Source organism: Armatimonadota bacterium, assembly GCA_022563855.1.
In the GTDB taxonomy this organism is placed as follows: domain Bacteria; phylum Armatimonadota; class Fimbriimonadia; order Fimbriimonadales; family Fimbriimonadaceae; genus JADFMN01.
In genome coordinates, this window is record JADFMN010000005.1 from 1 (window position 1) to 114,916 (window position 114,916).

General features: G+C 60.3%; 109 protein-coding genes, 1 tRNA gene and 1 pseudogene (1 of these 111 cut by a window edge). 54 read left to right on the forward strand and 57 right to left on the reverse strand.

Annotation, left to right across the window (positions count from 1 at the left end; all coding sequences use genetic code 11):
- Positions 1-93 precede the first annotated feature (93 nt).
- The 3 genes from deoC (at position 94) to IH944_07595 (ending at position 3,411) form a co-directional block, all read left to right on the forward strand.
- Entirely contained in the window at positions 94-1,014 is a 921-nt protein-coding gene (deoC, locus tag IH944_07585) for a deoxyribose-phosphate aldolase (GenBank protein MCH7904413.1), read from the forward strand.
- Between the two features lie 64 nt (positions 1,015-1,078).
- Positions 1,079-2,536, forward strand: coding sequence for an aldehyde dehydrogenase family protein (locus IH944_07590; protein MCH7904414.1), 1,458 nt, complete (start codon positions 1,079-1,081; stop codon positions 2,534-2,536).
- A complete protein-coding gene (locus IH944_07595; GenBank protein ID MCH7904415.1) occupies positions 2,536-3,411 on the forward strand; it encodes an aldehyde dehydrogenase family protein in 876 nt (291 codons plus the stop codon). The genes IH944_07590 and IH944_07595 overlap by 1 nt, the downstream gene beginning before the upstream one ends.
- Positions 3,412-3,523: 112 nt before the next feature.
- On the opposite strand, the gene IH944_07600 is transcribed toward IH944_07595, so the two are convergent.
- Both IH944_07600 and IH944_07605 read right to left on the reverse strand, forming a co-directional pair.
- Positions 3,524-3,877, reverse strand: coding sequence for a hypothetical protein (locus IH944_07600; GenBank protein ID MCH7904416.1), 354 nt, complete (start codon positions 3,875-3,877; stop codon positions 3,524-3,526).
- Between the two features lie 61 nt (positions 3,878-3,938).
- Positions 3,939-5,159, reverse strand: a complete 1,221-nt coding sequence (locus IH944_07605) for an MFS transporter (GenBank protein ID MCH7904417.1) — start codon at positions 5,157-5,159, stop codon at positions 3,939-3,941.
- A 204-nt stretch (positions 5,160-5,363) separates the two neighbouring features.
- Between IH944_07605 and IH944_07610 the strand changes: the two genes are divergently transcribed.
- The 5 genes from IH944_07610 to IH944_07630 all read left to right on the forward strand — a co-directional run bounded on the left by IH944_07610 (position 5,364) and on the right by IH944_07630 (position 12,243).
- Complete coding sequence (locus tag IH944_07610) at positions 5,364-6,107, forward strand: hypothetical protein (protein MCH7904418.1); 744 nt, start codon at positions 5,364-5,366, stop codon at positions 6,105-6,107.
- 620 nt (positions 6,108-6,727) lie between these two features.
- Positions 6,728-9,157: an extracellular solute-binding protein gene (locus IH944_07615; GenBank protein ID MCH7904419.1), complete on the forward strand. Its 2,430-nt coding sequence runs from the start codon at positions 6,728-6,730 to the stop codon at positions 9,155-9,157.
- The gene (locus tag IH944_07620) at positions 9,154-10,893 is read left to right on the forward strand and encodes a carbohydrate ABC transporter permease (GenBank protein ID MCH7904420.1); all 1,740 of its coding nucleotides are present in this window, start codon (positions 9,154-9,156) and stop codon (positions 10,891-10,893) included. Before IH944_07615 ends, IH944_07620 begins: the two co-directional genes overlap by 4 nt.
- A gap of 194 nt (positions 10,894-11,087) precedes the next feature.
- Positions 11,088-11,708: a hypothetical protein gene (locus tag IH944_07625; protein MCH7904421.1), complete on the forward strand. Its 621-nt coding sequence runs from the start codon at positions 11,088-11,090 to the stop codon at positions 11,706-11,708.
- 4 nt (positions 11,709-11,712) lie between these two features.
- Complete coding sequence (locus IH944_07630; GenBank protein MCH7904422.1) at positions 11,713-12,243, forward strand: hypothetical protein; 531 nt, start codon at positions 11,713-11,715, stop codon at positions 12,241-12,243.
- Between the two features lie 556 nt (positions 12,244-12,799).
- Here the strand turns inward: IH944_07630 and IH944_07635 are convergent.
- Positions 12,800-14,377, reverse strand: coding sequence for a hypothetical protein (locus IH944_07635; protein MCH7904423.1), 1,578 nt, complete (start codon positions 14,375-14,377; stop codon positions 12,800-12,802).
- A gap of 140 nt (positions 14,378-14,517) precedes the next feature.
- Here IH944_07635 and IH944_07640 point away from each other — a divergent pair, with 140 nt between their 5' ends.
- Positions 14,518-15,843: an amino acid permease gene (locus IH944_07640; GenBank protein ID MCH7904424.1), complete on the forward strand. Its 1,326-nt coding sequence runs from the start codon at positions 14,518-14,520 to the stop codon at positions 15,841-15,843.
- A 91-nt stretch (positions 15,844-15,934) separates the two neighbouring features.
- Here IH944_07640 and IH944_07645 read toward each other — a convergent pair whose 3' ends face one another.
- Positions 15,935-16,981 (reverse strand): PEP-CTERM sorting domain-containing protein, encoded by a 1,047-nt coding sequence (locus tag IH944_07645; protein ID MCH7904425.1) that lies wholly within the window; start codon positions 16,979-16,981, stop codon positions 15,935-15,937.
- Positions 16,982-17,200: 219 nt separating this feature from the next.
- Complete coding sequence (gene ndk, locus IH944_07650; protein ID MCH7904426.1) at positions 17,201-17,614, reverse strand: nucleoside-diphosphate kinase; 414 nt, start codon at positions 17,612-17,614, stop codon at positions 17,201-17,203.
- Between the two features lie 81 nt (positions 17,615-17,695).
- Between ndk and IH944_07655 the strand changes: the two genes are divergently transcribed.
- The 4 genes from IH944_07655 to IH944_07670 are packed head-to-tail and all read left to right on the forward strand — an operon-like array spanning position 17,696 to position 21,240.
- Positions 17,696-18,613: an ABC transporter ATP-binding protein gene (locus IH944_07655; protein MCH7904427.1), complete on the forward strand. Its 918-nt coding sequence runs from the start codon at positions 17,696-17,698 to the stop codon at positions 18,611-18,613.
- Positions 18,606-19,562, forward strand: coding sequence for an ABC transporter permease subunit (locus IH944_07660; protein MCH7904428.1), 957 nt, complete (start codon positions 18,606-18,608; stop codon positions 19,560-19,562). Before IH944_07655 ends, IH944_07660 begins: the two co-directional genes overlap by 8 nt.
- Entirely contained in the window at positions 19,559-20,476 is a 918-nt protein-coding gene (locus IH944_07665) for an ABC transporter ATP-binding protein (protein ID MCH7904429.1), read from the forward strand. Before IH944_07660 ends, IH944_07665 begins: the two co-directional genes overlap by 4 nt.
- On the forward strand, positions 20,476-21,240 hold the full coding sequence (locus IH944_07670; GenBank protein MCH7904430.1) for a hypothetical protein: 765 nt from the start codon (positions 20,476-20,478) through the stop codon (positions 21,238-21,240). The genes IH944_07665 and IH944_07670 overlap by 1 nt, the downstream gene beginning before the upstream one ends.
- A gap of 122 nt (positions 21,241-21,362) precedes the next feature.
- On the opposite strand, the gene IH944_07675 is transcribed toward IH944_07670, so the two are convergent.
- The 3 genes from IH944_07675 to IH944_07685 all read right to left on the reverse strand — a co-directional run bounded on the left by IH944_07675 (position 21,363) and on the right by IH944_07685 (position 24,136).
- Positions 21,363-22,220 (reverse strand): hypothetical protein, encoded by an 858-nt coding sequence (locus IH944_07675; protein ID MCH7904431.1) that lies wholly within the window; start codon positions 22,218-22,220, stop codon positions 21,363-21,365.
- Positions 22,217-22,774: an RNA polymerase sigma factor gene (locus IH944_07680; protein ID MCH7904432.1), complete on the reverse strand. Its 558-nt coding sequence runs from the start codon at positions 22,772-22,774 to the stop codon at positions 22,217-22,219. Before IH944_07680 ends, IH944_07675 begins: the two co-directional genes overlap by 4 nt.
- Before the next feature lie 102 nt (positions 22,775-22,876).
- Complete coding sequence (locus IH944_07685) at positions 22,877-24,136, reverse strand: DNA polymerase (GenBank protein MCH7904433.1); 1,260 nt, start codon at positions 24,134-24,136, stop codon at positions 22,877-22,879.
- Positions 24,137-24,259: 123 nt separating this feature from the next.
- Here IH944_07685 and IH944_07690 point away from each other — a divergent pair, with 123 nt between their 5' ends.
- The 7 genes from IH944_07690 (at position 24,260) to IH944_07720 (ending at position 33,204) form a co-directional block, all read left to right on the forward strand.
- A complete protein-coding gene (locus tag IH944_07690; protein MCH7904434.1) occupies positions 24,260-25,777 on the forward strand; it encodes a CPBP family intramembrane metalloprotease in 1,518 nt (505 codons plus the stop codon).
- Positions 25,774-26,937: a cysteine desulfurase gene (locus IH944_07695; GenBank protein ID MCH7904435.1), complete on the forward strand. Its 1,164-nt coding sequence runs from the start codon at positions 25,774-25,776 to the stop codon at positions 26,935-26,937. The genes IH944_07690 and IH944_07695 overlap by 4 nt, the downstream gene beginning before the upstream one ends.
- 36 nt (positions 26,938-26,973) lie before the next feature.
- Positions 26,974-28,419: an ATP-dependent protease ATPase subunit HslU gene (hslU, locus tag IH944_07700; GenBank protein ID MCH7904436.1), complete on the forward strand. Its 1,446-nt coding sequence runs from the start codon at positions 26,974-26,976 to the stop codon at positions 28,417-28,419.
- A gap of 37 nt (positions 28,420-28,456) precedes the next feature.
- On the forward strand, positions 28,457-29,098 hold the full coding sequence (locus IH944_07705; protein ID MCH7904437.1) for a hypothetical protein: 642 nt from the start codon (positions 28,457-28,459) through the stop codon (positions 29,096-29,098).
- Entirely contained in the window at positions 29,095-30,294 is a 1,200-nt protein-coding gene (locus IH944_07710) for an HTTM domain-containing protein (protein MCH7904438.1), read from the forward strand. The genes IH944_07705 and IH944_07710 overlap by 4 nt, the downstream gene beginning before the upstream one ends.
- On the forward strand, positions 30,278-31,180 hold the full coding sequence (locus IH944_07715) for a hypothetical protein (protein ID MCH7904439.1): 903 nt from the start codon (positions 30,278-30,280) through the stop codon (positions 31,178-31,180). The genes IH944_07710 and IH944_07715 overlap by 17 nt, the downstream gene beginning before the upstream one ends.
- A 122-nt stretch (positions 31,181-31,302) precedes the next feature.
- Positions 31,303-33,204, forward strand: coding sequence for a 1-deoxy-D-xylulose-5-phosphate synthase (locus IH944_07720; protein MCH7904440.1), 1,902 nt, complete (start codon positions 31,303-31,305; stop codon positions 33,202-33,204).
- A gap of 55 nt (positions 33,205-33,259) precedes the next feature.
- Here IH944_07720 and lon read toward each other — a convergent pair whose 3' ends face one another.
- Positions 33,260-35,605 carry an endopeptidase La gene (lon, locus tag IH944_07725; GenBank protein MCH7904441.1) on the reverse strand — a complete coding sequence of 782 codons (2,346 nt, stop codon included), beginning with the start codon at positions 35,603-35,605 and terminating at the stop codon, positions 33,260-33,262.
- A gap of 217 nt (positions 35,606-35,822) precedes the next feature.
- On the opposite strand from lon, the gene IH944_07730 reads away from it, so the two are divergent.
- The gene (locus tag IH944_07730) at positions 35,823-36,467 is read left to right on the forward strand and encodes a PilZ domain-containing protein (GenBank protein MCH7904442.1); all 645 of its coding nucleotides are present in this window, start codon (positions 35,823-35,825) and stop codon (positions 36,465-36,467) included.
- Here the strand turns inward: IH944_07730 and IH944_07735 are convergent.
- Positions 36,464-36,712 carry a 4Fe-4S binding protein gene (locus IH944_07735; GenBank protein MCH7904443.1) on the reverse strand — a complete coding sequence of 83 codons (249 nt, stop codon included), beginning with the start codon at positions 36,710-36,712 and terminating at the stop codon, positions 36,464-36,466. The genes IH944_07730 and IH944_07735 overlap by 4 nt on opposite strands.
- Positions 36,713-36,766: 54 nt before the next feature.
- On the reverse strand, positions 36,767-37,411 hold the full coding sequence (locus IH944_07740) for a TetR/AcrR family transcriptional regulator (GenBank protein ID MCH7904444.1): 645 nt from the start codon (positions 37,409-37,411) through the stop codon (positions 36,767-36,769).
- Between the two features lie 158 nt (positions 37,412-37,569).
- Here IH944_07740 and erpA point away from each other — a divergent pair, with 158 nt between their 5' ends.
- Positions 37,570-37,974, forward strand: coding sequence for an iron-sulfur cluster insertion protein ErpA (erpA, locus tag IH944_07745; protein ID MCH7904445.1), 405 nt, complete (start codon positions 37,570-37,572; stop codon positions 37,972-37,974).
- A gap of 58 nt (positions 37,975-38,032) precedes the next feature.
- Here erpA and IH944_07750 read toward each other — a convergent pair whose 3' ends face one another.
- The 3 genes from IH944_07750 to IH944_07760 all read right to left on the reverse strand — a co-directional run bounded on the left by IH944_07750 (position 38,033) and on the right by IH944_07760 (position 42,197).
- Positions 38,033-38,404 (reverse strand): PilZ domain-containing protein, encoded by a 372-nt coding sequence (locus IH944_07750; protein MCH7904446.1) that lies wholly within the window; start codon positions 38,402-38,404, stop codon positions 38,033-38,035.
- Positions 38,405-38,461: 57 nt separating this feature from the next.
- A complete protein-coding gene (locus IH944_07755) occupies positions 38,462-40,693 on the reverse strand; it encodes an HD domain-containing protein (protein ID MCH7904447.1) in 2,232 nt (743 codons plus the stop codon).
- A gap of 130 nt (positions 40,694-40,823) precedes the next feature.
- A complete protein-coding gene (locus tag IH944_07760; protein MCH7904448.1) occupies positions 40,824-42,197 on the reverse strand; it encodes a hypothetical protein in 1,374 nt (457 codons plus the stop codon).
- Positions 42,198-42,394: 197 nt separating this feature from the next.
- Here IH944_07760 and IH944_07765 point away from each other — a divergent pair, with 197 nt between their 5' ends.
- Complete coding sequence (locus tag IH944_07765) at positions 42,395-43,591, forward strand: hypothetical protein (protein MCH7904449.1); 1,197 nt, start codon at positions 42,395-42,397, stop codon at positions 43,589-43,591.
- Here IH944_07765 and queF read toward each other — a convergent pair.
- Positions 43,588-43,944, reverse strand: a complete 357-nt coding sequence (gene queF, locus IH944_07770) for an NADPH-dependent 7-cyano-7-deazaguanine reductase QueF (protein MCH7904450.1) — start codon at positions 43,942-43,944, stop codon at positions 43,588-43,590. The genes IH944_07765 and queF overlap by 4 nt on opposite strands.
- Positions 43,945-43,978: 34 nt before the next feature.
- Here queF and fabD point away from each other — a divergent pair, with 34 nt between their 5' ends.
- The 5 genes from fabD (at position 43,979) to IH944_07795 (ending at position 48,132) form a co-directional block, all read left to right on the forward strand.
- Positions 43,979-44,917, forward strand: coding sequence for an ACP S-malonyltransferase (fabD, locus tag IH944_07775; GenBank protein MCH7904451.1), 939 nt, complete (start codon positions 43,979-43,981; stop codon positions 44,915-44,917).
- Positions 44,914-45,654, forward strand: a complete 741-nt coding sequence (fabG, locus tag IH944_07780) for a 3-oxoacyl-[acyl-carrier-protein] reductase (GenBank protein ID MCH7904452.1) — start codon at positions 44,914-44,916, stop codon at positions 45,652-45,654. The genes fabD and fabG overlap by 4 nt, the downstream gene beginning before the upstream one ends.
- A 96-nt stretch (positions 45,655-45,750) precedes the next feature.
- A complete protein-coding gene (locus tag IH944_07785) occupies positions 45,751-45,987 on the forward strand; it encodes an acyl carrier protein (GenBank protein MCH7904453.1) in 237 nt (78 codons plus the stop codon).
- Between the two features lie 6 nt (positions 45,988-45,993).
- Positions 45,994-47,253 carry a beta-ketoacyl-ACP synthase II gene (gene fabF, locus IH944_07790; protein MCH7904454.1) on the forward strand — a complete coding sequence of 420 codons (1,260 nt, stop codon included), beginning with the start codon at positions 45,994-45,996 and terminating at the stop codon, positions 47,251-47,253.
- A 3-nt stretch (positions 47,254-47,256) separates the two neighbouring features.
- Positions 47,257-48,132, forward strand: coding sequence for a tyrosine recombinase XerC (locus IH944_07795; protein MCH7904455.1), 876 nt, complete (start codon positions 47,257-47,259; stop codon positions 48,130-48,132).
- Here IH944_07795 and IH944_07800 read toward each other — a convergent pair.
- Positions 48,129-48,494 (reverse strand): hypothetical protein, encoded by a 366-nt coding sequence (locus IH944_07800; protein ID MCH7904456.1) that lies wholly within the window; start codon positions 48,492-48,494, stop codon positions 48,129-48,131. The two genes, IH944_07795 and IH944_07800, sit on opposite strands and share 4 nt — an antisense overlap.
- Before the next feature lie 91 nt (positions 48,495-48,585).
- Here IH944_07800 and IH944_07805 point away from each other — a divergent pair, with 91 nt between their 5' ends.
- Genes IH944_07805 through IH944_07815 form a run of 3 tightly spaced genes read left to right on the forward strand, consistent with a single transcriptional unit; the run spans position 48,586 to position 49,294 of the window.
- Entirely contained in the window at positions 48,586-48,768 is a 183-nt protein-coding gene (locus tag IH944_07805) for a putative motility protein (protein MCH7904457.1), read from the forward strand.
- Between the two features lie 23 nt (positions 48,769-48,791).
- Complete coding sequence (locus IH944_07810) at positions 48,792-49,043, forward strand: hypothetical protein (GenBank protein MCH7904458.1); 252 nt, start codon at positions 48,792-48,794, stop codon at positions 49,041-49,043.
- Positions 49,043-49,294 carry a hypothetical protein gene (locus IH944_07815; GenBank protein MCH7904459.1) on the forward strand — a complete coding sequence of 84 codons (252 nt, stop codon included), beginning with the start codon at positions 49,043-49,045 and terminating at the stop codon, positions 49,292-49,294. Before IH944_07810 ends, IH944_07815 begins: the two co-directional genes overlap by 1 nt.
- On the opposite strand, the gene IH944_07820 is transcribed toward IH944_07815, so the two are convergent.
- The 6 genes from IH944_07820 to gatC are packed head-to-tail and all read right to left on the reverse strand — an operon-like array spanning position 49,291 to position 53,698.
- Positions 49,291-49,539: a hypothetical protein gene (locus IH944_07820; protein MCH7904460.1), complete on the reverse strand. Its 249-nt coding sequence runs from the start codon at positions 49,537-49,539 to the stop codon at positions 49,291-49,293. The two genes, IH944_07815 and IH944_07820, sit on opposite strands and share 4 nt — an antisense overlap.
- Before the next feature lie 20 nt (positions 49,540-49,559).
- Positions 49,560-50,288, reverse strand: a complete 729-nt coding sequence (locus tag IH944_07825) for an NTP transferase domain-containing protein (protein ID MCH7904461.1) — start codon at positions 50,286-50,288, stop codon at positions 49,560-49,562.
- Positions 50,276-51,085 carry a 4-(cytidine 5'-diphospho)-2-C-methyl-D-erythritol kinase gene (gene ispE, locus IH944_07830; GenBank protein MCH7904462.1) on the reverse strand — a complete coding sequence of 270 codons (810 nt, stop codon included), beginning with the start codon at positions 51,083-51,085 and terminating at the stop codon, positions 50,276-50,278. Before ispE ends, IH944_07825 begins: the two co-directional genes overlap by 13 nt.
- Complete coding sequence (locus tag IH944_07835) at positions 51,086-51,943, reverse strand: hypothetical protein (protein MCH7904463.1); 858 nt, start codon at positions 51,941-51,943, stop codon at positions 51,086-51,088.
- 6 nt (positions 51,944-51,949) lie between these two features.
- The gene (gene gatA / locus IH944_07840; protein ID MCH7904464.1) at positions 51,950-53,404 is read right to left on the reverse strand and encodes an Asp-tRNA(Asn)/Glu-tRNA(Gln) amidotransferase subunit GatA; all 1,455 of its coding nucleotides are present in this window, start codon (positions 53,402-53,404) and stop codon (positions 51,950-51,952) included.
- A gap of 3 nt (positions 53,405-53,407) precedes the next feature.
- Positions 53,408-53,698 carry an Asp-tRNA(Asn)/Glu-tRNA(Gln) amidotransferase subunit GatC gene (gene gatC / locus IH944_07845; GenBank protein ID MCH7904465.1) on the reverse strand — a complete coding sequence of 97 codons (291 nt, stop codon included), beginning with the start codon at positions 53,696-53,698 and terminating at the stop codon, positions 53,408-53,410.
- Positions 53,699-53,732: 34 nt separating this feature from the next.
- On the opposite strand from gatC, the gene IH944_07850 reads away from it, so the two are divergent.
- Together IH944_07850 and IH944_07855 are read left to right on the forward strand one after the other, a co-directional pair.
- Positions 53,733-55,718, forward strand: a complete 1,986-nt coding sequence (locus tag IH944_07850) for a DUF255 domain-containing protein (GenBank protein ID MCH7904466.1) — start codon at positions 53,733-53,735, stop codon at positions 55,716-55,718.
- 46 nt (positions 55,719-55,764) lie between these two features.
- A tRNA-Ser gene (locus tag IH944_07855) sits at positions 55,765-55,854 on the forward strand.
- Here IH944_07855 and IH944_07860 read toward each other — a convergent pair.
- Together IH944_07860 and IH944_07865 are read right to left on the reverse strand one after the other, a co-directional pair.
- The gene (locus tag IH944_07860) at positions 55,855-56,358 is read right to left on the reverse strand and encodes a hypothetical protein (GenBank protein MCH7904467.1); all 504 of its coding nucleotides are present in this window, start codon (positions 56,356-56,358) and stop codon (positions 55,855-55,857) included.
- 8 nt (positions 56,359-56,366) lie between these two features.
- Positions 56,367-57,047 (reverse strand): hypothetical protein, encoded by a 681-nt coding sequence (locus IH944_07865; GenBank protein ID MCH7904468.1) that lies wholly within the window; start codon positions 57,045-57,047, stop codon positions 56,367-56,369.
- A 131-nt stretch (positions 57,048-57,178) separates the two neighbouring features.
- Between IH944_07865 and acs the strand changes: the two genes are divergently transcribed.
- A complete protein-coding gene (acs, locus tag IH944_07870; protein MCH7904469.1) occupies positions 57,179-59,176 on the forward strand; it encodes an acetate--CoA ligase in 1,998 nt (665 codons plus the stop codon).
- Between the two features lie 236 nt (positions 59,177-59,412).
- Here acs and IH944_07875 read toward each other — a convergent pair whose 3' ends face one another.
- Complete coding sequence (locus IH944_07875) at positions 59,413-59,976, reverse strand: acyloxyacyl hydrolase (protein MCH7904470.1); 564 nt, start codon at positions 59,974-59,976, stop codon at positions 59,413-59,415.
- A 110-nt stretch (positions 59,977-60,086) separates the two neighbouring features.
- Complete coding sequence (locus IH944_07880) at positions 60,087-60,374, reverse strand: RNA-binding protein (GenBank protein ID MCH7904471.1); 288 nt, start codon at positions 60,372-60,374, stop codon at positions 60,087-60,089.
- Between the two features lie 218 nt (positions 60,375-60,592).
- Between IH944_07880 and IH944_07885 the strand changes: the two genes are divergently transcribed.
- Entirely contained in the window at positions 60,593-61,252 is a 660-nt protein-coding gene (locus IH944_07885; protein ID MCH7904472.1) for a DUF2461 domain-containing protein, read from the forward strand.
- Between the two features lie 63 nt (positions 61,253-61,315).
- Here the strand turns inward: IH944_07885 and IH944_07890 are convergent, their stop codons facing one another.
- A complete protein-coding gene (locus IH944_07890; protein MCH7904473.1) occupies positions 61,316-61,612 on the reverse strand; it encodes a hypothetical protein in 297 nt (98 codons plus the stop codon).
- A 29-nt stretch (positions 61,613-61,641) separates the two neighbouring features.
- On the opposite strand from IH944_07890, the gene IH944_07895 reads away from it, so the two are divergent.
- Entirely contained in the window at positions 61,642-62,496 is an 855-nt protein-coding gene (locus IH944_07895; protein MCH7904474.1) for a hypothetical protein, read from the forward strand.
- Between the two features lie 223 nt (positions 62,497-62,719).
- On the opposite strand, the gene IH944_07900 is transcribed toward IH944_07895, so the two are convergent.
- From IH944_07900 to IH944_07910, 3 genes are all read right to left on the reverse strand, one after another.
- The gene (locus tag IH944_07900) at positions 62,720-63,097 is read right to left on the reverse strand and encodes a hypothetical protein (GenBank protein MCH7904475.1); all 378 of its coding nucleotides are present in this window, start codon (positions 63,095-63,097) and stop codon (positions 62,720-62,722) included.
- 195 nt (positions 63,098-63,292) lie between these two features.
- Positions 63,293-63,877, reverse strand: a complete 585-nt coding sequence (locus IH944_07905) for a hypothetical protein (GenBank protein MCH7904476.1) — start codon at positions 63,875-63,877, stop codon at positions 63,293-63,295.
- Positions 63,878-63,937: 60 nt separating this feature from the next.
- Positions 63,938-65,506, reverse strand: coding sequence for an arylsulfatase (locus tag IH944_07910; protein MCH7904477.1), 1,569 nt, complete (start codon positions 65,504-65,506; stop codon positions 63,938-63,940).
- A gap of 192 nt (positions 65,507-65,698) precedes the next feature.
- Between IH944_07910 and IH944_07915 the strand changes: the two genes are divergently transcribed.
- Positions 65,699-66,277 carry a HEAT repeat domain-containing protein gene (locus IH944_07915; protein MCH7904478.1) on the forward strand — a complete coding sequence of 193 codons (579 nt, stop codon included), beginning with the start codon at positions 65,699-65,701 and terminating at the stop codon, positions 66,275-66,277.
- A 47-nt stretch (positions 66,278-66,324) separates the two neighbouring features.
- Here IH944_07915 and IH944_07920 read toward each other — a convergent pair whose 3' ends face one another.
- The 3 genes and pseudogenes from IH944_07920 to IH944_07930 form a co-directional block, all read right to left on the reverse strand.
- Positions 66,325-67,284, reverse strand: coding sequence for a M48 family metallopeptidase (locus IH944_07920; GenBank protein ID MCH7904479.1), 960 nt, complete (start codon positions 67,282-67,284; stop codon positions 66,325-66,327).
- A gap of 39 nt (positions 67,285-67,323) precedes the next feature.
- Positions 67,324-68,202, reverse strand: coding sequence for a sensor domain-containing diguanylate cyclase (locus IH944_07925; protein MCH7904480.1), 879 nt, complete (start codon positions 68,200-68,202; stop codon positions 67,324-67,326).
- 323 nt (positions 68,203-68,525) lie between these two features.
- A pseudogene (locus IH944_07930) lies at positions 68,526-69,749 on the reverse strand (glycerate kinase).
- A 304-nt stretch (positions 69,750-70,053) separates the two neighbouring features.
- Here IH944_07930 and IH944_07935 point away from each other — a divergent pair.
- The 6 genes from IH944_07935 (at position 70,054) to IH944_07960 (ending at position 77,212) form a co-directional block, all read left to right on the forward strand.
- Positions 70,054-71,913 (forward strand): hypothetical protein, encoded by a 1,860-nt coding sequence (locus IH944_07935; protein MCH7904481.1) that lies wholly within the window; start codon positions 70,054-70,056, stop codon positions 71,911-71,913.
- 346 nt (positions 71,914-72,259) lie between these two features.
- Positions 72,260-72,787, forward strand: coding sequence for a hypothetical protein (locus IH944_07940; GenBank protein ID MCH7904482.1), 528 nt, complete (start codon positions 72,260-72,262; stop codon positions 72,785-72,787).
- Positions 72,788-72,991: 204 nt separating this feature from the next.
- Positions 72,992-73,306 (forward strand): hypothetical protein, encoded by a 315-nt coding sequence (locus IH944_07945; protein ID MCH7904483.1) that lies wholly within the window; start codon positions 72,992-72,994, stop codon positions 73,304-73,306.
- A gap of 739 nt (positions 73,307-74,045) precedes the next feature.
- Positions 74,046-76,331, forward strand: a complete 2,286-nt coding sequence (locus tag IH944_07950) for a nitrate reductase (protein MCH7904484.1) — start codon at positions 74,046-74,048, stop codon at positions 76,329-76,331.
- 96 nt (positions 76,332-76,427) lie between these two features.
- Positions 76,428-77,027 carry a NapC/NirT family cytochrome c gene (locus IH944_07955; GenBank protein MCH7904485.1) on the forward strand — a complete coding sequence of 200 codons (600 nt, stop codon included), beginning with the start codon at positions 76,428-76,430 and terminating at the stop codon, positions 77,025-77,027.
- A complete protein-coding gene (locus IH944_07960; GenBank protein ID MCH7904486.1) occupies positions 77,027-77,212 on the forward strand; it encodes a hypothetical protein in 186 nt (61 codons plus the stop codon). The genes IH944_07955 and IH944_07960 overlap by 1 nt, the downstream gene beginning before the upstream one ends.
- 177 nt (positions 77,213-77,389) lie before the next feature.
- On the opposite strand, the gene IH944_07965 is transcribed toward IH944_07960, so the two are convergent.
- Positions 77,390-78,478: a PD40 domain-containing protein gene (locus IH944_07965; protein MCH7904487.1), complete on the reverse strand. Its 1,089-nt coding sequence runs from the start codon at positions 78,476-78,478 to the stop codon at positions 77,390-77,392.
- Positions 78,479-78,504: 26 nt separating this feature from the next.
- Positions 78,505-80,424, reverse strand: coding sequence for a methionine--tRNA ligase (gene metG / locus IH944_07970; protein ID MCH7904488.1), 1,920 nt, complete (start codon positions 80,422-80,424; stop codon positions 78,505-78,507).
- Positions 80,425-80,475: 51 nt separating this feature from the next.
- On the opposite strand from metG, the gene IH944_07975 reads away from it, so the two are divergent.
- Positions 80,476-83,235, forward strand: a complete 2,760-nt coding sequence (locus IH944_07975) for a tetratricopeptide repeat protein (GenBank protein ID MCH7904489.1) — start codon at positions 80,476-80,478, stop codon at positions 83,233-83,235.
- On the opposite strand, the gene IH944_07980 is transcribed toward IH944_07975, so the two are convergent.
- The 3 genes from IH944_07980 to IH944_07990 all read right to left on the reverse strand — a co-directional run bounded on the left by IH944_07980 (position 83,225) and on the right by IH944_07990 (position 85,578).
- Positions 83,225-83,467 carry a hypothetical protein gene (locus tag IH944_07980; protein ID MCH7904490.1) on the reverse strand — a complete coding sequence of 81 codons (243 nt, stop codon included), beginning with the start codon at positions 83,465-83,467 and terminating at the stop codon, positions 83,225-83,227. The two genes, IH944_07975 and IH944_07980, sit on opposite strands and share 11 nt — an antisense overlap.
- A 115-nt stretch (positions 83,468-83,582) precedes the next feature.
- Positions 83,583-84,320, reverse strand: a complete 738-nt coding sequence (locus tag IH944_07985; GenBank protein MCH7904491.1) for a PEP-CTERM sorting domain-containing protein — start codon at positions 84,318-84,320, stop codon at positions 83,583-83,585.
- A 259-nt stretch (positions 84,321-84,579) separates the two neighbouring features.
- Positions 84,580-85,578 (reverse strand): hypothetical protein, encoded by a 999-nt coding sequence (locus IH944_07990; GenBank protein MCH7904492.1) that lies wholly within the window; start codon positions 85,576-85,578, stop codon positions 84,580-84,582.
- Between the two features lie 255 nt (positions 85,579-85,833).
- Between IH944_07990 and IH944_07995 the strand changes: the two genes are divergently transcribed.
- Positions 85,834-89,103, forward strand: a complete 3,270-nt coding sequence (locus tag IH944_07995) for a caspase family protein (GenBank protein MCH7904493.1) — start codon at positions 85,834-85,836, stop codon at positions 89,101-89,103.
- A 114-nt stretch (positions 89,104-89,217) separates the two neighbouring features.
- Here the strand turns inward: IH944_07995 and IH944_08000 are convergent, their stop codons facing one another.
- From IH944_08000 to IH944_08025, 6 genes are all read right to left on the reverse strand, one after another.
- On the reverse strand, positions 89,218-90,171 hold the full coding sequence (locus IH944_08000; protein MCH7904494.1) for a caspase family protein: 954 nt from the start codon (positions 90,169-90,171) through the stop codon (positions 89,218-89,220).
- 126 nt (positions 90,172-90,297) lie between these two features.
- Positions 90,298-91,128 carry a rhodanese-related sulfurtransferase gene (locus IH944_08005; GenBank protein ID MCH7904495.1) on the reverse strand — a complete coding sequence of 277 codons (831 nt, stop codon included), beginning with the start codon at positions 91,126-91,128 and terminating at the stop codon, positions 90,298-90,300.
- The gene (locus tag IH944_08010) at positions 91,125-91,868 is read right to left on the reverse strand and encodes a DUF1080 domain-containing protein (protein MCH7904496.1); all 744 of its coding nucleotides are present in this window, start codon (positions 91,866-91,868) and stop codon (positions 91,125-91,127) included. The genes IH944_08005 and IH944_08010 overlap by 4 nt, the downstream gene beginning before the upstream one ends.
- 239 nt (positions 91,869-92,107) lie before the next feature.
- Complete coding sequence (locus tag IH944_08015) at positions 92,108-92,851, reverse strand: FkbM family methyltransferase (protein ID MCH7904497.1); 744 nt, start codon at positions 92,849-92,851, stop codon at positions 92,108-92,110.
- A gap of 191 nt (positions 92,852-93,042) precedes the next feature.
- Complete coding sequence (locus IH944_08020) at positions 93,043-93,702, reverse strand: O-methyltransferase (protein MCH7904498.1); 660 nt, start codon at positions 93,700-93,702, stop codon at positions 93,043-93,045.
- Positions 93,703-93,985: 283 nt separating this feature from the next.
- Positions 93,986-94,378 carry a DUF2784 family protein gene (locus tag IH944_08025; protein MCH7904499.1) on the reverse strand — a complete coding sequence of 131 codons (393 nt, stop codon included), beginning with the start codon at positions 94,376-94,378 and terminating at the stop codon, positions 93,986-93,988.
- Between the two features lie 95 nt (positions 94,379-94,473).
- Between IH944_08025 and IH944_08030 the strand changes: the two genes are divergently transcribed.
- Complete coding sequence (locus IH944_08030) at positions 94,474-94,995, forward strand: hypothetical protein (protein ID MCH7904500.1); 522 nt, start codon at positions 94,474-94,476, stop codon at positions 94,993-94,995.
- A 146-nt stretch (positions 94,996-95,141) separates the two neighbouring features.
- Here the strand turns inward: IH944_08030 and IH944_08035 are convergent, their stop codons facing one another.
- The 9 genes from IH944_08035 to IH944_08075 all read right to left on the reverse strand — a co-directional run bounded on the left by IH944_08035 (position 95,142) and on the right by IH944_08075 (position 103,372).
- A complete protein-coding gene (locus IH944_08035) occupies positions 95,142-95,768 on the reverse strand; it encodes a DUF1080 domain-containing protein (protein ID MCH7904501.1) in 627 nt (208 codons plus the stop codon).
- A 110-nt stretch (positions 95,769-95,878) separates the two neighbouring features.
- Positions 95,879-96,553 carry a DUF1080 domain-containing protein gene (locus IH944_08040; GenBank protein ID MCH7904502.1) on the reverse strand — a complete coding sequence of 225 codons (675 nt, stop codon included), beginning with the start codon at positions 96,551-96,553 and terminating at the stop codon, positions 95,879-95,881.
- Between the two features lie 85 nt (positions 96,554-96,638).
- Positions 96,639-97,676: a hypothetical protein gene (locus IH944_08045; GenBank protein ID MCH7904503.1), complete on the reverse strand. Its 1,038-nt coding sequence runs from the start codon at positions 97,674-97,676 to the stop codon at positions 96,639-96,641.
- A gap of 47 nt (positions 97,677-97,723) precedes the next feature.
- A complete protein-coding gene (locus IH944_08050) occupies positions 97,724-98,806 on the reverse strand; it encodes a DnaJ domain-containing protein (GenBank protein MCH7904504.1) in 1,083 nt (360 codons plus the stop codon).
- A gap of 12 nt (positions 98,807-98,818) precedes the next feature.
- On the reverse strand, positions 98,819-100,039 hold the full coding sequence (locus IH944_08055; protein ID MCH7904505.1) for a type II secretion system F family protein: 1,221 nt from the start codon (positions 100,037-100,039) through the stop codon (positions 98,819-98,821).
- 31 nt (positions 100,040-100,070) lie between these two features.
- Positions 100,071-101,384 carry a type II secretion system F family protein gene (locus IH944_08060; protein ID MCH7904506.1) on the reverse strand — a complete coding sequence of 438 codons (1,314 nt, stop codon included), beginning with the start codon at positions 101,382-101,384 and terminating at the stop codon, positions 100,071-100,073.
- Positions 101,353-101,877 (reverse strand): 2-amino-4-hydroxy-6-hydroxymethyldihydropteridine diphosphokinase, encoded by a 525-nt coding sequence (gene folK / locus IH944_08065; protein ID MCH7904507.1) that lies wholly within the window; start codon positions 101,875-101,877, stop codon positions 101,353-101,355. The genes IH944_08060 and folK overlap by 32 nt, the downstream gene beginning before the upstream one ends.
- On the reverse strand, positions 101,874-102,854 hold the full coding sequence (locus tag IH944_08070) for an NAD(P)-dependent glycerol-3-phosphate dehydrogenase (protein MCH7904508.1): 981 nt from the start codon (positions 102,852-102,854) through the stop codon (positions 101,874-101,876). The genes folK and IH944_08070 overlap by 4 nt, the downstream gene beginning before the upstream one ends.
- Before the next feature lie 29 nt (positions 102,855-102,883).
- Positions 102,884-103,372 (reverse strand): hypothetical protein, encoded by a 489-nt coding sequence (locus IH944_08075; protein ID MCH7904509.1) that lies wholly within the window; start codon positions 103,370-103,372, stop codon positions 102,884-102,886.
- A 132-nt stretch (positions 103,373-103,504) separates the two neighbouring features.
- Here IH944_08075 and IH944_08080 point away from each other — a divergent pair, with 132 nt between their 5' ends.
- Positions 103,505-103,732 (forward strand): type II toxin-antitoxin system HicB family antitoxin, encoded by a 228-nt coding sequence (locus IH944_08080; GenBank protein MCH7904510.1) that lies wholly within the window; start codon positions 103,505-103,507, stop codon positions 103,730-103,732.
- On the opposite strand, the gene IH944_08085 is transcribed toward IH944_08080, so the two are convergent.
- On the reverse strand, positions 103,729-103,911 hold the full coding sequence (locus IH944_08085) for a type II toxin-antitoxin system HicA family toxin (protein MCH7904511.1): 183 nt from the start codon (positions 103,909-103,911) through the stop codon (positions 103,729-103,731). The two genes, IH944_08080 and IH944_08085, sit on opposite strands and share 4 nt — an antisense overlap.
- A gap of 350 nt (positions 103,912-104,261) precedes the next feature.
- Here IH944_08085 and rpsO point away from each other — a divergent pair, with 350 nt between their 5' ends.
- The 4 genes from rpsO (at position 104,262) to IH944_08105 (ending at position 110,178) form a co-directional block, all read left to right on the forward strand.
- Positions 104,262-104,543 carry a 30S ribosomal protein S15 gene (rpsO, locus tag IH944_08090; protein MCH7904512.1) on the forward strand — a complete coding sequence of 94 codons (282 nt, stop codon included), beginning with the start codon at positions 104,262-104,264 and terminating at the stop codon, positions 104,541-104,543.
- A gap of 20 nt (positions 104,544-104,563) precedes the next feature.
- On the forward strand, positions 104,564-106,831 hold the full coding sequence (locus IH944_08095; protein ID MCH7904513.1) for a polyribonucleotide nucleotidyltransferase: 2,268 nt from the start codon (positions 104,564-104,566) through the stop codon (positions 106,829-106,831).
- A 101-nt stretch (positions 106,832-106,932) separates the two neighbouring features.
- Positions 106,933-107,805, forward strand: coding sequence for a hypothetical protein (locus IH944_08100; protein ID MCH7904514.1), 873 nt, complete (start codon positions 106,933-106,935; stop codon positions 107,803-107,805).
- Between the two features lie 255 nt (positions 107,806-108,060).
- On the forward strand, positions 108,061-110,178 hold the full coding sequence (locus tag IH944_08105; GenBank protein ID MCH7904515.1) for a diguanylate cyclase: 2,118 nt from the start codon (positions 108,061-108,063) through the stop codon (positions 110,176-110,178).
- A 287-nt stretch (positions 110,179-110,465) separates the two neighbouring features.
- On the opposite strand, the gene IH944_08110 is transcribed toward IH944_08105, so the two are convergent.
- Positions 110,466-110,948 carry a transposase gene (locus IH944_08110; GenBank protein ID MCH7904516.1) on the reverse strand — a complete coding sequence of 161 codons (483 nt, stop codon included), beginning with the start codon at positions 110,946-110,948 and terminating at the stop codon, positions 110,466-110,468.
- A 58-nt stretch (positions 110,949-111,006) separates the two neighbouring features.
- A complete protein-coding gene (locus tag IH944_08115; protein ID MCH7904517.1) occupies positions 111,007-111,264 on the reverse strand; it encodes a hypothetical protein in 258 nt (85 codons plus the stop codon).
- 102 nt (positions 111,265-111,366) lie between these two features.
- Here IH944_08115 and IH944_08120 point away from each other — a divergent pair, with 102 nt between their 5' ends.
- The 3 genes from IH944_08120 (at position 111,367) to IH944_08130 (ending at position 114,473) form a co-directional block, all read left to right on the forward strand.
- Positions 111,367-111,828, forward strand: coding sequence for a hypothetical protein (locus tag IH944_08120; protein ID MCH7904518.1), 462 nt, complete (start codon positions 111,367-111,369; stop codon positions 111,826-111,828).
- A gap of 64 nt (positions 111,829-111,892) precedes the next feature.
- Positions 111,893-113,545 (forward strand): ribonuclease J, encoded by a 1,653-nt coding sequence (locus IH944_08125; protein MCH7904519.1) that lies wholly within the window; start codon positions 111,893-111,895, stop codon positions 113,543-113,545.
- 145 nt (positions 113,546-113,690) lie between these two features.
- Entirely contained in the window at positions 113,691-114,473 is a 783-nt protein-coding gene (locus tag IH944_08130; GenBank protein ID MCH7904520.1) for a PEP-CTERM sorting domain-containing protein, read from the forward strand.
- A 33-nt stretch (positions 114,474-114,506) separates the two neighbouring features.
- On the opposite strand, the gene IH944_08135 is transcribed toward IH944_08130, so the two are convergent.
- A protein-coding gene (locus IH944_08135) for an FHA domain-containing protein (GenBank protein MCH7904521.1) crosses the window boundary here: on the reverse strand, positions 114,507-114,916 show its final stretch. It continues 946 nt past the right edge of the window; only the last 410 of its 1,356 coding nucleotides appear in the window; its start codon lies beyond the right edge, outside the window; its stop codon occupies positions 114,507-114,509.

Genomic DNA, 114,916 nt, shown 5'->3' on the forward strand with positions numbered 1-114,916 from the left:
CACCCCGCCCCCCCCCCCCCCCAAGCCTCTGAACACAAACCCGAACCAACCCGAACCACCCCAAACTCCCTCTCAAGTAAACTCTAGCCACAAATGGCGCGCCCGAGCCTGACCAGTCTGCTCGCCCCAGGGGCGTTCGACCGGCCTGTCGACCAGGTCGGCGCGGACGAGCGCGCCGCGAAGTTCACCAAGCGCAGCATCAAGACCGCCGCGAAGCTCCAAGGCTTGAAGATGGTCGTCTCGATGACCGACCTCACCACGCTCGAAGGCAAGGACTCCCCCGGGAAGGTGCGGCAGATGTGCGTCAAGGCGCTCCGCCCCGACCCGCGCGATCCAAGCGTTCCCTCCGTGGCGGCGGTCTGCGTCTATCCGAACCTCGTCCCGACAGCCGTCAAGGCGCTGCAAGGCTCGGGCGTCCATGTAGCTAGCGTCGCGACGTCGTTCCCCAGCGGGCAGTTCCCGATCGGCGGAAGGCTCGACGAAGTTAGAAGAGCGGTCGAAGCGGGCGCGGACGAGATCGACATGGTCATCAACCGAGGCGCGTTCATGCAGGGCGACTACAGGAAGGTCTACGACGAGATCGTGGCGGTCAAAGAAGCGTGCGGCAGCGCGCGGCTCAAAGTCATTCTCGAGACAGGCGAGCTAGAGACCTACGACAACGTACGCCGCGCCAGCCACATCGGAATGGAGGCGGGCGGCGACTTCATCAAGACATCGACCGGCAAAGTCTCCCCCGCCGCGACGATGCCCGTCACCCTCGTCATGCTCGAGGCGATCCGCGAGCACTACCTGAGCACTGGTAAGAGGATCGGCATGAAGCCCGCCGGCGGCATCCGCACTGCCAAGCAGAGCCTCCACTACCTCGTAATGGTCAAGGAGACGCTCGGCGACGACTGGCTCGCCCCCGACCTCTTCCGCTTCGGCGCGAGCACACTGCTGAACGACGTGCTCATGCAGATCACCAAGCTCCGCACCGGCGCGTACCAGTCGGCGGACTACTACACTTTGGACTAAGACAAAGATGGCGAAGACTAAGACGAACATACGAATGACGGTGAAGATGTCAAGCAACGGGCGGATGAGAGCACCCAAGCTCAACTTCGGCGACAAGTGGGAGTACTCCCCCGCGCCGGAGAGTACGGCGATCGTCAAGATCGACGATCAGTACGGCCACTTCATCGGCGGAAAGTTCGTCGAGCCGATCGAAGGCCGGTACTTCGACACCGTCAACCCCGCGACCGAAGAGACACTCTCCCACGTCGCACATGGCACGCAGAAGGACGTTGACAGGGCCGTCAAGGCCGCACGCAAGGCGTACGACAAGTACTGGGCGCCGATGAGCCCGCGCGACCGGGGCAAGTACCTGTATCGCATCGCACGAATGATCCAAGAAATGGCACGCGAGTTCGCCGTGCTGGAGAGCATGGACGGCGGAAAGCCGATCAGGGAGTCGCGCGACATCGACGTCCCGCTGGTCGCGCAGCACTTCTTCTACCACGCGGGGTGGGCGGACAAGCTCGACTACGCGTTCCCAGGACGGCGCACGAAACCGCTCGGAGTCGCGGGGCAGATCATCCCCTGGAACTTCCCGCTGCTGATGGCGTCGTGGAAGATCGCCCCCGCCCTCGCTTGCGGTAACACGGTCGTTCTCAAGCCCGCTGAGACCACGCCGCTGACGGCCTTGCTGTTGGCCAAACTCTTCCAAGAAGCCGACCTCCCGCCGGGAGTCGTCAACATCGTCACCGGCGACGGCGAGGCTGGCGCGGCCCTGAGCAGCCACGCGGGCATCGACAAGATCGCCTTCACCGGCTCGACCGAGGTCGGCAAGATGATCCAGCGCAGCGCGAAGACCGACCACATCACGCTGGAGCTCGGCGGCAAGGCCGCGAACATCATCTTCGAGGACGCGCCGCTCGACCAGGCGGTGGAGGGGATCATCAACGCGATCTATTTCAATCAGGGCCACGTCTGCTGCGCGGGCTCGCGGCTGCTGGTGCAGGAGAGCGTCCACGACGAGGTCGTCCGCAAGCTCGACCACAGAATCCAGAGCCTAAGAGTCGGCGATCCGCTCGACAAGAACACCGACGTCGGCGCGATCAACAGCAAGGCGCAGCTCAACCGAATCCGCCAACTGGTCAAGGCGGGGAAGGAAGAGGGCGCGGAGTTCCACACCAGCCGGTGCAAACTCCCTGAGCGCGGCTGGTTCTACCGCCCGAGCTACTTTACGGGCGTAGCCCAGTCGCACGTCATCGCGCAGGAGGAGATCTTCGGCCCGGTGCTCGCGATCATGACCTTCCGCACCCCCGCCGAGGCGGTGCAGAAGGCGAACAACAGCTGCTACGGGCTCAGCGCAGGGGTCTGGACCGACAAGGGCAGCAAGATATTCAAGACGCTCGGCGAACTGAACGCGGGCGTCGTGTGGGCCAACACGTTCAACAAGTTCGACCCCGCCTCACCGTTCGGCGGATACAAGGAGTCGGGGTACGGGCGCGAAGGCGGCAAGCAAGGGCTCGCGGCATATCTGGAGGTGCGATGATGGCTGTCCGGCTCGGCGTCAAGAAGACCTATAAGCAGTACATCGGCGGCAAGTTCGTGCGGTCGGAGAGCGGTCGTTCTCTCCAGCAGCTTGGCAAAGACGGCGAGTTCATCGCCAACTACTGCCACGGCTCGCGCAAAGACCTCCGCGACGCGGTGAAGGCCGCGCGGGGCGCTTTCTCTGGATGGAGCAAACGGACGGCGTTCAACAGAGGCCAGATCCTCTACCGCATCGCCGAAATGCTCGAAGCGCGGGAGAACGAGTTCTGCGACGTGATGTGCGCAGAGGGGAGTGCGACCTGCGAGCAGAACATGATCGAAATCCAGTGCGCGGTCGACCGCTGCGTCTACTACTGCGGTTGGGCTGACAAGTTCGACGCCGTGTTCGGAAGCGTCAACCCCGTCGCCGCCGACTACTTCAACTTCACCGTCCCCGAGCCGACCGGCGTCGTCGGAATCGTCGCCGACGAAGGCACCGCGTTGATCGGCCTCGTCTCCCAGATCGCCGCAACAGTAGTCAGCGGCAACGCCTGCGTCGTCCTCGCCTCGGACGAGTACCCGCTGACTGCGATGGAGTTTGGCGAAGTACTCGCGACCTCAGACGTGCCGGGCGGGGTGGTCAACATACTAAGCGGAAAGAAACACGAACTGATTCCGCACCTCGCCAAGCACATGGACGTCAACGCGATCGACTACCGCGACGGCGACGGGCAGACTGTGGCGCAACTCATCGACCTGGGCACCGAGAACGTCAAGAGGGTCAGAGTATCCAAGCGAAAGGCCCGCGCAGGATGGCTGAGCGACAAAGCGCAAGGCCCGGAACAGATCGAGAAGTTCGTCGAGATGAAGACGGTCTGGCACCCGATCGGCGTCTAGGCGCTCCACGGCATCTTTATCTGTTTTCGACGGATTCGGGGGTACTGATTCTGCCTCTTGCCCCTTCGATCCGTTTAGGAGGATGCATTGGCACCTGGTTGGCACGAAACAGTTATTTCTTAGGCTTGTCTTCTGAAGCCTCGTCTTCAGGTTTCTCTCTTTCCGGTTTCGTCGGCAGCAGCCCAGGATTCCCCTGCGCGTACAGCCGGATTCCGCGATTCGCGAGGATCGAGCCGATGCCGGCCATCACGATGAGCAGCAGTACTTTGAGCAACACCCCGAACGCCGCTGCAACCGTGGCGTTGATATTGATCGTCTCACCGCCCGAAACCTCAATGGCTTCGCCCGGCGGAACGGCGAACATCTCGCGCGCGAAAATAAAAGCCGTAACGATGAGCGCTACGCCGCCCAAGAACGTCAATAACCCGAGAGTCGTCGCGAGCGCATCGCGCCGTTTTTCAGGCAATCGAAATAGCCTCCGGAAGGGTGGTTTGGCGGCTGTGCATCGAACCGCTCCATGATACCGCTCAAGCCTCGCGCGCACGGTCAACGGGTTGCCTTACCCTCAAGGCCATGACGATCGGCACGAGCATCAGCGCCCCGGCAAGCGCGTACGGTATCCAGGGCGAGCGCTGGTACAGGCTGTTGCCGATCAGGGGGCCGGCAATCCGCGCCAGTGCGCCTAGAGCCTGCGTGAGCCCGAAGACGCCGCCGACGATCGCAGCCGGCGCGGCGCGCGAGATCAGGCTCGACAGCGAAGGCGAACTCAGACCGGAGCCGACCGCGAGCAGTCCGGCGACGCACAGAGCCCAAGTCCACGGCGGTGCCCACGGCATGAGAGCAAGCGCGGGCGCCATCAGGAAATACCCGACCCTGACGAGCGCCGTCTCACCGAACTTTGCGACGAGCGGGCGGATGAATCCGCCCTGGACGATCGCCATTACGACTCCGACTTCAGTGAGGATGAGCGCCGTGTGGAACTCGCTCAGATCGAACACGTCGTGGGCCATGCGAAAGTACGTGCTCTCCATGTTCGACATCGCAAAGTTGACGGCGAAGAACAGGATCAAAAGGTAGCCGAGCCCCGGCAGCCGCAAAGCGGTCCGAAGGCTCTCGGCCATCCCGATGCGGTCGGCGGAGGGCGCATCCCTCGGCAGCTTCAGACTCTCCGGCAGGAAGCGAAAGACGTAGGCGAAGTTGACGAGCGCCATGGCCGCTGCCGCCAAGCCGAGCAGCACCGGACTCTCTCCACCGAGCCCGATCAGGTAGCCGCCCACCGGTGGCCCGAGGATGAAGCCGAGGCCGAAGGCGATCCCTAGCTTGCCCATCGCCGCCGCTCGATCTTCCGGCTTGGTGACGTCGGAGATGTACGCGTACGCCACGCTGATGTTTCCTGCGGCGAACCCCATCAGCACACGGGCGCCAGCGAGGATCCAGAGCGAGTCGGCCTGCGTATACGCAAGCCCTGCAAGCACCGCCATACTGGTCGTGACCAGCAGGATCTTGCGACGGCCGATTCTATCGCTCATGCGGCCCAGAATCGGCGAGGTGAGCAGTTGGGCGATGCTAAAAAGAGCGAGCGTGAGCCCGATGATCAGGCCGATCGTCATCGACCCTTCTGGCAGCGCAAGCCGGTTGACGAGCTTCTCGCCGCGCAGCTGCAGGTCGGGGATGAACAGGCCGAACGACAGGATGTCGAGGAACACCGTCATAGTGATCGCCAGTACGTTCGGCGGACGGCGGCTCATCGTGGGGAAGTATAGACGACTCGGGCTTTGAATCGACGCGACTGTTGCGCCACGTTTTTCGAGCGAACCCGTCGGCATCTAAAACCAGGATGGATTGGGCTCCGTGCTCAAAAGACCGGTTCGAAGCCGAAGAACTTTGCCAGAACGCTGTAACATATTCTAGTGGGGACAAGAGGTTGGGTGATGACGACGAACTACTGTACGGTGAGCGAGCGAATCAGAGGGGAGTCTGCGGGAGATGTGCGCATGTTGAGTCTGTTAAGCCTCCGCAAGTCCACGCGGGCCTTGTGGCCCTGGCTCCTCGCTGGGCTTGCGGTAATGAACTGGTCATGCGGCAACGGTCAGGCTCTGCCGGAGCAGAGTGAGTCCGACTCAAATCAATCGGTCGGAGCATCTACCGAACAACGGGCGAAAGATCTGGGTGAGCAGGCGAAGGTTCACACCAGCGAAAGCGTGGAGGCCGGTGCCATCACGCCTGAGGCCGCGATATTCATCGTCGATGGTCTGTTCGACGATGAATATACGTACAATGTGTTCGCGTCTGCCACGCTACAGACGCTTTCCAAACTGGACTTCGATTTTACTCCAATCGTGCTCGCACTTTACGAGCACAGGGCTAAAACACTTAGCAACTCTGATGCCCTGACGGCAACATCGTTTAGGATTTTTCGGCAAGCAATTATTGTGGCCCGACAAGACCTACCGGAGCACTATGCCGTGATATTCATCGCTGGGCCGAGCATCGACCGAGCATACGATGTTCTCTTGCAGCACGGTCTTTCGGCTATTGTAATTGAAGAGGGCGCAGATCGAGGCCTCGCGTATCCCGTCGGCCAAGAATCTAACGTTTGGGAGGCACTCGATAGCGACCCGGATAGCAGCGAGTACATATTGAACTATCTCGATTTCCGCGCGGGATTTCGAAGTACGCTGCCCGGCGGCAGTTAGCGCATCATTGAAGCGTTAGCGACAGACCGCCTGCCGAGTCACACAAAGCAAAGGCCAGCCAATCAACTTCGACCGGCTGGCCCTCGCGACACTATTCGACAAGGCTCCCTGTGCCTAGACCATCCATTCGCTATGGTCGCGCTCAATAAAGTGCGTTCTCGGCACGCGGAACCTCAAGATCAGTGGTTGGAACCTCTCGACATACGATCGGCTCCCGTGCTACTCGTCGCGCTCGCAAACGGCATCTGACTAGCTTCGCCATGTCCGCCCGCGAGACTACCGAGAAGGCTTCCCAACGGACTCCTCCTCCGGGCATTCACCCGGTTCTTGCATTGGCCTGCGGAGTTAGCTGACGGGTTAGAATCAAGAACTACTCTTCGCCTCACAGGCGATTCACCCCGAAACTTGGGTCCCCCGCTGCCGGTCCCCCGGCATTAGGCCTCGGAATCTGGCGGAACTTGCCGCCACCCCTAGTATACGACAACATCCAGCGAATCGATCACAGTTTTTCCAGACTGATCGGCGCCTCTTTGGCGACGTATCGCTTGATCCGCGAGTCTAGGGCAGGGCTGCCGGTATGATTTTGCAGAAGGTCGGCCCAAGCTGACTTGAACCCGGCGATGCGAACCTGCCTCCGTCTCTTGACCCTAGTTCTTGGAGCAACGCTCGTTGCGCCGCTCCAGGCCCAAGGCGAGAAGCAGATCGATCTGATCGTTTGGGGGCACCAGATCGGCCCGGAAGACAAGGGGCTCGACGACGTAGTCCGCCGTTTCGAGGAGCTTCACCCGAACATCCACGTCAAGATGCTCGGCATGGGCGCGGGTCGAATGAACCCGCAGAAGCTGATGACCTCGATCGTCGGCGAAGTCCCGCCCGACGTGATCTTCCAGGACAGGTTCGCCGTGCCGGACTGGTCGCACCTCGGCGCGTTCGAACCGCTCGACTGGCTGATCGAGCGCGATCGCGCAACCGATCCGAACACGCCGGTGCCCGAGAACTACTACGTGGCGCCGTGGGCCGAGGGGATGTACAAAGGAAAGTTGTACGCGATCCCGTGGATGGCCGACACGCGCGTGCTGTACTGGAACCGCGACGCGTTCGCAGAGAGGGCCGACGACCTCCGGGCTGCCGGACTCGATCCAACTAGCGCGCCGCAGACGTGGAGCGAGACGCTCGCCTACTCTCGCGTGCTGACCGAGTTCGACGACAACGGCCAGCTCGTTCGCGCAGGTTTCATTCCCAACTTCGGCAACTCCTGGCTGTACATGTACGCGTTCCAGAACAACGCGAGCTTCATGTCGGCCGACGGGACGGAGTGCACCCTCAACACGCCCGAATCGCTCGAAGCGCTGCAGTTCATGATCGACGGCTACGAGATTCTTGGCGGGATCGAGAAGGTCGATCTGTTCCTGGCGTCGCTGCGGGGGGAGGAGAACGACCCGTTCTTCAAGGGCCAAATCGCCATGAAGATCGATGGCGACTGGATTTTGCCGAGCATCGCGCGGTACGCGCCCAGGCTCAACTTTGCGGTCGCCGAGCCCCCGGTTCCAGACGATAGGTTCTATAAGCGCGGTCGCTTCAAGGACGAAGAAGATACGTTCATCACATGGGCCGGAGGCTTCAGCTACGCGATTCCAAAGGGTGCGCGCAACCTCGATGCAGCGTGGGAGTTCATCAAGTTCCGCTGTAGCCCAGAGATGCGAATGCTGGAGATGGTTTCTTACGGAAAGCTCCAGCGCGAGCGCGGCCGGCTGTACGTTCCTCGACCTCACGCCGAGATCTCGACGAATCTGCTCGCGATCGAGCGGCTGATGCCGGTCGCGGGCAACCTGCGCGATGCATCGGAGCTACACATCTCGATGCTCGGGGTCGCTCGCTTCCGCCCTTCGACTTTCGCGGGTCAGCGACTGTGGGACGAGCACGTGCGGGCGATGGACAGGGCGCTGCGCGGCACCCTCACGCCGGAAGAAGCGCTGCAATCCGGCGAGGATCGAGTGCAGAAGTACTTGGACGATGTGCTCGGCAGAGATCAGCTCCCGCTCGCCGATCTGCGCATTCCGGTGGTCATTGGCCTGGTCGGATTTATCTTCGGATCGGTTCTGATCGTCGGCTGGTGGAAGCGGCAAAAACTGGGGCGCCTCGCCCGGCACGAAGCGATCTGGGGATACATCTTTGCCGCGCCGTGGATCATCGGGTTCGTCGTGTTCACGCTTGGGCCGATGGCGGCTTCGCTGTACATGAGCTTCACCAGCTACAACGTTTTCTCCGCCCCGAGGTGGGTTGGGATGCAGAACTACAGCGACCTATTCGTCGCAGACGCCGAGCTGCTGTGGAAGGCGCTGTTCAACGTGCTCTACCTGGGCGGCGTCGGAGTCCCGCTCGGCATCATCACGGGTCTCGCGATCGCCATGATGCTGAACACCGGCGTGCGCGGGCTCCGCTACTACCGAACGATTTACTACATGCCGTCGGTGGTGCCGCTGATCGCCAGCATCATCCTCTGGCTATGGATACTCGATCCCGATCCAAGTCGCGGGATTCTCAACGCGCTCTGGGAAAACACGATCACGGAGTGGTTCGGGACCAGGCCACCTGGCTGGCTGGCCGTCGAGTCGTGGGCAAAGCCGGCGCTGATCACCATGGGCTTGTGGGGGGCTGGGGGCGGCATGATCCTGTGGCTCGCCGGTCTGAAGGGGATTTCGCGCCAGTTGTACGAGGCTGCAAGCATCGACGGCGCGACGGCGTGGCAGGGGTTTTGGGCGATCACGATACCGCAGCTGAGCCCGCTGATCTTCTTCAACGTGATCATGGGCAGCATCGGCGTTCTACAGACCTTTGATCAGATTTATGTCGCGGTGAACGGAGAGGGCGCGGGACCGAACGACTCGCTGCTCGTGCCGGTTTACTTCCTGTTCCGCGAGGCGTTCTACTACTTCCGGCTCGGCTATGCGAGCGCGCTAGCGTGGCTCATCTTCGCGATCGTCATGGTCATCACGCTGATCCAGTTCAAGGTCGCGCCGCGATGGGTGCATTACGAGGTTGACAAATGAGCCAGCAGTGGCTGTTCGTCGTCGGCGCGGTGCTCACGTGGGTTGGCTGGTTCGCCGTATTCAGAGCCGCGCTCTTTGCGTTTCGAGCATGGTTCGGCGCCGCCTTTGAAAACAGTGCCGACCTGAAGAAGCGTGCGGTAACGGCGAGCATTGTGGCTGGCGTCTGCCTGCTCATCGGCGCGTTCATGCCGATGGAGACCGGGCTGCCTCAAACGGAACCGTGGAGCGTTCCGCTCGTTTGGTTCATGGCTCCGTTCCAGGGGTTGTTCGCGTTCGGTTCCGCGGTGTTCATGGTCATTTATGCCGTCAAGGCGATCTCGGCGATTACGGCCGCTGAGAGGGCGCAGCGGCTGAATACAGTGGCGATCTGGGCGGGCGTGTGCGGCCTTTGGGTGTGGTGGTTCGTCGCGACTGACGGTGCGGTAACGGTGTTCCGCGGAGAGATTCAGATGTCGCCGGCCAAGGTCATCGGGCTGGTCGTACTGGCTATAGCAGCGATTGCAGTGATGGTCTACACCGAGCGAAACGCACGCACTCGCGGGCTCGCCAAGAGCGTCGTCACGCACATTACGCTCGTCGCCGGTTGCGTCGTGTTCGGACTCCCGTTCATCTGGCTGCTCATCACTAGCTTCAAAGAGGATCGCGACATCACCACCACGGCCGGAATGGTCTGGATTCCGAGGGTGCAGCAGGTCGTCGCGTTCACGGACGTTCGCAATCCGCTCTACGAGTTCAGAAGTCGAGGCAACAAGATGCGCGGCGTGATCGCCGAGGAGCGCACGGGCGGCCGAGTGCTCATGGAGATCGAGCGTCCGTTCGGCTACCGGGGCAGGCGGGTTGTTATTGATCGAGCCGATCTGGTTGCAATTCAGCGGCTCGCGCCGGTCGTTTCGACCATTCATGAAGGCGTCGAGGTCGTCGGCTACGTGATCGAGGAGATGGAGGGGGGTGAGCGCCGCGTCAACATCACCGAGCCCGAATCGCGGCGGGGCGAAGAGATCGTCGTGGCGATCACAGACACCGACCCGGTGCGCGAAATCGGATTGCGATGGCAGAACTACACGGAGATGCTCGAGTGGCTACCTCCGGACACGAACCACGGGCTAGTCTACGTCAAGAACACGATGATCCTCGTGATCATGTCGGTGATCGGTACGCTCATCTCGTCGGTTCTCGTCGGCTACGGGTTCTCGCGCCTGCGGTTCCCAGGGCGCAACTTTATGTTCATCGTGATGCTGGCGACGCTCATGCTGCCGGGGGCCGTGACGATGCTTCCGACCTTCCTGATCTTCCGATCGTTCGGATGGATCGACACGCTGTACCCGATCTGGGTTCCGACGTTCTTCGCAGGCGCGTTCAACGTGTTCTTGCTCATGCAATTCTTCCGCACGATCCCGATGGAGCTCGAGGACGCCGCGAAGATCGACGGCTGCACCTACGTGCGCACGCTGTTCCAGATCATGGTGCCGCAGATCAAGCCGGCGTTGGCCGTCATCGCGATCTGGACCTTCCTGGGCGCGTGGAACAACTTCATGGGGCCGCTGATCTACATCTCGACACCCGAGAACATGCCGATCGCCTACGCGCTGCAGATCTTCCAAGGCGAGCGCGGCGCGGAGTTCGGGCTGATGATGGCGTTCTCGACGCTTGCGACGATTCCCGTGCTGCTTCTGTTCTTCTTCGCGCAGCGGTACTTCATCGAAGGCGTTCAGTTGTCTGGTCTCGGTGGGCGGTGATTATGGGTCAAGGGTCAAGGGTCTAGGGTTGAACGGGGGTGTCCACTTGGCGACAACCTGGCGACGGCAAAGCGGCCGACGGCCTTCTGAAAGGAGGGTTGAACGGAGGTGACTACTCAGTGACAATTCGGCGACAGCAAAGCGGTCGACGAATTCTTGCGAAATGTCTGATATCCTATGCAGTAGGCACAAGGATGGAACGGCTGATCAGCTACCGAGTGGTGCGGGAAGGCAGCGCGTGTTCACGGCGCGACCGTGGGTTTGCGTGGGGCAAGCTGGTCATTGCGGTCTTCGTTGTCATCCTCATCGCGGCACTCCTTTTCCCCGTGTTCGCGCAGGACAAGAACGGCGGCTACAGCCGGACGATGGACAACCTGAAGAGGCTAGCGACGGCAAATACACTGTACGCAGAGGACTTCGACGGACGTCTGCCGGTAGCGGAACGGTGGATGGACTCTATCGTTTCGCGCGAGGGTCAATACCCGATAGCAGAGGAGACGCTGATCGATCCGGAGCTATCAGAGCGAAAGGACGGCCAGTACGGGTTCGCCTTCTACAAGCCGCTTTCTAGTATCGAGATTGCATCCGTAGCCAATCCGTGGGATTTCCCGATGCTGTTCCAGTCAACGCTGTTAGAGCGCAACGCAACAGGAGATCTTTCGACGCTGCCCGACCAACCTCGGAACGGCCATACAAACTATTTCGCGACACTGGATACGCACGTCAGTAGTCGGAAGCCGCCCTGGCCGGAGTCGCCGATCGTGCTGAGCTTCAAGCCGGATTCGGAAGACGGTGAGGAGGTGGACGAAAATTAGCCGCGTGAATCAACTGCTTCTTCTCTTGGTCGTGGTCGCGTTTGCTGTCATGCTTCCCCAGTTTCTGTGGCCGATCCAGGGAAACGACAAGGAGTATGACCGTATCCTGGTTCGAGAGTCGTTGGGGCACGCTAAGAGCCTTGCCACGGCCTTCTTGCTGTACGCGGCGGATAACGACGACCGCCTGCCGCTGGCAGAGAACTGGGCGGATGCAGTGCAGCCGTATCTTAACAACTATGATGCCTTTTTAACAGCTTGGCCGCGGACGTCCCCCACTCGTTTCGCGTTCTTCGAAGAGCTTTCCGGAGTCAAGACTTTCGAGGTGATGAATCCAACCTCAGTCCCCCTCGTGTTCGAGTCATCTTCACATGAGAAGAACGCCCACGGGGGACTGGAGATGGCCGCATGGAGAGGGGAGATGGGCTGCGCAGTCGGGTTCCTCGACACAAGCGCGAGATTCATGCCCAAGTCCTGGTCGCTCGAGTCCGTCTTTGTAGAAATCACTCCCACCGAAGACGATACTGAATCGGACTGACGCCTAAGCAGGCATCTGCGGACTAGCAGCCCGCGCTCCGAATCCCTCCCCAGGCCTGCGGGCTGGTATTCGCGGCTGACGTTCGTGGTCGGGGGAGGCAAGGTGGGGGCCTTGACATCGATGGACTAAGAGTCCGCGCTCCGAATCCCTCTCCCGCCTGCTGGCTGGTATTCGTGGCTGACGTTCGTGGCCGGGGGAGGTTAGGAGGGGGCCGAGCGTCATCGCGTCGAGAGCGCGGTGTCGCAGGAGCGTCACCCTCCAGCGATACCGCGCTGTACGCGGTCCGTCCTTCGCGCGCAGGTCTGGAGACCCGCACCACAATGGAGGGTCGTGCTCCAGTGCGACCTTGGCTTTCATCAGCCACATCACCCGCGATCTATCGGAATCACGATGTCTGTGGACTAAGAGTCCGCGCTTCAAATTTTCCTGGGCCAGATTCATGGCGGTGATCCGGACCCCCTCCCTAACCCTCCCCCAAAGGGGAGGGGATCGTCGCAGCAAATCCCAATCGCGAGGGGATACGTATTACGGCGATTCAAGCTCCTTCCCTCGCGGATCACGTAGACGCCGACGCTCTCCCGCGACGCATCATCCAGATGAACGCGACGAATGCCACCAGCACTGCAATGCACGCGGCGAGCCCCCAGGCGCTGCCCGTCTTGGCCGCGACGTAGTACGCGATAGCCGCTGCCAGCGCGGCGAGCAGCGCGTACGGCAACTGGGTACGAACGTGGTCCATCAGATCAGAGGCAGACCCGATCGAGGCCAAAATCGTCGTGTCGGAGATCGGCGAGCAGTGGTCTCCGAACAGCCCGCCGCTCAGCACCGACCCGATCACGAGCGCCTGTGAGATGCCGAGATCGTTCCCAAGCGGGATCGCTATCGGCATCAGAATCGCGTACGATCCCCAAGACGTGCCGGTCGCGAACGACATCGCCGCGCCGACCAAGAAGATAACCGCTGGGATCCACACGACGGGCAACGACTGTTGCGCGATCTGCGTCACGTAGCCCGCCGTGCCGAGGTTGTCGTTGTTGCAGATGGCGCCCAGGGACCACGCGAACACCAAGATCGCCAGCACTGGAAAGATCGCCGCGCCGCCCTTGATCCACTCGTCAACGACCTTCGTGCCCTTCGTCTTCCGCGCGATCATCCGCCCGCCGATTACGAGCGAGCCGACGATGAACCCGAGCATCACGGACAGCGTGCCGTCAGCATTGGAGATCGCGTCCTTGAGGGGGGTCGGGTCAGGGCGGTCCCAAACTCCGCCCGTGTATAGGAACATGACGATCGTGCCCGCGAAGAGGCCGATCAACCCCCAGCCCATCGTCCACGCCTTGTTTGCAGCGTCTTCGGGCACGTCTTGAGGCACCTCGATTCGCAGCGGAGTCGCACCTTTGCGGAATAGCTCGCCAGTCTCGGCAACGCGCCGTTCGGCTCCGCGCATCGGGCCGAAGTCGGTCTTGAAGAACGCGAGAATCAGGATCAGCGCCAGAGACCCTAGCGCGTAGAACTGATACGGGATCGCGCTGACCAAAGTCTTCATCGCCTCTCCCGAAGTCATGTTGGCGTTCTCGGCGATGATCAGGCCCATGATGTACGCGCCCCAAGAGGTCGTCGGAACGAGCACGGCGACCGGCGAGGCGGTTGAGTCGATCAGGTACGCCAGCTTCTCGCGCGAGATCCGCAGCCGGTCGAAGATCGGCGTGTACACCGGGCCGAGGATCAGAGTGTTCGCCGTATCGCTGAAGAAGATCACGAGCCCCGAGAACCACACCGCAACGTGCGCGCGCAACGGGTTTGTGACGTGCCTGCTGGCCATGAACGCGAACGCGGTCATTGCCCCGGACAGTTGCATCAGCGCCACGAACCCGCTGATGCAGACGAGCAGGATCAGCACCGCCGCGTTGTCCGTGTTGCCGACCGAGGGCACGACGAAGTCGCGCATTACCGTGACGAACCCCTCAAGAGGATTCACCGAAATGATCCCGCGATCCGGATCCCAGTTGAGGATCGACCCGCCGACGAGGATGCCCGTGAACAGCGAGAGGAAGACGTGCCGGGTCCACACCGCAAGCCCGATAGCTACCAGCGGCGGCAAGAGCGATATCCAGCCGAAATCGTGAGGTTCCATCGCGTCAACTCTCAGAAGGAGCCAAGCACTGAGACACCTTAGCACAGCGGAATAGCGCCAGGTTGAGTTCGCTGGCGTATACTCCCTGCGCAAGATTGCCCGTCGCCAGCAGAGACAAAGCTATGAGTGAAAAGCCGTCATTGAACAGGGTCCTTGGCCCGGTCAGCGCGATCTCGATCGTCGTCGGCTCGATCATCGGCGTTGGCATCTTCCTGACGCCGGGCGGAGTGGTCACTGCGACTGGCGGTGGCAGCCTCGCGATGGTTGCGTGGATGATCGGCGGCGTCATCGCAATGCTCGGCGCTCTGTGCTTCGCCGAACTCGGCACGATGTACACGCGCAGCGGCGGGCAGTACTCGATCCTGCGCGACTCATACGGCCCGCTCGGCGGGTTCCTGTTCGTGTTCTGCAACGCCACCGCGATCCAGTGCGGCGTAGCAGCCATCATCGCGATCATCTGTGCGAACCACTTGGGCTTCGCGATGACGGGTTCGGAGCCCGGAGGCCATTGGGCGCTGATCATAGGGACCGTCCTGATCTCGGGGCTTGCGTTGAGCAATATCGTCGGGGTCAAGTACGGCGCGACTGTCCAGAACGTCACGGTCTTCGCCAAGGTCGCCACTCTGATCGCGGTGGGAGCCCTGGCTTTGTTCGCTGAGCCAGCAGCGCCTTCACCACTTGAGCCCCAGGCTGGAGCGAGTACGATGGGTTTGCTATTCGCCGGGTTCGTAGGCGTGTACTTTGCGTACGGCGGCTGGCAGCACGCACTGTGGATCGGCGGGGAGATACGAGAACCGCGCAAGAACGTCCCGCGCGCCATGATTGGTGGCGTAGCTCTTGTGATCGTCGTCTACATGCTCGCAAACTGGGCGTACCTGCACCTGCTCGGGGACTCAGGGGTCGCCAACAGCAAAGCGATTGCGGCCGAGGCGGTATCGCAAGTCCTGCCCGGAACCGGAGCGCGGATCGCCGCCCTGGCGGTCGCTTTGTCGGCCTTCGGTGTACTCAACGCGCAGTTGCTCTCCGGCCCGAGGCTCCTCTTCGGAATGGCCCGAGACGGCCGGTTTTTCAAGCCGTTCGGCGAACCGCACAAGAAGTTCCACACGCCGGTCTGGGCCATCGCGCTCATCAGCGGCCTCGGCCTCATTCTGCTCTGGGCGGCCAAGGCAGATGGCGTCGACAAGCTCCTAACGGGAGTCGTGCTGATCGATGCCGTATTCATGGGTCTGACCGGTCTCGCCGTCATCGTCCTCCGCCGGCGGAGGCCTGATGCCGAAAGAGCCGTCCGGGTGCCGCTGTATCCGGTCGTGCCGATCCTCTTCATGGTCGGCATTCTCGCCGTGATCGTCGGTACGTTCATGGACGAAGGCTCTCGAAATGCCGCTCTCATCGGCGTTGCCTATATTGCCGCAGCCGCGGTCTGCTACTTCGTATTCTTCCGCAAGCAACAGTCGACGTCAGAGTGAAGGTGGATCATGTGAATGGCGATCACTCCGGGCTGGCCGAGTTCGTGAGGCCAATCGTTCGGATCAACAGTTTCCCAACTTCCGGCCATCTCTATCTCCTCCTCCGTCTGGCCAGCGCCAGAAGAGCGAGGCTCAGCGCGGCAAACGTTCCTGGCTCGGGAACAGGGGTCATCAGGTATGCGCGACCATCTCCGTTGTGCTCCCCGTAGCCGACGATCTGGCCGGCATCGTTGATCTCTCTTGCGCTGAGAAGCTCCCACCCGGCGCCGGGGGGAAGCAGGTCGTTCAAGTCGGTCATCGCCCCGCTGCTCCACAAGAGCGCGCGCCCGTCGCTCCCGCCCACGACGTCGCCCGCGGCGTTGATGTCGAGCGCATAGCTGTCCGCACCCCCCAGCGCGCCCAGATCGGTCATGACCGCGCCGCTCCACAGGAACGCGTGCTCCGGTCCACCTGCTGATACCTCCGAAATGCCGACCGCCTGAGCCGAATCGTTGATCGCGCTGGCGGCGGCGTAGCGGCCCCCGAGCGTTCCCAAGTCCGTCATCGTCCCGTTCTCCCATAGAAACGGTCGTGACATCCTGTTGCCGATTAAACTAAAGCCCACAACCTGGCCGAGGCTGTTGATGCCGTAGGCGATTGCGGCGTCGCCGCCGGGCAGCGTACCGAGGTCGTTCATGGTTCCGCCCTCCCACAGAAACGCGCGGAGCTTACCCCCGCTCGCCTCAGCCCAGCCGACGACCTGGTCCGAGTCGTTGATGCTGTACGCCACGCTGTTATAACCACCGAGCGTACCGAGAACGGTCATTTCGCCCTCGACCCAAAGGAACGCCTGGGTGGCCGCCCCCCACTGGCTGGTCGATCGGCCGACGACGTGGTCGAGAACGTTCACACCGTTCCCGTAGCTACGTATGAAACTGCCCCCCAATGCTCCGAGGTCGGTCATCCCGCCGTCCCGCCAGAGAAACGCGCGTGCAAGTCCCGACTTGTTATATGAGGAACCGACGACATGGCCGGAGGAGCTAATGCCCTGCGCCTCGCTAAAGTCCCATGCCAGCGTTCCCAGGTCTTCGATCGTGTACTGCGCCGCCGCAGCGAACGGCATCGCGAGCGCGAGTAGCAAAAAGTACTTCCTCATCATTCTCTCCAGTCTGCAAAGTTAAGACGTCTAATCAGACTGGATTGTACGACACATTTTGCCCGAACGCCCGCGCTCCAAATCCCTCACAGCGTGCCTTCGTTCGCCCATTGCAGGTCTGGAAATCAGCGCCACAGAGGCGAGCTCGAGAACCGTTCGCGGCCGAAGGAGAGGGTCTGCCGCCTTGCACGCAGGGCGGAGTAGAACTCCTAGCGCGTCAGGTTACGCCGTGCCGTCCGGGAACCACAAAGCCAGCTCGCGGGCGGCAGCTTCGGGATCGGCCGCCGAGTGCGTCAGGTTCTCCTCGATCGTGAGCGCGAGGTCTCCGCGCACGGTGCCGGGTGCTGCGTCGACCGGATTCGTCGCGCCCATCATGGTGCGGATCGTCTGAACGGCGTTCTCTCCTTGCACGGCCATCGCGACGATCGGCGCGCTGGTCAGGTAGTCGCAGACGTCTTTGAAAAACGGCATGTCGACGTGCTCGGCGTAATGCTCTTCAACGATCGACCGCTCCGCTCGGATGAGCTTCAGTCGAATGATCTTGAGCCCGCGCGCCTCGATCCGCCCGACGATCTCGCCGACCAGTTTTCTTTCCACTCCGCCCGGCTTGATCAGCACCAGAGTCGTCTCATCCATGATCGTGCCAGAATACCTTTCACTGGGACCAGGCAACGGGCCGGGCTGGCCCCCCGTATTGGGCCAGTAGGCCGACGCTCCATGTCCATCGCTGAGTTTGAGAACCTGACCGTGAAGTACGGCAACTTTGTGGCGCTGGACAGTTTCACAGCCGCCCTGCCGGAAGGGTGCGTCGGGCTGCTCGGCCCGAACGGCGCAGGCAAGACGACGCTCATCAAAACGATGCTGGGCTTCATCGAGCCCGCTGCGGGAAGCGGGAGGATTCTCGGCCACGACCTGGCGACCGAGGGACCGATGATCCGGCAGAACGTCGGCTACATGCCCGAGCAGGACTGCCACATCCCCGGAATGAGCGCGGTTCAGTTCGTCGCTTACGCCGGCGAGCTTGCCGGTCTTCCGCGCAACCAGTCGCTGCGGCGCTCGCACGAGGTGCTGGAGTACTGCGGTTTAGGAGAGGCGCGATACCGCAACGTCGAAACGTACTCGACCGGAATGAAACAGCGCATCAAGCTAGCTCAGGCGATCGTACACGGACCGAAGCTGCTGTTGCTCGACGAGCCGACCAACGGGTTGGATCCGCGAGGGCGGGAGGACATGCTCGAGCTGATCCGCTCCGTCTCGCACGGCAAGGGTGTCAGCTGTCTGGTCTCGAGCCACCTGCTGAAGGACGTCGATCGAATATGCGATTACGTCATCGTTCTTCTGGAGGGGAAGCTGCGCAAGGAGGGGCCGATCCGCGACCTCAAGACGGTCAAGGGCCATCCGATCGACGTGGAACTGAAGGAGGACTCGCCGGACTTCGTCACGGCGGTCCAGGCGCGGGGATTGGGCATTGAGCTGAACAAGCGGCACGAGTACAGGATCCATGGGGACGGGACGCTCGACGAAATCGCCAAGCTGGTCTTCGAGGCGGCTCGTGAAACAGGTGTGCAAGTCAGGCAGCTGGGCGTAGCCCAACGGTCGCTCGAAGAGGCGTTCCTGGAGGCGATCAGTGGCTAGCACAGGCGGCCCGATCGCCGACCTCTCATACCGTGGTTACGACGGGCAGCTCGACCCGCCGACGAAGCGTTGGAAGGTCATCGCCATGCACGGCGTCCGCACGGCCCTCAAACAGAACGGCAGGTTTTGGTTCTTCACCGGTGCGGCAGCGTCCTGGTACTACCTCGTCATGCTGATCGTGCTGTTCGTCATGGATCAGCTCTCTATGGGTAACGCCTCTGGCCTAGGACAGGCCACGGATTTCTTCGGCGGGCTCAACTGGGACGACCAGTTCATCCAAGGGATCGGCCAAGGGTGTTTCGGATGGCTGTTCGCCGCCGTCGCATTCGCGAGCGGCGCCATCGCCAACGACAACCGGTCCAACGCCATGCTTGTTTATTTGAGCAAGCCGTGCACCAAGCGCGACTACCTCATCGGAAAGTGGGTGGGCGTGTGGATACCTCTGACCGGATTCATGCTCGCTCCGTCCCTGATCTTCTACGTCTACGGCGCGTTCAACTACCGAGCGATGGAGTTCATCTCCCAGGACCCGTTCATGATCGTCAAGGTCGTGATGGCGATCGCAGTCGTCTCGGCGTTCTACACCAGCATCGCGATCGGGATCAGCTCGCTGTTCAACCAAGGGCGCATGGCTGGCGCGACCCTGGTCGGGGTCTTCATTTTTCCGTATCTGTTCGTGCGGGTGATGTCCGGAATCATGTTGAACGCACGGGGTGTGGACTCGCAGCTGTTGGAGAGGCTCTCCTACCTCTCGATCGACCGCATTACGTCAGGGCTGGTCAAGCTGTGGCTCGACTCGGACGGTGCCCGTTTCATGGGCGGTGACGACGGACCATTCATATCCGGCCCTCCCGAGATGATGCAGGCTTATCCGATGATTTTCGGCATCGGCGGGCTCGCCGTCTGGATTGCTTGGAAGCGCATTCGCGCTGTGGAGGTGGTCAAGTGATCCGGTTCCGGGACGCATCCCGCTGGTATGGCGAGGTCATCGGCCTCAACGACGTCAACGTCGAGATCGGCCCCGGCGTCACTGCGCTTCTCGGTCAAAACGGGGCTGGCAAGACCACCATGATGCGCCTGATCACGGGCCAGCTCCGACCGACGACAGGTCGGGTCGAGGTTTTTGGCGAGAACCCGTTCGCGAACGCGGCGATTTACAGCCGGATCGGCTACTGCCCGGCGATCGACTCGTTCCCAGAGCACCTGACCGGTCGGCAGTTCGTCCATCGCATGGCGCGATACATGGGCTTCCACCAGGCCGAGGCAGCCAGTCGGACCCAGAAGATGCTCGAGCGCGTCGGCATGGCCGACCGTTGCGACAAGCGCCTGCGGGGGTTCAGCAAGGGGATGCGGCAGCGCATCAAACTCGCCCAGGCTATGATCCACGATCCCGAGATGCTTCTGCTGGACGAGCCGCTCAGTGGGCTCGACCCGGTCGGTCGGCGCGAGATCATGGACTTCCTGCAAGAGTTCGCAGACCAGGGCAAGATCGTGCTCGTTTCGAGCCATATTCTTTTCGAGGTGGAGGAGATGACCCGGTCGATCCTGCTTCTGCACCGAGGACGGCTGCTCGCCGCAGGCGACTTGCGCTCGATACGCGAACTGATCGACAGACACCCGCACCGCGTTCGAATCCTCACCGACCAGGCGCGCGAGGTCGCCTCCAGGCTGATGGCTCTGCCGTACGTCATCAGCGTGGAGGTCGATGCGAGCGAGAAGGAGGTCGAGATCCGGACTCGCGAGGTGGATCGTTTTTACGACGCGCTCCCAGGGCTGGTCCTCGACGAAAACCTTCGCATGTTCGGCTTTGAAAGCCCCGACAACAACCTGGAAGCGGTGTTCCAATACTTGGTGGAGGCCTGATGAATTTCTACGCCTTCTCCCAAATGCTCAAGGATATGCTCAGGGTGAACCGCGTGATCCCCTGGGTGCTGATCGCGATCGTGCTCGGTGGGGCCGGAGTACTTTGGGTTACGTATTCTAGCGGGATCGCACACGACGTTGCATACGGCGCAGTCGCCAGACAGATCGTCTACAGGATCGTCGCGCTCGCTGCGGCCATCTTCGTCGCGAGCATCGTCAGCCAGGAGGTCGAACAGCTGACCATCGAGTACACGGTGACGCGCGCCGTGCCACGTGGAGTCATGATCGTCTCGCGCTGCCTTGCGGCGATCGTAGCAGTGATGCTGGCGGGATCCCTTGCATTAGGAGCAGTTGGACTTGGCATGCTCGGAGGCAGCGTGCTCACTTCGTCGTTCTTCTGGAACGATTTGCTGGTCATTCTGATCGGGGCCACAGCTTACTGCGCGTTTTTCACGTTCATCACTCTTGTCATCAACAAGTCGATGATGTTCTGCGTCGGATTCGCGTTCTTCTGGGAGTCGTTCGTGTCCAACATGCCCGGCGACCTTTACTACCTCTCGATCTTGAGCTATATGGACGCGATCGCCACCCATCCGGGACACGACGTGTCCTCGCCCATCAATCTAATCGCGGGGAGCGGCGCCAACACGATCCCAGTCTGGGCGGGCTGGACAGTGCTTCTTGGGATCGGTGTCGCGATGATGGCCCTCAGCGCATACTGGTTCTCGACGCGCGAGTTCCTTCCGCGCGAAGGCGCAGAGTAGTTCTAGCCGGTATCAGGGTCGACAACGTTTCGGCTGGCGCTTGACCGCTAGGCTCGCCGACCACCAAGAAGAAGGCCCCGGCTCCCGCTAGGGAATCGGGGCCGACTGATCGAGAGTCTCTGCTATGCAGCCGTCGGAGTGCGCGGAGGGGTGACCTCGTGATCATCGTCTTGGTCGTGGCCGAAGAAGTCGAAGTTGAAACCGTCGGGGCCGTCGCGCAGATCGGCGAAGTTCAGGACTTCGAACTTGATTCCGGTCGGCAAGACCGGCGAGAGCAGCGACTCGTCGACGTCCTCGTTGAACCGGAACATCAGTTCTGCTTTCGTCACGCCGTCCTCGGTCACCGTCACGTTGAGCGGCAGGTCGGAGCCCGCATCGATGGTCAGATACGCGACCATCGAACCGTCTCGCACGATGACGTCGTACACGCTGCGTCCGTCGCGCACGACGATCGCGGAAATGTCGACGTCGGCCTCGTCGTGGTGGTGGCTCATGATGTTCGTGAATCTCAGTTGCTTGATGACTTTATCTGCCGGGAAATTGAGCGCAAACGGCACTTGAACCAGCATCGCCGTGTCAGAACCGTACTCCCAAATGAGGAGATCGCTGCCGTCGTACGAGATGTCAGCCTTGCCGTCAAGCGACGCGTGCCACCGGTTGCCCTTCATCGCGAAGACCAGGTTGTAATCCTCGTCATCCTCGGCGACGTCGATCTCGATGTACACGGTTATGATGTCATCGTACGCGTTCGTGATCAAGTCCCAAGTCTTAGCCGTAGCCTGTTGAGGAGTCATGAACATGACCGCCGCGACGACGAGCCCAGCTGCGGCGACACCGCCGAACGCCCACTTGAACCGCTTGTCGAACCAAGACTTCCCGCGCGGCTGTCGAGACGTAAACTCGGTCCAGTTCCGCAATCCTTGCGGCGCCTTGTCGCCCATCGGCAACTTCTCAAAAATATCCTTCATGTCCTTGCTCATCGTTCTTCCTCCACACCTGCCAGGTCGGGGAACGCCTCGCTCCCAGCACTTCGGAACGCCTCGCGAGCCCGTTGCAAGAGGCTGTTTGCTGCGTCCCGGGTTCGATCCATGACGACTGCTATCTCCTCGGTAGAGAGTCCGTTGACGTACTTGAGAACCAGCGCCTGACTGTGGTCGTCGCTCAGCTCGTCAAGCACGGAGTTCAGAGAGTGGCGCTCCAGATTGCCGGGCTCTACCGCAGGGTCCAGTCCCTCCAGCGGAACTTCGCGTCTTCGGTACTTCTTCCGGAGCATATCCGCGACTCGTCTGCGGGCGATCCCGAGCAGCCACAGTCGCGGCTTCTCTACTTTCGCGCCGTCGTTGATGCGCTTGAACGCCGAAGCCATCACGTCCATCGCGACGTCCTCGGCGTCCTCACGCTGGTCAAGGCGCGCCGAGACGTATCTCCAAACGTCGTCCAAGTACCGGCTCTGCAGTTCAAACGGCGTTATAACAGTGGCTCCCTCCTCCCACGTCCAGTGTTCTGCCGCTTGCAGCGCCTCTTTCGTCGTCATATCGAGTATCCCAGCCCAAGGTCGAAGTCGATCTCCGGCCTGGCAGTACTTGGTTAGTCGCTTCCCGAGGCCGGAATCTATCGGGGCCTAGAAAAGTCCCGCTCAATCGTTGTCTCCCTTGCCCTCGCTGAACAGCTCGGTCTTGTCGAACGCGATCTTCTCGGAGGCCTCGTCCTTGGTTCGCATCACGTTCCCCAGGTGGATCGCGTTCTTGCCGAACTGGGCGTTGATTTGATCTACGGCTTGGCTGACGGACTCGCGGCCCTGCTGGTCGTCGAACAGGCTGCCGGTGAACCCGTGCTCGTCGCTCAGGTTCGTGAACGTGAGCCCGACCTGGTACGGCTCTTCGAACTCGCTCGACTCCCAGGCCAGGTTGAACTTTTCCAGCACGGTCTGATCGTCGTTGCTGGCCGGGAGGTGCGAGGACACATGCCAGCTCTTCTCGTAGCCGATCACACTGAAGTGCACCTCGCTTGACCTGAGATTCTGTCCTCGGAGTCTGGCCGTCGACTTTTGGATCAACCGCATCAGGATGTCGTGACAGCCTTGGCGCGTCCGGTATTTAGGAGCGAGCACCGATGAGTGCCCCAGGCTTTTCTGGGCTTCGCGATCATCGGCGATCTCGTAGCCGCGCAGCAGGTACCACCACCTTTCGCCGATGATCGAGCCGAACGCACGACGGAGCTGCTCTGGCGTTCGGTCGATCAGCTCGTCGGAGCTGAATATGCCGCTGGCTCGAAGGCGCGCCTCGATCCTCGTGTTGATCCCGGCGAACGTCTTGAGGTCCAGGCCAGCGAGTCGCGCTGGCAAGTCCTCGGCGCGGATCACGACGAGCCCGTCCGGCTTCTGCAGATCGGTGCCAAGCTTGGCGAGAAATGTGTTCGGCGCGATGCCGATGCTGCAAGTGATGTTCTCTGCCACCTGCGTCTTGATCGCGGCTTTCAGTTGCTTTGCTAGGCTGATGCATACGTCCTCCTTCATCTCGTCGCCCAAGAGCCGAAAGCTCATTTCGTCGACGCTGCGGACCTTCTCGACGGGCAGCACGGAATCGACCGCTTCAAGAACCCTCTTGTGATACTGGACGTATAGGCGGTGGCGGGCATCCACGACCTGCAGTTCTGAGCACCGGTCGCGTCCGTCTCCCACCTTCATGCCGGTTCTGACGCCGAACGCCTTAGCCTCGTAGCTCGCGGCGATGATCGTGCCGGAGCGTCCGACTACCGGCGCAACCGCTACCGGTCGGCCGAGCAGGTCAGGGCGATCAGCCTGTTCGACCGAAGCAAAGTAAGCGTTGATGTCGAGAAATAGAATCCGGAGGGGGCGATGACTCGACTTCGCCAAGCGCGGGTCCGCTGCTCCCATGTCAAGAGTATAGTCGAGGCACGGCTCCTTGCAAGGCCGGGCCGGCAGCACAAATCCCATGCCGGGGGCCGTTCGGTATGCCACGATAAGTCGGGTTGCACAAGCCCAGCGCCTAAGCGAGCCATGCCGGACGAACACCCAAATCCAGATAGCGAGCAGCAGAACGCCCCTCCAGTTATCAGCGAAGGCCAGCCAACTGATTCTGTAGTCGATCACACCGAGGCCGACGCTGCGGAGGCTCGACGACGTCGATCGGACAACCGGTTTTTCGCAGTCGCAGCCTGGGGGCTGGTTGCTCTTGCGTTTCTCTTTCTGATAATCATTGCCGTAGCTGGCGCGTACGATCGCCGAGGCGGCAGCGAGTTAGATTTTGCAGTCGCTGAAAAGGAGCTGCAGGTAAACGTCGAGCAGGTCGAGCTCGTTCGCAGAAGCTCCCTGCCAATGCCCAGCGCAGGGTCGATCCCCATTGATCGCAGTGTGCGCAACCACAGCACTGACGACGTGTGGGCAGCGCGAATCCTAGCAGTAATCAGCTTTGAAAACGGCGAAGAGGTGCCGGAAGCCGTGCTCGAACTGCTCGCAGGCTCCGACAGCGAGTCCGACCAGGCGATCGCCGTCCTGTACGGGCAGGGGGACTTCGATCAGCGGCAGGCAGACGCGATCGAGCAGGACGCGGACGTAGCGTATTCGTACCGATTGGCGACGGTCCACGCGCTGGAAAGGCTGGGCGACGAGGACGCTCGCGCGCGGCTGCTGGACACGAGGATGTTCGTTCGGACGGCTGTCGTCATCGTGTGCGCAATAGGGCTTGCTTTTCTGGGTCTGGTCGTTATCGTCGTCTATGTCGTACGGAGGTCGACGGGCTCCGCCGTGCCGGTCGGCTACCCGAGCTTTCGCGATGGCGTTCTTGGTGCAGACCGCTCGGCGTTTCGGTTTGGCTTGTATCTTGTGGCGTTCCTCATGCTATCGATCGTCGTCGCGCTAAGAGAACTTGGGGTAACGGAGGCTGGCATAACCGTCCTGCACGGCGTACTCGTAATGGCCGCAATCTTGGTGATCATCGCAATGCCGATACGCGGCGTAGCGGACAGCATCAAACGAGTTTTCGGACCATGCGCTCCGTTTATCGCGACGCCGCTAGGTGGCGTCTCAGACAGCCTCAAGCGAGTTTTCGGTCGAAGCGCCCCGTGGCGGAATCTTGTTGGCGCGGGGGCACTGGCGTATGTGGCGACCGTGCCGCTGCTCGGAATCTCCATTCTTCTAATGATCTGGCTGACCAAGTTCTTCCCCTCCCCAATGCACCCGATCGGCGAACAGCTTAGCTCCGCCTCACCGCTTAGCACAGTATTGCTTTTCACGAGTGCAATAATTTTGGCGCCGATCACAGAGGAGCTGGCGTTCCGAGGGCTGCTGTTTCCGGCGCTGGCCGAACGCCTGAAAAGCCCATGGGCCGGAATGCTCGTTTCTGCGTTGCTGTTCGCGGCGATCCACCCCCAGGGACCGGCGGGCTGGCCGCCCTTGATCGCGATCGGGTTCATGGCTGCGCTAGTTACGTACCAAACCGGATCGCTCTTGCCGGCGATCGTGCTGCACGCGTTGAACAATGCTTTCACCCTAACGGCTGACCGATTGATAGGATGAAAAAGCGCATTTATCTCGACTACGCGGCGACTTCGCCGATGCTGGCTGAAGCTCGCGAGGCCATGGTGCCGTGGCTCGACTGCTCGTTCGGAAACCCTAGCTCAATCTACGCCGAGGGGCGCGAGGCCAAGCACGCGATCGACACGGCGAGGGATGCCGTCAGCAGCGCGCTGGGCTGCCGGTTCGGCGAAGTGACGTTCACGTCCGGCGGGACGGAGTCGGCAAACGCGGCGATGATCGGCGTCGCGCTGGCGAACAAGAACGCCCAGCGGGACACGGTCTTGATGAGCGCGGCAGAGCACCACTGCGTGCTCGAGACCGCAAGCGTGCTGACGCGGCTTGGCCTGCAGGTCAAGACGATCCCAGTGACGGCGAAGTCGGTCGTCGAGCCCAGCGCGGTCGAATCCGCCTTGACTGACAGGACGTTGATCGTGAGCGTGATGCACGCGAACAACGAGACCGGTGCGCTCAACGACGCGCGGGCAATCGCCGACTTGGCACGCGCGAGCGGCGCCCTGTACCATTGCGACGCCGTTCAGACGTTCCCGTGGTTCAACGGCTCAGCGTGCAAGGCAGAGGAGATCGGAGCGGACCTGATTTCGATCTCCGCGCACAAGATGGGCGGGCCGAAGGGGATCGGGGCGCTCTACGTTCGCGCAGGGACCGACACCAAGTCCGTGATCGTCGGCGGGGGCCAGGAGCGCGACTCTCGGGCAGGCACCGAGAACGTGCCGGGCATCGTAGGATTCGGCGCGGCGGTGGATGCCTCCGTGAAGACCGGGTGCCAGAGCGTCGCAAAGAAGGCGGCTCGAAGCAAGTTCCTAGAGGAGCTTCAGCGGCTGTCGCCGATCGAGTTCGAGCAAATCGCCGCTGGCGTGGAGACGCTGGCCGGCCACGCCCACTTGCGTTTTCCAGGCGTTCGCGCGGAGACCTTGCTGATCCGGCTGGATCGCGATGGGGTCGCCGCGAGCAGCGGATCGGCGTGCAGCAGCGGCGGGCTCAACCCCAGCCACGTGATGCTCGCTTGCGGACTCACGAGAGAGCAGGCAGCCGAGTGCGTCAGGTTTACGTTCAGCGGCGGAACGACAACAGACGCCGCCGCAACAGCAGGCGCGATCGTTGCAAAAGCGCTGACGGAAATCCTGAGCAAGCGAGCCTAAGCGCCGCAGGTACCGATCTGGTACAACCGAGTTGCAATGAGCCTGCCGATCGAAGACCTGACGCCGCGGCAAATCGTCGCAGCGCTAGACCGGTACATCATCGGGCAGCACGACGCTAAGAAGGCGGTCGCGGTAGCGCTCAGGAACCGGTATCGCAGGCAGCAGGTGCCCGAAAAGGAGCGCGAGGAGATCACGCCCAAGAACATCCTCATGATCGGGCCGACCGGCGTCGGGAAGACGGAGATCGCCCGGCGGTTGGCTCAGCTCGCCAAGGCGCCGATGGTCAAAGTAGAAGCGACGAAGTTCACCGAGGTCGGCTACGTTGGCCGCGACATCGAGTCGATCATTCGAGACCTCGTCGCCGTCGCAGTCAGGCTGGTCGAACGCGAAAAAATGGAGGAGGTGAGCGCCAAAGCGGAGGAGATCGCTCGAGAGCGGCTCGTCGATCTCGTCGAGGAAGAGCTACGCGACGACACATCGCCCAGCAGGTCGGTGGCCGACAACCCGTTGATGCGGCACGCGATGGAGATCTTTGGCACGATGCCGGGCGGCGAGCCAGAGAAGGCCGAGGCTGAAGAAGAGCAGGTAGAGGAGGAGACGGACGACGATCGGCGCAAACGCATCGAGAAAGAGGTCAAGGACGGAGTCCACGACGAACTCTTGCTAGAGATAGACTCTGACGACCAGGGCATGAGTTTCCTGCAGGTGTTCACGCCACAGGGGCCAGAGGAGATGGGCTTCGACATGGGCGGCATGATGAACCCGTTCGGCGGTCGGCGGTCCACGCGCAAGGTCAAGGTCCGGGACGCTCTCGAACCGCTCATCGAGCAGGAGGCGGGAAAACTGCTTGATCGCGGGTCGCTGCACCGCGAAGCTTTAGAGAGGGCGGAGCAGACCGGCATCGTCTTCATCGACGAAATCGACAAGATCGCGATCAAAAGCGGCCACGGCGCCGGACCGGATGTGTCTCGCGAGGGCGTACAGCGCGACCTTCTCCCCATCATCGAGGGTTCGACCGTCGCGACGAAGTACGGATCCCTCCACACCGATCACATCCTGTTCATCGCCGCTGGCGCGTTCCATCAGTCCAAGCCGAGCGACCTGATTCCCGAGCTTCAAGGCCGACTGCCGATCCGCGTCGAGCTGCACAGCTTGAGCGAGGAAGACTTCCGTCGGATTCTGCACGAGCCGCAGAACGCGCTGACCAAACAGTATCAGAAGCTGCTGGCGGTTGAGGGCGTAAAGCTGAAGTTCAAAGAGAGCGCGTTCGACGCGCTGGCTAGCCTAGCGGCTGAAGTGAACAGCCGCACGGAGAACATCGGTGCCCGACGCCTGCACACGTTGATGGAAAAGCTGCTTGAGGACATCATGTTCGACGCACCGGACGACGCGCCCTCCAGCGTCGTCATCGACTCAAAGTTCGTGCACGAAAAGCTACAGAATCTCGTAGACGATACGGACTTGAGCCGCTACATTCTGTAGCCCGGCTTTTGCGTTCGATTGGTTCATACTGAACGTGATGGCGGAGCGCGAAAAATCGCGAGGTGTTCACTGGGGAATCAAGGCGTTTGTGCTGTGGCATCTGTTCTGCATCATCGCTTGGTCGCTTCCGAACCCTCCCGCTAGCAAAGTGACCGGAGAGGAGGGGAAAAAGCTGCGAAACCTGCCCAACCGCTTCTTGCAGAGCAACTCGGACTACATCAAGGGCAACAAGTTTCCCGAAATGAAAGCTCACCCCGTTCGCAACTACATGAACGCAACGGGGTTCTGGCAGTCTTGGGGTATGTTTTCGCCAAATCCGGCGAACGTCGATGTTTGGATCGACGCGACCGTGACATTTCAGGATGGATCGCAAGCACGGTTCCAGTACCCTCGCATGAAAACCATGCCGATTTGGAAGAAGTACTTCAAGGAGAGGTACAGGAAGTTCGTCGAAAGATTCAACCCAGATATCGTGAGTTACAAGTGGCCGCCTATCGCCGCGCGGATAGCGTACCTGAGCTATAGCGATCCGGAGAATCCGCCGATCCAAGTAGATCTGTATCGCCACTGGAAGGTGATCTTGCCCCCGCCCGAACCTCCGCCGGAGGAGTACAACGTCTTCCTCTTTTACACTCACACGGTTGATCTCGAAAAACTGAGGAGCGACGCGGGATATTGAACTGGCTTCGGGCACTGCTGAACCCATTTCGCCAGTTCGGGGAGTGGCTGTTCGGCTACGGCTCGCCAGTGACCATGGGCCTGTTCCGCGCCGTGTTCGGGGGGCTGATCTTTACCAACCTCATGATGATCTCGATCGACTTCGAGGCTTGGTTCACGGAGAAAGGGTTCACGCCAGTCTATCTGCTGGAGTACTGGAACGGCGACGTCATCCGCTACTCGCCGCTGGCCAACGTCACTGATTCGCGCATCACGCTGCTGGCATTCATCGTCACGACGCTCGCGGCCCTATTTACGTCGCTCGGACTTTTCAGCCGTGTCTCATCGGTCGTGCTGTTGCTCGGACTGACGGCGTTCCACCTCCGCAATCCCGACATCCTGCACTCTGGCGACACGCTGATGCGAGCGATGGCGCTTTACATCGCACTGTCCCCCTCTGGCGCCGCCTGCTCGATCGACCGGTTGATCGGGCTCTGGCGCGGCAAGGCGCCGCTCGAGCCGCTGGACGTCTCGCTCTGGCCGCAGCGGATGATGCAGATCCAACTCGCGCTGGTGTACTTCGCGACGGCGTGGCACAAGTCGTTCGGCGATTGGTGGCTCAACGGTACGGCGACGTACTACCTGCCTCACCTTGATGAGTTCGATCGGTTCCCGGTGCCCGCTTGGGTCGATCACCCGATCATGATTTCGGCGAGTACATGGTTCACGCTGCTGATGGAGGTCGCGCTGGCAACGCTGATCTTCTCCAAGCCGTTCAGGAAATGGGTGCTGCTGGGCGGCATCCTACTGCACGTCGGGATCGAGTACCGGATGAACATCCCGCTCTTCGCGTTCATCATTACGTCTTGTTACATAACGTTCTATGAGGGGACCGAGGTCACTTTGTGGGCTTCGCGCGTCGGCCAGCGATTGAAGAAGTGGCAACTGTCTGTCCAGATGCCGAGCGGGCGGGAATTGAGGAAATCAGGTCTCGCTGTGCTTTCGGCCGTTGATCCCTTTGGGCTCGTGACGTACAATCGTGGCGAGACCGGCGATTGGCGTTCGTTGACCCCCAGCGGTACAGCGGTCGCGTTTACGTCGGCGACGCTGGCGAGGTCGCCGGGCGCCTGGCTGCTGTGGCTGTGGCCCCCGGCATGGCGCAGGCTGTGCGACCGCGCGTTGGCAACGGTGGAAGATAGCGATGCGACGGCTCCGTGATGTTCTTAAGTTCAAGAAGCCCAAGACGCGGGGCTTCGCCATCACCGACGGCTACTACCTGTCGATCCTGGCAGCCCGGGCGCAGCTCCCGACGGTCGTGTCGATCGCCAATCCAAAGGGCGAAGGCGGTGCGGTGCCAGGCTTTGCGGTGCCACTTAGATCCGATTCGAAGAAGGCCGATCTCGGCCGTCCGCTGGAGCGTGGACAGTACGCGATCGCTTCCCTGGACAGGAAGACGGTTCTGAAAATGCTCGTACTGTCAAAGGAGGAGGCGGGATTCAACCCGTCGGCGTTTGTCCGCTCCGAACTGGGCATGAGCTGGCCCAAGGAACTGCGAACAAGGGTCGAAGCGACTTGGCTGCTGCTTCAGCTGACGTTCGAGTCGTACGATCCGGAGCTCTATCCGTCGCTGGACTTTCTGCTGAAAGTCGCCAAGCGGGGCGCGGAACTGACCGACGGTCTCGTAGCCGACCCCCTTTCGCGCGTGTACAAACTGCCCGACGACGTGATCTCTCCTCGACCGGAGAACGAACCGGTCTGGGCAAGGGACCACGTCAAGGTCGAGATTCGCCCTCAAGAAGCCGGACTGCACTGCTACACGTTGGGGCTTCAGAAATTTGGACTGGCGGAATTTGAAGTGTACGGCGTGAAGCCCGATGTCGCCGAGGCTGCCGAGCTATTCCTCATCGGTCTATCGCAAGCGTCGCTCAAAGGAGAAAAACTCAAGGTCGGAGTCACAGTCGGGGAGAAGGGCGAAGCCATCACGTTGGCAGAGGGCGGGTTGGATCGCGGCCTGTGGGAGGGCGTACGGTGCCTGGAGCTGATCTCTGAAGATAGCGGCGATATCGGCGAGGCGATGGTCGCTTGGCTCCGGCACCAGTCCTAGGGCAAGGGCACCTCGCCGCCGCGGAGCGACTGGGCCTGTTCGCACCACCACCGACAGCGTCAGTCGAACTCTAGGTAACCTTTGTGCGTAGACGTAGCTGTGGAAGCGGACCGAGAGCCCCAATGAGCACCGAATACGAGATTCTGAGCGAGATCGTCAGCCCGACTGACTTGCATAAGCTCAGCGATAAGGAGCTCCTTCAGCTCGCCGCCGAAGTTCGCCAAGCTATCGTAGACAAGATCAGCAAGACCGGCGGCCACTTCAGCTCCAACCTCGGTACGGTCGAGTTGACGGTCGCACTGTACGCCTCTTACTCGATGCCCCCGGACAAGGTGATCTGGGACACGGGGCACCAGGCGTATCCTCACAAGCTCCTCACAGGCCGTCTGCCCCGGTTCGAGACCATGCGCAAGCACAAGGGGCTGAGCCCGTTCCTCAAGCGTGCCGAGCACGAGCTGGACCACTTCGGCGCCGGACACGCGGGCACCGGAATCTCTGCGGCGCTCGGATTTGCGGTCGCCCGGGATAGACAGGGCACGGGCGAGCGGGTCGTCGCCGTCACGGGCGACGCGGCGATCTGCGCCGGAATGAGCTGGGAGGCGCTGAACCACGCTGGCGAGATGGGCTCCGACCTCACTGTCGTCCTGAACGACAACCGCATGTCGATCGCCCCGAACGTCGGCGCGTTGACGTCGTACTTCACTCGCCTGCGTTCACGCCCCCGCGTCCAGAACTGGGCTCAGCGGGCGAAGGAGCTGATCGAGCGGGTCCCTGGCCCAGCACCGCGCATAGCCGCCGGTCTGCGGCACGGCGTCACGCACTACTTCGCTCCCGAAGAGACCGGCACGATCTTCGAGGAGATCGGGTTCGAGTACATCGGACCGGTCGACGGGCACGACCTCCTGGGCCTGCTCGAGATTTTCCGCAACCTGCGCCAGGTGCGTGGCCCGCTCTTCGTTCACGCGATCACGGTCAAGGGCAAGGGGTACGACATGGCCGAAATCGACGCGCGCAAGTGGCACGGCGTCGGCGCGTTCGACTCCCAGACCGGCGACATGCCCAAGAAGAAGGCTGGCCCGGTGCAGTACACCAAGGCGTACGGCGACGCGATCGTGGAGATAGCCAAGGAGGATCCGCGCGTCGTGGCGATCACGGCCGCCATGCCCGACGGGACCGGGCTCAACAAGTTCGCCGCCGAGTTCCCAGACCGGTACTACGACGTCGGCATCGCCGAGCAGCACGGCGTCACGTTCGCCGCAGGCTTGGCGGCTGGCGGCATGAAGCCGTTCTGCACGATCTACTCGACATTCCTCCAGCGCGGGTTCGACCAGGTGCTGCACGACGTGTGCGTCCAGAACCTGCCGGTCCGATTCCTGATGGACCGCGCGGGGCTCGTCGGCGCCGACGGCCCGACGCACCACGGGGCGTTCGACATCAGCTACCTGTCCCCCCTGCCGAACATGACCTTGCTGGCCCCGCGGGACGCCACCGAGCTGCGCGAGATGCTGGGTTACATGAAGGATTACGACAAGGGGCCGATCGCCCTGCGGTACCCAAGGGGCACGACGCCCGAGAACCTGCCGGAAGGGCGCACGGCTGTCGAGTTCGGAAAGGCGGAGGTGCTCGGGTCCCCTACCGAGGGTGAGCCGCAAGTCACGATCTGCGCGTACGGGTCGATGGTCGGCCAGGCATGGTCGGCGGCCGAGAAGCTAGCGGGCGAGGGCACCGTCATCAACGTGATCAACGCGCGCTGGGCCAAGCCGATCGACTTCGATACTATCCTCGGCCTGGCTGAAGAGACCGGGAACCTCGTCACGATCGAAGAGGGCTCGCGTCGCGGCGGTTTTGGCCAGGCGGTGAGGGACGAAATCGTGGAGCGAGGCCTGAAGATCGACCACAGACTGATGGCCCTGCCCGACAAGTTCATCGACCACGGAGACCAGAAGCTACTTCTGCAGGAGAACGGGCTCGGACTGGACGACATCGTCGCTCAGGCCTGCGCACTCACTGGCGCAAGGCGTTAGCTGGCCTTGGCAGTAGCGGATCAGAGACCATGGTAGGCAAGTGGGCTAAGAGCGGCTAGCGCAACGCCAGTTTCAGCACGTCGTTGGCGTTCTTCACCGGGTGGAACTCCAACTCTGATCTTGGACCCTCAGGAAGTTCGTCCAAGTCGCGCATATTGTCCATGGGCAGAATCACGTGCTTGATTCCGGCCCGGTGCGCAGCTAGCATCTTTTCTCGGATTCCGCCGACGGGCAGGACCTTGCCGCGCAGGGTGATTTCGCCTGTCATGGCCAAGTCGCATCGTACTGGCCGTTTGGTGTACGCGGACACGACGGCGGTCAACATCGTTACTCCTGCGCTCGGCCCGTCTTTCGGGACAGCGCCCTCCGGTACGTGAATGTGAGTGTCGAACCGGAACTCCCTATCCTTGTGCAGCGACTTCTGGTTCGCGCGAATGTAGGTCAACGCGGCGAGCGCGGACTCCTTCATCACGTCGCCCAGCGAACCGGTGAGGCGGACCTGCGGCTGTTCACCGTAGGGCAGGCTCAGGTTGACCTCGATCGTGACGATGTCGCCGCCGTACTCAGAGTACACGAGCCCGGTGGCAGCGCCGATTTCATCTTTTCGGCCTTTCATTCCGTACCGGAAAAGCGGCTTGCCGAGCATCTTGATTAGTTGCTTGGGGTCGACCTTGACCCGCTGGGCGTCGCCTTCGGCTATCATTCGGGCAGCTTTGCGGCAGATCGTCCCGATCTCTCGCTGCAGTGATCGAACCCCTGCCTCTCGCGTGTATTGGCGGATCACCGTCTCAAGCGTCCTCTTGGAAATAGTGAGCTGCGACTTCTTCAGACCGTGTTCGCTCAACTGCTTCCCAACAAGGAACCGCTGGGCGATGTTTAGCTTCTCGACCTCCGTGTAGCTGGGGAAGTGGATGATCTCCATGCGATCTCGCAGTGCAGGCGGGATGTTCTCCAGCAAATTTGCCGTTGCAATGAACATGACGTTGCTCAGGTCGAACGGCACCTCGATGTAGTGGTCGGAGAAGTTCACGTTCTGCTCAGGGTCGAGCGCCTCTAACAGCGCGCTTGTCGGGTCTCCGCGCAGATCGCTCGCCATCTTGTCGACCTCGTCCAACATGAAGACCGGATTGTTCGTTCCGCACTGCTTGATGCCGTGGACGAGCCGCCCCGGCATTGACCCGATATAAGTGCGCCGATGACCCCGGATCTCGGCCTCATCTCGGACGCCGCCAAGCGATATTCGCAGGAACTTTCGACCGACAGACTCGGCGATCGACCGACCGATGCTGGTCTTGCCGACGCCGGGCGGCCCTACGAAGCACAGGATCGGACCTCGCAGGCTCTGGCTCAACTGGCGGACCGCCAAGAAGTCGAGGATGCGGTTCTTGACCTTCTCAAGTCCGTAGTGGTCTCGGTCTAGGATGAGGCGCGCTTGCTTGACGTCGATTTCGTCGCGACTGGTGACGTTCCACGGCAGGTCGACCAACCAATCGAGGTAGTTGCGGATCACCATGCCTTCCGGCGAGCTCGAAGGAGCGCGCTCCAACCGGCGCAGTTCCTGGATCGCCTTCTCTTGGGTTTCCTGCGACATTCCGGCAGCTTCAATCTTGGATCGATACTCCTCTCCCTCTTCGCTATAGACGTCGTCTTCGCCGCCCAGTTCCTGTTGGATGGCCTTGAGCTGCTCGCGAAGATAGTACTCGCGTTGAGTCTGCCCCAACTCCTCTTCGACTTTCGTGCGCAAAGATGTTTGCAGCTCCAAAACTTGCAGCTCGCGGGCGAGAATGTGAACGAGCCTCTCCAACCGGGCGGCAATGTCGTCTTCGGCGAGCAGCTCGTGACGGGCGGCCGTGCTGAGCGTCGGTAGGTGGTGAGCTATCGTGTCTGCGAGCTCTCCGGGCTCCGTGATCGAACCGAGAATGTCCAGGACTTCGGGAGGCGCTTGCAGTCCGAGCGCCGCAGTCTGCTGGAACGACGACACGCACTCGCGCATCAACGCGTCCACCTGCTCGCCGGTGGCTCGTATCTCTGAGATAAACTCGTAGTCGCCTTGCAAGAAGCCGGAGCGCAGCGTCAGCTTGCCGATCCTTGCTCGTGCCAGGCCGCGAAGAACGACGCGCATGGTGCCATCGGGCAGCGGCAGCACGTGCAGGATTTCGCTCAACGTCCCGATTCGATAAAGATCTCTGGCGGAAGGATCCTCGACTTGAGGATCCTTCTGGCTCGCGACAACCGTCTCACGGTCGCCTTCTAGCGCCTCTTGCAACGCCCTGAGAGAGATGTCGCGTCCGATCAGCAGCGTCTGGATCACGCCAGGGAAGTGCACCGTGTCGCGCACCGGCAGAACCGGCGCGTGCAGACGCGTTTTGCTCGCCGTTGACGAACTCGTTCGCCTCGCCATGTAACTTGCACCTTACCTAACAGTCCTACGGCCTGCAACGGGTGGAATCGCCAGTATTGCCAGTTATCGAACCTCTAGGCCTGTTCTTAAGAGGTTTTGAGCCAGCCGCTCTGCCGAGTTTGATGCCCAATCTCGGTCAGGATACAGCAATTTTTACAGGTCGTAGAGCCTTTGCAGGCTAGATCGCGGCGATGTGCCAACCGATAATAGATTTGAGATGTCGAAGATAGGGCTGGAGAGTTTCGCTGGGTCACGGTGCCGCCTTTCCCGGCTCAGCGACGGCAAAAAGTTTGCTGGCTGGGTCGAGCAGTTCACGGGCGCGCGGCTGGCGGTCGTCTCTGAGACTTCCTTCGACCTGGCCGAGGGCGAGGCTGTCTATGTCGAGCTGTTCGGCGATTACGTCACTGCCTGCATGACGGTGGACGTGACGGCTTGCGGGCCAGCGGACGAAGCATTGGACAGTATCTTCCATATGGAGTTGTTGCACGGTCAACCGACAGCGCAACGAACGGAGGGGACAGTCACGAGCAGAATTCGTGTGGTCGATTCGGCGGAATCGCGTCGGCGCGTCGTTCCCAACTGGAATGTGGCGGTCACGCTTGCGGACGGGCAGACGCAAGGTACAGTGCACGACGTCTCTGCCTGCGGACTTGGCATCGACGTTGAAGGACCGATCGAGGCTGGCTCTGAAGTCGAGCTGGAGGTGCAAACACCCTTGGGCGAGGTGAAGTGCCAGGGGAAAGTTCGGTATTGCCGCGAATTGCCTAACGGTGACGGAACGTACCGTTGCGGGGTCAACGTCGATTACTTGAGCCGCGTCGACTATGCGCGCTGGGCGCAGATAACCCACGAGGCCGCTTAGCAGCCGGACCTTTCTTCCGACTCCACCCTATTCTTCTCCACATAGTCCCGCCACTCGTCTGGCACGTCTGTATCGACAAAGATGGCGGTTACTGGACATTCCGGTTCGCAAAGTCCGCAATCGATGCACTCGTCTGGGTGGATGACGACCATGGTATCGGTCTCATAGATGCAATCGACTGGACAAACGCTCATGCACGATTTGTCCTTTACGCCGATGCAGGGCTCTGTGACTACATAGGGCATGCTGAATCAGGTCGGGGATGCAGTCAACGGACTGCGACCACAATTCATGTTACATTATCGAGCGTTCGCTCTTGAGGACTCAAGTCCATCGGCGGGCACCTCCCCCATTCCAGCAGAGACTGGACTGGCGGTGCCGCTGAGGAACAGCCGGATAACTAGATCGCGATCCAGCGACTCCATGGAAGAAGCGCGCCGGTACTTCGGTCGGTCCAACGACAGCAGATGCACGAACACTTGCCCGAACTCCTCTTTGGAGAGGTCGCGACCGTTGGATTTGGCATAATCGCACACGCCTGCTCCGATCGGTCGGAAAACGCAGCTGTCCAGAGCCTTGTCGATCAGGTCGAGTGATTCATCCCCGGAGAGCCATCGGCGATCTCGCAGAACTTGGACGACGTCCATGGATGTATTTGCCAGTAGGACTTGTCGGACTCCACGAAGGAATGCCTCAGGGCCCTCTTGACGGTCGAGCGCGGACAGCTTGCTCTCGATTCGCCTCAGCGCCTCACCGATCCAGGCGACGTACAGGCCCTCCTTGCCGTCGAAGTGGTGGTACAGAGTGGGAGCTTTCACGCCGCTGTGATCGAGAATCTGGGCAACGGTCACTTCGCTGAGGCCCAGCTTGCAGAACAACTGCTGTGCGGCTTCCAAAAGCCTGGCTCGACCGTTCGGACCTGATTCCTTCTGCGCATTAAGCATTTATGATGTTTGTCCTGTCCACCATTATGATGGAGAGCATCCGTTCAAACTTGATTCTGCGTTTGATTGGACGCAATATGGCTCAAATCGCACCAGTAAAACGGCGATTTTCTTGCGAATCTGTAGATTAGTGTCATTATAGTGGTATGAGCCTAGCAATGGAAGGCCCAACAGAGTCGATTGCGATTTCGCTGACCGAGCGCGCGGCAGACGAACTCATAGCCTTAATGGCTGCCGAGGGCAAGGCCGATAGCGCCCTGCGTGTATGGGTTGCCGGTGGCGGATGCAGCGGGATGCAGTACGGTATGGCCCTCGATGATGGCGAGCCGGCTGCCGACGACAAGGTCTTGAGCCACCTCGGCGTCAAGATTTACGTCGATGACATGAGCCTGCAGTATATGCAGGGTGCCATCGTCGACTACGTCGATGACCAGATGGGGCCTGGATTCAAAATCGAGAACCCCAATGCCACTAGTTCGTGCGGTTGCGGCTCGTCTTTCAGTACCGAGGACGGTCCTGCGGAGACTGGCGGTTGCGGTAGCTGCGGACACGGTTCGAATTAAGCGGCGAACTACGCCGCAAAGGGGTGCCAAGTAGAGCTCCGTCGCCGGGTTGGCTGGCTCAGCGCGTCAGGAGTTCGCCTTGCTCTTGAAACACTGAGTGAACGTAATTCACCCACTGAACCCGCTCCTTGTCGTTTTCCGGCTTTACCTTGAACCCAGTCGCGAATAGTTCCGAGTTCTTGACTTCGATTGAATACCGGGATTCAACATGTACTTCTACCGGCGTTGCACCGGCCTGTCCGACCATTACGACCAAGGATTGGTCGATCGGAATTCTCTCGCGTGATCGAGTCTGGAACCCTCCGAGGCTGACGTCAACGATCACGGCTGTGTGTCCATTTCGTCGGTCAGGCCGCCGCACGAATGCGTACTCGAGTAGTTCGAACCTAGCATGGCGCCGCTGATCGCTTCTGGGTTCCTTCTCGCACATGTACGGTGATTATCGGACTCTTGGGAAGAATCCGTAGGTTGCAGTAGCTTCGGCTAGCTAGGCTGCCAACCCGTCAGCTTGGTCGATCTGGCCGGTCAGCCCCAGTTCGGAAATGGTCGATTCGAGCGCCTTGACGACGGTTACGTCCAGTTTGCCATCCTTGACGTCCTGCCAGATGATCTCCATAGATTCTTCGACGCTCTTTCCAGCTCGATACGCTCTACTGGTTGTCATGGCATCGAACATGTCGGCAACGCTCACGATTCTCACGATGAACTGGATATCGTCTCCCGAAAGACCGTCGGGATAACCACTGCCGTCGAGCCGTTCATGATGGTATTTGACGATCTGCAAACAGTCTCGGAACAGCTCCATCTCGCTAACGATGGCGGCGCCCTTGATCGTATGCTGTTTCACGATCTCGTACTCCTCGCCAGTCAGTTTTTCCGGTTTCAGCAGGATTTCATCCGGAATCCCTATCTTTCCGACGTCGTGCACGAGCGCACCGTGTTCTACTGTTGCGATCTCCGTAGCGGACAGCCCAAGGTGACGCGCTATCTGGGAGCTGTAGTTTCGCACTCGTTCGGAGTGACCCGCAGTGTACGGGTCTTTCGCGTCTATTGCCCGCACCATCGTACGAACGGCGACCTCAAGATTGCCCTCCAGCTCCGCGAGGGCAGTGCTCAGCAGGTAGTTCTTATTCTCTACCTGGCGGTGCTTTCTGTGGACTTCGTTCTTAGCCCGAACTAGCGGTGTTACATCGACGCAGAAGACCAGCAGATGACACGAACCGCCCGCTTCGTGTGCAACCGGCGCGCAGTAAGCCTCGAAGTGAATGTTGGTCAAGTCCTGACACTGAATCCGGAGGGTTGCGGAGAACGGTTTTCCGTCTTTTTCAGCGAGTTCGAGGGCTCTGTCGAAGGCTACGCGGTCATCAGGATGAATCGCAGAAAGGACGTTCTCGGTGCTCTCGCTTTCGGCTGTTCCCCACGCCCCGTTTGTGAAGATGCACTCACCGGCAGCGTATCCGAACAGCCCGATCGGGAGCGTCTGAATTAGGTTGTCGTACCGCGTTTGGAATTCGGCGCCGGCGCTAACAGCTTGCTTGAATCGGCTCTGCTGTCCGGAGAGCGTGCCGAGCAGAGCGAGCGCGAACACGGACATCAGCGCGGTGAGAATCAACCTGGTCGCCTGCTCCCCGCTCGCCAAGGCGCGCTTGCCGTTCGCGTCGGCCAGGCTGCTCTGCAGCTCGCCCATTTCGATCTTCATTGCCAGCGCCAGGTTTGCTCGCTTTGTGCTTTGATCTGCCCCATCTGCTAGCCGAGCGGCAGAGAACTCGTCGATCAGCGTAGCCAGCCCCAGTCTCTGCTTCGATCGGCAGACGCGAGATACGTGGGCCATCTGTGACTTCCAACGGAACTCGGGCGGAGCGCCCATCAGCGCTTGGAGCGTGTTGAGGCTCCTCAGCACCGCAATCGTGCTGCCTTGCTCAGCTGTTGAATCCCTCATCTCGAGATACTCGATAGCGCCGTCTGAGACGATTGCTGCCGCCAGGGCCAGTATGCCGATCGACATCCAAACCCGCCGTTTGCGATGCAACGCCAGCTCGCCCCAGGGCGAACGTCCGGAGCGGACCAGGCCGTACGAGATGGTTGATGCCAGGAGAGCTGAGATGAGCACGGCGATGGCCAATCCGAGCCAGAGGCCAGCGCGCAGCTCCTGCATCTGCAACAGGACGCTCGAGTAATCCTGCCGGACGACGAGCACGGAGTCTAGACTTCCGTCGGATTGGGTGAGAGGCACGTATGCCGTGAGGTAGCTGCCGGAGCCGTCTGTGGCAGGGCTGTCGCTCAAAACCGCATACCCGGACTGTATCGCCTCCAGCGCGTCAGCGACCGAAGTCGCATCGAGATTCGTAGCTTTGGATAGCGATGGGTTGCGATCCGCATCTGGTCGCAGAACGTTTATGAGTTCGCCTTCGACAAGTCGGAGCGTGTACAGAGACTGGATGTTGGGGAGGTTTGCCAGCGTGCGTTCCAAGGCAAGCACCCCTTCACGATGCGCTGCCGAGTGTAGGTCGCCCTCGTCACGGATTGTCGAGTGGGCGTCGGCGTCGATCTGAAGAGCGGCCAGGTGCGACGCACTTTCAAGCTCTCGCCGTGCGGTAGCCTCCATCGACCACTTGGTCGACGAGTACACGACGAGGCAGGATGCCGCCCCAACGGTCAAGAAGCCTAAACCGAGAAGGCACACCAGTTTGATCCAGGAGGAATCGCTCCCTGTGGTCATCGCGCGCTCTTGGTCTCCCGTGTCCAATTATCGGTACGTTGGCCATAGAACTCGCAGTATTGCTGGGGCAAACAGCGCCCAGGCGATCTCACTGCGAGGTCGCCCAGGCGTTGGAACGGTTATTCGACGGCTACTTTGAACCTACCGAAGTGATGAGCACATGGCCGGACTCGGCGTCGTACTGCACGTTCATCTCGAGCGTGTTCTGAACGAAGCTCAACGGCACGATCGCCCGCCCGTCTTGAATGTAAGGCGCCAATTCGAACAGGAATCGAGTTCCATCCACCAGTCCGTACTCTTCACCGATCTTGAACCAAAGCTTGTAGCCTAGCCCCTCTGCGTCGACCTCTTTGGTCTCGTGCGTCCAGCGAACTTCACCGCCGGCTTCCTCGAAAAGGTGGCGGAACGGCGTGAGCGGGACGCCGCTGGCCACGGTAGGCATCACGTCGAAGTTAATCTTGTTGCCGTTCAAGCTGATCGTGAACGTACTTCCCTCCGCCAGACGTGTACCGTAAGTCATGGCTGACAGCTCCAATCGATACGGCTGTGCGGGGCTGGAGACGGCGCTCCCGTCGGGCGGCAGCAATGCCACGCGCTCACCAGTCGGCGTCATCATGCGCTGGCCGGTCGCCGTTCCCTTGAGCTCGGTCTCAAGCCTCGTTCCTGCCGGGTCGGCTGTTTGCAGCTCATTGTCATTGACCGCCACGGAGGCAGCAGCTTTCGGCGGTACCGGTTCGGTGACGTTTGCGAACTCGCCGATAGGCGGGTCGGTCGCCCTGATATCCGCTGCGCCGCCTGTCGTCGGATCGCCTTTAGCGGTGCTGGCAGTCGACTGCTCGCGTCTTGGCTCGACGCCTCGGCGTTCGGTGCGACCAACCGGATTGTTCACGAACAGCCGCATCTTTTCGGTCTTGTACGTGCGGTTGTTCTGGTCGACGATCCACGCCTGCACTTCGTGCCAACCGTTCTTGGTCCGGCTCGTGTCCCAGAGATATGTGTACGGAGGAACGTTGCGAAGCGACCTGAACGTGTCGTCGATGTAGAAGCTGACGAACACGTTTCGAAGGTTCTGGTGGAATCCGAGCTTGATCGATACCGGGCCTTGCACCGTCGCTCCGGCCTTTGGGCGCTCCAAGAAGACCGGCCCGGTCGGCTTGCGATCGACGGCCACGATGCTCGTCTCGTGCGCGACCAGTTTTCCCTTCCTGTCGTACAGTCGAATCTCGATCGTATTCTCGCCGTCTTTCAACAGAGCGGTGTTGAGCGCGAAGTTCGTCTCTCCGCTGTCGCGAGAGTCATCGACGACGCGGGATGTGATGCTCTTGCCGTTGACCCGCATCTCGATCATGGCCGCATTGACGCCGTCGTACTGTACTGTGATGGTGCGGTTGTTAGCTGCGCGGCTGATCAGAACCGTTCCGTCGATAAAGGTGGCGCCTACAATACCGACCGCAAAGGTCAGCAAGGCGGCCATAACAAGCTTAATTTGCCAATGCGAATTCATGCCCAACTCCAAGCCCCAGCAAGATCCCCAACGAGGCCAGACCGCCAGTTTTCCACGTAGCGGTGGAAAAGTCAAGGGGCATTGAGTCTGCGAGGGGGTTGCGAAGGAACGGCTAAACTGTGCCAACCATGCTGTTCGCGTGCGTAATTTGGGCTTTCGGCCTTCAGACTGCCACTCCCGTAGAATTGGGACAGTACGTGAAAAAGCCTGACGCCAGCTTCGAGTGGCACCGCCAAGTCGTCGATGGCTACGGGTCGCTCGCTATAACCAGCCAAACGTGGCAAGGCGAGCCCTGGAAGCACGATATCGTCATTATCCGGCCATCGGACCCGGCGAATCTGGGCACAGCGATCATCGAGATAACCGGCTGGGAGCCCAACGAGCGGGACTACGAATACGCGCGAACCTTGGCCGAGGCGTCCGGCTTGCCGGTCGCGCTGCTGTTCCAGATTCCAAATCAACCGATCGACGGGCGTGAGGAGGACGACTTGATCGCCCACACGTTCGAACAGTTCTTCCTGTCTGGGGACCCCTCGTGGCCGCTGCTGTTCCCGATGGTGAAAAGCGTGGTCCGGACGATGGACGCCCTTGAGCAGTCGACCCAGGGTGCGGCTGATCCACTCACCAAGTTCGTTCTAACCGGCGCGAGCAAGAGGGGTTGGACGGCGTGGCTGGCTGGAGCGATCGACGACGACCGTATCGTGGGGATCGCCCCCGGCATATTCGACAACCTCGACTTCGTCGCACAGCTGAAGCAGCAGATGGAGTACTGGGGCGAGTACTCACCGCTGATCTCAGACTACACGGATCGGGGCTTGCAGGACCTTCTCGACACCGAGCCTGGCCAGGAGCTGATTCGAATCGTCGACCCGATCAGCTATCTGCCGGGGATGACCGTACCCACGATGGTTTTGACGGGTACGAACGATCCGTACTGGACCGTGGACTCGACTCAGGTGTATTGGGACAGGTTGCGTATGCCGAAGTGGTCGGTCGTGAACCCGAACACAGGGCACGGCGCCGGCGATATCGATTGGTGGGCGCCGTCGCTCGGCGAGTTCGCGCGGCGTTGCGCCGAGGGGCGGATGCTTCCGGTTTTTGTGCCTGAATCTGTGCTGACACCTGGCAGATGGGAGATCAAGATCCTGGCGGGAGCCGGAGCGGAGGAGTACCGGGTTTGGCGGGCTGGCTCAGACGACCTGCACTTTGAGGAAGCGGAGTGGTCTGCGGGAGAGACGAGCTACCTGATGGCGGTAGAGCAGGAGTTCGAGATAGTCGTCAAAGGCGAACGTGCGCGTGGAGCCAACATGGCGATTTTCGTCGAGGTCATGTTCGGTCGTGAGGGCAGGCGCTTCCGTCTCACAACGCCGGTGTACCTCGTCCGGAGCCGCTAGGGGCGCGGGCCGGTCTCTGCGGTGACGACGCTCGCTATGCCGCCCCGCACGTTGAACCGCCCCGTGACCCTCATCCAGCGCGGACTGCACGCCGCAACCAGGTCGTCGAGAATCCGGTTGACGACTGCCTCGTAGAAAACCCCCTCGTCCCGGAAACTGTAGTAGTACAGCTTGAGCGCCTTCAGCTCGATGCAGAGGCCATCGGGCACGTACTCCAGCTCGATCGTCGCGAAGTCCGGCTGGCCGGTCTTGGGGCAGACGCTCGTGAACTCCGGGCAGGTGTGCAGGATCGTGTAGTCGCGCTCCGGTGCCGGATTGGGGAAAGTCTCGATGCTCGGGCTCACGGTGGGAATCGTACCCGCGCCCAGGCTCGGACGCAGGGGTACGATGAGCCGAATGATCGCGGTCGTCTTTCCAGGTCAGGGATCACAGGCGCCAGGCATGGGTAAGGAGCTGTTCGACGCCAGCACCGCCGCTCGCGGCGTGTTCGAGAGCGTCAGCGAGGCGACAGGCACAGACGTGGCGAGCCTGTGCTTCGAGAGCGACGAGGCCGAGTTGCGTCAGACTCAGAACGCACAACTGGCGCTGTTCACGGTCGGCGTCGCTGCGTTTCGGGCGTTGAGCTCGGCGGCACCCGACCTCCCGGTGCGGGCGGCGGCTGGGCACAGCGTAGGCGAGTATGCGGCGTTGACGGCGGCAGGCGTGTTGACCGTGGAGCAGGGAGCCCGACTGGTGCAGCGCAGAGGCGATCTCATGGCGCGCGCCGGCAAGCTCGCGCCCGGCACGATGGTTGCGGTCCTAGGGCTGGAACTAGACGCGGTGGAGATTATCTGCGCCGGCGTGGCTGGCGTGTGCGGCGTGGCCAACGACAACTGCCCAGGGCAGGTCGTCGTTAGCGGAGAGGTTGCTGCCGTCGAACTAGCGTCAGAGAGGCTATCCGCGGCCGGGGCGAAGCGCGTGCTGCCGCTCAACGTGAGCGGCGCGTTTCACAGTTCGCTGATGCAAGAGTCCGCTGAGGCGATGGCTGCTGGGCTCAGGGCCGTTCAGTTTAGCGATGGGTCGATGCCGGTCTACAGCAACGTCTCGTCAAAGCCCGGGCAAGAGTGGGCCGACCTGTTGGAGAAACAGCTCGTCAGCCCAGTGCGATGGAGAGAGTGCGTGCAGAATATGCTTTCGGACGGGTTCGAGACGTTCATCGAGTGCGGCTGCGGCACCGTGCTGACCGGACTGCTAAGGCGAATTGACAAGCAGGCTACCGGGCTCGCAGTGAACGGTACAGAGTCGCTCACAAGCGCGATCGAGTCGCTCAAGGAGAAACAACGATGAACCCTGAAGCAAGGGTCGCCCTCGTAACGGGCGCGAGCCGCGGTATCGGGCGGGAAATAGCCATCCAGCTTGCTGCGGCAGGTGCTTCGGTCGCGTGCGTCGCCACGTCGCAGAGCAACGCCCAAGCCACGGTTGACCAAATAGTGAGCGACGGAGGCGTCGCCAAACCGTTCGGTTGCGACGTATCGGACTCTGTCGCCGTAAAGGAGACGGTCGATGCCGTCAACGAAGCGCTGGGCCCGCCGCTGATCTTGGTGAACAGCGCCGGCATCGCCCGCGACACCTTGATGATGCGAATGAAGGACGATGACTGGGACGACGTGCTCGCCGTGAACTTGAAGGGCGCGTTCAACACGATCAAGGCGTGCCATCGCGGCATGATGAAGGCGCGCTGGGGTCGGATCGTGAACATCACGAGCATCGTCGGCCTGCACGGAGCCGCCGGACAGGCAAACTACGCCGCGAGCAAGGCAGGGCTGATCGGCCTGACGATGGCGGCCTCGAAGGAGCTAGGCAGTCGCGGCATCACGGTCAACGCCGTCGCCCCAGGGTTCATCGAGACGGACATGACGAGCGACCTTCAGCAAGAGGTTCGCGATCACGTTATCAGCGCTGCTTCGCTCGGTCGGCTGGGCGAACCGTCTGACGTCGCGCCGCTGGTTGCGTTCCTATGCAGCCCCGCAGCCGGGTACATAACCGGGCAAACTATCACCGTGGACGGGGGCCTGACGACGTAAAGTCCGAAACCCAAGAACCCGTTTGGGTGTATCCTGCGCAGGGACAACGCGCTGGGATACTCTGGCCCGGTCCACAAAATACATTAGGTGCAAAATATGTCGGCATCCGTTCTAGAAAGAGTGAAGAAAGTGACTTGCGAGGAGTTGGGGGTCTCCGAGGGCGAGGTTCACGAGGAAGCGAGCTTCATCGAGGACCTTGGGGCAGACTCGTTGGACGTAGTCGAACTGGTCATGGCGTTCGAGGACGAGTTCAGTATCGATGTGCCCGACGACGACGCGGCGAGCATGAAGACGGTCGGCGAAGCCGTCAAGTACATCGACTCCAAGCTTTAGGCAAGCATGGCACCTTTGACCGGACAATCTGGTCGAGTCGTCGTCACCGGCATGGGTGCAGTGACGCCGTTGGGCACAGGCGTATCAACGTTTTGGCCGCGTTTGCTGGCTGGCGAGAGCGGGGTTGCTGCGATCACGCTCATGGACGCCTCCGATTACACCTCTCGCATCGCCGCCGAGGTGAAGGACTTTGAGGCCGTCGACTTCGTCGACAAGAAAGAGGCCCGGCGGATGGATCGGTTCCTGCCGTTCGCGTGTGGCGCTGCTGCCATGGCCGTTGAAGACGCCTGTTTTCCTGACGACGACGATGTGCGGCGTGAAACGGGCGTGCTGATCGGATCTGGCATCGGCGGCCTGACCATGATGTACGAACAGGTCCAGCGCCTCTTAGAAGGCGGGCCGTCCAAGGTGTCGCCGTTCTTGGTTCCGTACATGATTCCAGACATGGCGTCTGGCTACGTGTCGATCCAGCACAAGATGCGCGGCCCGAACAGCTGTGTCGTGACGGCGTGCGCCACCGGTACCAACGCAATCGGCGACGCGTACAGAATGATCCAACGCGGCGACGCGATCGCCATGCTCGCCGGGGGCACCGAGGCTCCGATCAATCCGGTCGGGATGTCGGGGTTCTGCGCGGCCAGAGCGATGAGCAAGCGCAACGACGAGCCGGAGCGTGCGTCGCGTCCGTTTGACGCCGACCGGGACGGGTTCATCATCGCCGAAGGCGCTGGTGTGCTCGTACTCGAGGATTACGACTTTGCGAAGAAGCGCGGCGCGAAGATGCTGGCCGAGATAATCGGCTACGGCATGTCCGGCGACGCTTATCACATCACGGCCCCCGATCCGGAGGGCGCCGGCGCGTTTCGAGCGATGAAGATGGCGATAAAGGGCGCGCAGATCGAGCCTGGGGACATCGACTACATCAACGCGCACGGGACGTCGACCAAGTACAACGACATGCTGGAGACTTCCGCGATCAAGCAGGTCTTTGGAGACGCCGCTGCTACGACGCCGATCAGCAGCACAAAGTCGATGCTCGGACACATGCTCGGCGCTGCTGGCGCTGTCGAGGCCGTGATCTGTATCCAGGCGATGCTGCACGGCGAGATTCCGCCAACTGTCAACTACGAGACGCCAGACCCGGATTGCGATCTGGACTACGTGCCGAACTCCTCGCGAAAGGCGACCGTCGATATCGCGCTGTCGAACTCGTTCGGCTTCGGCGGCCACAACGCCACGCTGGTGTTCAGGAAGATAGGGGCGTAGGCCGTGTCCCGGGTCTCGCGCCCGCTCGATGAACTCATCCAGGCGTTCCTGGACCATTTGGCCGCGATCCGATCACCGGCCACTGTGCGCGCGTATGGCAGCGATCTCTCGCAGTTGGCCGCAAGCCTTGACGGCGAAGATATGAGCGCCGAGTCGTTGCGCAGGTTTTTGCGCAAGTACGGAGGGAAGCCCGGCACGCGCTCTCGCAAACTCGCGACCGTTCGGGCGTTCGTCCGTTACCTGCGGTCGATCGAGGTACTGGCCTTCGACCCGACCGAGACTCTCGAGGCGCCGTATAAACGCAGGAAGCTGCCCACCGTCTTGAGCCAGCACCAGGCGGAGGAGCTGCTATCGAACAAGCCAGCGGGCCAGTCCCCGCTCCGAGATCAGGCGATCTTGGAGGTTCTCTACGCGTCAGGCTTGCGAGCGGCGGAACTCGTCACGATCCAGACGGTTGACCTGGATCTAAATGAACAGATCATCCGCGTGGTTGGAAAGGGGAACAAGGAGCGGGTCGCGCTTTTCGGCGAGGCTTGTAGAGACTCATTACAGCGTTACATCGAGTCCGAGCGCGTACCTGCGAAAGACCGCGAGCCGCTCTTTACAAACCGGAGCGGGAGGGCCTTAACCACTCGGTCCATTCAGAACATCGTCAAGAGATTTGCAAGGTCAGCAGGTCTGCCTTCTGACGTCTCGCCCCACACGCTGCGACACAGCTTTGCCACGCACTTGCTCGACGGCGGCGCCGATCTGAAGACCGTCCAGCAGCTGCTCGGACACGAGGACGTGGCGACGACGCAGATTTACACGCACATCAGCATTGAGCGGCTGAGAGAAGCAGTGCAGAAAGCGCACCCGAAGAGCAAGGAATCGAGCTAGACCCAGGTAGATGCCCGACGAAAGATCTTGTAGTTCACCGGCTGCCGGATGTTCGCAAAGACGAAGTTAGGCCACCCGACCATGAAATCGAGCTCGTAGTCGGCTTCGGGCGAGATCAGGACCAGCGGTACCGTGTTGGCGATGGCGTGTGCCTGCTTCGCTATGCCGAACTGCTCGTACCCTGCGATCTTGTGGGGCTTGTCCAGGGTGGCGACCAGATCGACGAACAGCAAATCCGCGTCCTCGCACTCGTCGAGGGCGGGCTCCCAGTTCTTGAACACGATCAACTCATCATCCGGATGCAACCCCTTGCGGGCCTCCTTGGCCATTATCTTGTCGTGTGTGACTAGAACAAACTTCACGCTTTCAGTTGAGAGACGCCAGTGTACTCAGAATTGAAGCGTCAGGGTCGCCACTCCAGGATCGACGGAATCTGCCGATACCATGAATGGCATGCGAATCAGCGGATCGACTCAGGCAGTATCAAGTCTCCAGAACACCCCGCAGACGGACTCGGCCAGGACGGCCTACCAGATCAATGTTCTCAAAAAGGCCCTGGATTCGCAGAAGGCTCAAGCATCCAAGCTGCTAGATCTGATTGAGACTAAGGGACAGGTCCTCGACATCCGAGCCTAGCCGGCGGGGTATCTTCTACCTTCGTGAAGAAGGATAAACCGACCCAAGCACCTGTTTGGTGGAAAAACACCTTCTTCTGGTTGGCTGGCATCCTGGCATCGCTAGGGCTTTTCGCGCTGGTTGCCGGTGAGGCGACGATCCGTGATCCGGGGCAGATTCGTGAGAGCGGCCTCGTCTGGATCTACTTCGGTAGCGCCGCCGTCATGTTCGTCAACGGGTGGCTAACGCACCAGCAAGCTGAGCGTCACCACCAAGAGACCCACGGAGATTTGTAATGGTTAAATGCGTTTGCGGCAAAGAGTTACCGACAGTCCCGACCTGGCTGTCAGATGTCGGCGTAACGTTCATCTGCAATCACTGCCCTAGCAGAAACGTTCAGAGCATCACGAAGGTGGACCTGACCGCTGGAATGGTCGCAGCGACCGGTGAGGCCGGATCGCAGGCGAAGGCCGCAAAAAGCGGCAAGAGCGCTGGGAAGTTTGAGAGTGGGATGAAAAGGAAGACAGAGCCCAAAGCAAAGAGCTAGGCAGCTGGCCTTGCTCGTCGATCAACTTGAATCACCTTCGGCGTATTGATCAGCCCGACCTTGGTCAAGCATGCCTGCTGAAGGTCTTTATCGCTAATCGCTGCGTCCTCCGTGACCGTCACGTGGGCGAAGATGGTATCGCCGTTCAGCCAAGCCGATGCGTCGACGACGTAGTCGAGGCCGTTCAGAAACCGCTCTGCCAGCGCCGGGTCGCCTGGGTTGCTGCGGTGATTCGAGATTGCCACATCCTGATTGTCGGCAATTCTTACGTTTTCTGAAGTCGAGCGAACTGCTCGTACTGCTCCGCCTTGTCCAAGTCGGCGCCAAGCTCGGCGTAGCGGCTGATGACCCCGCGTACTGGAACGCCAAGGAACTTCCCGACTGCCCTTTCCAGAGCCGCCAGGCGCAGGGTTCTTGGCCAAACCTGCCCGAGCATCACCCTGCCGAGCACACCGAGACCGATCGTCTGAGCCAGCAGAAGGGGTTTCTTGCGCACTTCATAAGCCCGTTCCATTACTGGGAGCGCTCGCGCCATCATCTCCTTCTCCATCAAGGCGACGTTTCCTCCGGTGAACTCCCCTTCTCGAAGTTTGAGCGTCGTGCGGCGCATGCCGGGGAACCTCGCCTCGCAGTCCTGCATCGGCACGATCGGGTAGTTCAATCCAGCTGATCTGTCGCATCTGTCTACGAAGTCGTTCAGCGACTCGGTCGTCAGGCACGGCAGATCGACCGTCACCAGCAGGAAGTGCTCGGTCTTTACCTGGCTTAAGCCGTTCGACAGGCTGTCGCAGAAGTTTGCGCCAGCTTCGACTTGGCGAGCTGTAATGCCGCTAGGACCGCCGACGAGGATCGGTTCGCCGAGCGGGCTGGTCGCGCTCAGCACGGTATCCACGAGGCGAGTGCCGTCGATCTCGATCTCGGCGCGCGTGTCGGCGCCCGATGCTTTGCGCAATTCGTCGTCGCAGCGCCCTCCGGCAAGGATCACGATATCCACAGGCTCTCCTCGCGGGTCAGCGCAGGCGCGAGCCATGAGTCGCCGACGCCCTCTTCCTGCATCTTGGCTTGGGCAGCGCCGGCGGTGCTTGCGGAGTCGAACATCCCGAACACGGCGGAGCCTGATCCACATAGCAGCGCGTCCTCGGCGCCGTGAACGCGGAGTCTGTCCGATAGTTGAGCGCACTCGAAGGGAGCGACAGCTTCGAAGTCGTTGTGCAGGCCTCCCGCCGCGGGGAACGTCTTCAGCGACGGATTCAACGCGTCGAGCCTCGTATAGGCTTCCGAGGTATCGACTCGAGTTGACGGCATCACGATGAGGAACCACTTTGAAGCGTCATCCGGCTGCGCCTCGAGCTTCTCGCCGTAACCGCACGCTGTCGCCCTGCCGCCCATCAAGAAGAACGGTACGTCAGCGCCGACAGCCAAGGCAATTCTCTGCGCGGCGGTATCGGTGAGTTGGTCGGGAATCAGCTTGCGAACGGCTCGAATCAGGCCTGCAGCATCAGAACTTCCGCCGCCCAGACCTGCCTGGCGCGGGATGCGCTTTACAAGCGAAATACCGAGAGGGGGGATCGCGATCTCTCTTTGAAGCAGCCGCAGCGCCGCAGTCACCGTGTTCTCGGCCGGAATGTCGGGCCAGTCGCAGTCGAACGAGTCGGACTCAGACTCGTTGACGGTCAGTTCGTCGAACAGCCCGACAGCCTGGAAGACGGTACGGATCGGGTGGTAGCCGGTCTCATCGCGCTGGCCGACCGAGAGAAACAGATTGACCTTCGCGGGACACCTGACGATCACTCAGTCGTTCCTCTCTTCTTTGATCTGTCTTTTGGCATCGTCGGGGATCGGCGGCGGGGAGCCGGGGTCGGTGGTCTCGTCGGCAGTCGGGGGTTGCTCGACTGTCGGCACGGCCACCGAATCAATCCCATCGAACTTCGGGTACGGAGTCTCGTCCAGCTCTTCGAGCGCCTTGTCGATGGAGTCGAGCTGCAGTCGGGCTTCGGCCATTGCCTGGAGGAAGTCGCCGTGGTCAAGCTCTGGCGAACTGGTCGAAAGCCGGTGGCCGAGCATTCGCATCCTGAGCGTATCGAGCGTCGTCGTGAACACCGCCGCCTGCGCTTCCGTTCGCTCAACGCGGGTAATAACGCCTTGGTAGTTTTGGCGGTACTCGGCGATGTTCTTGTCAGCGAGCAGGTACAGCTCCTGCGTTCTCTGATCGGGGCTGATCGGTCCCGCCTGCCCCTTGGGAGGGACTAGCCAGCCTTCGCTGGCGGAAACTTCGTCGATGATGATGTCGGCTCTCCTTAGGGCGACGTACAGATTCGAGCCTACGTCGACTATCGTCTTGGGCAGCTCCTGTAGTTCGACGACGCCGTCCTTGGTGCTGTCGGAGAACGCTTTGTTGAACCGTTTCAGGCGATCCTTGCACGCAGCCCAGAGCAGCAGGAAGCGCCTGTTCTTGAAACGCTTTTCGACGCTGCGAGTGTAGGCAGTCATAGCGCATACGCCGGCGACTGCAAGGAGGAGGAGCAGCCAGGGTCCCCTCGTTTGATTGATGATGACAAGGAACAGAAGCGAGCCGACGAGAAAGAGGCGTCCGAAGGAGAACAGCTCCTTCAGGAATAGCTCTTTGTCTCTTTGCTTGATGTCGTTCATGGCGAATCAGGGCATCGGCGGCCGTTTGCCGGTGCCGGGTAGGCATCGCTCCACCGCGTACGCCGTCTGCAACAGCCGTTCGTCGTCGTTGACAGGTCCTGTGAGCAGCAGTCCGACGGGCAACCCATCGGACAGCCCGCACGGCAGCGAAATGCTCGGGAAACCTCCCATGTTCGCCGGAATTGTGCAGTAGTCCATCAGCTTGAGCGACATGTGATCGAGTCCCGCGTCACCCATCGGAAACGCCACGCACGGGCTGGTCGGGCCGATGATACAGTCGTACTCTTTGAACGCCTGCTCAAACTCGGCCGACATCAATCCGCGAATCTGCTGCGCCTTGTGATAGTACGCGTCGTAGTAGCCTGCCGATAGAGCATACGTTCCGACCATGATCCGCAGTTTCACCTCGTGGCCGAACAGCCCCCCTCTGGTCGCCATAAACATATCAACGTGATCGCTGCCCGCCGCGATCCTCGGCCCGTACCGGACGCCGTCGTACCGCGCTAGGTTGCTGCTCGCCTCCGCGGGCGCGATGATGTAGTACGTCGTGACGCCGAGCTTGATCGAGGGCAGGCTGATCTCGGAGATCGACGCGCCTTCGCGACTCATCGACTCGACGGCGCGCTCGACTGCCGTACGCACCCCGGGCTCGATCGAGTCGGCGAGAAACTCCTTGGGCAGGGCGAATTTCAGTCCTTTCAACGACCCGTCTTTCAACTCCTTGGTTGAGATTTGCGAGTCCGGCAGCGAAGTGCTGTCCCGAGGGTCGTGGCCAGAAATGACTGACGCCAACAGCGCGGCGTCTTCCACCGTTCGGCCGAACGGGCCAATTTGGTCTAGGCTCGAGGCGAAAGCTACAAGCCCGTAGCGAGACACGCGGCCGTACGTGGGCTTGAAACCAACGACTCCGCACAGCGAGGCTGGCTGCCTGATCGAGCCGCCCGTATCTGAGCCGAGGGAGAGCGGGGTCATCTCTGCTGAGACCGAAACCGCCGATCCGCCCGAGCTTCCGCCGGGAGACAGATCCGGATCCCAAGGGTTGTGCGTGGGGTGAAACGCGCTGTTCTCAGTCGAGGTTCCCATCGCGAACTCGTCGAGATTCGTCTTGCCGACGATCACCATGCCATGAGACCTTGCCCGCTCTATCACGGTGGCGTCAAAAGGCGGTACGTACCCTTCCAGAATCTTCGACGCGCACGTCGTGGGGATTCCCGCTGTGCTCATATTGTCTTTGACAGCCAGGGGAACGCCGGTGAGCGCGCTTCCGTCGCCTGAATCGATCAGCGCTTGGGCCGTGTCGGCGTCCTGTCGGGCGCTCTCTTCGCACAGCGTCAGAAACGCACGGTACTCGGGGTCGATCTTCCGAATTCGCTCAAGCGAGCCATCAAGCGCGTCGTGGACTGAGATCTCTCTCGACTGGAGTTTCTCTGCCAACTCCACTGCGGTCAACTGGCTGACCAATTACTACTCCTCGATGATGGTTGGCACGATGAAAACGCCCGCCTTGCTCGAAGGCGCGTTCCTCATCGCCTCATCCCTCGGCAGGCATTGGCCGGGCACGTCTTCAGCCCAGACGTTCGTGAGGGCAACGGCGTGGGGTCGCGGATCGACGCCGCTGACGTCGACGTCTTCGATATCCTGAAAGTGCCCGAGCAGCGCGTTCAATTCGCCTTGGAACTCAGCAAGCTCGCCGTCGCTCAGTTCCAACCGTGCCAAGCGAGCTACGTGCTTGACTTCTTCCAAGGAGATCGGCATGGGCAGATGATACCAAAGCCATAATGTGAGAGATATGCCACTGTGGGGATCACGCGGGTCGTATTGGGCGGTTACCATGACGCTGGTGATCGTCGTCGGCGTCAACGTCCTTGTCGATTGGGGTCGGCCACTCGTCCCGCCGCCAGCAGAGAATGAGCTGGCTTCTGAGAGCGCACAGTACCTGTTGAACGCATCGAGGCACCGCGTCGAATGGCTGACCCTCGCGGACGACTTCCTAGCGGAGGCTCGACGGCTAGATCGTCCGATCATGATCGCAGTCGGAACCTCGTGGAGCCGTACGGCGCGGAGGTACGACAGCTGGCATTTCAGCAATCAGGAGATGGCCGCGAAGCTGAACAGTGAGTTCGTGTGCGTTCGTGTTGACGCCATGCAGAATCCGGAGTGGGCCTACCCGCTCTTACAACTCACTCGATCCACAGTCCCAAACGACGACGGATTCCACCTATGGTTCCTTTTGCCTGACGGCGGGTTCATCCTTTGGGATGATCGGCTCGACGTGAACGAGTTTCGAGAAGTCCTTGGCCGAGTTCTGGACGCGCGGGCACGGTTGGTCGAAGAATCCCTCGCGGTGAGCGAAGACGAGCTTCGTGAGCTTCAAGAAGAGGAGGACGAGCAGCAAAGACGAGAACAGCAGAGACGAGAGCGGCAAAGGCGTGAGATGGCGGCGTACGGCCGCGCTGGGAGCCAGCAGACCCCGAAATACCGTGAGTACGCAGAGTCGGCGATGGCCGTCGATCTGCGATTTGTTGAGGCCGAGAGCAGCCGCGATCGCGCTTTCGACCTGTCGATGATCGCCGCGGAGCACAGGTTCGAGGCGCCGCCCGCTTCACGTTTGCGGCTGTACCTAAAATTGGGCGCGCGCAACGCAGCCGAGCGGCTGGTGCGAGAATTGCTGCAATCGGGCCAAGTTGACTGGTTGGACGGCGGGTTCTTCCGCGTGCGCGATCGCCGCGATGCCGGACAAGTTGACTTTAACAAGTTGCTTGCGCAGTCAACAGAGATGTGCGCAGCGCTTGCGCAGTATTCGATGGTTGCGCAAGATCGCACTGCCGAGCAGGTCGCGCTGGCTGGCGTCGAATGGGCGTTGCAAATGCTTGAGAGCGGGTCCGGCCTGCCGGGCTCCTCAGTCGCCGATGTCCTCTCGAACGGTCGGTGTCTGGCCTACAGCTTCCCGGTGGCGACGCTTCGCCTCTCTTTTTCACGGAGCGTGCGAAAGTCGATGACGGAGAAGTTGCTGCTTAATTCGAGGGCGAATCCGCTGATGATGGTTCGTCGACCTGCCGGGGCAGATTGGAGTCTGGAAGATGTCGACGAACTGATGGACGAGCTGCGAAGCATCCGAGAACAATCGGCGATCGTGCCGTCGGATCACGATTACGCCGATGCCGTCGGTTATACGGTCGCTCGCTGCATCGAGACCTGCCGACTGTTGGGCAACGACGAACTCTTGACAAGGGCGATGGCGCAATTGACGGCGCTGGAAACGTTTCGGGTCGGCTCCAACACCGTTCGTCACGGCCTATCGGGCGCTTCGCGATCTCATCGCTACCTTGGCGATTTCGCAGCTTACTCAGACGCGATGCTAGAGGCGTTCAAAGCATCCGGCGACGCCGCTTATCTCTCTGCTGGCAGCGCGGTTCTTGACCGAGCGGTCTTTCTGTACTCGGACGACTCTGGGCGCGTTCTTGGTGCACAGCCCGCCAGCGGCCGCGACTCGCAGTTTCGGCTCGACGTACCTCATTTGCTCGACGGTTTCGTTCCGCCCGCTACGGTCAAGACGATTCTTCTCATGTGGCAGTACGGCGAGCTGCTCGAGCGCGCAGACCTCAAAACGAAGGCGATTGAGATGCTGACCGAATACGGGCATGTGCTGAACGAGTATTCGCGCTTCGAAGTCCAGTACGGCGGATTGACGAACGAAAACGGCCAGGCCATTGTCGAGTACAGTGGCGCGTTCGACGATTTCTACTGGACGGCCGCTGAAATCCTGGAGCGGTGATCGACCTCTAGGTTTTGCCCGTCGTAAGCCATAATTACTTCTCTGCGGAGAGGTCGCATAGTGGTCTAGTGCGCTGGTTTCGAAAACCAGTGAGGTCGCAAGGCCTCCGTGGGTTCGAATCCCACCCTCTCCGCCACTACTTCGGCTCGTTTGCAGCGTCTTCCTCTCTTCCTGCGGCGAACTCCCACAGCTGATCTGGGCTCAGGATAACGACGTTCGGCTCGGCCAGCCTCAGGAACTCCTCGAGCGGAAGCTCGCCGACGTCGCCGGTCTCCCGAAACTCTTCGTACAGCGCGGCCAGGACTTCTCCCGTCGTCGGTTTTTCCTGATACGTGCTGACCCAGAGGCCTGGCGAGTCCTCGCCGCTCTTGTACGCCACAGCCGCGACCCACAAGTCTTGCTGGGCATCCGTCGAGCCCTCCGACCACGCGCCGCGTTCGACGGCGATACCGGCGGTCTTTAGTTGAGTGATTGCGTCAGCCATAGAAAGCGGGGTGGTCGAACGTACGATCAGTCCCTTTTCGGTTCCCGCAGAGGTGAGCGAACACCCATTGCCCATCGGAGATACGAACGCCTGATTTGCTCCGGTCAAGCTCTTAGTAGCCGCAGCAAAGCCATCGAAATCGACGGTCAGCACCATGCGACCTATTATATTGGATGAACGGCGGCCTTCGTCGATTCCGACCTCGGCTCGATGCTCCAGCATACGCCGATCGGGTCTCTCAACAGTTGGTGCTGGGAGTCGAGGAAGGCCGCCCCGCCCTCGATCATCTGTTCAACTGGCGCGACGTGCGAAAGCCAAACGGCAGGGAAGTCGTGCTCTGAGTCGAAAACGCGCATGCCGACCGATCCTCCAGAGATGAGGAGGGAGCCGTCGCTGAGGCGATTTGCTGGCGCTTGCAGCACCATGCTGTAGAACTCAGCAATCTGCTGTACGTTCGACGCCGCTGCTCCGATCATCGGTCGGAAGTACCCATGCTCATCCGGCACGATCTCAACCCAGCTTGCCTCCTTTTGCTCGTACACGTTGAACTCAAGCCCGAACGGGTCTCGGACGAGGTTCGTCTTTCCGGGCCCCATCCAATCGATGACTTCGTAGCCGTAGAACCTGAGCTTGGCCTTGGATGCAGCTAGATCAAGCGTGAGGATTTCAAATATCGTCTTGCTGATCGGTCCTGGATCGAGGTACATCCGCATCGGTCCGGCTTCTAACACCAAGCCTTCCTCAAGACTGCCGAGGGTCATGCCCATGTGGTCGCGATAGAACTGCATGGCGCCATCAAGGTTTGGCGTCACGATACCGATGCAGGAGCTGAGGCGGAAATCCACTCATAGTAACAGACGGTGCGACTAGTACTGAGCGATTCACAACAAGGCCGGCTCAGTCTCCAGCGCTTCAAGAGGAACTTGGGTTCAAAGCGCATTGGGCTACAATCAGGCTGATTCCCTGGAAGGCCGGTATGTCTGAGACCATCGAAACCTTGTTGCACGAGACGCGGCGATTCGAGCCGAGCGAGGAGTTCAAGGCGCAAGCCAACGCCGCCGACCCCGCGATATACGGCCAGGCCGACGAAGACTGGCAGGGCTGGTGGGAGTCGTGGGCGAGGAAGCTCGACTGGTTCGAGCCGTGGCACACCGTTTGCGACTGGCAGAAGCCGTTCGCCAAGTGGTTCGTGGGCGGGAAGCTCAACGCCTGCTACAACTGCATCGACAGGCACGTCGAAGCGGGGCGGGGTTCTCGGACGGCTTTAATCGGCGAGGGTGAGCCGGGAGACGTGCGGGTCTTCACCTACGCCGACATGAAGCGAGAGGTCTCGAAGCTGGCGAACGCGCTGAAGTCTCTGGGGGTCGAGAAGGGGGACAGAGTGTGCGTTTATATGCCGATGGGGCCGGAGTTGGCTCTGACGATGCTCGCGTGCGCACGAATCGGGGCTCCTCACTCCGTGGTTTTCGGCGGGTTCAGCGCGGAGTCGCTTTATGACCGAATCAACGACGCGACCTGCAAGGCGGTCGTGACCGCCGACGGCTCCTGGCGGCGCGGGAAGATCGTGCCGCTCAAGAAGGTCGTGGACGAAGCGATGGAGATGGGGTGCCCTTCTATCGAGAAGATCCTGGTCTACGAAAGGGTGGGCGCGCCGGGGACGGAGACCAACGGTATGAAAGCCCCCGAGTACGACCGCGGCACGATGGTCGAAGGGCGCGACGTCTGGTGGCACGACGTTGTGGACGCGCAGAGCGACGACTGCCCCTGCGAGCCGATGGACAGCGAAGACCTGCTCTACATTCTCTATACGAGCGGCTCGACCGGCAAGCCGAAGGGCATCATGCACACCACCGGCGGCTACATGACCGGCGTCACCGCGACGACGAAGCTCGTCTTTGACCTGAAGGACGAGGACGTGTTCTGGTGCACTGCCGACTGCGGCTGGGTCACCGGGCACAGTTACATCGTCTACGGCCCGATGTCGAACTGCGCCCAGCAGGTGATGTACGAGGGCGCCCCCGACGCGCCGGAAAAAAACCGCTTTTGGAAGATCGTCGAGAAGCACAAGGTCAACATCATCTACACCGCCCCGACCGCAATCCGCGCGTTCATGAAGTGGGGAAGGGAGTACCCCGACGGTTGCGACCTGTCTTCCTTGCGTCTTCTCGGCACAGTCGGCGAGCCGATCAACCCCGAGGCGTGGATGTGGTACCGCGAGGTCATCGGCGGCTCGCGCTGTCCAATAGTCGATACGTGGTGGCAGACCGAGACCGGTGCGATCATGATCACGCCTCTGCCTGGGTTGCAGACGACCAAGCCCGGCTCCGCGACGCGACCTTTCCCTGGCGTTCACGCTGCGATCTACACCGAGGAGGGCGAGGACGTGACGCACAAGGCGGCGGACGGAGATGTCGGCGGTCTGCTGGTTCTGAAGCGGCCTTGGCCTTCGATGCTCCGCGGCATCTACGGCGACGTGGAGCGGTACAAGGAGGTGTACTGGTCGAAGTTCAGCGATGCGTACTTCGCTGGCGACGGGGCGAAGCTGGACTCGGACGGCTGCTTCTGGCTGCTCGGCCGAGTGGACGACGTGATGCTCGTCGCGGGGCACAATATTTCGACAATGGAGGTCGAGTCGGCCCTTGTCGACCACCCGGCTGTGGCTGAGTCAGCTGTTATCGGTCGCGCCGACGAGATCAAGGGACAGGCGATCGCCGCGTTCGTGATCGTGCGGTCTGGCTTTGAACCGTCCGACGAACTCGCTGCGGAGTTGAAGAAGCACGTCGGCAAGAAGATCGGCCCGATCGCGCGCCCAGACGACATCATCTTCACGGCGGACGTGCCTAAGACGCGCAGCGGCAAGATCATGCGCCGGTTGTTGCGCGATGTGGCGGAGGGGCGGGCTCTGGGCGACACGACGACGCTCGCCGACCCTGCGGTGGTGGCGAGTCTGAAGCGGAAATACGACGAAGGATAGTCGCGCCTGTCAGTATGTGACTCAGCGGCGCATCCACACCGTGCTCCTTCGATCCGCTCAGGATGACGGTGTGGATGCTGACTTTGCGGTGCATCACGGACAAACCGTACCGGGCCTGACCGTGGCACACTGGGATCGGTTCGGAGGTTCGGGCGTGGGTTAGATAGGTCAGATAAGTCGTATATGTCCTATCTGACCCACGGCGACCCTGGCCCTGCTCCCGCAAACCACCAGCCTCAGAACTGAACGCCGACGTAGAAGTGGAAGAAATTGTGCCCCTCGTTGTTTCCGACCGCGCCTCCGTTCGACACGTGTATGTACCGAATCCCTAGAATCAGCTCATACCCTTCGAACGGACCCTTCATGCCTACGCCAAGGGTAGGGGTCGTGTTGAACAGCCCGCCCAGGTCGTGGGTCCTCGTGTTGACGTACTGCAATCCCCAGCCAATTTCGAAGAACGTCTTGAACTGTGTCGGCGCGCGATTCCAGTATCTGGCAAACCCCGATACACCGTAGTGGTGCGAGTTGTTCTTGGGAAACCTTCCTGATCGAAACCCTCCTCCGATCGTGTACATGTAGTACGCCTCGATCACCAGTTCGCCTTCGTGACCCATTGCGAACAAGCGTGGATCGATCTTGGCGTACTGCAATCCGTAGTAGGCGCCGCGCCGCTTGTCTTCGCTCCCAAGCCAGCTCTGGCCGAACACCGGTCCCACGTGGAGCATCCACCGTTTGTCCTGAGCCGAAGCTATTGCAGTCTGCAAGAGCAAGATGGACAGAAGGATGATGGTGCGACGCATACAGTTCGAGACTTTACCAAAGTGGCGACGCGGCTCGCCCGGGCCGGACATGAGATCGACCGGAGGCTTGGTGCCGTCCGGTCGAAATGTCTTAATACTGTTCGGTCGTCCTACCAGCGGCCGCCCCGGTCGCGACCGCCGCCGCCCCCGCCCCCGCCGCCGCCGCCGCGGTCTTCACGCGGCCGTGCCTCGTTCACAAAGATCTTTCGACCGTCGAGCTCCTGCTCGTTCATTCCCTCGATAGCGGCCTCGACCTGATCGTCGTCCACGTCGACGAAGCCGAAACCTCGTCCCTCAATGATCCGCACGGAGGAGGATCCGAACTTGCTGAATGCGTCCTGTAACGTCGACTCGGTGGTCGAATACGATAGATTGCCTACAAAAAGCGACTTTGCCATGTTTTTCTCTTTTCGGCCTTTGTTGTCGGGCCGTGTTCTCGTTTCGCCTTCAGCCCTCGGTTCTCGAGGGGGGCCGACTACCGGAGAACCGATGCCATGACCGCGCCTGTTGCGTAACGCCTGTATTTTGGCACGGCACGGACGCATCCGGTTTCGTTCTGGGCCTGTTTGAACCTGTACTGTGGTAATTTGATTGACTCCGAGCAGGTGTTTTGACGATGGCGCACGTAGCAGACGAGTTTCTTGACTTTTTGCGGGAGTTGGAGCTGAACAACGACCGCGAGTGGTTCAAGGCCCGGAAGACCCGGTTCGAGAGCGAGGTGAAGGCGCCTTTTGAAGCGCTGGTCCGTGAGGTGATCAGCGAGGTCGCATCAGTCGATCCGGCGGTGGATATCGAGCCTAAGGATGCGATCTTCCGCATACATCGCGACACGCGGTTTTCGAAGGACAAGACGCCGTATAAAGCGCACATGGGAGCCGTAATCTGTCCTGGAGGCCGGAAGGCTCTGGACTCGATCGGCGTGTACTTCGAGATATCTGGCCGACGGCTCGGGATCGCGAGCGGGCTGCATTCCCCTGACAAGGAAAAGCTGCTCGCTGTGCGGCGTTTGATCATGTCGCGCGGTGGCGAGATGGAGAAGATCTTGAAGGGAGCGAAGTTCAAGAGGCTTTTCGGAGAGATCGAGGGCGAGAAAAACAAAGTGTTGCCGCAGGAGTTCAAGGAGGCCGCCGCGTCGCAGCCGCTTCTGTTCAACAAGCAGTTCTACTGTTGGGCGGAGTACGACCCGGAAGAGGCGAAGCGCGAAGACCTGCCGAAGTTCATCTTGGATCACTACAAGGCCGCGCTGCCGTTGAATCAGTTCTTGGCACAGGCGTAGTTATCGGGTGCCACGGTCGACCCGAAGGCAGGCTGCGATGTCCCCTCCACCACTGGGGGAGGGTTAGGGAGGGGGTAGAAGAATCGGATCACAATCACTTCCAAATCCAGGGTCGTCCAGGAGGACGACCCTCCATGAGTTCTGGAATCCAATTGCCCGCCGCAATGGAAGAGAGCCCGCAGCAGCCTGAAGCCGGCGCAGAAGAGCGTAGTGCATGTCGGAGACCTGGACGTCGAAGCTCTCTTTTTTCAAGATGTCAGCGAAGTGCCCGGGGACTTGCCCCGGCTCGTGGTCGTCCCACCCGCCCCAAACGATCAGCGCGGCGAGTTGACATCGCGCGAATGTTACCGTTGCGCTCATTCCCAGCGTTCGTCAGAATAAACAAGAAGATGATAGGGGCACTCGTCCTCTCCGTGTCGATGATCGGCACGCCGATCCCGCAGGCGGCGTTCACCGCGCGCGTCTTTCTGCCGGGCAATGCGAAGAGCTCTCACGACCTATACCTCTGGCGCGGGCCGGAGTTGGGCGCGGAACGGCTGTATAGGTCTGGCCGGGAATGCTACGGAGTGCGTTGGATCGACCGGAACACGCTACAGTGGATCGAGTTTGAAGGGTATTGGTCGGGCAGCCGGACGATGTATACGATGCAGCTCGATCTGAGGACGTTCAAGGTCGCTGAGTTGCAGAAGGAGATGATGGAGCCCAGCCACTACCTGTCGGAGACGCGCACAGATCACATCGTCAGTGCGCCAAGTGGATTCGATCCACTGAAGATTGCATACGTATCGGAAGATGTCGGATCGAAGCTGAAGTGGGTCGGTACCCCTAGCGACGATTACCCGAGCCGCTTTACAGAGTTGGAGTACAAGGGCATACGGTTGGAAATTGGGAAGTCGTTCCAAGAGGACGCGCGGTTTGTAATTGGGAGAAGTGGAAGTGAGTTCTTCCTGCACGACGTATCGTTTAACGAGCCCTCAAGTTCACGGGCGGGTGTCTGGCGCCTTGACTTTGACGCGATGGAGGTCGAACAGATCATCGAGAGCTCGGCAATGATCGAGTTCCATCCGAGCACGCCGTTCTGGTGCCGGAGCACCAACAGCATGCAGTTGGTCGAATTGGACGGAGTGCCGTATTGGAAAGAGAAGGGGTACGTTGGGAACTGGCAGACCGGGGAGGTCTGGAACGTGATGGAGAAGCCATCGCTCGTCGGCGCGGTCTCGCTGAGACCGGAGAGAGGCGGATAGCGTGCTGACAGCGATTCTTTTTTCAGTGATTTGTCAGAGCCAGGAGATCCCGCAGGCGGCGTTCACCGCGCGCGTCTACCTGCCCGGCAAGACGAGGAGCTACTATGACGTTTACCTCTGGCGCGGGCCGGGCAAGGTGGATCGCTTGACGAAGACGACGGTGGAGTGCTCGAACGTGCGCTGGGTCAGCCGCAACGTATTGGAGTGGGACGAGGGTGACGGGTCATCTCCACAGAGAATACGGTACGACCTCGCAAATCACAAGCGGACCGCTACCGCGCCGCGAACGATCGATTACCCCAGTCTCGTCCCACCGACCGGCCACGAGTACGCCAAGCGAGAGCTTCCTGAGCTTGCTTGGTTTCACGAGAAGTACGCGCATCTTGAGTTTGAAGACAGGCCTTTCGGGAAGATCGTCTACAAAGACGTTGAGCTCGATGACCCTAGCGTATTCTCGAATACGAGGATTTTCGTGCCTGGTCGTACCGAGTCCGAGTTCTTCTATTTCAAAGTCGAAGGGCGAAGAGGCTCGAGTGGGCACGTCTATCGAATTGACTTTAAGGCCCTGGAGGTGGAGAGGATCATTGAAGACTGCCTTCATGTCGAGATTCACGCGGAATCGCCTTTCTGGTGCGGAAACACAGACTATGACTACGGGATGACCGAATTCGACGGAATGCAATTGTACGTCAGTCGAGGGTTCGTCGGGAACTGGCAGACCGGCGAGATGTGGGACGTGATGCCGGAGCCAGCGGTCGTTACATCTGTGTCTTTGCGTCCTCCACGGCGGACGCAATTACGTCGTGATCCACCAGCAGATGTGAGCGAGCACGGCGATCCATGTCACCAGGCAAAGCTTGATCAGTTCAGGCAGCGACTTCAGGTCGATGATGAGGCCGGCCAGAACGCCGGCGAGCAAACCGAAAAACCAGTAGAGCGCGATGTAGTCGTTGACTAGGTCGCGCGTTTCTTCCGATATCGTGAAGTTGCCTGTGACGATCCCGTAAACTTCGATCACGAGCGCGATGAAGGTGAGGACAACGATCAGGTGTTGCGCCCAGTGCTCCAAGTGCACGTCGTCGCGTTCCCGCACTTTCGTGTACCAGGCGAACATCGGCAGTTTCGAATACCGCAGGAACGGCGCTACGATCAAATACGAGAGCAAGCCCGCCACCCAGAGCATAGGGGTGTAGTAGTAATCCTGCAACCACAGCGGATTGATCAGGATAATCGCAACTTGTGCGCCCAAGAAAACGACGATCAGGAAGAACGCCATGCGGTGGAATCCGATCGACTGTTTCCCGAACGCCCGCACCATGTTGTCGTAGGCGCGTTCTATCCAGATCTTTTCGTGGCCGTTAATTCCGTGCGTGTCTGGCATCTGACTCTCGCTTTAGTATCGCTGTCTGCATGCGTAACTTGCCACGACTTATCATCTTTTTCACGAGAGATTCAGGGCGGGGCTCGGTGGCTCACGGGCTATCGCGCCGTTTGCCTTCTTTGAGGGTCGAGGGTCAATGGTGTGCGGTGACTCATTTTTCTTGATCGAATTCAGAAGCCGGGCCATGCTCTCAAGCAACTCGGGCCGCTCTAGCCAGAGGTTGTTCGTCTCGCCGGGATCGGTCGCTAGATCGTAAAGCTGGCCCTGTGGTCCGCCGGGCTTTGGCTCGATGCGCGCGGGTTGAGTGAATCCTCCTGAGCCGAGGCCTTCGATGTACTTCCAATGCCCGACTCGTAGCGCGAACATTCCGTCTGCGCTGTGGTGCACGAGCTGTCTGCGGATGCGCGCGCCCGTCTCGCCCATCGCGGCGCGCAGGAAGGAACGGCTGTCCGGCGCTTCTTCGTCCGACAGCTGCAGCCCGACTGCCTCGGCGATCGTCGCATACAGGTCGTTCAGTCCGACGAGCCCGTCGAACCGTCCGCCCTCTTCGATTCGACCTGGCCAGCGCATGATGAACGGGATGCGGTGACCGGCTTCGTGGATGTCCGCCTTCTGCCCGCGCCAATCCGCGTTCGCGCGGTGGCCGAACTGTTCAATATCGCGCGGAAGCCAGTGCGCGCCGTTGTCGCTCGTAAAGATCAGCAGCGTGTCGTCGAGTTTCCCCGCAGAGCGCAAAGCCTGCACGACTTGTCCGACCGTGTAGTCGACTTGGACGACGAAATCTCCGTACCAACCGGCGCCGCTCTTGCCGCGAAACCGCTCGATCGGCATCCAAGGCGTGTGCGGCGCGGGCAGAGGCATGTATAAGAAGAAAGGATCGTCACCTTGCCGCTCGATGAGCTCGACCGCTTGATCCGCGACGTTCGGCAGCACCCGATAAAAGTCGAACGAAGGCGACATCGCGCCTTTGCGCCAGAATCCCCCGCCGCCGTTGCGGCGCATCGTGTCGCCGGGCGTTTCGGCGGTCGGCTGCTCTTGCATCAGTCCGTCGACGACGTATCCGTAAGGCGGCATGTCGAGCGACGCGGGGATTATGTAAGATTCATCGAATCCGACCGTGTGTGGACCTTGGTCGAACCGCGCAGAGTAGTCGGCGGGCTGGGTCGTGCCGAGGCCGAGGTGCCACTTGCCGACGACCGCCGTGCGATAACCAGCGGCCTGAAGGCGGCTGGCGATCGTCGGCGTACCCGGATCGATCAGAGAGCGGCTGGACCCGTTCAGCACCCAGCTCTTCAGCCGCGTTCGCCACGCGTACCGCCCGGTCAGCAGCCCGTAGCGCGTCGGCGTGCACACTGCCGAGGGCGAGTGCGCGTCGGTGAATCGCAGCCCCTCTTCCGCGAGGCGGTCGAGGTTCGGCGTCGGGATTTTGCTCGCCGCGTTGTAAGCGCGGATGTCGCCGTAGCCGAGGTCGTCGGCGAGAATCACGACGACGTTCGGCTTCTGCGCCACACAGAGAGACGCCAAAAAGGAAACCAGAACGGCCCAAACTGATCGCACAGGACTGATCTTACCGAGCCCGAGGCCGCAGCTTCGTAGCACGGGCTTCCAGCCCGTGAGTGGCTGGGGCATCTTGCCCCAGGTTCGGCGCTTATGGGTCACGGCCAAGATGGCCGTGCTACCACGGGCGGGACGCCCGTGCCACTAAGACGCCCGTGGGCACTGGACGCCCGTGGCAGTAAACAGCGCATCACAGTCAAGTTTGTTCGCCCCAGTAAGCTCAGCCGAGTGCCTTGCCTAAGAGAGCTCGCATATAATGCTGTCATGAGAATGTTCGTCGGAGCAGTGCTTGCGTTATCGCTCACCGCGTGCGCGATGGCGCAAGAGGAAGCGACTATTGATCGCCTCGCCGAACAGGCAAGGGGAGCCGAAGGCAAGCAGCAGGTCGAGCTATTGAGCCAGCTCGCGTCGAAAGGCAAGCCAGCCCTTGCGTCGCTGCTCGCGCTCATGGCGGAAGATGAAAGGGCTCTGGCGAACGGCGCGATGCAGCACGCGATCAAGATCAAGGATTCGCGCGTGCTGCCTGCCCTCTTGCGAAGGCTCGAAGGTGCGAGTCCTGACGGAAAGTCTACGGTTCTTCTAGCGATCGGCAACCACCAGAATCCTAAAGCCCTAAAAAAACTGCTGCCGTATTTGAAGAGCCCGTCGCGTACGATCCGCGTCGCGGCTGCGTATGCGCTCGGCAGGATAGGGGATCCATCTGCGAACTCTGCGCTTGACGTCCTCGCCGCCGACCCAGACCACAGTGTCCGCTGGCAGGCGAAGAAGTCTCGCGAGTGGATCAAGTCGATGGTCGCGAAGTATCCTGACCGCCTCAAAGGCGAGAGCTGGTGGGACGACTAGAGCCGTCGTTTATAGTTCACGGCCAGGACGCCCGTGGCACTTGCCTCTTAGTCCGCTGATTCCTGTTGTGCGGCCGCTGCTTCCATAGCCTGCTGCCGCTCGTACGACAGACCGGCCATGCCCTTCAGTGCGATGACCCGTGCTTCGAGCGTCGGGTGGGTGCTGAACCAGCTGCGCCTCCGCTGGAGCGGCTTGAGCGGATTGATGATGTACATGTGCTCGGTCGCGCGAGTGGCGACTTTCAACTTCGTCTTGGGCTTTGAAAGTTTCGTCAGAGCGCTGACTAGACCGTCCGGGTTTCTAGTCAGTTCGACGGCGGTCGCGTCGGCCATGAACTCGCGCTTGCGACTGACCGCAAGTTTGAGCAGCATGGCGAACAGCGGAGCAAGGATCGCCAACGCGATGCCGATGATCATGAGGACGCCGCCGCCCGAGTCGCGGCTGCGACGTCCCCCGCCGTACCACATCGAACGAAGGAACATGTGCGAGATCAACGGCACCAAACCTGCGACGATCGCGAGCGTCGTCATCAGCTTGATGTCGTTGTTGCGGATGTGCGCGACCTCGTGCGCGACCACGCCCTGCAGCTCTTCGCGGTTGAGGATTTCGATCAGCCCCGTGGTGACGACGACGTAAGCCCGTTCTGGCCTGCGGCCTGTGGCGAAGGCGTTCGGCGATGGGTCGTCGATGATGTACACCTTCGGAGGAGGGATGCCCGCGGCGATCGCCATCTCCTCGGTGACGTTCTCGACCACTTGCAGTTCGAGCGCGGTGGCCGTTCGCGCCTTTGCCAGTTTCAGCACGATGTCAGAACCGGACGTCCAGGCGACGATCGCGACGATGAGACCGAGTACGGCAGCGCCCGCCATGCCGATCAGCCAGTTCTCGGGCGAGTAGTAAAGCAGTACTGCGCCGCCGAGGCCGGCAAGCACGACGATGACCAGAAAGCAGTAGAAGAGGCTCAGCCTCTTGTTCGCTTTGATCTGCTGGTCGAACGTGCGGCTCATCGATACAGATTATGACGGAGGTCGGCCGGCCCGGTCGGGTCAGACGCCGAGCTTGCGCTTGCGCGAGTACATCTCGGCGTCGGCGCGCTCGACGATCATCTCCGCTCCGTCCGAGCTGTGAGCCATTCCGATAGCGCACGACATCGCAGTTTTTCCGCCTAGGTGCTCGAAGTCGAATCGCAGTCCTTCATCGAGTCTAATCACCGCCTGCTCGCACGCTGGCTTCTCGGCGTTGCTGAAGATGATCGCGAACTCGTCGCCACCGATCCTGGCGACGAAGTCCGTGTCGCGAAGAAGGTATTCAAGTTTCTTGGCAAACGTCGTGAGCGCGACGTCGCCGACTTGATGTCCGTACTGGTCGTTGATCGGCTTGAAGTCGTTCAGGTCGAGCATCAGCAGACCAAACGGCTCGCGCGCCGCTGACGCAACGCTGTCTTGCAAGACGAGGTCGAAAGCGCGTCGGTTCGGAAGACCGGTGAGCGGATCTTCGCCTGCCAGGCGTGCCATCTTTTGGATCTCGCTGACGAGGCGCGACTGCATCGCACGGTTTGAGGTGACGTCCGTCACGACCTGCAACGCGCCCAGGAGCATGCCGCCCTCGTGCCGCAGCGCGCGGCTGGAGACGACGCCGACGCGGCTGATTCCGTCGATGGTCCTGAACTCCGTCTCGAACATCTCGTCGCGGATCATGTCCACGTCGTGCGCGAGGAAATCGGCGACGTTTCGTCCGACGATGTCCGTCGGCTTTCCTCCTAGCCACCGCGCCATGTGCCTGTTCACTTCGATGATCAGGCCCGTGGCATCCAGGCGCCAGACGCCCTGCCGCATCTGTTCGACCAGGAACTCGTACTCGGATACGATCGGCTGGACGTCAGGTTGTGCCTGAGTCTGAACGCGAAGAGTGTGACGGCCCTTCATGTACTAGATAATACGTTTGTCGGCTCCCTTCTGATTCGCGAGGCCCTACCGGGTTTTTGCTGACTGGAGGTTTGAGGGTTCGGAAGATCGAGAGTTTGGGGTTCGGGAGTTCGGGGGTTCGGGAGTTCGGGACTCAGGACTTGAGACTCGGGACTGACTCTCGACCCTCGACTCTCGACCCTGCCAATTGCCAACTGCAAACTGCAACGCTGACAAACCCTCCGGGCCTGACCGCGGCACACGCTCCATGGCTGCCCCGCACTGCCATCGGGGCAACCATGCCACACGATCTCCTCGTGCCGCACCGTCCCGTGCGGCCAGATTTATGTATTGATGACCACCAAGCGGAAGTCGTTCACGTTCGTCCTGGTCGGGCCGGTCTTGACGAGCAGGTCGCAGGCCTTGAAGAAGCTGTGCGTGTCGTTCTGCTCCAAGCATGACTGAAGATCGACGCCTGCGGCCTTTGCCAAGTCCGGAAGATCCGGATCGATGAACGCGCCCGCCGCGTCCGAGCTGCCGTCGATCCCGTCCGTGTCCGCAGCGATTGCGAACACTCCATCCTGCCCCTCAAGCTCCAGCGCCAGGGAAGCCAGATACTCGAGGTTGCGCCCTCCGCGGCCACCAGAGTGCCGGACCACTACGGTCGTTTCGCCGCCGGAGAGCAACGCGACTTTCGACCCCGATGTAATGAAATTCTTCGCGAGAAGCGCGTGCTCGCGGCCCAGCTCTCGCGCATCTGCCGCAAGGTTGTCTCCCAAACGCTGTACTTCGTAGCCCTGCTCCGTCAAGAAAGTCTCCGCCGCATCCATCGCGGTCTTCGACGATGCGACGATCTTTGCGATGTCCTGTGAAAAGCCGGCATCCCCCGGTTTGGGCGATTCGTTCACCGGATCAGAAAGCACGCCTAACAACTCATCAAGCGACGGGTATCCGTACCGCTCCAAGACCTCCACCGCCTCGCGCTGGGTCGTCGGGTCGGGGACTGTCGGCCCGGATGCGATGTCGCACAGGTTGTCGTCTGGCACGTCGGAGATGGCCAGAGTCACGACACGCGCCGGGTGCGCGACCTGCGCGAGCCGCCCGCCCTTGATCGCCGAAAGGTGCCGCCGAACGGTGTTGATCTCACGGATGTCCGCGCCGCTGCGCATCAGGAAGTCGGTCGCGCTCCGCTTCTGTTCCAAACTCACACCCGCCAAAGGGGCAACGCACAGCGCAGACCCGCCCCCCGAGGCCAAGAACCACAAAGTTTCATCGGAACGAACAGACCGAGCAAGCTCCAACATCCGACGACCAGCCTCGACGCCAGCTTCGTCTGGCAAGGGGTGCCCCGCCTCGACCACCTCGATCTCCCCTGCGCTCTCTCCCTCTCGCAATCCGTGCCCGTACCGCGTCACAACGAGACCGCGCAAAGCGGCCTGCGCTTGCTCGTTGAACGCCATCGCCATCGACGCAGCCGCCTTTCCGGCACCCAAGACCAGCGCATCGTCGGCTGGCAACTCGCGCAAATGAGGAGCCATGCAATCGCCCGGCGAAGCCGCGTCTACCGCGCATTGGAACGCATCTTTCAGCAACGGCACTTCTGGAACTCGGCTATTCACGAGAATCCAATTATCACATGCGACGAAATTCGGAGCGCGGACTCTCCAGTCCGCATCCCGGCCTGTGGACTCTTAGTCCACTGCGTTCGCACGGCTGCTAAAGAATGCTCGTGGCTTCCCTTGCTTCGTGGATACTGTATGCACGTCCCACGCCGAGCCCGGCAATCTTACCGGGGTTGCCCGTGCGAATCGGTCTTTCGACAGCTCTGCGGGGCGTGATTCGCGTTCGGGCTGATGTAGAATGGACAGCACAATGGTTATTGCCGCGCTTTTGAGTGTTCACCTCGCCGCCGGATTCGCAAACGGGGAGCAGGCCGCGCGCGGCCAAGGGCGTTTTCAGGGCGAGCCGCCCCGCCTTGAGACCTACGGCGACCCGTACATGAGCCCGCCGCTCTTTGCCACGTCCCCCGGAATGATGTTCACCATCAACGGCTTCATCAGCCAGCAGGTGAACGTGGACCAGTTCGGAAACAACATCTTGGGCGACGCGGCCAACGAGCCGTCCATCGGCATCAGTCCGGCGAATCCGGACGCCATCGTAATCGGCTGGCGGCAGTTCGACAACGTCGCTTCAAACTTCCGTCAGGCAGGTTGGGGCTACAGCCACAACGCCGGTGCGACCTGGACGTTCCCGGGCGTTTTGGATCCAGGCGTGTTTCACAGCGACCCAGTGCTGGATTCCGACACCGAAGGCAACATCTACTACAACAGCCTGTTCGTCGTCGGCAACGACTGGCACTGCGACACTTATATCTCCCCCGACGGGGGTGTGACCTGGACCGGCCCGCACTTCAGTTTCGGTGGAGACAAAGCTTGGTTCACGGTCGACAAGACGGGGAGCGTCGGACACGGCCGCTTGTATGCCGCTTGGAGCACCGCTGGCAACAACTTCTTTCCCAATCAGTTCTCGCGCTCGATCGACGGGGGATTCAACTGGATGGACCCGATGGAGATTCAGCCGCGTCGACAGGTGTGGGGGACGTTGACGGTAGACCCGGCCGGCGACCTTTACGTCTCCGGCCAGCGGAGTAGCACCATCTACGTTTCGAAGTCGACAGACGCAAAGTTCGGGGCGGCGACGCCGAGTTTCGATTTCACGGTCACCGTGCCCCTTGGGGGGTCTTTCGCGTCCCACGGCGGCCCCAACCCCGGCGGGCTGTTGGGCCAAGTGTGGGTAGCGGCCGACAACTCGAACGGCCCGACGAGCGGCAACGTTTACCTGCTCTCGTCTATCAATCCGCCTGGGGGCGACCCGCTGGACGTTTTCTTCGCTCGTAGCGAAGACGGAGGGCTGAGCTGGAGCGCGCCGGTTCGCGTCAACGACGATCCCGTCGGCACGAACGCATGGCAGTGGTTCGGCACGATGTCGGTGGCGCCGAACGGACGCATCGACGCCATCTGGAACGATACGCGCAACAGCGGACTGAGCAATATCTCCGAAACCTTCTACTCCTACTCTCTCGACGGCGGGCGAACGTGGTCGAAGAACGTAGCGATGACGCCTGCTTGGAACAGTCATATCGGATGGCCGAACCAGAACAAGATCGGCGACTATTACGACATGGTTTCGGACGACACCGGGTCCGGGTTGGCGTACTCCGCGACGTTCAACGGCGAGCAGGACGTCTACTACATGCGGATCGAGCCGGAGCCGCCGATCATGCCCGAGTCCTTTTGGCTGCTGCGCGGTCGGCTCCTGTCGGGCGGCCTGCCGGACCTGTTCGATAGCGACGACAACTCCATCGTCGTTCGGCCGTGGATTACGCTTTCGAATACTGAAGCGCCCGTGCAGATCATCCTTGATGGGACGGCCACGACCGATACGCCGGCCGAACTCGGCTTCCTGGTCGAGAGCCGTGTTTCGATTTCAAACCTCACCCAGAGAATCGAGCTGTTCAATCACGTTGCGGGAGCCTGGGAAGAGGTGGACTTTCGTGTCGCGGCGACCGACGACTCGATCGTTCACGTGCTGATCTCCGACAACCCGGGGCGTTTCATCACTCCGAATGCTCTGCAGATGATGGCGAAGATAAGTTTCAAGGCGGCGGGCCCGAATGTGAGCTTTCCGTGGACGGCGTCAATCGACCGGGCGAACTGGACGATCCAGCCGTGACGGAGCCGGGCTTTTGTTGTTCGAGAAGCAGGTGTTTGCTGGGGACGCGAACATAGTAACGTCACATCGGTTCCTGGGCCCGTCATCCTGAGCTCCGTCGAAGGACGACCGTTGCGCACGTGTGCCACGGTCATGCCCGAAGGGGCTGTCTGTGCGAATCCCTCCCCAGACCCGAGGGGTGATTGCGAGCTGCAGACTGTGGTGGTCGGGGGAGGTTAGGAGGGGGTCGTGTATTGCACCATGTGATGTAGCCGCACGCTTCAGCTTGCGCCGCGCGTCATAGGGTCCACGATTCCGGCGTATACTTACAATGATCGCCGGGAAAAGCTCACCGATGAATAGCCGTATGCAAAGACGAAGAAGGCTGAAGTACATCTGCATCGTCGTAGCAGTCGGGATCGCCGCGATCGCGACAATCGGACTGAACGACAGGCGGCCCCAAGAGGAGAAGCTGCTGCATAAAGCAATAATGATGGCTGCATTCAGTGAGGAGAGGAATGCAGTGTTCATCAAGTTTAGCGATGGGGAACCAAGCATCGTCGTGATTCCGCGAGAGAGTCGGCGTGCCCGTCGTCATGGATACATGACAACTGCCTCATCAAAGCCAGGGATAATTCATCGAATCCGAATCTCAAAGCCTGCGATGTCAGCTAAATTGAAGTCAGAGTTGTCGCAAAGAACTACGAGGCCCATAGAGTCAGCTATCGCAGCTCTTGAGCAGGGCTACGAAGTCAGGGTCTGGTCGTTTCGGGCCCCTTATGAGGTATTCATTAGTCTCGACGTTGTGCTTCCACCGGGAACGATGGTAATCCTCGGAGGTAGTGATATGATCGTTTTCGCTGGAAAGGAGTTCAGAGCCGTCGGCGGTCGCTAAGGTCACCGCACGAATCAGCATTCCCTCGCACCTCGCACCTCGCCGTTGCCCTCTCCGAAGCGATCTCATTGTAAAGGTATCATCAATCCTATAGCCCTCATGAAACGGTGCTGTCTTCTGTACTGCTTACTTGTGGCGTCCTTCCTTCTAGCATGTTCTCCGGACAATAACTCACTGTCCCCATTGGCCACGGAGGTTGTTTCTGTGCCGATCCTTAATATGGCAGGATTCGAATGGCATTCCGTCGGCGAAACGAATCGCTACGGCGAAGTGTGGGGATATGAGGGAGGCGCCTGCGACATACCGCTATCGATGGATGGCACAGTCGAGGAGCTTCAACGGACGCTGACTCCAGAGGACGGCTGGATTCTGGAGGAAGTAGACGAACGTCTCGTTACGCTTAGGAAACACCTGGGCGATGAAAACGTCCTCATCTACGTCTCTCCTGGTCGCACGGATACCGATTCTCAGACTATCAGTACTAACGTGACTGTTCAAAGTGGCGTTTGGAGAGAGTAGCATTCACCTTTAAGCGAGTCTCCGACCCCCGAACTTGGCCTAGGCCCTCGACCGCGCATCAAGAAAAGCCCGACACAGCACGTGGACCGCCCGTGCCGCCCTGCCTCGGGATGGGGCGGCACAGTCATTCCGTCCTTCACTGCCCGCGTCCCGAGGCTTCATCGCGGTCGAGTCGTGCAAAGCCTCAGGACGTAGCCAGTGGTAGGTGAAAGCAATCCCTTAGCCCGTCCTGAGGTATGAATGCTGGCGAGCGTCTTCTCCACCCAGGCGCTCTGCTCCTCGTTCAGTTCGGCGGAGTAGGTGTAGCGGGGCGGGTCTTGCGCGACCGGTGAGGCGGCGATCAGTGACAGGAGACAAAGCGAGACAATCATGGTCGGCTGTTAGGAGACTTGGCGTTGCTCGGGCGCCCGGGGGTTCGGCTCTTATAGGTCGTATTAGTCGTATATGCCCGATCTGATCTGAGGCACCCCGAACCTCGCCCCTCGACCCAGGAACAACGAACGGCGCGGCAGCCCGTGAGTCGACTGCAAACTGCCCACTGCCCACTGCCAACTGCCAACTGCCAACTGCCAACTAGTGAACGCTCGTGCCTTCCGGCGCTTCGTGCTCCGGCTCCGGGAAGATCGGTCGACAGCCGATGACGGCTCCCCAAATGGAACGGGCTATCGGCCGCAGAGGCATCGAAAGCGCAGGCTCGCATTTCAGTGTTGGAAGGTAGACTCAATCAGGTCGCATCGTGATGACAAGTGAGGACGATTCCCGAAGCGAGAACGGATGGACTCGTCGCGAGTTTGCTCAGATACTCGCTGGGCTGGGAGTAGCGACCGGGACCGCATTTGGCGGATGGGGAATCCTGGAACTCGTCCGGCCAAAAGGTAGAGCGACGTCCTGGCGAAAGTCCGTCTGCAGGTTTTGCGGAGTTGGCTGCGGCGTACGCCTTGGATTGAACAACGGTGCAATCACGGAGGTGCGCGGGGATGAGGAAGCGCACAACAAGGGTGTCATCTGCATAAAGGGCGCCATGCTCGGGGCGCTACCGAGCCTTACCGGCCGGGCTCTAAAGCCGAAGATTCGCAGAGCCGGGAAACTCGTGGAAGCGACCTGGGAGGAGGCGATGTCGCTCGTCGCAGATCGGTTTTCCGACAGCATACGGGAGTTCGGTCCAGACTCGGTCGCATTCTACGGTTCCGGTCAACTCTACACCGAGGAGACCTACACGGCGAACAAGCTGTTCAAGGCAGGGATCGGCACAAACAACGTTGACGGCAATCCGCGGCTTTGCATGGCGTCGGCGGCAGTCGGGTACGTTCAAACATTCGGAAAGGATGAGCCTCCAGGGGCGTTGGAGGACATTGACCACGCGCACTGCTTCTTTATCATCGGCGCTAATCCGTATGAGTGCCACCCGTCCATTTTCGAGCGCATTATGCAGCGCAAGCGCTCGCATCCGGACACAGTTCTCATATGTGTCGATCCACGGAGAACTTCTACCGCGGACCGATGTGATCTGCACCTGCCGCTGAATCCTGGAACAGACCTCTTGCTGCTGAACGCAATGATGCATGTTATCCTTGAGGATCGGCTGTACGACCGCGACTTCATTGATGAGCACGTTCGGTTTAGCGACGGAGAGGACACGGTTGACTTTCAAGCGCTCGAGAACTTTCTGCGGGACTACAGGCCTGAAGATATCAGTGCGCGAGTCGGCTTGTCGGCAGAGGTCATCAGGCGAACGGCCCACCTGTTCGCCCGATCGAAGGGAACGGTCTCGCTCTGGACGATGGGCATCAATCAGCGGGTTCAGGGAGTCCACCTGAATAACACGATCAATTCGCTCCACCTTGTTACAGGACAGATCTGCCGCCCGGGGGCGACTCCCTTATCGCTCACGGGGCAGGCGAATGCGTGCGGAGGCGTTAGAGATACCGGTGGTTTGGCGCACCTGCTGCCTGCCGGGAGGATCGTTGCAAACGAAAAGCACCGGCATGAGGTCGAAGAGTTGTGGGGAGTGCCCCGCGGAACGATCTCGCCGACGCCGGGCCTCGACGCTGTAAACCTCTTCCGGGCCATGGAGGACGGTCGGGTGCGCGCGACCCTCGTTATGTGCACCAATCCCGCCCAATCGCTCCCCGCTGCGGGCCGCTACAGAAAGGCGATGGAGCGGTGCTTCTTGGTCGTAGCGGAAGCGTTCGAGGACTCGGAGACAGCTCGCTTTGCCGACGTTCTTCTTCCGGCTGCTCTTTGGGTGGAAAAGGAGGGCGTGTTTGGGCAAACGGACCGTCGTTATCAGCTCGTGGAAAAAGTGCTCGATCCTCCGGGCGAAGCGCGGTCTGACCTGGAGATCCTGGTTGACTTAGCGATCCGGCTTCGTCACGGGGACCTGATCAAGGCAAGGACTCCGGAGTCCGTTTGGGACGAATGGCGGAAGTTCTCCGAGACGAGCGCGTACAACTTCAAGGGAATCACATATGATCGGTTGCAGAAGAATCGTGGCCTCCAGTGGCCTTGTCCGAACGAATCTCATCCGGGAACTGTGCGACGCTACTTGGGAGGCGATGATCCGCTGGTAAGCAGCGGAAAGAAGATCGAGTTCTACGGCCATCCCGACGGACGGGCGGTAGTTTACTTGCGGCGATATTTGGAATCTCCGGAGCAGGTCAGCGACGAGTTTCCGTTCATACTAACGACAGGGCGCGTTCTCGAGCAGTGGCATACGGCCACCATTACCGGCCGCATTCCCGAACTTCAGAACGCCGCCGGTCCTGCTCGCTTCGAGTTCAACGACCAGGATGCTCAACGTATGGATATTCAGGATGGCACTCGGCTCGAGGTCACGAGCCGGTACGGAACCGTGGCAGGGGCCGCCGTAGTGACCGGTCGCCCTCGAAAGGGAACTATTTTCGCCGCGTTCTATGACACCAAGCTGCTGGTGAACATCGCCGTGGCGGATAACTACGACGCCGTTTCCAAGCAGCCTGAGTACAAGATCACCGCAGTGTCAGTGCGGAAGATGGGAGGTCAATAGGCTATGGACTGGCTTCTCGATTTGCCCACGCTCGTGAAAGTCCTGGGAGTCACGATTTGCGTCATTGGAATCGCTCTGTGTTATAGGCTAATAAGAGTGAGACGTGATTCTCTCTCTCGCGACAAGATGGTGAACTTGCGCATAGCGAGGATTTCGGGGCTGACGTTCAACAAGATGTTGGCTTTCCTAACGCTCATTGTATTTTCTGGCTTGTCCGTGTCGATCGCCAACTATCACGTAGTCAGCGGAGTCAAGGAGGTGCGTTCTTGCAACTCGTGCCACGTAATGCGTCCAATGGTAAACGATATGTTTGACCCGTCGAGCCAAACGCTCGCCGCACGCCACTTCTCGAACAAGTGGATCCCACGGCAACAGTGCTATACGTGCCACACCGACTACGGACTCTCCGGGAATCTCAAGGCGAAGATGGACGGATACAGACACCTGGCTCGTTACACGACGGGCACATTCACAGAGCCGATCGCATCACCGTCTGCTTATAACAACGACAACTGCATGCAATGTCATTCCGGTACGCGAAAGTTCGAGGTGGTCTCCAACCACATTGCAATTCGCAAGCCGCTTTCGGATAGTTCGGTCAGTTGTCTCAACTGCCACGGAAGCGCGCATCCTACGCGCGCTCAGCGCACACCGGGGCATCCCGACTACAGCGACCTGATGAAACGGAGGGACTGATGGGGATAAGAGTTGAAGCGTGGGCGGCGATCATTGCCTTCACCACGACGGCCGCCTTCATCGTCTGGCCTAACCCGTACCTAATGGCGCTCTTCGTTTTTTTCGCCCAGCCTCTCTTTGCGATTGTAGCATTCCTTTACTTGCGTCGCGTGTTCAAAGAGTTGCGCGAGAAGGACGTCCTTTGACACCGTTAAAAGCGGGACCAAGCTCACCGCGATCTTGCGAAAGCTCCGCCCTTGCACGTCGCCTGGCGACTAATGAACGCTCGTGCCTTCCAAGGCTTCGTGCTCCGGCTCGATCAGGATCGACAGTTTCGACTGCCGCGATCCTTTTTTCTGATCGGTATCTCCACGATTGTCGCTTCAGTTACCGACCGAGATCCAAGAGGGGGCGCCAGCCGAGAGTCCGTGACTCGTTAGCTGTTTTACGTCCGAGCCGTCTGCATTCATGACGTAGATCTCAGACCCTCCTTCTGGCCCGCCCTGGGCGAAAAGAATCTTCTCTTTGTCTGGCGATAGCGACACCGCGAAGACGGAATTGTTGAACGTCGCAATGACCGTCGTCCTCTGAGTTGCGATGTCAAAGGAATTGATGCTGCCTCGCCCGTTCACGCTTGAGGACAGGAGGAGCTGCAGGCTCTCATCCGTCCAGTCTGCGAATCCATTGCTCTTTGCAGCAGTTGTCAATCTGGCTTTGTCAGCACCAAGCTGATCCGTAACGTACACTTCGTAACCCTCTTCCGAATTTCTGACGAACGCCATCTGCATTCCGTCTTTGGACACGATCGGCCCGGTATAGAAATAGTCCGTGTCATCGAGACGCCTCTTGTCCGTGCCGTCCGCGTTCATAGTCCAGGTCCAACCCTTCCCACCCTTTACGCTACTAAACCACATTCTCTTTGAATCCGGGAACCACCGAATCGCGTCATCAGGACCACGCCAATCGGTCAGCCTTTTCTGCTCCCCTCCTGTTGGCGCAACGACATAAATTTCTCGGTTGCCATCTCTGAAACTTACAAACGCGATGTTCTTTCCGTCTGGAGACCATGAGTGATTAGAGTCCCATGCAGGATTGTTTGTGAGATTGACTACGTCCGATCCGTCTGTGTTCATAACGAAGACATCGGCACTCCCGTCGCGTTTCGAAACAAACGCGATCTTTCCGCTGGCAGACGACCATCGAGGCATCGTGTCGTCGGCGGCGTTGTTTGTCAGGTTTCTCTGGTTCGCACCCGATTCATCCATCACATAGATCTCGTCATTGCCGTCAATCCAAGTTATGAATATGATGAGTTGCGTCGTGCTCACAGCGTCGTTTGCACGCACTTGACTCACCGATTCGACTGTGGATGCTCGCTTGCATCCACCCATAGTTGACGCAAGCGAAACGACTGCTACGACCAGCGCAACGACTCCCACCCAACGCTCCTTCTTGCCATGCTGCTCAATCATGGTGTCTTGTTCTACCGCGCGATGGTCTAGTGGACGCTCGTGCCCTCGGGCGCCTCGTGCTCTGGCTCTAGCAGGATCGCTGAGCCATCGGTGTCGTCGGCGGCGAGGATCATGCCTTGGCTCTCCAGCCCCATCATCTTGCGCGGCTTGAGGTTCGCGACCACTACGACCTGGCGTCCGATGAGGTCTTCGGCGGAGTACGTGCCTTTAATGCCCGCGATGATCTGGCGCATTTCGTCACCGATCTTGACCTGTATCTTCATGAGCTTCTTGCTCTCCTCGACCGGCTCGGCCTCGATGATCCGGGCGACCTGCAGCTTCACCTTCATGAAGTCAGCGAACTCGATCTCGTCGGGCTGTTCTATAGTCGTTGTCTCTTTCACTTTCTTTTCCTTCTTCTCTTTCGGAGCGTCTTCTTTCTTCTTTTCAAGACGAGGGAACATCGGCACGGGCTGCTCGAGTTTCGTCCCTTCTGGCAGTGATTCCTCCCGGCCGATCTCATCCCATGAAGTCAGCGGAGGCAAGCCGAGTTGCGCGGCGAACGCGTCCGCCGCAGATGGGATGAACGGACGGATCAAACCCTCCGACGCGCGCAGCAGCATCAGCATCGTCCGGATCACCTGCGCCAGCGCCGGGTCGCCGGATTTCGCAAGCGCCCACGGCGCTTTGTCGTCTACGTACTTGTTCAGGAACCGCGCCGCGTCGATCGACGCACCAATCGCATCCTGAATCCGGTGCGTCTCCATCGCCGTTTCGAACTTTTTCTTCGTATCGGATATAGCCGCGATCGCGTCTGCATCGCACGAACCGCCCGGCACGACGCCGCCGACAAACTTGTGCGCCATCGTCAGCGATCTGTTCAGAGCGTTGCCAAGATCGTTCGCCAAGTCCGCGTTGTAAAGACGGTCGATCTCCGTGTAAGTGAAGTTCGTGTCGTTGTCATAAGGCAGCGACTTCGCGAGCGCATAACGCACCGCATCAACAGCCAAACCGGAAGAACAACCCGCGTCCTCAAAATGAGAGATCAGCTCAGAAGACGACAGCACGTTCCCCTTCGACTTGCTCATCTTCGCTTCGTTGAACGTGAACCACCCGTGCGCGATCACGGTCTTCGGCAACGGCAGGTCCACCGCCATCAGCATCGCCGGCCACATCGTCGCGTGGAACCGCGTGTAGATCTCCTTCGCCATCCAGTGGACGTCCGCCGGCCACAGGTCCTCCCAGCCGTCCTCGGGCCAGCCGGTCGCGGCCAAGTAATTAATAACAGCGTCGAACCACACGTAAAGAACCCGTTTCTCGTCGCCCGGCACGGGGATGCCCCAACCGGGGTTCGAGCGAGAGATGCAGATGTCGCGTAGGCCGGATTTGACGAACGATAAGACCTCGTTGCGACGGCCCGGCGGCATCAGGAAGTTCGGGTCGCCCTCGATCTTCTCCAGCAGCCGGTCCTCGAAAGCCGAGAGCCGGAAGAACCAGTTCTCCTCTTTCACCCTGCGGACCTCGTTGCCGTCGGGGCTCTTGCCGTCGACCAGGTCCGACTCCTTCACGAACGTCTCGGCGCTGACGTCGTACCACCCCTCATAGTTGTCGAGGTAGACGTAGTCGTTCGCTTTTAGCCTGTTGAAGAACTCGGTGACAGCCTCCTTGTGCCGCTCGCTGGTCGTGCGGAAGAACGCGTCGTACTCGATGTTCAAACTGTCGAACGCCTCGATGAAGCTCTGGCTGATCCGGTCGACGAACGCCTGGGGGGTCTCACCGGCCTCCTCGGCCGCCTCCATCACCTTCAACCCGTTCTCGTCGGTCCCCGTGAGGAAGAAAACGTCCTCCCCGCGCATTCTGTGCCACCTCTTCGTGACGTCGCAGACGAGCGTAGTCAACGCATGCCCGACGTGGGGCACCGCGTTGACGTAATAGATCGGCGTGGTGACGTAGTACCGCTTGGCCATCCAGCCTGAGATGATACCGGGAAGGGACAGGAGTCATAATGCTACTTAGCTATGGGTGATATGCCCGCCGGCACCGTGACCTTCCTGTTCACGGACATAGAGGGCTCGACGCTGCTCTGGCAGGACCAGCCAGGGGCGATGGGGCGTGCGTTGGAGCGGCACGACATGATTTTGCGGTCCTGCATCGAGGACCGGGGGGGTTACGTCTTCACGACCGTCGGCGACGCGTTCTGCGCCGCGTTCCAGTCGGCGGGGGCCGCGGTCAACGCCGCCATTGCGGTCCAGCTCGCGCTGAAAGAAGAAGAGTGGCCGCAAGAAGCAGCGATCCGGGTAAGAGCTGCGCTGCACACGGCCGAGGCGATCTGTCGCGACGGCGACTACTTCGGCGTGGAGCTCAGCAGGGTGGGACGGTTGCTGTCTGCAGGCCACGGCGGCCAGATCCTCGTCTCCGGCGCGACGAAGGAGATGGTCCAAGACCACTTGCCCGCCGACACGGCCCTGCGCCCCATGGGCGCGCACCGCTTGAAAGACCTCGCGCGCCCCGCGGACGTCTTTCAGCTTGAGCACAAGGACCTCGAAGGCGAGTTTCCCCCGCTGGACACGCTCGACAACTTGCCGAACAACCTGCCGCACCAGCTCACTTCGTTCGTCGGAAGAGAGAGTGAGCTGGAGGAGATCCGCAGTCTGACAGAGAAGACTCGGTTGCTCACATTGACGGGCGTTGGCGGCACTGGCAAGACACGCCTAGCCTTACAGTTCGCCGCTGACCAGACCAAAGAGTTCAAGAACGGTGTGTGGTTCGTCGAGCTGGCGGCGATCAGCGATCCAAACCTCGTTGCAAACGAAGTCGCAACGGCATTGAGCATCAAGGAAGAGCCTGGAGAGAGCATGGCGGATACTCTTGTAGCGCGGCTGGCCGCCAAAGAGATGCTCATCGTGTTGGACAACTGCGAGCACCTGCTGGCAGCGTGTACAGACCTCTGTGCGCACCTGCTCAAGTCTTGCCAAGGCCTCCATATCCTCGCGACCAGCCGCGAAGCATTGAGTATCGGTGGCGAACTGACATACCACGTGCCATCGTTGCAGATCCCAGACCTCGACACAGCGGCTGAAGAGATGGAGAACTTCGAGTCCGTGCGCCTTTTTGTGGAACGCGCGCTTTTCGCCCAACCGAGTTTCATTATCAACGAGACCAATGCTCCGGCGGTCGCGGCAGTATGCTCGAGGCTCGATGGCATCCCTCTCGCTATCGAGCTGGCGGCCGCGAGAATGAGGTCGATGACGGCGCAGGACGTGGACGACAGGCTCGACCAGAAGTTCCGGCTGCTCACCGGCGGGGCGAAGTCCGCTCTCAAGAGGCACCAGACCTTGCAAGGGCTTATCGACTGGAGCTACGACTTGCTCGACGAAAGAGAAAAGGCGCTATTACAGAGGCTCTCTGTGTTCCGCGGAGGATGGGCGGCAGAGTCTGCGGAAATAGTGTGCTCCGACGACATCGTCGCCGAGTACGACGTGCTCGACCTGCTCTCCTCGCTCGTAGACAAGTCGCTCGTGCTCAGCGAGGATACGGGCGGTCACGCACGCTACTGGATGCTCGAGACCGTGCGCGACTACGCAGCAGAAAAACTTGCGCAGGAAGACATTCCGGTGAGCTGGCGCGACAGGCACCTTGATCACTTTATGCTCATGGCCGAGGAGGGCGAACCGGAGCTAACAAGCAAGGGCCAACAGGAGTGGTGCGACCGATTTGACGAGGAGCACGACAATTTGCGCGCTGCGCTCGATTGGTCCTTGATCGACCCACAGCGAGCCGAGTCGGGACTCCGCACGGCAAGCGCGTTATCGTGGTTTTGGCTGATCCGAGGGTACTCGGCCGAAGGCTTGGCACGGTTTCAAGCCGCCCTCTCGTCTAACCCGGGAGACCACGGCATCAAGGCAAAGGCACTCTACAGTGCGGGAAACCTGGCGTACAGACAGTCAGATTTCGCCAAAGCTGTCGAGCTGTTCGAACAGGCGCTAGTTCTGTACCGGAAACTAGGAGACAAGAGCGGAGAGGCGAGCGCACTCTCCGGCCTTGGAAGCGTCGCACTATACCGCATGGAATTTGATGACGCAAGGAGGCTGTCCGGACAGAGCCTTGCACTGTTCAGGGAACTGGGGCACAAACTAGGCACGGCCGAGGTTCTTCGAATCCTGGGATCGGTTGCGACCCATGTCGGAGACTCAGATAAGGCCCGAGCCAGTATGGAGGAGAGCCTCGCAATCCACAGAGAGTTCGGTCACCAGACTGGAGTTGCACTCATACTGGGAAACCTTGGTGTAGAGGCCTATAGCGCGGGGAACTTGGAAGCGGCTCGAGCCTATTACGAGGAGAGCCTCGAGCTCTCAAGAAAGCTAAGGTCTCGGACCGGTACGGCGACCTCGGTCTCAAACCTTGGCAACGTCGCCTGTGGGCAAGGGGAGTTCAGTGATGCACGGAGTTACTTGTCCGAGGGCATTGAGATATGCATGGACATAGGAGACAAGAGGATCGCGGCGTATGCACTGGAGTATTCCGTGCTCTTACTTGCCTCAGAGAAGAAATATGGCGACGCTGCGCGGCTCGTGGGCGCGTGTGAAGCGCTGCGCAAGCAGATCGAGGCACCGCTAGCTCCTCACGAGCGCGCGGACCTCGAGAACCACATAGCCGAGGCGCGCGAGGCGTTCGGCGACGACGACGCGTTCGACGCGTGGGTGAAAGAGGGGCGGGAGATGTCTCTGGATGACGCGGTCGAGCTGGCAGTTTCGGAGTCGGACGCTCCTATAGAGTAGCTGTCGAAGCGACGTCGTTCCCCACGACACCCTCCGGCATAGCAGCCACGAACAGCCGCATCGCGCAGTGCATCATCTCGACGTCTTTGACGTCGTACGTGTGGGGCCAGATGAGCATCGGGTGCTGGCCGCGTACCTGCCACCGGGACGTCATGCCGCCCAGCAAGAAATCCCTCATCCGTGAGTCCAGGAGCTCGCGCGCGACTGCCTCGTTCCGGCGCTCAAATGGCACCACGAGTCGAACACCACCGAACCACTCCGAGCCACCCCGAACAAATCCGAGACAAATGAAGACGGGCCGAGCGGTGGATGGCTCGGCCCGGATGGAAACACAACCCCGAAAAGAATCAGGCCTTCTTCCGTCGCCGGAGAAGCGCGAGCGCGCCGAGGGCGAGGACGGTCAGCGTCGCGGGCTCAGGCACTAGGTTGGCCGTAATCTCCAAGTTTGGATCACCTGGATCGAAGTTGTTGTCAACGCCCGAGTAGGTGATGTCGTCGGCCGAGATCGTAGCAGCGACGATGATCTGGAAGTCGGTGCCCGAGTTGATCGCGCTGACCATAGCCCCCGCGATCCCGCCACCGAGGTCCAAGTTGAACATGTCGATCTCGCCTCCGGCGCGTCCTGCCATCTCCGTGATCTGGAAGACGCCCATCGAAACCGGGGCGTTCGTGTACTGGGTGCCGTCGATGCCGTTGGTGAAGGCCGAGTTGTACGCCAGGTTTGCAAAGCCGCCGCCCAGGACGGACTCAGTGTCCGGCGTGAAGAAGAACTCCACACTCGATCCGTCGGAGAAGCTGCGGTCGTTGACCGTGAGGGTCAGCTTAGCGCTCACAATGCTGGCTACATTCAGACCAAAGTCGCCCGACGTAAAGTTCCAGGTCGTGATCCCGTACTCGGCGAAGTTGTCGTCGTTCCCGGAGCCGTAGTAGTCGATCGAGCCAAACGATGGTCCACTGATGTGGACGGCGGTCGTTATAATCCCGTCCTTGTCGACGGTGACTTGTGCAAGAGCCGTCTGCGGCGCAAGGCCGACCATGGCCAATGCCGTACCCGCTCCAATACCAAATAACTTAGAAAGCCTCATGATAGCAATCACTCCTAGCACCATTCTTCACGAACGGCCCGTCGAAAGTCTCCATACTGGCAAAAATATGGGGAGACCCAGCAAAATTACCGTGGTATCGCGAATACGGTTTAAGGGATCAAATGCCAGCACGACCCGTCGATGCGCCGACCTGAGACCGCTCCCCGTTCGTCCAAGTTCGAACGGTGGTCGCTGAACCGCTGAACGACCGGGCCGCGCTCCAGACAAGGCACGTGGAACCCGGGTCTCCCGCTGCGCGTCACACTTCGGTCGTTCGTCCAGCGACCAGGGGCTCGCTTCCTTCGCCCTGTAGTTGCGCTGGAACATCACGAACCGGGACTTGGAATTGCAAGGGCGGGCCGGGTTGGATATCCTTGGCCACGTCGGCCAGCGCCCGGTCGAAGTGTAAGTAGGTCGCTCTGTTTGCCCTTCCACGACCGATGTCGCGCTTCCACTTCGTCCCCATCGCCGGATTGCAGTTGATTTCCCAAACCTGCACTCGCCCACGATAGAACGAATAGTCGACGCGCGCCCAGTCGTGGCCGGCGACCTCAAAGGCCTGCTCTAGCTCCTGACGGTGGGGAAAGTCGCGTACGTATGGCAGTTCATCCTTGCCAACGGCTCTTCTCCTTGATGATCTTCTCTTGAGCATCCAATGCTGCCCTGCCATCAAGTGCTTCCCGAAGACGTGAGGCCCAACCTTCTGCGCGCCGTACTTGCGGAAAAGCCGATCGCCGTCGCGGTAGTCGATGTACTCGGAGACGAGGTAATCGTCTTTGTGGTTTTCTGCGGTTAGCAATTCTGCAATTGCGTCATCCAATTCTGCCTGTGTGTGCACGATCGGTGAGAGGTTGGCGCGATGCAGGTTCTCGTCTCGGACAAACGCTGGGAAGCGCACGGGCGCAGGCAGGTCCCTCACGCGGTGGACGTTGAAGTCGTTGATCCCGAGTTCGTGTAGCTTTCGCAGGAGTGCGTAACGACCTAACACTCGCGATGGGTTATTGAGGACGGCGAATGCGCTCGGATCGCTCTTGAGTTTTTCGTACAGCCACTGAGCCTTGTCGAGTTGCGGACGGCTCATGCAATCCGTGTTCGTGATGAGGTAAATGCCTCGCGGCCACTCACTCTCTGACGCTGCGGCGTCGATCGTCAGCACTCGGACTCGACTCCATACCTCGCGAGAGTAGCGGGCAGGGTAATCCACAAGCGCGCCCACTCCGCGCTGAGTCGTTATATGAATGATCGGGCACCGGTCCATGCTCGTGGTTTTTCTGTTTCGGGCGCCATCCGGTTGACTTCCGACCTGAACGCATCAGGCCAGAACCTGTCGGCAACTTCCAGATGAGTCCCTGGAACGACGCAACGGTCGATCATTGTATCAGATCGCTACGAGCGGGCAATCTCGAACTCGCCGACGGATGAGCGTCTAGCAGTTGCTGGCCGCATCTAACTGGTATCTTCAAATCCACGGATGGTCGCCGTCTCCGTTCTTGGCCGTGGTTACCGAGCGCTTGTGAAGACAGGTTTGGTCCTGTCGCTGTTCGCGCTGTTTGCGTCGGCAGCGCTCAGTCAAGTCGGAAGCCAGCAGCCAGCAAGGTCTAAGAAACGGGCGATCGTTATCGGCGTCGAGTCGTACAAGCTGCTTCCGAACCTCTCGTTCTCGATCGACGACGCGAGGGCGTTCAGCGATCTGTTGGTCGAGCACATGGGCTTCGACCGCCAGGACATCGTGCTGCTGACGGACGGTCGCGACCAAAGCACGAGGCCGACCCGAGAGAACGTTTTCGGCGCGATCGATTCGCTGGCGAGCAACCCGACCGCCGTTCCCAGCGACCTGTTCGTCCTGTACTTCTCCGGTCACGGCGTGGCCCGCGATGGACAGGACTACCTGTTGCCTTCGGACGTCGGATCGAGCGAAGCTAAAGAGAAGGGAGTCTCGCTTCAGTCCGTCGTCGCCAGGCTTGCACAGCTCGATATCACAAACGTGCTCATCGTGGCCGACGCCTGCCGCACGGGCGAGTCGGGCGAGTTCGGACTGAGCATCCGTGAGCTTTGCTCCGAGCTGAACATCGGCCTGCTGCTGAGCTGCAAGCCGGGGGCGCGCGCGTACGAATCGTCGCTTTTGGGGCACGGGATTTTCACCAAGGCGATCATCGAGACGTTCGACCAAAAGAGTGATTACGTGGACGAGACGGGGAGCCTTTGGCTTTCTGATCTCGCGGCCGGAATTGAGGAGAACGCGGCTAAACTTGCCGCGACGTACCTTCCGAGCAGGGAGCAAGTGCCCCAGAGCTATCTAGACGATGTGTTCGATCTCTTGATAGACTTCAACGTCTCGGCTTTGGACGACAGCGAGATGGACGGGCGCATCGACGATCTGCCTGCCGCACAGGCTGCGGCCGTTGCTCTCGAGATCGGCTTGCGCATCTATCCAAACGACAGGGAGGCCGCCTACAAGTGGTTCCGCACCGGATACATGCGGGAGCCGGATAACCCCAGGGCCGCACTGATGTTTGCCAGAAGCGCCCTGGACTTCGAGTTGGACTCAACTTCCCGCAGGGTCGCGAACAGGTTCCGTAATTCGGAGCGACACGACATCTACACGCTGACGCACAAGCTGACGGCCGGGGCCGAGGGCGACCAGTCACAGTTGCTCGGAGGATTCTTTGCGGCCATGGGTTCTTTTCCGGCAATCAGCAGTGACCATGAGGCGATGCTGGCCGTGCACGTCGCAATGAGTCTGGTCGACACTGTGCTAGTAGATGAATCGGAGTTGATCGCGCTCGAGTCTGCCTTTCAGAAGCTACAAGAGTCTCACAACTGGATTCGAATTTATTGGGACTTGGCGTTTATTGAGGCGAGGGTAGGTCGTGTTGACTTCGCCACTGCAGAGCCGTTGCTCAGCAAACTGTACGGGTTGACTAGCACAGCGCTTGTTCGGACAGAGGCCGTCCTGCACGTTGGGATCCAGCTCATGAGGCGGCGCGATTGGACGAGCTTCGGTGAGCTGATCGAGTCTGACTACTCCCGTGCGCTGCCCGAGTCACACCTCCTCCTCTGGAAGCTCATACACAAGCAGGGCGTCGTCCAGGCCGCCGACTACCTAGACGTTGAAGAGTGGGCAGGGAACGCGCTTATTCCGATGCTCCCAGAACGCCTCACGGCCATCGCCGTCAGCAAGATCCTCAAGAACTTTCGCGTCTGCACGGAGGAGTTCCTGAGCGAGGTCGAGTCACGTTTCTCCCCGCAGGATCCTACTCTCTTCGAAAGGCTCGTACTAACGAACCTCGCGTTGACAAAGACGATCAATGCCCTTTGGAGCGGCGCTTCGACAGACGACGCCGAATGGCAGCGGATCAGATCGACGATCGACGAAGAACTTCTGGACTTGGAGAAGATCGAAGTCGCGGCTCATTCGTTCAGGGTCATGAGAGACGTGGACGCTATGGTCTTGCTTCTCTTCAACGCGCGTGGCGAGGCGTTCGCCGAACGGGCAGGGTTTGCGAACTACCTGGAGTTTGCGCGCGGACCCGGCGCTCATTACTGGCAGAAGGTTGCCGAGATGTGGTCGCCTTTGCTCGGTATGCTCAGCCGATCCGTTGGCGATTGGCAAGACTACATGTCTTCTAGCGTTCGAACGGGGAACACCGCGATCGCCCTTGCCGCTGCGATGCGCTTCAACGGTGCGAGGGCGATCGAGGGCATTTTCACTACTGGCGTTCCGCACCGCGGTTCGTCTGTCGAGGACACGTTCTGGAAGCTAGTCATAACTTCGGAAGAGAACTGGCGTGAGCTTTTGGGCGAGCTTCCCGGCTGTAAGATGCCGCTGGCGCTCTCGGCGTATCACCGGTCTGGACTGGTGCCGATGTGGGTCAACGACTGGCAGTTTCTTTACAAGGTCGACGTGGATTCAACCGGTACCTTTGTGTTCACCGAGTTCGATTCATACAGCTTGCACTTCGACCCGGCTTTGCGCGGTTGGATGGAGGTGCTGTTCACGCTGGGCGCGTTTCTCGTCAACTACGACAGGGAGCAGTTGGACGCGGTCGCGCAGGGCACGGACCCGCTCTTCTCCCGGTACCGATCCGTCCTCGAAAAGGCGGTAGTGGAAGAGCACGGCATCTTCGACCCTGTCGGCCTCTTGGTCCTGGGCTACGCGATCGGAGAATCTGGCTCGGCGGACATGGCGGCCATCGTCGAGGCGCTCGACACCTTGCCGTACACGCAGAGTTCGTACCTGTACCCGAGCGCGCTAGAGTATTGGCTCCGGCAAGAGGGCGTCATCGAGTCCACACCGGCTGCGAAGCTCTTGGACTACCACCTTCTGAGCAACTCCATGGCGTCCATCGGCCCGTTCGGAGAGTACACGGTCTTCGCCCGCGGTCTTGCCGGATTCGCTGGCGAATGGTCTGAAGAGGTCGAGGTCGAAGGTCTTTCCGGCGAGGGGTTCGCGACCGGGACGCTGGAGTGGTCCTGCGACGCAGAGGGCGAACTGAATGGGACTCTGCTTTTGGCGGACAAACGGTGGATGCTGTACGGCACCCTCAATGAGGTCGGGACTGTTCAAGGATTCTTGATTTCGGAATCACCGGAGGATCGAGAGAAGTACGGCACTCTGACCGCGTTCTTCAGGATGCCGCCCAACGACGAGGCCGCGCCGGACAAGATCAGGGGCCTTCCGGTCGTCATCAACTTCGTCTCCAACCAGGGAGTAGGGAAGATCACCGCGAAGAGGCTGATGGACGAGATCAGACGGTCGGGCGCAGGATCAGTGCCCAGGTGAGAGCCTAAAGCCCAGGCACGGCCGAAACGCAAGCTGTACCGGCCACCATCGCGGCGGGCCCGGCCCCGACGATCAGCAGCGCGAGCAGAGCTGCAACATCCGTCAGCCCACAGTCTAGCCGCCGAGCAGCGGCTTAGTCGGTCTTGCGGAGTCGCTCGCCTCGAACTTAGGCACTTGATCAAAGTCCGCGTCTTTGAGCGCATACTTCACCGTCTCAATCGCTTCTTCGATGCTGAGGGACGGATCATCCATCAAGATAATGACGAAGACGAATGTGAAGATGCCCTGCGCCGGCGGATCGTCGTCCACGAACTGCACGTCGCTCGTCGTCTGGTCCTCTTGACCGGCCATCACGAAGACGAACGAGCCTTTCTCGATAGAGCGAGGTTTCCTGACCGCGTTCAACAGCGCCGACTCTTCGCGGGCGGTGAACATTCCGTGAGACTTGGCCTTCCGCAGGCGCTCGCCGTCCGTCCAGCGGTCGCGAGTGCTGCGCCACTTCTTGCCGAGCAGCTTGCCATCCCCGCCGCCTCTGCTGATTCCGCCGCTATAGCAGCTATCCATCACGAAAACGGTGTTACGGCCTGTGTCCACGAACAGTTTGTTCAAATCGTTGATGAAGTCGTCCGTGACCAGCGTATCGTACAGAACCAGCACTTCCTCCAGACCGTCCTCTTCCTCCGGTTGGTCGTCTACCGCATACTGTGCGCCGTGCCCGGAGAACGAAATGAACACGGTGTCACCGGGTCGGGCTGTTTCGAGCAGCCATCGCAACGCTTCGATGAACTTCTCCTCGTTTGCATCTTTGTCAAGGAGCATCCGGATGTTCTCTTCCGGAACGCCGTACTTTTCCATCAGCAGCTTTTTGTATAGCTTCGCATCGTTGACACAGCCAAAGAGATCATCCGATATCGGGTCGCCGTTCTCGTCGAGGTACGGGTCGCCATTCTCATCGACGACATCGGGGTAATCACTGATGCCGATGTTGAGGGCGTAGGTGTCTGCCAGAGAAAAAGTGGCGAAGATAACCGCAGACACTGCGGCACAAAGTTTCAAAATCGTTTTCATAAGCATTCTTCTTTCAATCGTTGTTAACGACCGCGCACGGTCATCGTTCCGCTTCTCCCGGCCTATGAGTGTCAAGCGGGCGCGGTGACAGGGACTTTAGGCCGTCCCACTAGCCTTGGGCCGATTCTACAGCATCATCGCCTCCGCCCCGCAATTCTCACAGACGTTGATGCCGGGCGGCACCGCCCACTGGCAAGCCTCGCACATTCGGTGGCCGGTCGCGGCAAGGTCGTGGTTGACGCACACCCGGTAGTCGAACACGAAACAGTCGCCCTGCCACAGGCTCTCCTCTCTCGGCACCGCTTCTATGTACTTCAGGATTCCGCCGTCGAGCTGGTACACCTCCTCGAACCCCTTGCCGAGCAAGTACGCGCTCGCCTTTTCGCACCTGATTCCTCCGGTGCAGAAAATTGCGACGCGCTTGTGCTTCTTCGGATCTAGGTTCTTGTCGGCATAAGATGGGAACTCGCCAAACTCCGCGATCTTCGGTTCGATTGCTCCTCGGAACGTACCGACGTCGCACTCGTAGTCGTTGCGCGCGTCGAGCAGCACGATATCGTCCTGCGCGATCAGATCGTTCCAGTCCTCGGGCGCGACTCGAGTGCCGGCTCGCACGGTCGGATCTGCGTGGACGCCGAACGTGACGATCTCTTTTTTCAGGCGAACGCGCAGTCGCTTGAACGGCGCGTCATCGTGCCGGCTGAACTTCGCCTCCAAGTCCGCAAGCCGCGGATCTTTTCGCAGAAATTCAAGAAGGGCGTCGATCGCCTGTGGCGAGCCGCTCATCGAGCCGTTGATCCCCTCTTCGGCCAGCAGAATCGTGCCGTACAGCCCGATCTCGAAACAGAAGTCGTAGATCGGCGCTTGCATCTGGCGGTAGTCGTCCAGCCGCACGAACTTGTAGAACGTTGCGACGAGGACATCAGTCGTTTCCGGCGCACGTACGTTTGCTCTCATTCGTGAAAGTCCGTGTCCGCCTCGTCTAGTCGCAGCTCCTTGATCCAGGCGTTGCGGTAAAGCACGTTGTGCCCTTCCGCCTGGAGCTTTAAGCCGCCGGGAGTGTCGGCCGGTGCGCCATCGCCCGCGCCGTCGATCCCGGAGTTCGGCCCGCCCCACACGCGGTCGATGGGGAAGTTCTTGTGGACTTTTATCCCGTTGAAGTACATGGTCACCATCGCTTTTTCTGTGCGAACGCCATCAACGAACCGTGCAGCGCGGAACGTGATGTCGTAGGCGTTCCACTTTCCGAGGCCGTTGTACGCGTCGTACGGTGACTCCGATTCGTTGATCACCGCGCCCATTCCGTGCTTGGTCTTGTCGCCGTCGAGTATCTGGATTTCGTATCGGTTTTGCAGGTACACGCCGCTGTTGCCGCCGGGAAGCGGAACCAAGAACTCGATGTGCAAGCGAAAGTCCCGGTACTTCTTCTTCGTGACGATGTCCGCCGCGCCGTATTTGCCGCCTGCCGCCGCAGGGTCAAACGTAGAGACGGCATTGCCATCGTCCACCGGGTCGTCGACGATCTTCCATTTGATCGGCAGCTCCGAGGCGAACCGCGGCCCCTCCCAGTAGGTCCACTTGTCATCCAGCGTCCTGCGCGTGCCGTCGATGATGGCCCCCGCGCCGGGCATCGGCGTCGCACCGACGCCGATGTGATCGTCTTGGACGCTCAATAACAGAACAACTAGCGACAACATGCTTTGCACGCTAGTTTATCGCATGACGCGATCGCAATGACGAACTATTCGATGTTGCCTGAAGGCACATACTTGCCGGTACGGCCTCGAAATACAGTTCATTGCTCTGGGTGTGCGGCATGAAACCCTTGACCAACGAGAACCCGTTCTCGGACGCGTAGAGCGCTCGCTTTTGCGAACGGCGCTTGTAGCAGATCTTTACTTTCATGCACGATCTGTCCCGGTGGTTCGAGCGCGCCTCACTCGTACCCCTTGTGGCTCCTCAGCGCGCTTGTCGTCCTTATGAAGAAGAAGTCCCCTCCCGTCAGGGCGCCGTCGTACGGCCTGTTGTGCATGTCGACGATGTCGTACAGGCAGAAGCCGCTGTCGTACAACTTGTCGATGAGCTGCCGAGGCGTCGTCCTTCCAACGTAGGCCTCCAGGCATCCGAACTCGACAAGAACGAGCTCCGCGTGTCGCAAAACCTCTTGGCCGCCGTTCAAAGCGGCGAGTTCGCCACCCTGCAAGTCGAGCTTTAGGAGCTCCGGCTTGAAAGAGAGGCGCTCTGCAATGCCGTCCAGGGTTTCGACCTTGACGTCGACGACCTTGCCCGCCTTGCCTGACACATGATCCAGGAGAGACGCCCCTTGATCGTTGTCAGCGTCGTGCCAAATGTTGAATGGCGCGGTGCCCGACGTCTCGCCTAGCGCGGCCTCTACGATCTTCGGCGCGGGATTGATTCCTGCGACGTTTCGCGCGATGATCTCTTGCAGCACCGGGTTCGGTTCGACGACCACGAGCTGGGCGCCCGGAAAAATCTCTGCGGCTTCCTTGGCCCAGAGACCGCGGAACGCGCCGCCGTCCAAGATCGCCTTAGGCGAAAAGCCGAGATCCTTGGCATGTCGCATCCGGGAACCCCATCTTCTGGCGTGCCCCTGGCGGACGACGTCCAGGCCGATTGCGTTGAAAGAGCGCGTGACGACCTTCTGTATTAGCTTCTTCATACTGCCTTGCCTGTGTGGAGCCTCGCAGGAAACGGGACAGCTGCGACCGTGGCGTCCAGTGTCCTGTGCATCCCACATATGATGACATCCGCGCCGGAGTACGGTTGTTGGATCGACGGCGAAACGACCGGCTCTGTCAAACCCATTTTAGCCGACAACCTGCCGCACGGCTTTCGATCCTCGCCCCTCCCTCACTCGACCAGCACAATCACGAACCCGTCGTACCCCTTCGCCCCGACGGTCTGAATCGCCGTCGCCGTCGAGCGGGGATCGGCGGCGAGCACTTCGTTGAACCGCCTGATCCCCTTCACTTGGGCGTCTTCGCTGCTCGCGTCGATCACCTCCCCTTCGCGCACGACGTTGTCGACGATGATCACGCTGCCGGGCCGCGAGAGCTTCATCGCCCACGCGAAGTACGCCGCCGTGCCCTCCTTGTCCGCGTCGATGAAGAAGAGGTCGAACGGCTCTCTGTCAGTGAGGGTCGGCAGTACCTCGATCGCCGCCGAGTTGATGATCTCGACGATGTCCGAGAGCCCCGCGCGCTCGATGTTCTTGGTCGCGACCTCAGCGTGCTTCTTCTCATTTTCGATCGTCGTCAGCCTCCCGCCATCGGGCAGCGCGCGCGCCATCCAGATCGTGCTGTAACCGCCGAGCGTCCCGACCTCCAAAACGGTCTTCGCGCCTGTCATCTTCACGAGCAGATGCAGCAGCTTGCCCTGCGACGGCGTGACATTGATCGCGGGCAGCTCCGCCGCCTCGCTGTCCGCCAGCGCGGCCCTCAGCACAGGGTCGTCTCCGATAAAGAGCCGTTCGAAGTACTCATCGACCGCGGTCCACTGCTCAATCGGCATCGTGCGCGGATTGTACCGAGAGCGAATGCCGCGATGAATCGTGCGCGGGACGTCTTTCGGAGTGCTCCGACGCGTCGGAGCTTTCCATAGCGCTAGCGGAGCTCTTCCGCGGATCCGGAATCGGGTTTCCACCACTATCAATAGCGCGGACACGTCCGCGCACTCCGAGAGTTCTGCTACCCTCCTCCGCCGCACGTACATCGGCGCAAGATGGAAGGGAGTTCTCAGCCCTCGACACTCGCAGTGTTGAGGGTTCCAAGAGCCACAGAAGCACGGACAAACCTTATCGGGCCTGACCGTGGCACACTGCTCGTTTTTTCCAGTCCCACAGGTTCAACCCCACGCTCATCGCTAGCGCGGAAAGGAACACCCACTTCGCTACCTCGTTCGCCAGCGCGACCGGCGGTTCCCAACCCGAGACGTTGCGCACGAGCAGCACGATGTAGCTGGTTGCCGTCTCCTTGATCCCCATCGCTTCGCGCACCTGCCAGTGCCAGTCGGTGCAGATGCAGTAGCCCATCCCATAGAACATCCCCATCCCAACCCAACTCGCTAGAGTGAGCAGAAGCGTCGCCAAATTCCACTTGCGCGTCTTCGGGTGCGCCCAACCGAACACGTTGAACACGATCAGCACCGTGTGGAACACGAAGAAAAATATGTTCAGAATCGCGAGCACAGAAGTTAGTGTATCCGCACGAAGATTGCGTTCATTGCGATTTGTTCGCCGTATAATGATCTCAGGGGCAAGCAGTTTCGCGGTTCGAAGGACAAATGACGAAACGGAAGAAGATGCACATACTGGCGAAGATCGGCATCGGAATCGGTGCTGTGTTTGCGGTACTGCTTTTGGACGGCTTCTGCACGAGCGGACATGGTTTCTTCTACAGGCCGGATCGCAGCAAGACTATTACGTTGTCCTACGTCAAGCATATCTCGACCGCTCTCATGCTGTACGCCGCTGATAACGACGACCGGCTGCCGCACAAATTCAGTACACACCAAGACCTGAGTAACAGCGCATCTCAATTCTTCAGCAGCGCGTACTACGTTCCCAAAGGCGGAATTCCCGAGACGCGCAATCCGAACGGAGGGACGATCATCCCGAATCGGCTGCTGGCTGGAATGCTGCTCTCAGATGTGGCAGTTCCAGAGACCACCGCCATGATATATGGGTCGAGGGTCTTTCCTGACGGCTGTCTGATGGTCGGATTTGTGGACAGCGGTGTGAGGTGCATGGAAGACCTAAGGAAAGTGAACTTCGATCCGTCATGGGATGTCTCCAAAGACGAATGACACGGCGAGCGAGTACTAGCGTCTGTATCCGTGGGTCGTCTAGCCGCGCTTCGTTCGGGCCGATGGAGGGTTGTGCTCCTGGGTGACCTGGGCTCTCATCGGCGAGGATCGTTGGCTTAGGGCGTCCGTGATTCCCGCCGATTACGTCACCCAGAAAGCTTCGTCATTTCGAGCTTGCGGAACTCGACCTCGGCGCCTTCGGACTGCAGCGCGATCTGGCCTTTGGAGACCGAGCAGCCGACGCCGTCGTTGACAAGGTCGCCGTTCATCCAAACCTTGATCTCGTCGCCGCGGCACTCGATGACCATCGTGTTCCACTCGCCGACCTCGTTCTCAGAGTCGTCTGTCATGTTCGGAACGCGCCCCAGCGGTTCATCGGGCGCGGACCGCCGGCAGATCGTCTCGCCGAACAGGAAGAAGTCGCCGGCGCTACCGCTGCGAAGCTGGCACTCGACGCCCTGCGGCAGGAAGCTACGAAAACGGGGAATAGAGACGTGCACGATCACTCCGCAGTTGCCCGCCTCTTTCGAGTACCGGTACTCGACGACAAGCTTGTAATTCTCGTACTGTGCGTCGGTAATCAAGTGCCCAAAGGGCTGGCCAAGGCTGACTAGCACACCGTCGCGAACGGTGAACGCATCAACCGGACTGTCCTTGCCGTCGTTGTCCGGGATGTCCTGGTGCCAACCTTTCAGGCTCTTGCCGTCAAAGAGCGAGAACGGCTCTGGCTCTTGGACGCTAACTAGAGCAGCGAGCACTATGATAGCAGTCATGCCAAGAGTCTAGCCCACGGACGCACGACAGACGATAGTCGCGGCGCACTCAGGCACAGAACCCTCCACACTTCGAGTGTGGAGGGATGAGAGCCGTGACCTAGATCCGTTCAGGATGACATGGCCGTGAGCTTCGTCAGTTCCAGCTTCCGGAACTCGACCACCGCCCCCTCGGCCTGCAAAGCGATCTGCCCCTTTGTCGCCGTGCAGCCGGTTCCGTCGTTGACGAGGTCGCCGTTCACCCAGACGGTGATCGTGTCGCCCTTGCAACGGATCACCATCGTGTTCCACTCGCCGAGCGGTTTTTCCGAACCGTCGGTGAGGTTGACGATGCGGCGGTTCATCGGTGGTTCGACGCCCCACTTCTCCTTCGGCCCACGACGTTTGACCATATCGGGCACGGAGATGTCCTCGCCGATGCACCAGAAGTCGCCCGCGTGCCCGCTCTGCAACTGCACCTCCATCGACTGCGGGAACATATCGTAGAGACGCCTCGGTTTCGAAGCGTGGACCAGCACCCCGCAGTTCCCCGGCTCACCAGGAAAGCGGTACTCGACGACCAGTTTGTAGTCGGAGTACGAGGCGTCCGTGATCAGATGCCCGCGCGGAGTTCCGAGGCTAACAAGAACCCCGTCGCGCACCGTGAACGCGTCGACCGGACTGTCCCTCTTATCGTTGTCTGGGATGTCCTGGTGCCAACCGTTCAGGCTCTTGCCGTCGAAAAGTGAAATCGGTTCAGCATCCTGGAGGCTGCTGATCGCTGCGAGTGCGATGAGCGAAATCATGCAGGGAGTGTAGCCCAAGAGAGGGGCAGATGCAAACCAAGCGATCCTGTAGCAAGGACGGAGTCGAGCACGGTCCGATGCGCGATCAGAACACAGGGGTCAGGAGGAATCCTCTTGTCTCGCCGGTGCCAGCGTTAAACCCGATCGCCACGATTCTCGCGTCGTCGTCGATTCCGACTGCGCGCGTCAAAGTGAAGCCAGCCGGCAGTACGGACAGAGCGTTGAGATCGACCACTTGATTGCCGGGGTACCACGCGTAAGCCGTCTCCGTACCGCCGAGAACTGCCGACCCGACGACGACTCCCGAATCGCTCAGTCCGTAAGCGCTGTTCCCCGTAGCGCCGACCGGAAGCGCGAGGGCTTTCATTTGGCCGATGTGAAACAGAAACGCTCGCGTTTGCCCGACGCCGTCAACGCTCTCGCCAGCGACTTGGCCGATGCTGTTCACAGCTCGTGCAACGCTGTCGCTGTTCGCCAGCGAGCCGAGATCGACCACGACTCCCTGCGTCCACCGCGCCGCGCGAGTTTGTCCGCCAGCGGTCTCTGACCAGCCGACCATCACGCCACTGTCCGAAACGGCAGTGACCCGTCCATCGGAGCCGCCAAGGCGCGCGAGCACAATCACAAATCCGGAAGGATCGAACACGACCGGCACCTCTTCGCCGAACGTGTTGACGGCGCTGCCGGCGATCGTGCCTTCATCGCCGATCGCTGACGCGCGCGAGTTGTTCCCCGCCGCAAGTCCGCCCGTGTCGGTCATCGAGCCGCCGGTAAACACGAACCCGCGATCGGATGTGCCGTTCGATGACTGGCCTACGACGTCCCCGACGGAGTTGACCGAGAGCGCTTCGCTCGTCGGTCCGCCTAGCGTGCCGAGGTCGACCAGTCCGCCGGCTACAGTCCAGACGAACGCGGTGTCCGCGCTCGAAGCGTTGATTCGGTATACGCCGACAACGCGGCCGTTGGACGACATCCCGGCGGGTGAGACGTACGGGCTGCCGGCAACCGTGACTTCGACTACCGTATACGACACGGGCACGGCGCTGCCAAAGCCGAGACCTCCGCATCCGCTCAGGATTAAGGGGGTCGCAGCAGCCAAGACCAACCAGGCGCGAGAACTCATGATGTCATGGTACTGCCGAATCTCACGATTGTTGCCTGGTGAAATTATCAGTTTGCTTGCTTCAGGCTATCGGCGACGAACCAGCCGACGGCTGATCCAAGGTAAAGAACGTTCCCTCCCCACAGCGCCGTCTGCCTGACCGCCTCTGCGTTGACGATCCAAATCGCAACGACGAAGAACGCCAGCGCAGCGCCGGTCGCAGCCAGCAGGCGCGTCATCGATGGGTTGAACACCGACTGTGTTACCCCGACAAAAAGATAGAACACCACGGCGATCCAGTAGTTGAGCAGCGCTATCATGCCCAGAGCGATCGCAGGTGGAACGCGCATGACTGCGGAGCCCCTGTTGGCGTCGAACACGTCGAGGAATCCCCCAGACGACAGGGACGCCCCGATCGCGATGCCGGAGACGAACAGCATCACCATTAAGCTGAGCGGCCACAGTGAGATCGGCGCGAAGGCCGGGAACGCAGGAGTCGCCCCCGAGAGTACGACGTAGAGGCACGACACAAGCGTGACGAACGCCGCAACGCCGAGCGCCATCGGACCCTTGGGGGCGCCCGTGCTCTGCTTGGTTCTGAGCGCCAGCGCCTCGGTCATCTCGATGTGCTTTTGTCGATACGCTCTGTTCGTCGGGGCGTACTGCGCGGCGTATGCGTAGTGCTGCTCCGCTCTTTGCAAGTCTCCGCGAGCGCGGAAGATATCTGCTAGCACTGCGTAGGGAAGCGGAGCCTTCGGATCGTCGCGCAACATCTGCCGCGCCAGCGATTCGGCTTGATTGAACTTGTGCTGATTGAGCAGCATGCTGAGGTGCAGAGCCTCGGCGCTCCTTGTTCGGTGAGCTTGCGCTTGTCGCATTCGCGAACTGGCGTCGCTGGCTCGGTGTGCGCGCTGTCTTCTCTGTCTTGCCTCCTGCTCGCGCCTGTGCCCCTGCGCGATGTCGTAGTTCCGTTTGCGGTCGGGATCGCTCAATACGTCGTACGCGTCCTTCGCCTCCAAGAACCGCTCAGCTGAAGCCGGAGAGTCGGAGACGTCCGGGTGGTGCTGTCGCGCTATCCCGCGGAACGCAGACCGTATCTCGTCGGCGGTCGCGTTCTGCGAGACACCGAGCGTTTCGTAATGGTCAGGCATCGGTCGGTAACTCTAGAACTGGCTGGCGTACCCGGTGTAGAACTTGATGACCACGTAGGAGATGTAAACGGCGACGATGATGAATGCGAGGACGCCAATGACGACTGCCGCTTGGCGGGCTTTCATCGCACCCTCCTCTTCATAGAACTCGGCCATCTTGTTCAGCATATCGTCGACGTTGCCGGTCGTCTCTCCCGTGCGCGTCATGTCAAGAACGATCGGCGAAAACGCGCCTGTCATCGCGAGCGAATCGGTAAGCCCGGTTCCCGATTCCAGGTCCCGCGCTGCGGGATGGATCTGTGCGCGAAGGTGTTCGTTCCCGCATGCATCAGCCGATAGCTGCAACGCTTTCGGCATTGGCACGCCGCTGCCGTAGAGCGCTGCGAACGAGCGTCCGAACTTCGCCATCGCAAATCCGTGACTGATGTTGCCGATGTACGGAACTTTGAGTACAGCCGAATCCCATTGGCGCTTGGCCCGATCGTTCTTCTTGATGACTTGGAAATAGATGTACAGGCCCACGAGGATCGGGGCGATGATGATCCAGGTTGAGAGCTGCGTGAGCGGGGACCAGAGCTTCTGCGCGCCGGTCTGCCCGACGGCAGAGATGATCCAATTTGCAGCCAGGATTATGAAGATTGAGCTGACGACGACGATCTTGGGATACAGCGTCTCGCGACGGATCATGTTTCGGAGTTCGATCTCGCGCTGTATGTATTCGCTCAGCCTCCCGCACTGCTCCGCCAGGAATCCGCCTTCTTCTCCGGCGTGAACCATGCTGATCATCAGCGGGCTGAAGACTTCAGGATGTATCTCGAACACAGAGCTGATTTGCTGGCCTGCATCGACCGCGGTCTTCGTTTCCAGCAGCACCGATCGCAGCTTGTCGTTCTGCGTCTGCCCGGAGAGGGTCGCGAGCATTTGCGATGGAGCGATGCCCGCGCTCAGCATGCTCGACATTTGGCGGAAGAAGAACTGGAGGTGGTGGAGCGGCACCCCGGCGCGATCGGCGGACGCGCTTTCTTGCGACGACTTCTCACTGGAGCGGCTGAATACCTGGCCGATCGAGCCTTCTGTGAGAGGATCGCCTCCGCTCTGCGCCAAAGTCAGCTCCCTGATCTTGATGCCCTTCGACTGTAGGCGCTTGCGAACGGCGTCTTCCGAACGCGCAGGCATCATCCCGTTCTCAATTTGCCCCTGGGCGTTGATTCCGCTGTACTGATAGATCGGCAACTTATTCCTCTGCTAACTAATATACGGCCTACTAGTCCAGAATTCGGAAGAGACTGCTAAAGTAGTAGTGATAAAAGATCGCGATGCCCAGCGCAGGACCGGCAAACATCAGCAGCGCGATCCAGCATCCGGACTTGAACTTCAGCAGTCGGTCGGATTCTATCTGCCTGTCGCGCGCGACTTGCATAGCCTGTTCGAGCGCGGTCTCGATGCTGCCGGTCATCTCGCCAGTTTCAATTGTCGCCGCGACCTCGTGCGGAAAAAGACTTGACTGATAGAACAGCTCGGAGAACTTCGTATTCTCGGACATCCCTTGCCCAGCCTTGCGCAGGTCATCGGCGTACGCGACGTTTGGCACGGCATCCGCCGCCACCTGCCAGGACGCAAACGGGCTGAGACCAGCTTTGGCGAGCCTGCCCAGGTTCCACGAGAAAATCGCCAGGCATTCGTTCTTCGCGCGGAGCCCAAAAAGCGGAACCTTGATCCCCACGTCGTGCCGCTTCAGCGTGTTCTCATACTGCATCCAGCGCGCACGGAAAATGAAATATCCTGCTACCAGCACAGCCAGCACGATGCCGACCGGGCCGAAGATCGCGCGCAACATCCCCTCCCATACCGCACTGCCCGACCCGCTTGGATCGGTGTCGAAGCTATCGATTCCGCTGCTGATCCCCTTGCCGGCTGCGACCACCAGCCCTAGACAAAAAACAGACGCGGCCCCTATCATGAGCGGCCACTTGAACAGAGTCTTCAGCTTTTTCGCCTCGTCTCGCTGTTTGCTGATCACCTCGCACGCCTCCGGCAGGTAACCGCCCTTCTCGCCTGCGCGCACACCGCCGACGATTCCGGCAGGGAAGAGGTCGGGGTAGTGGGCCATTGCCGTGCTGAGTGCCGTTCCCTCGGCCGTCATGGACGCAATGTGCCGCAGTGGGCCGACGAACTTCGCATCTTGATTCCGCTGAGAGAGCATTGCTGCCGACTCCGCCGGCGATATGCCCGAGTTGAGCAAGTTCGAGAGCTGCGCGAAGACGAAGTACAGGTCTGAGTCAGTTGATGGCTTTGTCCGGCGCTGTCGCAACTGGACCGTCGCGGCGGGGTCTATCGGTTGTTGGATATGGACCCGCTGCTGCGGCTGCTTGAGGATCGGGTCGTCCGGTGGTAGCTGGACGGGAGGCTGCTGGGGCGGCTTCGGGCGCTGGACGACTTGCACGCCCTCCTCGATCGATTTGATCTGCAGACCTTGAGAACTGAGTCGTTGCACAGCCGCGTTTGCGTCGCCCGCGTCGATCGATCCCTCGACCTCGCGGCCGGTCTTATCGAGCGCACGGTATCGGTATTGGGGCATCCGAAACTCTCCTCACCGTCTGTGCTTGTACGTCCTGCTTCTGCAAGAGGGTTGCGACGGCACCGTTCTGCGGGATGACTGCGTACGGATCGACCTCCATGAGCGGCTCCAGCACGAACCGCCTTTCGCCCAGACGCGGGTGCGGTACGACGACCGGAGCGTCCGTCTGCGAGGCCAGCACGAGCGAACCGTAGAGCAGCAGATCGAGGTCGATCTCGCGCGGACCGTTTCTGATCCGCTCCATGCGGCCGACGCGCTGCTCGATCTGCTTGAGCGTACGGACTAGCTCCAGCGGCCCGATCTCGCACCGCGCCGATAACACTGCGTTCAAGAACGGCGGCTGATCGGAAATGTACATGGGCGCGGTCTCGTACAGACCGCTGACGCGTTCGATGACGAGGCTTCCGGCGAGCAGCTCGATCGCGCGACCGATGTTGGCTCTCCGATCCCCGAGGTTCGCCCCCAGACCGATCACGACCGGCGTTGCGCTCAAGTAATCGTCTCCTTGGTCGGCGCTCGCTCCATCAGCGCAACCACGGCGTCGCGCGCAGCCATTTGTCCGCGCACGACCGCATCGACCACCTGCGTGATCGGCGCATCGACCTGCAGCGACCTCGCCATTCCGACCGCGATCTGCGAAGTCTGTACGCCCTCGGCGACTTGCCCAATCTCGTCGAGCACGGCGCTCAGTGCGCGGCCTTTTCCGAGACCGTAGCCGACTCTGTTGTTCCTGCTCAAGTCGCTTGCGGCGGTTGCGAACAGGTCTCCGACCCCGGCGAGCCCCATGAACGTCTCTCGCCTTGCGCCGATCGCCTCGCCCAGCCGCGCCATCTCGTTCAGCCCTCTCGCGAGCAAGGCCCCCTTGGTGTTGTTCCCAAATCCCAGGCCGTCGGACATTCCTGCGGCGATCGCCATCACGTTCTTCATCGCTCCGGCGAGCTCGACTCCGGTGATATCGTCCGATAGGTATACGCGGTAGTTCCTCGACATGAAGCGGTTCCGGACCGCTTCGGCCGCCTCCGCATCGCTGCTTGCCGCCACAGCAGCCGTCGGAATCCCCTGCGCCAGTTCGCGGGCGAGGTTCGGGCCGCTGAGGGCGACCAGCCGTGCATCTGGCAGCACGGAGCCAACAAGTTGGCTCAGCAGGTTCGACGTCGCCTGGACGAGCCCCTTGCTGGCGATGCAAACGATCTCCGACCCCTTCACGGCTGGCAGCACCTCTTCGACCGCGGTCGTTGGTACGGCAAGAACGGCGATCGGAGCAGGCACGGCGTCTTCCGTCAGCTCATGGATCTCACAGTTGTCTGGGAGCACGAAACCGGGCAGGTACCGCAGGTTCTCGCGGCAGGACTTGAGCGCAGTCAGAGTTTCCGATTCGCGCCCATACAGCCCGACTTCGTGGCCGTTGCGGGCGAGGACGAGCGCAAGGGCGGTCCCCCAACTGCCAGCGCCGACCACAGCAACGTCCATGTTGCGGATTCTACACCCACGGTGCTGTCCTAATTTGGTCTCGACTCAGTTTTACTCTGGAGCCAGGACGCGCTGACCTCTGCGATCTTCTCCCGTATCCGCTCACGGTCTCCGGCCTTCAGCAACTCATAGAAACCGAGCACTTCTTCCTTGCTGCTCGCGGAAATCCAAGCCTCCAAGTGGTCCCAAGCTATCAGGTCGCCGATTGTCCCAGCCCCGTCGTAAAACACGGTCGTTTGCCCGTATAGGTTCTTTCCCGCTGCACTGCTGAACTTCCAATCGTGGACGATTCGGTCGGAGGCGTGGGCAGGCAAATACTCTTCGAGCGGCGAAGCGGTCTGCCACTGCGACGTTTCACGCCCGAACGGCCACTCCGTATGGCCTCTGCGAGAGAGCGTGTTCGCACAGACGTAGTAGTTCTCCTCATAGACCGTGGGGATCGACAAGAGGAACGCTGCGACCAGCACCAAATATGCCACGATCATCCAACGGTTCCACTTTCCATTCGGTACGCCCATCACCATAATTCTACGACACTCCGGCCCGGCACAACACCCGCAGGGTACTTGACCGTGAGTTCTTCACCTAGCGCGCTTTTGTCTTTTTGGCTATCGCACTAGGTGTGTTGACCGTATACTACTAGTAGCGTTATGACTCAGAGGTTCACGATCATCATCGAGAAGGGCCAAGACGGCTGGTGGGTCGCCTCGATTCCAGAGGTGCCCGGCGCGTTCTCTCAGGGCAGAACTAAGAAGCAGGCCCGCGAGATGGTTTTGGACGCGATGAGCGAACTGATGATCGCTCGACGTGAACTCGCGCTAAGCAAGCGCAAGTCGCACTCCTATGTAGAATCCCAGGAGTTTCGGTTCGCCCCCTAGCGAGAGGTCGGCTTCGGTACCCCGAGTTGCTTGCAGATTTTCTCTGCCAGGAAGCGATCTATCTTTCGGCGCCGAGGGACAGTCTTCTTGCCTTTCTTATAAATCGAGTGCTTGCCGCCCTCTTTGTAAAACGAGCACCCGTTGTCTTCCAGGTGGCGTATCAGCTCACTCCGCTTCATTTAAACCAACCAACTCGCTCCACTTGAGACGTCGCCCGACAAGCACTATCACTCTTGCACGCGGACGTTCCTCTGCTCGCCCAGGAGCATCGATGCCGCCTTGATTTGAACGCAGAACGCGGTGTAGAAGAGTAATTGTGTCCAGATCAGGACACTACCCTACACCCGCGAGGTCCTTGACCGTCAGTTCGCGAGAGGGTATCATTCACATCGGCTGAGCGAGCTGACTTGCCGTTGTACGGAGTCTCTCAAGGGAGATTGCGTAGAGCGGCAAACTAGAGCGCACGGCTTCGCCTGTTCGACTGCTATCGCACTCGCGCAGGTTGATTGGAGGCTTCGCACAGACGAGAATGCCGCTAGATCAAGCTAAGAAATCTGCGATCATCGAAGAGAACGCCCTGACCAAGGGCGACACTGGTTCGACGGACGTTCAGATTGCTGTCATCCAGGCCCGAATCGGGCAGATCACAGACCACCTTCGCACCCACAAAAAGGACAACCATTCTAGGATGGGCCTTTTGAGGCTCGTCGGAAAACGACGCAAGCTCGAAGGTTTTCTTCGCAGGACCGATGTCGTAAGGTATCGGCAGCTGATCCAGAAACTCGGCATCCGTGAAGTGAAGCTTCACTAGACATAGCAGGAGGCTAAATGATTCACACCCATACTTTCGAAGTTGGGGGCAAGACCCTCAGCATCGAGTCTGGTCGGGTCGCAAAGCAGGCGGGAGGTTCAGTGCTTTTGGGCATGGGCCAGACCGTCGTGCTCGGCACCGCGACCATGTCGAAGAACCCGCGGGATCTCGACTTTTTACCACTGGTTTGCGACTTTGAAGAGCGCAAATACTCGATCGGCAAGATCCCTGGCGGATTCGTCAAGCGCGGAGGCAGACCTTCCGAGAAGGCGATCCTCACGAGCCGGCTGATCGACCGACCGATCCGACCACTTTTCCCTAAAGGACTGCGCCACGATCTCCAGATCGTCACGATGGCGTTTTCCGTCGACAAAGACGTGCCGCCCGACGTGCTGGCGATCTGCGCCGCAGGCGCTGCGCTGGCTGTGTCGGACCTCCCGTTCGACGGCCCGATCGCGGGCGTTCGAGTAGGGCACATCGACGGCGAGTTCGTCCTGTTCCCGTCGAACGAGGAGCTGAAAGAGTCCAAGCTCGACCTGATCGTCGCCGGCCACAAGGGCGCGATCAGCATGGTCGAGGCTGGCGCAAAGGAGGTCAGCGAAGAGCTGATCGTCGAGGCGCTCAAAATCGGGCACGACGCGATCAAGCTGATCTGCGGCGAGTTTGAGAAGTTCGCCAAGAAAGCAGGCAAGCCCAGGCGCGAGATCGAGCTGGCTCAGCCGGACGAGGATCTGATCGAGGAGATCGAAAAGAACGAGTACGAGATGATCGCCGACGGTCTTTTCAGCCCCGACAAAGCCACGCGCGAGAGCGCGATGGACGACGTCGAGGAAGCTCTGCAGGCGAAGTACGAAGAGAAGTACGCCGACGACGAGGACAAGCTGAGTCAAGTGAAAGCGTCGGTCAACGCCGCGGTCAAGAAGGTGATCCGCAAGTCGATCATCGAAGACGGCAAGCGACCGGACGGACGAAAGCCCGACGAGCTGCGCGACATCGAAGCGGTCGCCGGCATTCTCCCTCGCGTTCACGGTTCCGGCATGTTCACCCGCGGCCAGACGCAGGTCATGACGGTGCTCACGCTCGGAATGCCGAAAGACGCACAGATGATCGACTCGATCGACGAGAGCGTCTCGGAGAAGAAGTACATGCACTTCTACAACTTCCCGCCCTACTCGGTCGGCGAAGTTAGGATGATGCGCGGGCCAGGCCGCCGCGAAGTCGGACACGGCGCGCTCGCAGAGCGAGCGCTCGAGCCGGTCGTTCCGGTCGGCCAGGAGGACTTCCCGTACACCTGTCTGCTCATGAGCGAAGTGCTGGAGTCCAACGGCTCGTCCTCGATGGCGTCCGTCTGCGGATCGTCGCTTGCTCTCATGGATGCGGGCGTGCCGATCACTGGGGCTGTGGCGGGCATCGCCATGGGGCTCATGTCCGATGGCAAGAAGTTCCAGATACTGACCGACATCCAGGGCGTCGAAGACTTCACCGGCGACATGGACTTCAAGGTCGCTGGCACGCGCGACGGAATCACAGCGCTTCAGCTCGACACGAAGCTGGCTGATCTCCCGCAACAGGTGCTGATCGACGCGCTCGCACAGGCGAAGGACGCACGGTTCAAGATCCTCGACATCATGGAAGAGGAGATTCCAGGACCGCGCAGCGAGCTTTCGCCGACCGCGCCGCGTGTGTACACGCACAAGATCGCGCCCGACAAGATCGGTGCGCTCATCGGTCCGGGCGGAGCGAACATCCGCAAGATCACCGAAGAGAGCGGTTGCCAGATCGACGTCCAACAAGACGGCACGGTGCTAGTCGCATCCGAGGACAGCGAATCTGCGGAAGTTGCGCTGACCATGATCAAGGCCTGCACGGCCAGCATCGAGGTCGGCATGGAGTTCAGCGGCCAGGTCACGCGACTGATGGGTCGCGGCGCGATGGTGGAGATGCCCGGCGGCAGAGACGGAATGGTCCCGACCGACCAGCTCACCGACAAGCCGATTCGTCGGCCCGACGACGCTGTTCAAATGGGCGACAAGATCAACGTGCGCGTCGCTGAGATCGACGACATGGGTCGCGTAAACCTCACGGCGATCGGACTGAACCCCGACCACGAACGGATGAACAATCCGGTCGAGACCAGCGGTCCGCCGGATCGCGGCGGACGAGGCGGACGCGGCGGTGACCGCGGTGGACGAGGCGGCGGACGTGGAGGACGCGACAACGGTCGCGGTGGACGAGGTCGCCCGAGAGACGGCGAAGACGTCAACGCCAGGTTCAGGCCTCGGCGCTAAGGTCGAGATAAGGCACAATTCATGCTCTGGCGGTTCATTCCGCCAGAGCTTGTTGTATTATTGAGCCGGTGCAATCGATTTGCACTAAAGGAGAATGAACAGTGATAACCAGGGTCGTTAGCGTCCTTATCGTAAGCGTGATTGCGCTTCTCACACCTGCCGCCCTAGCAGAACAGGATCGTCGAGAGGAGATGACCGCGAAGCAGTTCCTCGAGTGGAGCATGGATCAGCACGCGAAGCTCAAGACCTATCAGGCAATGGTTCTTTGGGACATGGGGAAAGGAGATCTCAGGACTAGGCTTGTCCTTATCGAGGGCCCGGACAAGTACGCCGTGACTTCCAGCAATCGTGGCTACACTCAAGTTTCCGTGTGCGACGGCACGACGCTTCTTGAATATGACAGCGAGGACGCTGAAGCCCTTGAGTACAGGGCCACTAGCCACATTGGAACGTCTCCCGGCATGCAGATGAACCACCCCCATTTTTGCGGAAGCCTTTTGTACAAGTTCTTCCTCGGTTCAGACCACCTTGACCAACTCGCCATTCTGGACAGGCAGGAGATCGAGTACGGTCCTCGTGTGACGCTTGCCGACGGTCGCACGCTGCAAAGCGTCAAGTTTTACGGGGCCTACCTATATGGCCACGTTGTCGCAGACATCAATGTATCGACCGGACTCGTCGAAAGACTCAAATACGACAGTGAGCCGGTCATGCAGGTGCTGAAAGACATGGGGCCGGAAGGGGTAAGTAAGTTCCTGCAAGACGTGCTGGAAAGCATCGGCGAGGACATCGAAGTTCCCGAGTTTCCCGAAATTGGAACTAGATGGACGACGGAGCACATATCAGTGGTCGCGACGGACGCCCCGCTGTCAAGCGACATCTTTAGTACGGCAACTCCAAATGGCATCGAGACACGGAGAATGACGTCCGCCTGGCCACGCTGGTCGCCGCAGGGGCGGAAGACGCCGCGATAGAGACGGCGAAGACGTCAACGCCAGGTTCAGACCCCGGCGCTAGGTTCGGGCTATCGCAGATATCAGGCCACCCGCTTAGAGCGAGGTGGCCTGAGTGGTTTCAGCCTATTCGCAGTTCCCGCCGCATAACCTCCACAGGTTCAATTCAGCTAGTCGCCCGTGCCTGTGAGCCCAGCAAATCTGACAGATTCGCGTGGATAGGTTTCGGCATCGATGAGATGCGGGCCTCTCACAGCCGATGATTGAACCTATAGGATGGGTTTATCCAACTTGACGTCCGCTGCGCGAGATATCAGAAAACTCGTAAGGTACGGATGCCTGATCGGCCTCGTTGTCGTTGGGCTTATCGTGGCGTTTGGGCACACGGCGCTGCAGCGGAGCATGGATCAGCATCGATCTGCGATGCAATTGCTGTCGTCGATCGAGCAGCACCTGCGAATCGTCGATGGTCTTGTCACGGAAACAGCGCTGGCCAGCCAGTCCGGGGAGCCGAAGGACTTAGCAGTCGCCAACGGCCTGTTCGACCGCCTCGCCGAGTCACATGAGCGAATTGCTGAAGCGGCGGCGACCGCGGGAGTCCCGGCTGCCCTTCATCAGAGGCTCGCAGAGTTGCAGGTCGATTCAGACCGAATCGAGATGCGCTGCTCGATTCTGCTGGGCATGATCCCGGCGCAAGTCGGAACGAGTGTGACGCTCGATCGCGTAGCAGGCGAGCATCGGGCTTACCGGGCAGGTGTCGAATCGGCGATCTCAGACATCGAGAAGTTTGCCGGCAAGAGCATGAGCAGAACGCGTTTGACCCAAGCAATTCTCCTGTTGCTGGTCGTCGTGCTGCTATTGGTGGAGGCACTGTTGATCGCAGGCCCGCTTGCCACCCGAATTGGCGACACGATCAGCAAGCTAGAGGAGTCGCGCGTGCAGTTTGCGAAACAGTCCAGGAGGTTGCAGACCGACAACAAACAGCTAAAGATCAGCCATGCCGAAGTGGTGAAAGAGGTCGAAGATGTGAACGAGGCAAACCGCATGCTGGCAACGGCCTCGTCGCGATTTGCCGAGCTCTTCGAAGGCATGCCGGTCGCCTGTTTCTCGGTGGATGCAGACGGGACGATCTACGAATGGAATTTGGCGGCGACGGAACTATTCAATGTCGCTGCCGCGGAGATTGTCCAAAAACAGGTCTACGGTCGATTCCTCGGTAGCGAAAACGACGTGATGCTTGGCAAGCTCGTGAAGGAAGCGTTCGTCGGAGGAGCAACCAATAACATTGAGATGACGGTCAAGAACGCGTACGGAGCCGACCGGAAGCTGCTCTTGAGCGTTTTCCCGCTCCGTGCGAGGCAATCGGAGCCAACTGGCGCTCTGATCGCATGTGTCGATATCTCAAAGCAGAAAATGGCCGAGGCGGCAGCGGCCAGGGCGAACCGGAACATTGGAAACATTCTGGAAAGCATCAAGGACGCGTTCGTTGCGCTGGATCGCGGTTTGAGGTACCAGTTCGTCAACGCAGCAGCGGTCAAGCTGCTTGACCGACCAGTGAAAGAGGTGATCGGCAGGCGGTTCTTCGACGTAAGGCCAGAGCTGGAGGGCACGATACTGGAGACGAGAATTCGTGAGGTTCTCGAAAGTCAGCAGGCAACAACATTCGACTACTATTTTGCCGAAGACGACGTCTGGTTTGAGTTTAGGATTTACCACACGGACGCCGGCGTGAGCATCTTCTCCAACGACGTGACCGAGCGCAAGCTGGCCGAGCAGATGATCCGCGGTCAGCAGGAGCAGATCGAAGCGGCGATGGAGCAGATCAACGAATACAACCAGCTGTTAGAGGAACAGCAGAAGGACTTGGAGACCGCGAACGTCCACCTGCATGAGCTGGCGACGACCGACGGACTGACGGGGCTCATCAATCACAGAACCCTGCAGGAAATCCTACGAAATCAGATACAGAAGTCAAAGAAGAAGAGAACGGGCAAATTAGCGATCATCCTGCTGGACGTCGATCACTTCAAGAGCTTCAACGACGACTACGGGCATCAGGCGGGGGATGAAGTGCTGCGCTTGATCGGCAAAATTCTCATGGAGAACGTGAGGGAAGAGGACGTCGTCGCTCGGTACGGAGGGGAAGAGTTCATGGCGATCCTGCCCGGCGCCTCGATCGAGATAGCCATCGAGCGGGCAGAAGTCTTGCGCGCTGCGATCGAGGGATTCGGCTGGAAGAACAGGACCGTCACGGCGAGCTTCGGCATCGCAGAGTTTAAGCGGAAGATGTCGCCAACGGAGCTGATTACACATGCTGACAAGGCGCTGTACGCGGCCAAGCGCGCGGGCCGCAACCGAAGCATGGTTTTCGAAGAGTTGGCCGACAGTGCGTAGGCGGTTTTCTGAGCCGCTGCTTCATCTACATATGACCTACCGGGCCTGACGTCCAACTAGGCTTCGCGCTGCTATTCTCCGCTCGTCATTCAATGGGTGCCACGGGTTGTCTCGCCCGGGTGCCGCGAGTTGTCTCGCTCGGGTGCCACGGGTTGTCTCGCCCGGGTGCCACGGGTTGTCTCGCCCGGGTGCCACGGGTTGTCTCGCCCGGGTGCCACGGGTTGTCTCGCCCGGGTGCCACGGGTTGTCTCGCAACCCGTGCTACACGCTTCCGCCCGTTCACAAAACTACAACTGAGTCCAGAACTTCTCCGGCCACCCAACACTGGACCACCGCCAATCTTCTGCTCTCAGAACAAGCTCCGCTCGGACGGGGTTCTCGTGGATATAGTCGGTTTTCTCACTGAACTCTTCGTCCGAATAAAGGTTTCGGTCGTATCCTCCACCTGCCTGCCAAAACCGAGGAATCTCGATTCCGCAGGCGCGCAAGAACTTCATTTGGCGGTACGCGAACGTCCGTTTGAGCAGATGGAGGTACTGCGCGATCGTCGCGTCCTCGCTCGCCGGCCGAACGATCAGGTGAACGTGGTTCAGCATCACGACCCAGTAGTACAGGTCGACCGCCATCTTCGAGTGGACGTACTCAAGCCTGGCGACGAACTCGTCTCTCACCTCTGGGGAGCCCAGAAGGTTTCGTCTCTCGTAACACGAGAACGTCAAGAACCTAGAATTGTAGACTCCTTCGTATCTTCTTAGCTTCTTCCTTTGCATGCGTGAGATTGTGGCTTGCGCACGGGTTGCAAGACAACCCGTGGCACCCATTTAGCGATCAATCTTCGTTGCGTTGCCAGAAGAACCACAACGCCCAGGCGATCGCGGCGGACAGGACGCTAACGGTCAGATGTTGCAGGCCCATCAGGACAGCCTCGTTTCCCGTCAAGTAATCGCCGACACGGTTAGCAGTGCCAGTTGCAGTCTTCTGCACGATCAGCCCTTGATATGCTTTATACAGAAACACGCCGCAGTTGCTGATAAACACCCACTTCAGCACACCGGGCACAGAGAGCCCTGGCGAATTTTCAACCAAAACCCACCCTCTTGAGCAGTAATCGCCCCGACGCTGCTGACAGAACGGTACCCAATCGGCGCACTTCCGACCAGATTGCAAGTCCTGTCGTATACTATTTTAGTGGCCAACAAGACTTCGATATGGGAGAGGATCCTGGTTGGCGAGTTCGACTTCGGTGACGTCGCGGCTACGCTTCTTCGTGCGTACTGTTTGCCTGTGTTAGTCGTCGTTCTTGCATTTCTCCCAAATTCCGGAATCATCTTGCTCGACACATTTAAATTCATTCTTCTCATGGTTGGAATTGCTGCATTCGTCCCAACGGCGTGGTATCTCGCATCCCTCGGTCCGCGCCTTCTCCGCTGGATCACTATCGCGGTTGGGCTGGCATTCGCCCTGCTCGGCGCCTTCTCCTATCTCTGGTACGCGCTAGGAGGCGATCTCCCGGCTCAATACAAGACGATTCCCACCTATTTTGATCAGGTATTTGTGCCGCTTGTCGCAGTTTCGATTGCGATCGGCTGGATCGTCGTGCCGTTCCGCCTCCGCGGACACCGCCGAAGCCAAGCCGAAGTCGTCAGATGAATCTGTTCTGGCAGCGACAGTTCTCAGCCCTGTGTTCGCCCCACGGGTACCCTAGCGACTGCGAATGAGCCTCGTTCAGATTATCCCTCTTGGGGGAGCCGGTGAGATCGGCAAGAACTGCACCGTCGTCCGGCAGGGCGACGACATCATCGTCATCGACTGCGGAATCTCCTTCCCGCACGAAGAGCACTACGGCGTCGACATCGTCATCCCCGACTTCACGTACCTGTTCGAGAACCGGGACATGGTGCGGGCGATAATCTGCACCCACGCGCACGAGGACCACGTCGGCGCGCTGAGCTTCCTGCTGCCCGAGATGGACGTGCCGATCTACGCGACCAAGTTCACCGCAGCGATGATCCGCAGCAAGCTCGCCGAGCGCATGCGGCACATCGAGCCGGACTTGCGCATCATCGAGCCCGGCGAGATCATCAAGGCGGGGAAGTTCGAGATCGAGCCGATTCGCGTCACGCACTCGATCCCCGAGACTTGCGCGATGGCGATCCGCACGTCTCTCGGCGTCGTGTTGTTCACGGCCGATTTCAAATTCGACTTCACGCCCGTAGACGGAAAGCTCACAGATGTAGCTCGGCTCGCGGCGGTCGGCAAGGAGGGGGTCATCGCGCTCGTCTCCGACTCGACCAACATCGACCGCTCCGGCTGGAGCCCGAGCGAGAGCGAGGTGAGCGTCGGGCTGAGGAAGGCGTTCACCGAATCGCCGGGCCGCGTGCTGATGACGATGTTCAGCAGCAACGTCCACCGCATGCAGCAGGCGCTCGACGTCGCACGTGAGACCGGTCGCAAACTAGCCGTCGCCGGCAGAAGAATGGAGAGCACACTGCAGCTCGCGGCAGAGATCGGATACGTACACATCCCCGAGGGCACGTTCATCCGTCTCGACGAAATGAGCAGCTACGCCGAGGACAAATTGGTGATCCTGACGACCGGCAGCCAGGGCGAGCCGATGGCGGCGCTCAGCCAGATGTCGCGTGGCGAGTACCGGCGAATGCAGATCCGCGAAGGGGACACGATTCTCTACTCCGCCCGCCCGATCCCTGGAAACGAGGGCGCGATCTGGCGCACGATCAACCGGCTGTTCCTGCAGGGAGCGAACGTGGTCTACGAAAGCGAGACGCCGATCCACGTCAGCGGCCACGGCCACGCGGAGGAGATCAAGATGATGGTCAACCTCACCAACCCATACTATATAGTCCCGGTCCACGGCGAGCCGCGACACCAGCACATCTTCCGCGAGATGGCGATGGACATGGGCTGGCCGAAGGCGCGAATCTTTGAGATTCAGAACGGGCAGCCGTTCTGCTTCGACGAGAAGAAGGCGTGGTTCGACGACAAGATCGAATGGGGCGAGCATCTGATCGACCAGCACGGCGACGTCGCGGTGACGGACAAAGTGCTGGGCGAGCGGTCGTCGCTCGGCCACGATGGAGTCGTGATCATCTCGATCGGTATAGACTTGAAGCGCGGTGTAGTTTCATCAAGCCCCGAGGTCGTCACTCGTGGATTCAGCGGACCGTCCGAGGTGGTCGACGACGGAATGGCGGACGTGCGCCAAGCGCTCGAGGACCTCGATTCGGCTAGCTTGAAGGACGCCTACGTAGTGCAGGAGGCGGTCGAAGCCGCGATGCGTCGCGCGATACAGAAAGGGTGCCGCCAACGCCCGGTTATCGTCGGCATTGTGGTTCCGGAGAAGGGTTGAAGGCCTGCCACAACGCGCCCAGCATTTCAAGTTCTATAGTACTCAAATTCGAGATACTGGTAATAGTAACAGCATCGCAAGGGATATTGTCCGGTAATGTAGTCGGGTACGGATGGCCGTGGGCATCCGCCATGTTAGGTTTATTATGATTCGAAGAGGAATTTTCGTCGTTGTAGCGGTTCTGGGCTGCGCTCTCTCGCACGCGCAGATCGCGCTGTCGCACAACGGCAGCACGGTCGACATTGACGAGTTCAGTTCGACGATCTTTAGCTGGATCGTAGGCGGAACGGAACAAGTCTTTGAAAACAGCTGGTACTTCCGCGACGGCGACGCTGGCACAGCGTCGCTCGTCAGTACGATCGACCCTAATCCGACGGTCACGCTGTTCGGCACGCAAGGTGCAGAAGTCGTTTACCAAAACAGCGACCTGACCGTGACGATAAACTACTTTCTACAGGCCAATAGCAACGGAACCGGTGCCGACTTGGCTGAGCAAGTCGTATTCGAGACCGTCTTCGGCATCGAGCTGCGACTGTTCCAGTACCAGGACTTCGACATCGCCGGCACGTTTACCGGAGATACCGCCACGCGCCAGAACAGTTCGACGATCATGCAGTTCGAGGGCGACTTTGGGGTGACGACTGGTGCCACGCCCATTCCTGAGTTCAGTGAGATGAGCCTGTGGTCAGACGTTCTCGACGACATCACCGGCACGGCTGGATATAACCTCAATACTTCCGCGGGCAACGGCATCGGCGAGACGCAGAGCGGCGACATGACTTTCGCCTTCCAGTGGAACCGAAACCTAGGCGACCGCGGCTCGCTCGTTTTGAGCACCAACAAGGTCGCGGCAGTCCCGGAGCCGGCGACGTTCGCCGCGCTCGCCCTCGGGGCAGCGGCTCTGCTCCGGCGGCGGAAGAAAAAGTAGGCGCTCTCGGCTTCGACTTCGACCGCCTGGCCATTAGGCCAGGCGGTTCTGTTTCAGCTTGCAGGCGACCTTGCCGAACGTGACGGTCTGCCCTGGCGCGAGGACCGTCGGCGCTTGCAACCGCTCGCCGTCGACGAAAGTTCCGTTCGTCGATCCGCGGTCTTTGACAGTCACGCCGTTCTGATCGACGATGAGCTCGGCGTGCGTCCGCGAGATTCCCCTCTCCCACGTCATCGCTATATCGCAACCGATGTCCCTGCCGACGACGTTGACCCCGTTGTGCAGGACGTGCTCGTTCCCGACGGCGTCGATCAGCACCGGCATCTGGATCGGCGCGGGCGACATCGCGACGGTCTGCGGAACTTCTTTCCCTTTCTTCTGACCTTGCAATCGCGTGCGGAACAGCAGCATCGCCGAGCCCACTCCGATCTGGTCGCCGTCGT

What these genes read in the sequence shown, in the direction of transcription:
- fabD (MCH7904451.1), top strand. Translation starts at nt 43,979, where the DNA reads ATGAGCCGAATGATCGCGGTCGTCTTTCCAGGTCAGGGATCACAGGCG.
- ndk (MCH7904426.1), bottom strand. Translation starts at nt 17,614, where the DNA reads ATGGATGAGACGACTCTGGTGCTGATCAAGCCGGGCGGAGTGGAAAGA.
- IH944_07615 (MCH7904419.1), top strand. Translation starts at nt 6,728, where the DNA reads ATGCGAACCTGCCTCCGTCTCTTGACCCTAGTTCTTGGAGCAACGCTC.
- IH944_07900 (MCH7904475.1), bottom strand. Translation starts at nt 63,097, where the DNA reads ATGAAGGCAGTCTTCAATGATCCTCTCCACCTCCAGGGCCTTAAAGTC.
- IH944_07805 (MCH7904457.1), top strand. Translation starts at nt 48,586, where the DNA reads ATGCGAATCAGCGGATCGACTCAGGCAGTATCAAGTCTCCAGAACACC.
- IH944_08130 (MCH7904520.1), top strand. Translation starts at nt 113,691, where the DNA reads ATGATTCGAAGAGGAATTTTCGTCGTTGTAGCGGTTCTGGGCTGCGCT.
- IH944_08000 (MCH7904494.1), bottom strand. Translation starts at nt 90,171, where the DNA reads ATGAAAACGATTTTGAAACTTTGTGCCGCAGTGTCTGCGGTTATCTTC.
- IH944_07750 (MCH7904446.1), bottom strand. Translation starts at nt 38,404, where the DNA reads ATGTGCGAGAAGGAACCCAGAAGCGATCAGCGGCGCCATGCTAGGTTC.
- IH944_08050 (MCH7904504.1), bottom strand. Translation starts at nt 98,806, where the DNA reads ATGCCTGACCATTACGAAACGCTCGGTGTCTCGCAGAACGCGACCGCC.
- IH944_07985 (MCH7904491.1), bottom strand. Translation starts at nt 84,320, where the DNA reads ATGAGGCTTTCTAAGTTATTTGGTATTGGAGCGGGTACGGCATTGGCC.
- IH944_07890 (MCH7904473.1), bottom strand. Translation starts at nt 61,612, where the DNA reads ATGAGCGCAACGGTAACATTCGCGCGATGTCAACTCGCCGCGCTGATC.
- IH944_08060 (MCH7904506.1), bottom strand. Translation starts at nt 101,384, where the DNA reads ATGCCCCAATACCGATACCGTGCGCTCGATAAGACCGGCCGCGAGGTC.
- IH944_08020 (MCH7904498.1), bottom strand. Translation starts at nt 93,702, where the DNA reads ATGCCGATTGAGCAGTGGACCGCGGTCGATGAGTACTTCGAACGGCTC.
- IH944_08125 (MCH7904519.1), top strand. Translation starts at nt 111,893, where the DNA reads ATGAGCCTCGTTCAGATTATCCCTCTTGGGGGAGCCGGTGAGATCGGC.
- IH944_07960 (MCH7904486.1), top strand. Translation starts at nt 77,027, where the DNA reads ATGGGGATAAGAGTTGAAGCGTGGGCGGCGATCATTGCCTTCACCACG.
- deoC (MCH7904413.1), top strand. Translation starts at nt 94, where the DNA reads ATGGCGCGCCCGAGCCTGACCAGTCTGCTCGCCCCAGGGGCGTTCGAC.
- IH944_07910 (MCH7904477.1), bottom strand. Translation starts at nt 65,506, where the DNA reads ATGCCCCAGCCACTCACGGGCTGGAAGCCCGTGCTACGAAGCTGCGGC.
- IH944_07695 (MCH7904435.1), top strand. Translation starts at nt 25,774, where the DNA reads ATGAAAAAGCGCATTTATCTCGACTACGCGGCGACTTCGCCGATGCTG.
- IH944_07875 (MCH7904470.1), bottom strand. Translation starts at nt 59,976, where the DNA reads ATGCGTCGCACCATCATCCTTCTGTCCATCTTGCTCTTGCAGACTGCA.
- gatC (MCH7904465.1), bottom strand. Translation starts at nt 53,698, where the DNA reads ATGCCGATCTCCTTGGAAGAAGTCAAGCACGTAGCTCGCTTGGCACGG.
- IH944_07670 (MCH7904430.1), top strand. Translation starts at nt 20,476, where the DNA reads ATGAATTTCTACGCCTTCTCCCAAATGCTCAAGGATATGCTCAGGGTG.
- IH944_07755 (MCH7904447.1), bottom strand. Translation starts at nt 40,693, where the DNA reads ATGACCACAGGGAGCGATTCCTCCTGGATCAAACTGGTGTGCCTTCTC.
- fabG (MCH7904452.1), top strand. Translation starts at nt 44,914, where the DNA reads ATGAACCCTGAAGCAAGGGTCGCCCTCGTAACGGGCGCGAGCCGCGGT.
- metG (MCH7904488.1), bottom strand. Translation starts at nt 80,424, where the DNA reads ATGGCCAAGCGGTACTACGTCACCACGCCGATCTATTACGTCAACGCG.
- IH944_08045 (MCH7904503.1), bottom strand. Translation starts at nt 97,676, where the DNA reads ATGAGTTCTCGCGCCTGGTTGGTCTTGGCTGCTGCGACCCCCTTAATC.
- IH944_07720 (MCH7904440.1), top strand. Translation starts at nt 31,303, where the DNA reads ATGAGCACCGAATACGAGATTCTGAGCGAGATCGTCAGCCCGACTGAC.
- rpsO (MCH7904512.1), top strand. Translation starts at nt 104,262, where the DNA reads ATGCCGCTAGATCAAGCTAAGAAATCTGCGATCATCGAAGAGAACGCC.
- IH944_07625 (MCH7904421.1), top strand. Translation starts at nt 11,088, where the DNA reads ATGGAACGGCTGATCAGCTACCGAGTGGTGCGGGAAGGCAGCGCGTGT.
- IH944_07605 (MCH7904417.1), bottom strand. Translation starts at nt 5,159, where the DNA reads ATGAGCCGCCGTCCGCCGAACGTACTGGCGATCACTATGACGGTGTTC.
- IH944_07690 (MCH7904434.1), top strand. Translation starts at nt 24,260, where the DNA reads ATGCCGGACGAACACCCAAATCCAGATAGCGAGCAGCAGAACGCCCCT.
- IH944_07635 (MCH7904423.1), bottom strand. Translation starts at nt 14,377, where the DNA reads ATGGAACCTCACGATTTCGGCTGGATATCGCTCTTGCCGCCGCTGGTA.
- IH944_07925 (MCH7904480.1), bottom strand. Translation starts at nt 68,202, where the DNA reads ATGAAGGGCCGTCACACTCTTCGCGTTCAGACTCAGGCACAACCTGAC.
- IH944_08030 (MCH7904500.1), top strand. Translation starts at nt 94,474, where the DNA reads ATGACGAAACGGAAGAAGATGCACATACTGGCGAAGATCGGCATCGGA.
- IH944_07915 (MCH7904478.1), top strand. Translation starts at nt 65,699, where the DNA reads ATGAGAATGTTCGTCGGAGCAGTGCTTGCGTTATCGCTCACCGCGTGC.
- IH944_07990 (MCH7904492.1), bottom strand. Translation starts at nt 85,578, where the DNA reads ATGGACCGGTGCCCGATCATTCATATAACGACTCAGCGCGGAGTGGGC.
- acs (MCH7904469.1), top strand. Translation starts at nt 57,179, where the DNA reads ATGTCTGAGACCATCGAAACCTTGTTGCACGAGACGCGGCGATTCGAG.
- IH944_08005 (MCH7904495.1), bottom strand. Translation starts at nt 91,128, where the DNA reads ATGAGAGCAAACGTACGTGCGCCGGAAACGACTGATGTCCTCGTCGCA.
- IH944_07880 (MCH7904471.1), bottom strand. Translation starts at nt 60,374, where the DNA reads ATGGCAAAGTCGCTTTTTGTAGGCAATCTATCGTATTCGACCACCGAG.
- IH944_08015 (MCH7904497.1), bottom strand. Translation starts at nt 92,851, where the DNA reads ATGAAGAAGCTAATACAGAAGGTCGTCACGCGCTCTTTCAACGCAATC.
- IH944_07940 (MCH7904482.1), top strand. Translation starts at nt 72,260, where the DNA reads ATGCAAAGACGAAGAAGGCTGAAGTACATCTGCATCGTCGTAGCAGTC.
- IH944_07950 (MCH7904484.1), top strand. Translation starts at nt 74,046, where the DNA reads ATGACAAGTGAGGACGATTCCCGAAGCGAGAACGGATGGACTCGTCGC.
- IH944_07705 (MCH7904437.1), top strand. Translation starts at nt 28,457, where the DNA reads ATGGCGGAGCGCGAAAAATCGCGAGGTGTTCACTGGGGAATCAAGGCG.
- IH944_08080 (MCH7904510.1), top strand. Translation starts at nt 103,505, where the DNA reads ATGACTCAGAGGTTCACGATCATCATCGAGAAGGGCCAAGACGGCTGG.
- IH944_07680 (MCH7904432.1), bottom strand. Translation starts at nt 22,774, where the DNA reads ATGACGACGAAAGAGGCGCTGCAAGCGGCAGAACACTGGACGTGGGAG.
- IH944_07730 (MCH7904442.1), top strand. Translation starts at nt 35,823, where the DNA reads ATGTCGAAGATAGGGCTGGAGAGTTTCGCTGGGTCACGGTGCCGCCTT.
- IH944_07895 (MCH7904474.1), top strand. Translation starts at nt 61,642, where the DNA reads ATGATAGGGGCACTCGTCCTCTCCGTGTCGATGATCGGCACGCCGATC.
- lon (MCH7904441.1), bottom strand. Translation starts at nt 35,605, where the DNA reads ATGGCGAGGCGAACGAGTTCGTCAACGGCGAGCAAAACGCGTCTGCAC.
- IH944_07590 (MCH7904414.1), top strand. Translation starts at nt 1,079, where the DNA reads ATGAGAGCACCCAAGCTCAACTTCGGCGACAAGTGGGAGTACTCCCCC.
- hslU (MCH7904436.1), top strand. Translation starts at nt 26,974, where the DNA reads ATGAGCCTGCCGATCGAAGACCTGACGCCGCGGCAAATCGTCGCAGCG.
- IH944_07685 (MCH7904433.1), bottom strand. Translation starts at nt 24,136, where the DNA reads ATGGGAGCAGCGGACCCGCGCTTGGCGAAGTCGAGTCATCGCCCCCTC.
- IH944_07975 (MCH7904489.1), top strand. Translation starts at nt 80,476, where the DNA reads ATGGGTGATATGCCCGCCGGCACCGTGACCTTCCTGTTCACGGACATA.
- IH944_07740 (MCH7904444.1), bottom strand. Translation starts at nt 37,411, where the DNA reads ATGCTTAATGCGCAGAAGGAATCAGGTCCGAACGGTCGAGCCAGGCTT.
- IH944_08075 (MCH7904509.1), bottom strand. Translation starts at nt 103,372, where the DNA reads ATGGGCGTACCGAATGGAAAGTGGAACCGTTGGATGATCGTGGCATAT.
- IH944_07645 (MCH7904425.1), bottom strand. Translation starts at nt 16,981, where the DNA reads ATGATGAGGAAGTACTTTTTGCTACTCGCGCTCGCGATGCCGTTCGCT.
- IH944_08105 (MCH7904515.1), top strand. Translation starts at nt 108,061, where the DNA reads ATGGGTTTATCCAACTTGACGTCCGCTGCGCGAGATATCAGAAAACTC.
- IH944_08010 (MCH7904496.1), bottom strand. Translation starts at nt 91,868, where the DNA reads ATGTTGTCGCTAGTTGTTCTGTTATTGAGCGTCCAAGACGATCACATC.
- IH944_07935 (MCH7904481.1), top strand. Translation starts at nt 70,054, where the DNA reads ATGGTTATTGCCGCGCTTTTGAGTGTTCACCTCGCCGCCGGATTCGCA.
- IH944_07860 (MCH7904467.1), bottom strand. Translation starts at nt 56,358, where the DNA reads ATGGTGCTGACCGTCGATTTCGATGGCTTTGCTGCGGCTACTAAGAGC.
- erpA (MCH7904445.1), top strand. Translation starts at nt 37,570, where the DNA reads ATGGAAGGCCCAACAGAGTCGATTGCGATTTCGCTGACCGAGCGCGCG.
- IH944_07920 (MCH7904479.1), bottom strand. Translation starts at nt 67,284, where the DNA reads ATGAGCCGCACGTTCGACCAGCAGATCAAAGCGAACAAGAGGCTGAGC.
- IH944_07785 (MCH7904453.1), top strand. Translation starts at nt 45,751, where the DNA reads ATGTCGGCATCCGTTCTAGAAAGAGTGAAGAAAGTGACTTGCGAGGAG.
- fabF (MCH7904454.1), top strand. Translation starts at nt 45,994, where the DNA reads ATGGCACCTTTGACCGGACAATCTGGTCGAGTCGTCGTCACCGGCATG.
- IH944_07655 (MCH7904427.1), top strand. Translation starts at nt 17,696, where the DNA reads ATGTCCATCGCTGAGTTTGAGAACCTGACCGTGAAGTACGGCAACTTT.
- IH944_07760 (MCH7904448.1), bottom strand. Translation starts at nt 42,197, where the DNA reads ATGAATTCGCATTGGCAAATTAAGCTTGTTATGGCCGCCTTGCTGACC.
- IH944_07835 (MCH7904463.1), bottom strand. Translation starts at nt 51,943, where the DNA reads ATGAACGACATCAAGCAAAGAGACAAAGAGCTATTCCTGAAGGAGCTG.
- IH944_08085 (MCH7904511.1), bottom strand. Translation starts at nt 103,911, where the DNA reads ATGAAGCGGAGTGAGCTGATACGCCACCTGGAAGACAACGGGTGCTCG.
- IH944_08070 (MCH7904508.1), bottom strand. Translation starts at nt 102,854, where the DNA reads ATGGACGTTGCTGTGGTCGGCGCTGGCAGTTGGGGGACCGCCCTTGCG.
- IH944_07735 (MCH7904443.1), bottom strand. Translation starts at nt 36,712, where the DNA reads ATGCCCTATGTAGTCACAGAGCCCTGCATCGGCGTAAAGGACAAATCG.
- IH944_07885 (MCH7904472.1), top strand. Translation starts at nt 60,593, where the DNA reads ATGGCGCACGTAGCAGACGAGTTTCTTGACTTTTTGCGGGAGTTGGAG.
- IH944_08035 (MCH7904501.1), bottom strand. Translation starts at nt 95,768, where the DNA reads ATGACTGCTATCATAGTGCTCGCTGCTCTAGTTAGCGTCCAAGAGCCA.
- IH944_07715 (MCH7904439.1), top strand. Translation starts at nt 30,278, where the DNA reads ATGCGACGGCTCCGTGATGTTCTTAAGTTCAAGAAGCCCAAGACGCGG.
- IH944_07815 (MCH7904459.1), top strand. Translation starts at nt 49,043, where the DNA reads ATGGTTAAATGCGTTTGCGGCAAAGAGTTACCGACAGTCCCGACCTGG.
- IH944_08040 (MCH7904502.1), bottom strand. Translation starts at nt 96,553, where the DNA reads ATGATTTCGCTCATCGCACTCGCAGCGATCAGCAGCCTCCAGGATGCT.
- IH944_07620 (MCH7904420.1), top strand. Translation starts at nt 9,154, where the DNA reads ATGAGCCAGCAGTGGCTGTTCGTCGTCGGCGCGGTGCTCACGTGGGTT.
- IH944_08110 (MCH7904516.1), bottom strand. Translation starts at nt 110,948, where the DNA reads ATGCAAAGGAAGAAGCTAAGAAGATACGAAGGAGTCTACAATTCTAGG.
- IH944_07965 (MCH7904487.1), bottom strand. Translation starts at nt 78,478, where the DNA reads ATGATTGAGCAGCATGGCAAGAAGGAGCGTTGGGTGGGAGTCGTTGCG.
- IH944_07905 (MCH7904476.1), bottom strand. Translation starts at nt 63,877, where the DNA reads ATGCCAGACACGCACGGAATTAACGGCCACGAAAAGATCTGGATAGAA.
- IH944_07675 (MCH7904431.1), bottom strand. Translation starts at nt 22,220, where the DNA reads ATGAGCAAGGACATGAAGGATATTTTTGAGAAGTTGCCGATGGGCGAC.
- IH944_07595 (MCH7904415.1), top strand. Translation starts at nt 2,536, where the DNA reads ATGGCTGTCCGGCTCGGCGTCAAGAAGACCTATAAGCAGTACATCGGC.
- IH944_07850 (MCH7904466.1), top strand. Translation starts at nt 53,733, where the DNA reads ATGCCACTGTGGGGATCACGCGGGTCGTATTGGGCGGTTACCATGACG.